The sequence below is a fragment of the Catellatospora sp. NPDC049133 genome, assembly GCF_040648455.1.
In the GTDB taxonomy this organism is placed as follows: Bacteria; Actinomycetota; Actinomycetes; order Mycobacteriales; family Micromonosporaceae; genus Catellatospora; species Catellatospora aurea.
Genome location: NZ_JBEZDT010000003.1, coordinates 56,116 through 171,458 on the forward strand (window position 1 = coordinate 56,116; position 115,343 = coordinate 171,458).

At 71.4% G+C, this 115,343-nt stretch carries 97 protein-coding genes and 2 tRNA genes (2 of these 99 only partly in view); 58 read left to right on the forward strand and 41 right to left on the reverse strand.

Features of this window, described 5'->3' with window-relative positions:
* From AB0B35_RS04025 to AB0B35_RS04040, 4 genes are all read left to right on the forward strand, one after another.
* Positions 1 to 118 carry the final stretch of an iron ABC transporter permease gene (locus AB0B35_RS04025; protein WP_361040395.1) on the forward strand. 884 nt of this gene lie to the left of the window's left edge, so 118 of the gene's 1,002 nt are visible here — the last part of the coding sequence; the start codon falls outside the window, past its left edge; the stop codon is at positions 116 to 118.
* A 58-nt stretch (positions 119 to 176) separates the two neighbouring features.
* The gene (locus AB0B35_RS04030; protein ID WP_361040398.1) at positions 177 to 1,181 is read left to right on the forward strand and encodes an iron ABC transporter permease; all 1,005 of its coding nucleotides are present in this window, start codon (positions 177 to 179) and stop codon (positions 1,179 to 1,181) included.
* The gene (locus tag AB0B35_RS04035; protein ID WP_361040401.1) at positions 1,178 to 1,948 is read left to right on the forward strand and encodes an ABC transporter ATP-binding protein; all 771 of its coding nucleotides are present in this window, start codon (positions 1,178 to 1,180) and stop codon (positions 1,946 to 1,948) included. Before AB0B35_RS04030 ends, AB0B35_RS04035 begins: the two co-directional genes overlap by 4 nt.
* 161 nt (positions 1,949 to 2,109) lie before the next feature.
* Positions 2,110 to 3,045 carry an iron-siderophore ABC transporter substrate-binding protein gene (locus AB0B35_RS04040; RefSeq protein WP_361040404.1) on the forward strand — a complete coding sequence of 312 codons (936 nt, stop codon included), beginning with the start codon at positions 2,110 to 2,112 and terminating at the stop codon, positions 3,043 to 3,045.
* Between the two features lie 68 nt (positions 3,046 to 3,113).
* Here the strand turns inward: AB0B35_RS04040 and AB0B35_RS04045 are convergent, their stop codons facing one another.
* The 5 genes from AB0B35_RS04045 to AB0B35_RS04065 all read right to left on the reverse strand — a co-directional run bounded on the left by AB0B35_RS04045 (position 3,114) and on the right by AB0B35_RS04065 (position 9,809).
* A complete protein-coding gene (locus AB0B35_RS04045) occupies positions 3,114 to 4,109 on the reverse strand; it encodes a succinate dehydrogenase/fumarate reductase iron-sulfur subunit (protein WP_360521535.1) in 996 nt (331 codons plus the stop codon).
* Positions 4,106 to 5,989 carry a fumarate reductase/succinate dehydrogenase flavoprotein subunit gene (locus AB0B35_RS04050; protein ID WP_361040407.1) on the reverse strand — a complete coding sequence of 628 codons (1,884 nt, stop codon included), beginning with the start codon at positions 5,987 to 5,989 and terminating at the stop codon, positions 4,106 to 4,108. The genes AB0B35_RS04045 and AB0B35_RS04050 overlap by 4 nt, the downstream gene beginning before the upstream one ends.
* 19 nt (positions 5,990 to 6,008) lie before the next feature.
* Positions 6,009 to 6,815, reverse strand: a complete 807-nt coding sequence (locus tag AB0B35_RS04055; protein WP_361040409.1) for a hypothetical protein — start codon at positions 6,813 to 6,815, stop codon at positions 6,009 to 6,011.
* A 247-nt stretch (positions 6,816 to 7,062) separates the two neighbouring features.
* Positions 7,063 to 8,376, reverse strand: coding sequence for a metallopeptidase TldD-related protein (locus AB0B35_RS04060; RefSeq protein ID WP_361040411.1), 1,314 nt, complete (start codon positions 8,374 to 8,376; stop codon positions 7,063 to 7,065).
* Positions 8,373 to 9,809 carry a TldD/PmbA family protein gene (locus AB0B35_RS04065; protein WP_361040413.1) on the reverse strand — a complete coding sequence of 479 codons (1,437 nt, stop codon included), beginning with the start codon at positions 9,807 to 9,809 and terminating at the stop codon, positions 8,373 to 8,375. The genes AB0B35_RS04060 and AB0B35_RS04065 overlap by 4 nt, the downstream gene beginning before the upstream one ends.
* A gap of 240 nt (positions 9,810 to 10,049) precedes the next feature.
* On the opposite strand from AB0B35_RS04065, the gene AB0B35_RS04070 reads away from it, so the two are divergent.
* From AB0B35_RS04070 to AB0B35_RS04095, 6 genes are all read left to right on the forward strand, one after another.
* Positions 10,050 to 11,099: an ABC transporter ATP-binding protein gene (locus AB0B35_RS04070; RefSeq protein ID WP_361040416.1), complete on the forward strand. Its 1,050-nt coding sequence runs from the start codon at positions 10,050 to 10,052 to the stop codon at positions 11,097 to 11,099.
* Between the two features lie 67 nt (positions 11,100 to 11,166).
* Positions 11,167 to 12,180 carry a dipeptide ABC transporter ATP-binding protein gene (locus AB0B35_RS04075; RefSeq protein WP_361040419.1) on the forward strand — a complete coding sequence of 338 codons (1,014 nt, stop codon included), beginning with the start codon at positions 11,167 to 11,169 and terminating at the stop codon, positions 12,178 to 12,180.
* A complete protein-coding gene (locus AB0B35_RS04080; RefSeq protein ID WP_361040421.1) occupies positions 12,177 to 13,178 on the forward strand; it encodes an ABC transporter permease in 1,002 nt (333 codons plus the stop codon). Before AB0B35_RS04075 ends, AB0B35_RS04080 begins: the two co-directional genes overlap by 4 nt.
* A gap of 10 nt (positions 13,179 to 13,188) precedes the next feature.
* Positions 13,189 to 14,175 carry an ABC transporter permease gene (locus AB0B35_RS04085; protein ID WP_360521510.1) on the forward strand — a complete coding sequence of 329 codons (987 nt, stop codon included), beginning with the start codon at positions 13,189 to 13,191 and terminating at the stop codon, positions 14,173 to 14,175.
* A gap of 96 nt (positions 14,176 to 14,271) precedes the next feature.
* Positions 14,272 to 16,002: an ABC transporter substrate-binding protein gene (locus AB0B35_RS04090; protein WP_361040424.1), complete on the forward strand. Its 1,731-nt coding sequence runs from the start codon at positions 14,272 to 14,274 to the stop codon at positions 16,000 to 16,002.
* Between the two features lie 340 nt (positions 16,003 to 16,342).
* On the forward strand, positions 16,343 to 16,852 hold the full coding sequence (locus AB0B35_RS04095) for a hypothetical protein (protein WP_361040427.1): 510 nt from the start codon (positions 16,343 to 16,345) through the stop codon (positions 16,850 to 16,852).
* Between the two features lie 112 nt (positions 16,853 to 16,964).
* Here the strand turns inward: AB0B35_RS04095 and AB0B35_RS04100 are convergent, their stop codons facing one another.
* The gene (locus tag AB0B35_RS04100; RefSeq protein WP_361040429.1) at positions 16,965 to 18,548 is read right to left on the reverse strand and encodes a prolyl oligopeptidase family serine peptidase; all 1,584 of its coding nucleotides are present in this window, start codon (positions 18,546 to 18,548) and stop codon (positions 16,965 to 16,967) included.
* 266 nt (positions 18,549 to 18,814) lie between these two features.
* Here AB0B35_RS04100 and mshB point away from each other — a divergent pair, with 266 nt between their 5' ends.
* The gene (gene mshB / locus AB0B35_RS04105) at positions 18,815 to 19,693 is read left to right on the forward strand and encodes an N-acetyl-1-D-myo-inositol-2-amino-2-deoxy-alpha-D-glucopyranoside deacetylase (protein WP_361040431.1); all 879 of its coding nucleotides are present in this window, start codon (positions 18,815 to 18,817) and stop codon (positions 19,691 to 19,693) included.
* Entirely contained in the window at positions 19,690 to 20,124 is a 435-nt protein-coding gene (locus AB0B35_RS04110) for a hypothetical protein (protein WP_361040433.1), read from the forward strand. Before mshB ends, AB0B35_RS04110 begins: the two co-directional genes overlap by 4 nt.
* 91 nt (positions 20,125 to 20,215) lie before the next feature.
* Here the strand turns inward: AB0B35_RS04110 and AB0B35_RS04115 are convergent, their stop codons facing one another.
* From AB0B35_RS04115 to AB0B35_RS04125, 3 genes are all read right to left on the reverse strand, one after another.
* Entirely contained in the window at positions 20,216 to 20,971 is a 756-nt protein-coding gene (locus AB0B35_RS04115) for a hypothetical protein (RefSeq protein WP_361040436.1), read from the reverse strand.
* Between the two features lie 128 nt (positions 20,972 to 21,099).
* Positions 21,100 to 21,405: a hypothetical protein gene (locus tag AB0B35_RS04120; protein WP_361040438.1), complete on the reverse strand. Its 306-nt coding sequence runs from the start codon at positions 21,403 to 21,405 to the stop codon at positions 21,100 to 21,102.
* A 296-nt stretch (positions 21,406 to 21,701) separates the two neighbouring features.
* Positions 21,702 to 22,124 (reverse strand): hypothetical protein, encoded by a 423-nt coding sequence (locus tag AB0B35_RS04125; protein ID WP_361040440.1) that lies wholly within the window; start codon positions 22,122 to 22,124, stop codon positions 21,702 to 21,704.
* Between the two features lie 232 nt (positions 22,125 to 22,356).
* Between AB0B35_RS04125 and AB0B35_RS04130 the strand changes: the two genes are divergently transcribed.
* Entirely contained in the window at positions 22,357 to 22,500 is a 144-nt protein-coding gene (locus tag AB0B35_RS04130) for a hypothetical protein (RefSeq protein ID WP_361040442.1), read from the forward strand.
* A gap of 104 nt (positions 22,501 to 22,604) precedes the next feature.
* On the opposite strand, the gene AB0B35_RS04135 is transcribed toward AB0B35_RS04130, so the two are convergent.
* Entirely contained in the window at positions 22,605 to 23,957 is a 1,353-nt protein-coding gene (locus tag AB0B35_RS04135) for a DUF2254 domain-containing protein (RefSeq protein WP_361040443.1), read from the reverse strand.
* Between the two features lie 148 nt (positions 23,958 to 24,105).
* On the opposite strand from AB0B35_RS04135, the gene AB0B35_RS04140 reads away from it, so the two are divergent.
* Both AB0B35_RS04140 and AB0B35_RS04145 read left to right on the forward strand, forming a co-directional pair.
* A complete protein-coding gene (locus AB0B35_RS04140; protein ID WP_361040446.1) occupies positions 24,106 to 25,818 on the forward strand; it encodes a VanW family protein in 1,713 nt (570 codons plus the stop codon).
* A 10-nt stretch (positions 25,819 to 25,828) separates the two neighbouring features.
* On the forward strand, positions 25,829 to 26,278 hold the full coding sequence (locus AB0B35_RS04145; protein ID WP_360521477.1) for a hypothetical protein: 450 nt from the start codon (positions 25,829 to 25,831) through the stop codon (positions 26,276 to 26,278).
* Between the two features lie 185 nt (positions 26,279 to 26,463).
* Here the strand turns inward: AB0B35_RS04145 and AB0B35_RS04150 are convergent, their stop codons facing one another.
* Positions 26,464 to 27,414, reverse strand: coding sequence for a GNAT family N-acetyltransferase (locus AB0B35_RS04150; protein ID WP_361040448.1), 951 nt, complete (start codon positions 27,412 to 27,414; stop codon positions 26,464 to 26,466).
* 106 nt (positions 27,415 to 27,520) lie between these two features.
* Between AB0B35_RS04150 and fdxA the strand changes: the two genes are divergently transcribed.
* Together fdxA and dapC are read left to right on the forward strand one after the other, a co-directional pair.
* Complete coding sequence (gene fdxA / locus AB0B35_RS04155) at positions 27,521 to 27,847, forward strand: ferredoxin (RefSeq protein WP_120318129.1); 327 nt, start codon at positions 27,521 to 27,523, stop codon at positions 27,845 to 27,847.
* Entirely contained in the window at positions 27,844 to 28,947 is a 1,104-nt protein-coding gene (gene dapC, locus AB0B35_RS04160) for a succinyldiaminopimelate transaminase (protein WP_361040839.1), read from the forward strand. Before fdxA ends, dapC begins: the two co-directional genes overlap by 4 nt.
* 4 nt (positions 28,948 to 28,951) lie before the next feature.
* Here the strand turns inward: dapC and AB0B35_RS04165 are convergent, their stop codons facing one another.
* From AB0B35_RS04165 to AB0B35_RS04185, 5 genes are all read right to left on the reverse strand, one after another.
* Positions 28,952 to 30,502 (reverse strand): hypothetical protein, encoded by a 1,551-nt coding sequence (locus tag AB0B35_RS04165; protein WP_361040451.1) that lies wholly within the window; start codon positions 30,500 to 30,502, stop codon positions 28,952 to 28,954.
* A 148-nt stretch (positions 30,503 to 30,650) separates the two neighbouring features.
* Positions 30,651 to 31,937 (reverse strand): AAA family ATPase, encoded by a 1,287-nt coding sequence (locus tag AB0B35_RS04170; protein WP_360521466.1) that lies wholly within the window; start codon positions 31,935 to 31,937, stop codon positions 30,651 to 30,653.
* Positions 31,934 to 33,490 carry a hypothetical protein gene (locus AB0B35_RS04175; protein ID WP_361040454.1) on the reverse strand — a complete coding sequence of 519 codons (1,557 nt, stop codon included), beginning with the start codon at positions 33,488 to 33,490 and terminating at the stop codon, positions 31,934 to 31,936. The genes AB0B35_RS04170 and AB0B35_RS04175 overlap by 4 nt, the downstream gene beginning before the upstream one ends.
* Positions 33,487 to 34,443: a hypothetical protein gene (locus AB0B35_RS04180; RefSeq protein WP_361040456.1), complete on the reverse strand. Its 957-nt coding sequence runs from the start codon at positions 34,441 to 34,443 to the stop codon at positions 33,487 to 33,489. Before AB0B35_RS04180 ends, AB0B35_RS04175 begins: the two co-directional genes overlap by 4 nt.
* Positions 34,444 to 34,463: 20 nt before the next feature.
* Positions 34,464 to 35,402 (reverse strand): DapH/DapD/GlmU-related protein, encoded by a 939-nt coding sequence (locus AB0B35_RS04185; protein ID WP_361040458.1) that lies wholly within the window; start codon positions 35,400 to 35,402, stop codon positions 34,464 to 34,466.
* 18 nt (positions 35,403 to 35,420) lie between these two features.
* Between AB0B35_RS04185 and dapE the strand changes: the two genes are divergently transcribed.
* A complete protein-coding gene (gene dapE, locus AB0B35_RS04190; protein WP_361040460.1) occupies positions 35,421 to 36,515 on the forward strand; it encodes a succinyl-diaminopimelate desuccinylase in 1,095 nt (364 codons plus the stop codon).
* Positions 36,516 to 36,609: 94 nt separating this feature from the next.
* Here dapE and AB0B35_RS04195 read toward each other — a convergent pair whose 3' ends face one another.
* The gene (locus tag AB0B35_RS04195; protein ID WP_361040463.1) at positions 36,610 to 36,756 is read right to left on the reverse strand and encodes a hypothetical protein; all 147 of its coding nucleotides are present in this window, start codon (positions 36,754 to 36,756) and stop codon (positions 36,610 to 36,612) included.
* A 152-nt stretch (positions 36,757 to 36,908) separates the two neighbouring features.
* On the opposite strand from AB0B35_RS04195, the gene AB0B35_RS04200 reads away from it, so the two are divergent.
* Complete coding sequence (locus tag AB0B35_RS04200) at positions 36,909 to 37,697, forward strand: TIGR00730 family Rossman fold protein (RefSeq protein ID WP_361040465.1); 789 nt, start codon at positions 36,909 to 36,911, stop codon at positions 37,695 to 37,697.
* A gap of 25 nt (positions 37,698 to 37,722) precedes the next feature.
* Here the strand turns inward: AB0B35_RS04200 and AB0B35_RS04205 are convergent, their stop codons facing one another.
* Complete coding sequence (locus tag AB0B35_RS04205; RefSeq protein WP_361040468.1) at positions 37,723 to 39,210, reverse strand: DUF4407 domain-containing protein; 1,488 nt, start codon at positions 39,208 to 39,210, stop codon at positions 37,723 to 37,725.
* 409 nt (positions 39,211 to 39,619) lie between these two features.
* Between AB0B35_RS04205 and AB0B35_RS04210 the strand changes: the two genes are divergently transcribed.
* The 12 genes from AB0B35_RS04210 to AB0B35_RS04265 all read left to right on the forward strand — a co-directional run bounded on the left by AB0B35_RS04210 (position 39,620) and on the right by AB0B35_RS04265 (position 58,980).
* Positions 39,620 to 41,620 carry a glycosyl hydrolase family 28-related protein gene (locus AB0B35_RS04210; RefSeq protein ID WP_361040471.1) on the forward strand — a complete coding sequence of 667 codons (2,001 nt, stop codon included), beginning with the start codon at positions 39,620 to 39,622 and terminating at the stop codon, positions 41,618 to 41,620.
* Between the two features lie 342 nt (positions 41,621 to 41,962).
* Positions 41,963 to 43,606, forward strand: a complete 1,644-nt coding sequence (locus AB0B35_RS04215; protein WP_361040473.1) for a PKD domain-containing protein — start codon at positions 41,963 to 41,965, stop codon at positions 43,604 to 43,606.
* 230 nt (positions 43,607 to 43,836) lie between these two features.
* On the forward strand, positions 43,837 to 47,106 hold the full coding sequence (locus tag AB0B35_RS04220) for an ATP-dependent DNA helicase (RefSeq protein ID WP_361040841.1): 3,270 nt from the start codon (positions 43,837 to 43,839) through the stop codon (positions 47,104 to 47,106).
* A gap of 46 nt (positions 47,107 to 47,152) precedes the next feature.
* Complete coding sequence (locus AB0B35_RS04225; RefSeq protein ID WP_361040475.1) at positions 47,153 to 50,434, forward strand: UvrD-helicase domain-containing protein; 3,282 nt, start codon at positions 47,153 to 47,155, stop codon at positions 50,432 to 50,434.
* Between the two features lie 148 nt (positions 50,435 to 50,582).
* Positions 50,583 to 50,735 carry a hypothetical protein gene (locus AB0B35_RS04230; protein ID WP_361040478.1) on the forward strand — a complete coding sequence of 51 codons (153 nt, stop codon included), beginning with the start codon at positions 50,583 to 50,585 and terminating at the stop codon, positions 50,733 to 50,735.
* 44 nt (positions 50,736 to 50,779) lie between these two features.
* Positions 50,780 to 51,988 (forward strand): S8 family serine peptidase, encoded by a 1,209-nt coding sequence (locus tag AB0B35_RS04235; protein ID WP_361040480.1) that lies wholly within the window; start codon positions 50,780 to 50,782, stop codon positions 51,986 to 51,988.
* Between the two features lie 218 nt (positions 51,989 to 52,206).
* A complete protein-coding gene (locus AB0B35_RS04240; protein ID WP_361040483.1) occupies positions 52,207 to 53,655 on the forward strand; it encodes an FAD/NAD(P)-binding protein in 1,449 nt (482 codons plus the stop codon).
* 81 nt (positions 53,656 to 53,736) lie between these two features.
* Positions 53,737 to 55,050: a pitrilysin family protein gene (locus tag AB0B35_RS04245; RefSeq protein WP_361040486.1), complete on the forward strand. Its 1,314-nt coding sequence runs from the start codon at positions 53,737 to 53,739 to the stop codon at positions 55,048 to 55,050.
* A 64-nt stretch (positions 55,051 to 55,114) separates the two neighbouring features.
* Positions 55,115 to 56,443 carry a pitrilysin family protein gene (locus AB0B35_RS04250; protein ID WP_361040489.1) on the forward strand — a complete coding sequence of 443 codons (1,329 nt, stop codon included), beginning with the start codon at positions 55,115 to 55,117 and terminating at the stop codon, positions 56,441 to 56,443.
* Positions 56,444 to 56,468: 25 nt separating this feature from the next.
* Positions 56,469 to 57,374: an NAD(+) diphosphatase gene (gene nudC, locus AB0B35_RS04255; RefSeq protein ID WP_361040491.1), complete on the forward strand. Its 906-nt coding sequence runs from the start codon at positions 56,469 to 56,471 to the stop codon at positions 57,372 to 57,374.
* A gap of 244 nt (positions 57,375 to 57,618) precedes the next feature.
* Complete coding sequence (locus AB0B35_RS04260; RefSeq protein WP_361040494.1) at positions 57,619 to 58,554, forward strand: helix-turn-helix transcriptional regulator; 936 nt, start codon at positions 57,619 to 57,621, stop codon at positions 58,552 to 58,554.
* A gap of 177 nt (positions 58,555 to 58,731) precedes the next feature.
* The gene (locus AB0B35_RS04265; protein WP_203693850.1) at positions 58,732 to 58,980 is read left to right on the forward strand and encodes a hypothetical protein; all 249 of its coding nucleotides are present in this window, start codon (positions 58,732 to 58,734) and stop codon (positions 58,978 to 58,980) included.
* Positions 58,981 to 59,114: 134 nt separating this feature from the next.
* On the opposite strand, the gene AB0B35_RS04270 is transcribed toward AB0B35_RS04265, so the two are convergent.
* A complete protein-coding gene (locus tag AB0B35_RS04270; protein WP_360521411.1) occupies positions 59,115 to 59,375 on the reverse strand; it encodes a mycoredoxin in 261 nt (86 codons plus the stop codon).
* A gap of 83 nt (positions 59,376 to 59,458) precedes the next feature.
* On the opposite strand from AB0B35_RS04270, the gene AB0B35_RS04275 reads away from it, so the two are divergent.
* From AB0B35_RS04275 to AB0B35_RS04285, 3 genes are all read left to right on the forward strand, one after another.
* Positions 59,459 to 61,636, forward strand: coding sequence for an ATP-dependent DNA helicase UvrD2 (locus AB0B35_RS04275; RefSeq protein ID WP_361040497.1), 2,178 nt, complete (start codon positions 59,459 to 59,461; stop codon positions 61,634 to 61,636).
* Between the two features lie 126 nt (positions 61,637 to 61,762).
* Positions 61,763 to 62,134, forward strand: a complete 372-nt coding sequence (locus AB0B35_RS04280; protein ID WP_361040500.1) for a hypothetical protein — start codon at positions 61,763 to 61,765, stop codon at positions 62,132 to 62,134.
* A 121-nt stretch (positions 62,135 to 62,255) separates the two neighbouring features.
* A complete protein-coding gene (locus AB0B35_RS04285; RefSeq protein ID WP_360521402.1) occupies positions 62,256 to 62,615 on the forward strand; it encodes a WhiB family transcriptional regulator in 360 nt (119 codons plus the stop codon).
* Positions 62,616 to 62,902: 287 nt separating this feature from the next.
* On the opposite strand, the gene AB0B35_RS04290 is transcribed toward AB0B35_RS04285, so the two are convergent.
* The 3 genes from AB0B35_RS04290 to AB0B35_RS04300 all read right to left on the reverse strand — a co-directional run bounded on the left by AB0B35_RS04290 (position 62,903) and on the right by AB0B35_RS04300 (position 65,731).
* Positions 62,903 to 64,237, reverse strand: a complete 1,335-nt coding sequence (locus AB0B35_RS04290) for an AarF/ABC1/UbiB kinase family protein (protein WP_361040502.1) — start codon at positions 64,235 to 64,237, stop codon at positions 62,903 to 62,905.
* A gap of 65 nt (positions 64,238 to 64,302) precedes the next feature.
* The gene (locus tag AB0B35_RS04295) at positions 64,303 to 65,400 is read right to left on the reverse strand and encodes a hypothetical protein (protein WP_361040504.1); all 1,098 of its coding nucleotides are present in this window, start codon (positions 65,398 to 65,400) and stop codon (positions 64,303 to 64,305) included.
* A gap of 175 nt (positions 65,401 to 65,575) precedes the next feature.
* Entirely contained in the window at positions 65,576 to 65,731 is a 156-nt protein-coding gene (locus AB0B35_RS04300; RefSeq protein WP_166381884.1) for a DUF5679 domain-containing protein, read from the reverse strand.
* 362 nt (positions 65,732 to 66,093) lie between these two features.
* On the opposite strand from AB0B35_RS04300, the gene AB0B35_RS04305 reads away from it, so the two are divergent.
* Positions 66,094 to 66,621 (forward strand): M48 family metallopeptidase, encoded by a 528-nt coding sequence (locus tag AB0B35_RS04305; RefSeq protein ID WP_360521393.1) that lies wholly within the window; start codon positions 66,094 to 66,096, stop codon positions 66,619 to 66,621.
* Between the two features lie 165 nt (positions 66,622 to 66,786).
* Here the strand turns inward: AB0B35_RS04305 and AB0B35_RS04310 are convergent, their stop codons facing one another.
* Positions 66,787 to 68,058, reverse strand: coding sequence for a zinc-dependent metalloprotease (locus AB0B35_RS04310; RefSeq protein WP_361040506.1), 1,272 nt, complete (start codon positions 68,056 to 68,058; stop codon positions 66,787 to 66,789).
* Between the two features lie 108 nt (positions 68,059 to 68,166).
* Between AB0B35_RS04310 and AB0B35_RS04315 the strand changes: the two genes are divergently transcribed.
* The 4 genes from AB0B35_RS04315 (at position 68,167) to AB0B35_RS04330 (ending at position 72,986) form a co-directional block, all read left to right on the forward strand.
* Positions 68,167 to 69,240 (forward strand): PDZ domain-containing protein, encoded by a 1,074-nt coding sequence (locus AB0B35_RS04315; protein WP_361040508.1) that lies wholly within the window; start codon positions 68,167 to 68,169, stop codon positions 69,238 to 69,240.
* A gap of 183 nt (positions 69,241 to 69,423) precedes the next feature.
* On the forward strand, positions 69,424 to 72,309 hold the full coding sequence (locus AB0B35_RS04320; protein ID WP_361040511.1) for a UPF0182 family protein: 2,886 nt from the start codon (positions 69,424 to 69,426) through the stop codon (positions 72,307 to 72,309).
* A gap of 101 nt (positions 72,310 to 72,410) precedes the next feature.
* A tRNA-Met gene (locus tag AB0B35_RS04325) sits at positions 72,411 to 72,484 on the forward strand.
* A gap of 106 nt (positions 72,485 to 72,590) precedes the next feature.
* Complete coding sequence (locus AB0B35_RS04330) at positions 72,591 to 72,986, forward strand: helix-turn-helix transcriptional regulator (RefSeq protein WP_361040844.1); 396 nt, start codon at positions 72,591 to 72,593, stop codon at positions 72,984 to 72,986.
* A gap of 9 nt (positions 72,987 to 72,995) precedes the next feature.
* Here AB0B35_RS04330 and AB0B35_RS04335 read toward each other — a convergent pair whose 3' ends face one another.
* Positions 72,996 to 74,486 (reverse strand): cellulose binding domain-containing protein, encoded by a 1,491-nt coding sequence (locus AB0B35_RS04335; RefSeq protein ID WP_361040513.1) that lies wholly within the window; start codon positions 74,484 to 74,486, stop codon positions 72,996 to 72,998.
* 141 nt (positions 74,487 to 74,627) lie between these two features.
* Between AB0B35_RS04335 and AB0B35_RS04340 the strand changes: the two genes are divergently transcribed.
* Positions 74,628 to 74,704: transfer RNA gene (locus AB0B35_RS04340), tRNA-Met, on the forward strand.
* A 61-nt stretch (positions 74,705 to 74,765) separates the two neighbouring features.
* On the opposite strand, the gene AB0B35_RS04345 is transcribed toward AB0B35_RS04340, so the two are convergent.
* From AB0B35_RS04345 to AB0B35_RS04365, 5 genes are all read right to left on the reverse strand, one after another.
* Positions 74,766 to 76,850 (reverse strand): acyltransferase family protein, encoded by a 2,085-nt coding sequence (locus AB0B35_RS04345; RefSeq protein ID WP_361040515.1) that lies wholly within the window; start codon positions 76,848 to 76,850, stop codon positions 74,766 to 74,768.
* A 165-nt stretch (positions 76,851 to 77,015) separates the two neighbouring features.
* Positions 77,016 to 78,503 (reverse strand): S1 family peptidase, encoded by a 1,488-nt coding sequence (locus AB0B35_RS04350; protein ID WP_361040518.1) that lies wholly within the window; start codon positions 78,501 to 78,503, stop codon positions 77,016 to 77,018.
* 52 nt (positions 78,504 to 78,555) lie between these two features.
* Positions 78,556 to 79,533 (reverse strand): LysR family transcriptional regulator, encoded by a 978-nt coding sequence (locus AB0B35_RS04355; RefSeq protein ID WP_361040520.1) that lies wholly within the window; start codon positions 79,531 to 79,533, stop codon positions 78,556 to 78,558.
* A gap of 163 nt (positions 79,534 to 79,696) precedes the next feature.
* The gene (locus tag AB0B35_RS04360) at positions 79,697 to 80,773 is read right to left on the reverse strand and encodes a hypothetical protein (protein ID WP_361040522.1); all 1,077 of its coding nucleotides are present in this window, start codon (positions 80,771 to 80,773) and stop codon (positions 79,697 to 79,699) included.
* The gene (locus tag AB0B35_RS04365) at positions 80,770 to 81,318 is read right to left on the reverse strand and encodes an RNA polymerase sigma factor (RefSeq protein ID WP_361040525.1); all 549 of its coding nucleotides are present in this window, start codon (positions 81,316 to 81,318) and stop codon (positions 80,770 to 80,772) included. Before AB0B35_RS04365 ends, AB0B35_RS04360 begins: the two co-directional genes overlap by 4 nt.
* A gap of 98 nt (positions 81,319 to 81,416) precedes the next feature.
* Between AB0B35_RS04365 and AB0B35_RS04370 the strand changes: the two genes are divergently transcribed.
* The 3 genes from AB0B35_RS04370 to AB0B35_RS04380 all read left to right on the forward strand — a co-directional run bounded on the left by AB0B35_RS04370 (position 81,417) and on the right by AB0B35_RS04380 (position 85,218).
* A complete protein-coding gene (locus AB0B35_RS04370; protein ID WP_361040527.1) occupies positions 81,417 to 81,785 on the forward strand; it encodes a DUF1801 domain-containing protein in 369 nt (122 codons plus the stop codon).
* A gap of 71 nt (positions 81,786 to 81,856) precedes the next feature.
* Positions 81,857 to 83,674: a DNA helicase RecQ gene (recQ, locus tag AB0B35_RS04375; protein ID WP_361040530.1), complete on the forward strand. Its 1,818-nt coding sequence runs from the start codon at positions 81,857 to 81,859 to the stop codon at positions 83,672 to 83,674.
* A 110-nt stretch (positions 83,675 to 83,784) separates the two neighbouring features.
* The gene (locus tag AB0B35_RS04380; protein WP_361040532.1) at positions 83,785 to 85,218 is read left to right on the forward strand and encodes a glycoside hydrolase family 76 protein; all 1,434 of its coding nucleotides are present in this window, start codon (positions 83,785 to 83,787) and stop codon (positions 85,216 to 85,218) included.
* A gap of 189 nt (positions 85,219 to 85,407) precedes the next feature.
* On the opposite strand, the gene AB0B35_RS04385 is transcribed toward AB0B35_RS04380, so the two are convergent.
* The gene (locus AB0B35_RS04385) at positions 85,408 to 86,301 is read right to left on the reverse strand and encodes a siderophore-interacting protein (protein WP_361040535.1); all 894 of its coding nucleotides are present in this window, start codon (positions 86,299 to 86,301) and stop codon (positions 85,408 to 85,410) included.
* A 288-nt stretch (positions 86,302 to 86,589) separates the two neighbouring features.
* Between AB0B35_RS04385 and AB0B35_RS04390 the strand changes: the two genes are divergently transcribed.
* On the forward strand, positions 86,590 to 86,769 hold the full coding sequence (locus AB0B35_RS04390; protein WP_361040537.1) for a hypothetical protein: 180 nt from the start codon (positions 86,590 to 86,592) through the stop codon (positions 86,767 to 86,769).
* A 29-nt stretch (positions 86,770 to 86,798) separates the two neighbouring features.
* Entirely contained in the window at positions 86,799 to 88,199 is a 1,401-nt protein-coding gene (locus tag AB0B35_RS04395) for a hypothetical protein (RefSeq protein ID WP_361040539.1), read from the forward strand.
* On the opposite strand, the gene AB0B35_RS04400 is transcribed toward AB0B35_RS04395, so the two are convergent.
* The 4 genes from AB0B35_RS04400 to AB0B35_RS04415 form a co-directional block, all read right to left on the reverse strand.
* The gene (locus AB0B35_RS04400; RefSeq protein WP_361040541.1) at positions 88,083 to 88,652 is read right to left on the reverse strand and encodes a hypothetical protein; all 570 of its coding nucleotides are present in this window, start codon (positions 88,650 to 88,652) and stop codon (positions 88,083 to 88,085) included. The genes AB0B35_RS04395 and AB0B35_RS04400 overlap by 117 nt on opposite strands.
* On the reverse strand, positions 88,649 to 89,218 hold the full coding sequence (locus AB0B35_RS04405; protein WP_361040543.1) for a hypothetical protein: 570 nt from the start codon (positions 89,216 to 89,218) through the stop codon (positions 88,649 to 88,651). The genes AB0B35_RS04400 and AB0B35_RS04405 overlap by 4 nt, the downstream gene beginning before the upstream one ends.
* Before the next feature lie 16 nt (positions 89,219 to 89,234).
* Positions 89,235 to 89,975, reverse strand: a complete 741-nt coding sequence (locus AB0B35_RS04410) for a hypothetical protein (protein ID WP_361040546.1) — start codon at positions 89,973 to 89,975, stop codon at positions 89,235 to 89,237.
* Between the two features lie 75 nt (positions 89,976 to 90,050).
* A complete protein-coding gene (locus tag AB0B35_RS04415; protein WP_361040550.1) occupies positions 90,051 to 90,884 on the reverse strand; it encodes an aldo/keto reductase in 834 nt (277 codons plus the stop codon).
* Positions 90,885 to 91,208: 324 nt separating this feature from the next.
* Between AB0B35_RS04415 and AB0B35_RS04420 the strand changes: the two genes are divergently transcribed.
* The 3 genes from AB0B35_RS04420 (at position 91,209) to AB0B35_RS04430 (ending at position 95,016) form a co-directional block, all read left to right on the forward strand.
* Positions 91,209 to 94,157 carry a glycoside hydrolase family 48 protein gene (locus AB0B35_RS04420; RefSeq protein ID WP_361040846.1) on the forward strand — a complete coding sequence of 983 codons (2,949 nt, stop codon included), beginning with the start codon at positions 91,209 to 91,211 and terminating at the stop codon, positions 94,155 to 94,157.
* A gap of 284 nt (positions 94,158 to 94,441) precedes the next feature.
* Complete coding sequence (locus AB0B35_RS04425; protein ID WP_360521337.1) at positions 94,442 to 94,666, forward strand: hypothetical protein; 225 nt, start codon at positions 94,442 to 94,444, stop codon at positions 94,664 to 94,666.
* A 38-nt stretch (positions 94,667 to 94,704) separates the two neighbouring features.
* Positions 94,705 to 95,016, forward strand: a complete 312-nt coding sequence (locus tag AB0B35_RS04430; protein WP_361040552.1) for a type II toxin-antitoxin system PemK/MazF family toxin — start codon at positions 94,705 to 94,707, stop codon at positions 95,014 to 95,016.
* Positions 95,017 to 95,127: 111 nt separating this feature from the next.
* Here AB0B35_RS04430 and AB0B35_RS04435 read toward each other — a convergent pair whose 3' ends face one another.
* From AB0B35_RS04435 to AB0B35_RS04455, 5 genes are all read right to left on the reverse strand, one after another.
* Complete coding sequence (locus tag AB0B35_RS04435) at positions 95,128 to 95,691, reverse strand: hypothetical protein (RefSeq protein WP_360521331.1); 564 nt, start codon at positions 95,689 to 95,691, stop codon at positions 95,128 to 95,130.
* A gap of 3 nt (positions 95,692 to 95,694) precedes the next feature.
* Positions 95,695 to 96,528 (reverse strand): carbohydrate ABC transporter permease, encoded by an 834-nt coding sequence (locus tag AB0B35_RS04440; protein WP_360521328.1) that lies wholly within the window; start codon positions 96,526 to 96,528, stop codon positions 95,695 to 95,697.
* Entirely contained in the window at positions 96,528 to 97,406 is an 879-nt protein-coding gene (locus AB0B35_RS04445; RefSeq protein ID WP_361040849.1) for a sugar ABC transporter permease, read from the reverse strand. Before AB0B35_RS04445 ends, AB0B35_RS04440 begins: the two co-directional genes overlap by 1 nt.
* 264 nt (positions 97,407 to 97,670) lie before the next feature.
* Entirely contained in the window at positions 97,671 to 99,038 is a 1,368-nt protein-coding gene (locus AB0B35_RS04450) for an ABC transporter substrate-binding protein (protein WP_361040555.1), read from the reverse strand.
* Between the two features lie 5 nt (positions 99,039 to 99,043).
* On the reverse strand, positions 99,044 to 100,090 hold the full coding sequence (locus AB0B35_RS04455; RefSeq protein WP_203697444.1) for a LacI family DNA-binding transcriptional regulator: 1,047 nt from the start codon (positions 100,088 to 100,090) through the stop codon (positions 99,044 to 99,046).
* A gap of 247 nt (positions 100,091 to 100,337) precedes the next feature.
* Between AB0B35_RS04455 and AB0B35_RS04460 the strand changes: the two genes are divergently transcribed.
* From AB0B35_RS04460 to AB0B35_RS04505, 10 genes are all read left to right on the forward strand, one after another.
* Positions 100,338 to 101,651 (forward strand): Gfo/Idh/MocA family oxidoreductase, encoded by a 1,314-nt coding sequence (locus tag AB0B35_RS04460; RefSeq protein ID WP_361040558.1) that lies wholly within the window; start codon positions 100,338 to 100,340, stop codon positions 101,649 to 101,651.
* A 4-nt stretch (positions 101,652 to 101,655) separates the two neighbouring features.
* Positions 101,656 to 103,113, forward strand: coding sequence for a glucuronate isomerase (gene uxaC, locus AB0B35_RS04465; protein ID WP_361040560.1), 1,458 nt, complete (start codon positions 101,656 to 101,658; stop codon positions 103,111 to 103,113).
* Complete coding sequence (locus AB0B35_RS04470; RefSeq protein ID WP_361040562.1) at positions 103,110 to 104,390, forward strand: enolase C-terminal domain-like protein; 1,281 nt, start codon at positions 103,110 to 103,112, stop codon at positions 104,388 to 104,390. The genes uxaC and AB0B35_RS04470 overlap by 4 nt, the downstream gene beginning before the upstream one ends.
* The gene (locus tag AB0B35_RS04475; RefSeq protein ID WP_361040565.1) at positions 104,387 to 105,745 is read left to right on the forward strand and encodes a mannitol dehydrogenase family protein; all 1,359 of its coding nucleotides are present in this window, start codon (positions 104,387 to 104,389) and stop codon (positions 105,743 to 105,745) included. Before AB0B35_RS04470 ends, AB0B35_RS04475 begins: the two co-directional genes overlap by 4 nt.
* Before the next feature lie 148 nt (positions 105,746 to 105,893).
* Complete coding sequence (locus AB0B35_RS04480; protein WP_361040567.1) at positions 105,894 to 107,009, forward strand: Gfo/Idh/MocA family oxidoreductase; 1,116 nt, start codon at positions 105,894 to 105,896, stop codon at positions 107,007 to 107,009.
* A 178-nt stretch (positions 107,010 to 107,187) separates the two neighbouring features.
* Positions 107,188 to 108,543 (forward strand): pectate lyase, encoded by a 1,356-nt coding sequence (locus tag AB0B35_RS04485; protein ID WP_361040570.1) that lies wholly within the window; start codon positions 107,188 to 107,190, stop codon positions 108,541 to 108,543.
* Between the two features lie 196 nt (positions 108,544 to 108,739).
* Positions 108,740 to 110,347: a family 16 glycoside hydrolase gene (locus AB0B35_RS04490; RefSeq protein ID WP_361040572.1), complete on the forward strand. Its 1,608-nt coding sequence runs from the start codon at positions 108,740 to 108,742 to the stop codon at positions 110,345 to 110,347.
* 12 nt (positions 110,348 to 110,359) lie between these two features.
* Complete coding sequence (locus AB0B35_RS04495; RefSeq protein ID WP_361040575.1) at positions 110,360 to 111,958, forward strand: family 16 glycoside hydrolase; 1,599 nt, start codon at positions 110,360 to 110,362, stop codon at positions 111,956 to 111,958.
* Positions 111,959 to 112,130: 172 nt separating this feature from the next.
* Positions 112,131 to 113,717 carry a family 16 glycoside hydrolase gene (locus AB0B35_RS04500; protein ID WP_361040577.1) on the forward strand — a complete coding sequence of 529 codons (1,587 nt, stop codon included), beginning with the start codon at positions 112,131 to 112,133 and terminating at the stop codon, positions 113,715 to 113,717.
* Between the two features lie 166 nt (positions 113,718 to 113,883).
* Positions 113,884 to 114,603 (forward strand): DUF2625 family protein, encoded by a 720-nt coding sequence (locus AB0B35_RS04505; protein ID WP_361040579.1) that lies wholly within the window; start codon positions 113,884 to 113,886, stop codon positions 114,601 to 114,603.
* A gap of 15 nt (positions 114,604 to 114,618) precedes the next feature.
* On the opposite strand, the gene AB0B35_RS04510 is transcribed toward AB0B35_RS04505, so the two are convergent.
* Positions 114,619 to 115,095 (reverse strand): hypothetical protein, encoded by a 477-nt coding sequence (locus tag AB0B35_RS04510; protein WP_361040581.1) that lies wholly within the window; start codon positions 115,093 to 115,095, stop codon positions 114,619 to 114,621.
* A 19-nt stretch (positions 115,096 to 115,114) separates the two neighbouring features.
* On the reverse strand, positions 115,115 to 115,343 hold the 3' portion of the coding sequence (locus AB0B35_RS04515) for a hypothetical protein (protein ID WP_361040584.1). 902 nt of this gene lie beyond the right edge of the window; the window shows 229 of its 1,131 coding nt (coding positions 903–1,131); its start codon lies beyond the right edge, outside the window; its stop codon occupies positions 115,115 to 115,117.

The window sequence follows — 115,343 nt, forward strand, 5'->3', positions numbered from 1 at the left end:
CGTGCTGGGCCGGATCATCACGCCGCCCGGCGAGGTCCCCGCCGGCGTGGTCACCGCGCTGGTCGGCGCGCCAGTGCTGCTCTGGCTGGTTCGCCGGGCTCGGGTGGTGACCGCGTGATCGCCTCGGTCGGTGCCGTGAGCTTCGTGTCGTCGCGTCGGACCCGGGTGGTGGCCCCGTGATCGTCTCCGTCGGGCCGGCGAGCTTCGTGCTGCCGCGCCGCACCCTGCTGGTCACGCTGGGGCTCGGCGTGGCGCTGGTGGCCGCGATGATCGCCGCGGTCAGCCTCGGCACGATGACCGTGCCACCGGCGGACGTGGTGCGCTCCCTGTTGACCGGCGGCACCGACTACGACCTCGTCGTACGCGAGCTGCGCTGGCCGCGCGTGGTGCTCGGGGCGGCCTGCGGGGCCGCGTTCGGGCTGGGCGGCGCGTTGATCCAGTCCGTGGCGCGCAACCCCCTGTCCAGCCCGGACGTCATCGGCGTGACCCAGGGCGCAGGGCTCGCGGCGACCATCGCGCTGACCTCCGGCATGGCGTACGAGCTGATCGCCCCCAGCGCCATGGCGGGCGGCCTGCTCGCGGCGGTCGTGGTGTTCGCCTTCGGCGCGCGCACCGGGTTCGCGGCCAACCGGTTCGTGCTGGCCGGGGTCGCGGTCGCGTTCGCGCTGCGGGCCGGCATCGAGGTGGTGATGTCGTCGGCGGAGACCATCGACGCGCTGCGCGCCCAGATCTGGCTCATCGGCTCGCTCAACGGCCGCGGCTACGAGGAGGCCGGCGCGATCGGCCTGGTGCTGCTGCTCGCCCTGCCGCTGCTGCTGTGGGCCACCAGGGCACTGCGGACCAGCGCCCTGGACGACGACACCGCCCGCGCCCTCGGGACTCGTCCGGCCGCCCGCCGGGTCGCGGTCGGGGCGCTGGGCGTGGTGCTCGCCGCGGCGGCGACCGCGCAGGTCGGCGCGGTGGACTTCGTCGCGCTGGTCGCGCCGCAGGTCGCCCGGCGGCTGTCCCGGGCCGAACGCCCGCCGCTGGCCGCGTCCGCGCTGGCCGGTGCGGCGCTGGTGGTCGCGGCCGACCTCGCCGCCCGGATGCTGCTCGCCCCGACCCAGCTGCCCGTCGGCGTGCTCACCGCCGGCATCGGCGGCCCCTACCTGGTCTACCTGCTCATCAGGAGGCGCCGATGAGGCTCGCCGGACAGGATCTCGTCGTCGGCTACGACGACCGGACCGTGCTCGACGGGTTGTCCGTCGACATCCCCAGTGGTCAGCTCACCGTCATCATCGGGCCGAACGCGTGCGGCAAGTCGACGCTGCTGCGTACCCTCGGCCGCCTGCTCAAGCCGCGCGGCGGCAGTGTGCTGCTCGACGGCGAAATGCTGCACGAACTCCCGCCGCGCCGGGTCGCGCAGCGCCTCGGCGTGCTGCCGCAGTCGCCGCTGGTGCCCGAGGGCGTCACCGTCGCCGACCTGGTCGCCCGCGGCCGCCAGCCGCATCAGCGCTGGTGGCAGCAGTGGTCCCCGGCCGACCAGGAGGCCGTCGCGGCGGCCCTGGCCGACGCGGACATCACCGAACTCGCCGACCGCCCCGTCGAGGCGCTGTCGGGCGGCCAGCGCCAGCGCGTCTGGATCGCCATGGCATTGGCCCAGCAGACCGAGGCGCTGCTGCTCGACGAGCCGACCACCTTCCTCGACGTCGCCCACCAGGTCGAGGTGCTCCGCCTGATGCGCCGCCTCCAGCAGGGCGGCCGCACCGTCGTAGCGGTCCTCCACGAGCTGAACCAGGCCGCCCGCTACGCCGACCACGTGATCGCCATGAAGTCCGGCCGCATCGTCGCTTCCGGCCCGCCCGCCGAAGTCATCACGACTGCCCTGATCACCGACGTCTTCTCCCTCGACTGCACCGTCGTCCCCTGCCCGGTCACCGCCACCCCACTGGTGATCCCCAACCCCTGACCCACCCCGACGATCTTGCGTGGACCGCGGGTACGACACGCGCCAAGCGGACATCTCGCCAACAGTCCGCGCAAGATCGTCGGGATCTCGGCGTGAGCCGGGAGGACTTCGCCGTGGAACGAGCGGCGGAGAGCACAGAGATCCAGGAAGGAAGTGGCGCTGTGAAGAGGCGTCTTGTTCTCGTGGCGGCGGTTGCTGCCGGGCTCGCGCTGGCGGGCTGCGGCACGGCGAAGGAGGACGCCGGCGACGGCGCGGCCACCGTCGAGGTCACCCACGCGATGGGCACCACGAAGGTCCCGGCCGCGCCCAAGCGCGTCGTGGTACTCGACACCGACAAGGTCGACACCGCGCTCACGCTGGGCGTCAAGCCCGTCGGCGCGGCCCGCGCCGGCGAGCTCACCGGCTGGCCGACGTACTTCGGCCCTGGCGCGACCGACGGCATCACCGAGGTCGGCGTGCTCGACGAGCCCGACCTCGAAGGCATCGCCGCGCTCAAGCCCGACCTGATCCTCGGCTCCAAGTTCCGCCAGGAGAAGTTCTACGCCGAACTCTCGAAGATCGCCCCTACGGTCTTCACCGAGAACGTCGGCAAGACCTGGAAGGCCAACTTCCTGCTCGACGGCAAGGCCCTCGGCAAGGAGCAGCAGGCCAAGGACCTGCTGGCGGCGTACGAGAAGCGCGCCAAGGAGGTCGGCGCAGCCATCCCCAACGCCGCCACCCTGAAGATCTCCCTGGTCCGCTTCATGCCCGACCACATCCGCATCTACGGCCCCGAATCATTCTCCGGCATCGTCCTCGGCGACACCGGCCTCGGCCGCCCCGACCGCCAGCTCCTGTCCGCCAAGGACGACAAGCGCTTCGACAAGGTCAGCGCCGAGCGCCTCACCGAAGTCGACGGCGACTTCATCTTCATCGCCGCCTACGGCGAAAAGTCCGCCACCGAGCAGGCCAAAATCACCGCCGGCCCCCTCTGGGCGACCCTCGGCGCGGTGAAGGCCGGCAAGACCCAGATCGTCGCCGACGAGACCTGGATGACCGGCATCGGCGTCACCGCCGCCAACAAAATCCTCGACGACCTCACGAGCCACCTGAAGTAGCCCCGGGAACGACGATCGCGGCGATCACCGTGGCCCGTGGGCCACAGGTGATCGCCGCGATCGTGTCTTCAGCGCTCGGGGTGGTAGTAGTTCAGCGTGGCCGGGTTGATGGGGAACGTGATGTCGTCGCCGAAGGGGGAGGCGGCAGCCGCCCGGTCGGAGAGCATTTCGTTCAGGTTCACGTGGCCGGAGGGGTTGACCTCTGACGGCTGGGGCGGCGTTAGTTCGCGGCCGAAGTCGACCGGGGCCTGGCCGTCGGTGACCGTCACGGGGCCGGCGTGCACGGTGGGGCCGGCGGGCACGGTGGCGGCCAGCTGGTCACGGCGGAGAATTTTGCGTCCGAATACCACCAGCGGATCATAGCGGCGATCCACGACCCGTTCCTTCATGGGGATGATGGCGTTGTCGGTGATCTTGATGTGTTCGGGGCAGACCTCGGTGCAGCACTTGGTGATGTTGCAGTAGCCCAGGCCCTGGGACTGCTGCGCGATCTCCTTGCGGTCGTGGCGGGCGTCGAGGGGATGCATGTCCAGCTCGGCGGCGCGGATGAACAGCCGCGGTCCGGAGAAGGCCGGCTTGTTCTCGTCGTGGTCGCGTACGACGTGGCAGGTGTTCTGGCACAGGAAGCACTCGATGCACTTGCGGAACTCCTGCGAGCGCTCCACGTCGATCTGCTGCATCCGGTACTCGCCGGGGGCCACGTCGGCGGGCGGCGCGAACGCGGGCATCTCCTGTGCCTTCTGGTAGTTGAAGGACACGTCGGTGACCAGGTCGCGGATGACCGGGAAGGTCCGCAGCGGGGTGACCGTGATGGTCTCGTCCTCCTCGAAGGTGGACATCCGGGTCATGCAACCGAGGCGGGGCATGCCGTTGATCTCCATCGAGCAGGAGCCGCACTTGCCGGCCTTGCAGTTCCAGCGGCAGGCCAGGTCGGGTTCCTGGGTGGCCTGCAGCCGGTGGATGACGTCGAGCACGACCTCACCCTCGTTGACCTCGACCTTGTAGTCGTTGAGCTGGCCGCCGGCCGCGTCCCCGCGCCACACCTTGAATTGCCGCACGGTCATGACAGCTCCTTGTCGGTCATGTACTTGGCCAGCTCGGACTTGTCGAACAGGGCGAGCAGGTCGGGGGTCATCGTGGGGATCGGCTGGTGGGTGAGGTCCACGTCGCCGGTGGGGGTGAGCGCGCAGACCAGGTTGACCTGCCGCCACTTCGAGTCCATCTTCGGGAAGTCCTCGCGGGTGTGGCCGCCGCGCGACTCCTCGCGCTCCAGCGCGGCCTTCGCGGTGCACTCCGACACGACCAGCATGTTGCGCAGGTCGAGGGCGAGGTGCCAGCCCGGGTTGTACCGGCGGCCGCCGGTCGCGCCGACCTTGCGGATGCGCTCCTTCAGCTCCGACAGGCGGGTCAGCGACTCCTGCAGCTCGCCCTTGCGGCGGATGATGCCGACCAGGTCGCCCATCACGTCCTGAAGGTCACTCTGCAGGGTGTACGGGTTCTCGCCGCCGTCGCGGGCCAGCGGGGTGAGCGCCTCCTCGACCGCCGCGGCGACCTGCTTGTCGTTCACCTTGGGCCGCTTGGCCAGGGTGTCGGTGTAGCTCGCCGCGTACTCGCCCGCGCGCTTGCCGAAGACCAGCAGGTCGGACAGGGAGTTGCCGCCGAGGCGGTTGGAGCCGTGCATGCCGCCGGACACCTCGCCGGCCGCGTAGAGGCCCAGCACGCCCGCGGACGCGGTGTCCGGGTCGACCTCGACGCCGCCCATCACGTAGTGGCAGGTCGGGCCGACCTCCATCGGCTGCGAGGTGATGTCGACGTCGGCCAGTTCCTTGAACTGGTGGTACATCGACGGCAGCTTCTTGAGGATCTCCGCGGCCGGGCGGCGCGAGGCGATGTCGAGGTAGACGCCGCCCGCCTTGGTGCCGCGACCGGCCTTGACCTCGGAGTTGATGGCACGGGCCACCTCGTCGCGAGGCAGCAGCTCGGGGGGACGCCGGTTGTTGTCCGGGTCGGTGTACCAGCGGTCGGCCTCCTCGGGCGTCTCCGCGTACTGCTTGCGGAACACGTCCGGGACGTACTCGAACATGAAGCGCTTGCCGTCGGAGTTCTTGAGGATGCCGCCGTCGCCGCGGACCGACTCGGTGACCAGGATGCCCCGCACCGATGGCGGCCACACCATGCCGGTCGGGTGGAACTGCAGGAACTCCATGTTGATCAGCTTCGCCCCGGCGCGCAGCGCCAGCGCGTGGCCGTCACCGGTGTACTCCCAGGAGTTCGAGGTGACCTTGTAGGAGCGGCCGACGCCGCCGGTGGCCAGCACCACGGCGGGGGCCTCGAACAGCACGAACTCGCCGGACTCGCGGTGGTAGCCGAACGCGCCCGCGATCCGCTTCTGACCGCCGGTCTCGTCGAGCAGCAGCTCGGTGATGGTGCACTCGGCGAACACGCGCAGCCGGGCGTCGTACGCGCCGTGCTGGGCCTTGTCCTCCTGCTGCAGCGAGACGATCTTCTGCTGCAGGGTGCGGATCAGTTCCAGGCCGGTGCGGTCGCCGACGTGGGCCAGGCGCGGGTACTCGTGGCCGCCGAAGTTGCGCTGCGAGATCTTGCCGTCCTTGGTCCGGTCGAAGAGCGCGCCGTACGTCTCCAGCTCCCAGATCCGCTCCGGCGCCTCCTTGGCGTGCAGCTCGGCCATCCGGTAGTTGTTCAGGAACTTGCCGCCGCGCATGGTGTCGCGGAAGTGGACCATCCAGTTGTCGTTCGGGTTGACGTTGCCCATCGCGGCGGCCGCGCCACCCTCGGCCATGACCGTGTGGGCCTTGCCGAACAGCGACTTCGAGATGATGGCGACCTTCTTGCCGGCCAGCCGGGCCTCGATCGCGGCGCGCAGACCCGCGCCGCCGGCGCCGATCACGACGACGTCGTACCAGTGCTTCTCAATGTTGATCATTTGTGCCACCTATCCCGGCTCAGCCGATGAACCGCAGGTCGTTCCACCAGCCGGCGGCGAGACCCATGATGTAGAAGTCGGTGAGGGCCAGCGTCGCCAGCGTGATCCAGGCCAGCCCCATGTGCCGGGCGTTCAGCTTGGACACCCAACCCCAGAGCGCATAGCGCACCGGGTGCTTGGAGAAGTGCTTGAGGCGGCCGCCGATGATGTGCCGGCAGGAGTGGCAGGAGGCGGTGTACGCCCACAGCATGATCACGTTGATCCACAGGATCACGTTGCCCAGGCCGAACCCGAAGCCGGTCGGAGAGTGCATGGCCAGGACGGCATCCCAGGTGTTGATGAGCGAGATCAGCACGGCGGCGTAGAAGGCGTACCGGTGCGCGTTCTGGAAGATGAGCGGGAACCGGGTCTCGCCGGAGTACTTCGTGTGCCCGTCGGGCACCGCGCAGGCCGGCGGCGACAGCCAGAACGATCGGTAGTACGCCTTGCGGTAGTAGTAGCAGGTCAGCCGGAAGAGCAGCAGGAACGGCAGGGACAGCGCCGCGAACGGGATCAGCGGGCTGTCCGGGATGAACCGTCCGAACTCGGCGGCGGCCGGGTCGCAGCCCAGCGAGACGCAGGGGGAGTAGAACGGGGTCAGGTAGTGGTACGCGTCGACCCAGTACAGCTTCTGCATGAACACCCGGAAGGTCGCGTACGCGACCCAGGCGGTGAGGCCAATGACCGTCAGCACCGGTGCGAGCCACCAGCGGTCGGTGCGCAACGTCTTGGCCTCGATCGCGGCGCGCGGTTTCGCGCCGGCCGGCCTCGTTGCCGTCGTCGTCATCTTCGTCGCTCCCTGAGATACGCAGTCGTGGGAACACGTGCGTGGATCAATCACGGACACGTTACGCCGAAAGATGTCGATCATGTGACTCGGGACACTGTGATGTGTCGCATCGCAGCCTTGTCGACTGCTGCCACCAGCGGTAATGCGGCCAAGATCGCTCGACTTGCCAGGCAGGTGTGCGAATGCGAGCGCAAGATACGCACAGGTGCCGGGCAAGTCGAGCGATCAAGGGGCGGGCGGGACGTCAGCCGCTGGCGTTGCCGGTGATGTTCCAGGAGGCCAGGTGCAGGGCCGGGGAGGTCCATGCGCCGAGGAAGACGCGCGACGGCTGGGGCACCGCCTCCGCGCCGACGCCGAGCACCGCGCCCGGCCCGAGGGCCTGGGGGTAGAGCTGGGTGAAGCGCATGTTGCGCACCGGGCGGGTCACCTCGCCGCCCTCGATCAGCCAGACGCCGTTGCGGGTCAGACCGGTGAGCGCCAGGGTGCGCGGGTCGAGGACCCGGGTGTACCAGAGATCGGTGATCAGCAGGCCGCGCCGCACCCGCGAGATCATCTCCTCGACGCCGCTACTGCCCGGGGCGAAGCCGAGGTTGTTCGGCATCGGACCCCAGGCCGGGCTGCCCCCGTGGCCGGTCGACGCGGTCCCGGCCGCCGCGGCGGTGCGCCGGTCGTGCGCCAGCGCCGTCGTGACGCCCTTCTCCACCAGGGCGAGCCGGGTGCGCGGGGTGCCCTCACCGTCGAACGGCTCGCGCGGGTCGTCGTACAGGCTGATCGCCTCGTCGAACTGTGCCGCGCCCAGCTCGGCGAACGAGCGCCGCTCCTGGACCGCCTTGGCGTTGAAGCCGAACAGCGAGAAGTTGGTGAGCAGGTCGGCCACGGCCTCCGGTTCGAGGACCACTTCGTAGTGGCCGGGCGGCAGTTCGACCGGGTCCGCCTGGGAGCGGGCCTTGGCCGCGGCGCGAGCGCCCTGAGCCGCCCCGTCGAGGTCGGACAGCCGCACGCTGGAGCGGCGGGCCACCCCGTCCGCGCCGTTCTCCCGCGCGATGCCGTCCAGCTCCGCGGTCGTGGCCTGTGCGGACAGCGCCTGACCCGCGGAGTTGCGGTAGACGCCGGACCAGTGGCCGGTCTGGCAGTAGCCGGCCGTCTCCAGGCCGCCCGCCGCGTCGACGAAGGCCCGCACCCTGGCCGCCCGGTCGTCGGGGGAGGCGTCGCGGGTCGCCTCGTCCACCGTGCCGGGCAGCACGAGCGGGGCCGGGGCGGCCAGGCCGGGCCAGCCGGGGTCGCGGGGAGCCGAGCGCACCGCGGCGGCCGTGCGCGCGACCAGCGAGGTCAGCCCTTCGGGGCCGGTCAGCGTGGTGGTCGTGCTGACGGTACGGCCGTCGAGGTGGGCGCGCAGCCGCACGGCGACGGTGTCCTCGGCGACGTTCTGGTGGATGCGCGAGTTGGCGAACCGGGTCAGCGCCCGGTGCACCGCGTCGGCGGTCACGTCGATCTCGGCCCCGGGCAGCGCCCGCTGGGCCAGCTCCAGCACCTGCTCGGCAGCGTTGGAAACGTTCACGCCCGCACCCCCACGCGCACGTTCTGGAAGCGGGCCGGCGCGGACGGGTGGCCGGTGTGGCCGACCTGGGTCGGCTGGCCCTTGCCGCAGTTCGGCGTGCCCCAGTACTCGATCTCGCTGGACAGCATGTCCATGGACTGCCAGAACTTCGGCCCGATCCCGGTGTACGTGGGATTGCGCAGCATCCGGCCCTTCTTCCCGTTCTTCACCTCGTACGCGATCTCGCAGCCGAACTGGAAGTTGAGCCGCTTGTCGTCGATGGACCAGGAGCGGTTGTTCTCCATGAACACCCCGTCGTCGGTCTCGGCGATGATCTGCTCCAGGGTGTGCGGGCCGGGTTCGAGGCCGACGTTGGTCATCCGCACCATGGGCAGCCGGGCCCAGCCGTCGGCCCGCACGCTGCCGCCGTAGTCGAGTCCGGCCAGTGCCGCCGAGTCCCGCCCGGCCAGCACGCCGACCCAGATCCCGTCCTTGACGGCGTACCGCTTGGCCGCCGGGGTGCCCTCGTCGTCGAAGCCGAAGCTGCCCAGCGCGCCGGGCAGGGTCGGGTCGATGGTGATGTTCATCAGCTCCGAGCCGTAGCGCAGCGAGCCGAGCTGGGCCAGGTCCAGCCAGGACGTGCCGGCGAAGGCGGCCTCCCAGCCGAGGATGCGGTCCAGCTCGATGGCGTGCCCGACGGACTCGTGGATCTGCAGGAACAGCTGCTCGCCGCCGAGGATCAGCGCGGTCTCGCCGCTCGGGCACAGCGGCGCGGTCAGCAGCGCGCGCGACTCGTCGGCCAGGCGCGGCGCGTGGGCGAGCAGGTCCAGGCCCTGGACGAGCTCCCAGCCGCGGGTGCCGTACTGGCCGCGGGCGGCCGGGTAGGAGCGCACCTGGGTCTCGCCCTCGCCGATCGCGGTGGCCTGGATGCCCGCGCCGCACTCGCGTACGTGCTGGTCGATGCGGTGGCCTTCGCTGGAGACGAACCACTTGCGGGTGTCCCAGATCTGGTAGACCCCGGTGGCCTGGTCCGCGCCGTGCTCGACCATCGTCTTGGTGGCGTGGGTGAGCAGGTCGCCCTTGTCGGACAGCGGCACGGCGAGCGGGTCGATCAGGCACTCGCTGGCCCAGGTCGCGCTGCCGACGGTGGTCGGCACCAGGTCCACGCCCGGCCCGGCGACGCGGGCGCTGGCCTTGGCGATGGCCGTGGCACGGGCGCCGGCGAGCCGGGCCGCGCTGTCGGACAGGTCCGGTACGGCGTAGAAGCCCCAGCTGGAGCCGACGAGCGCGCGTACGCCGAGGCCGGCGGACTCGTCCGAGTTCAGTTCCTCGACCTCGCCGTTGCGGGCCTCCATGGACTCGTAGCGCTTGTGCATCACCCGCGCGTCGGCGTAGCGCGCACCCGCGTCCAGCGCCGCCGCCACCGCCGCCTCCGCGACGTCGAAAAAGCTCATGATCGCCACCCTAGTCCGCGACTGACCGATCCGACGCCCCTGCGCCGTGATCGTCGGACTTGCCTGGCAATCGGGGGAATCATGGGCGCTCTTTCGCCCGTTTGCCAGGCAATTCGAGCGATCAATCCGATGGCGTTAGCCACTTGTTACTTAGCGCGTCTGGTGACGACACGCCGGGGTCCGTTACCTTTTGGCGCACGAGTATGAAAGTTTTCTTCATCGGCAGGGACGGGAGCGGCAATGACGCACGACGCTGCAAGCCCCCCGTATCTGCAGGTCGACGACCTGCGGGTGCGCTTCAACACCGCGGACGGCGAGGTCCGTGCGGTGGACGGGGTGAGCTTCGGCCTCCACAGAGGGCGAACGCTCGGCATCGTCGGCGAGTCCGGCTCGGGCAAGAGCGTCACGAGTCTAGCGGTGATGGGCCTGCACGATCCGGCCCGCACCCGGATCACCGGCGGCATCACGCTGGGCGGGCGGCAGCTCGTCGGGCTGTCCGACGGCGACATGCGCAAGCTGCGCGGCCGTGACGTCGCCATGATCTTCCAGGACCCGCTGTCGGCGCTGCACCCGTTCTACACGGTCGGCCGGCAGTTGGTGGAGGCCTACCGCACGCACCATCCGGACGCGTCGAAGGCGCAGGCCAGGCAGCGTGCGCTGGACATGCTCGACCGGGTGGGCATCCCGCAGCCGGACCGGCGCTTCAGTCAGTACCCGCATGAGTTCTCCGGCGGCATGCGCCAGCGCGTCATGATCGCGATGTCGCTCATGAACGATCCGGCGCTGCTCATCGCCGACGAGCCGACCACCGCGCTCGACGTGACCGTGCAGGCGCAGATCCTCGACCTGCTCGCCGACCTGCAGCGCGAGTTCCACAGCGCGATCATCCTGATCACCCACGACCTGGGCGTGGTGAGCCAGGTCGCCGACGAGGTGCTGGTCATGTACGGCGGCCGGGCCGTCGAGCACGGCACCGTCGCGCAGGTGATGCGCGGGCCGCAGCACCCGTACACGTGGGGCTTGCTGGCCAGCATCCCGAGCCTGCACGGCGACCCCGAGGTCGAGCTCAAGCCGATCAAGGGCAACCCGCCGAGCCTCATCAACGTGCCGGCCGGCTGCGCGTTCCACCCGCGGTGCGCGTACGCGATGAAGCCAGAGCCGTGCGCCGCGCAGGTGCCGCAGCTGCTCGCCGTGCAGGCCGACGGGCACCGCGTGGCCTGCCACCTGCCTGAGCCGCAGCGCATCAGCACCTATACCGACGAGATCGCGCACGTGGGGGTGGCCCAGTGAGCGAACGCAGTGAGCGAACCGAGGGCGTCGTCTGTCACGACGGAGCCGAGCGTAGTGAGGTGACGGCGTGAGTGAGGCCTTGCTGAGAGTGCGGGGGCTGACCAAGCACTTCGCCGTGCGCCAGGGGGCGACCGGGGCGAAGGCGGCGGTGCGCGCGGTCGACGGGCTCGACTTCGACGTGCACGCGGGCGAGACGCTCGGGCTGGTCGGGGAGTCGGGCTGCGGCAAGACCACCACCGGCCGGATGCTGGTGCGCCTGCTGGAGCCGACTGCGGGCAGCATCGAGTTCGAGGGTCGCGACATCACCAAGCTGGGCCGCCGCGCGATGCGCCCGCTGCGGCAGGACCTGCAGATCATCTTCCAGGATCCGTACTCGTCGCTGAACCCCCGGCACACCGTCGGCAAGATCGTGGCGATGCCGCTGGAGGTCAACGGCGTCAACCCGCCCGGCGGGGTCAAGGCCCGCGTGCAGGAGCTGTTGGAGCTGGTCGGGCTCAACCCGGAGCACTACAACCGCTTCCCGCACGAGTTCTCCGGCGGCCAGCGCCAGCGCATCGGCATCGCGCGGGCGCTCGCGCTGCGCCCGAAGCTGATCGTCGCCGACGAGCCGGTGTCGGCCCTGGACGTGTCGATCCAGGCCCAGGTGGTGAACCTGCTGCGCGAGCTGCAGCGGGAACTCGACCTGGCCTTCGTCTTCATCGCGCACGACCTGGCCATCGTGCGCCACTTCAGCCGCCGGGTCGCCGTGATGTACCTGGGCAAGGTCGTCGAGATCGGCGACCGGGGCGACATCTACGAGCGGCCGCGGCACCCGTACACCAAGGCGTTGCTGTCGGCGGTGCCGGACGTGGCCGCGTTCGGCGAGCCCCGGCAGCGCATCCGCCTGACGGGCGACGTGCCGACCCCGCTGAACCCGCCGTCCGGCTGCCGCTTCCGCACCCGCTGCTGGAAGGCGCAGGACGTGTGCGCCACCGAGGAACCACCGCTGCTGGTACGCGAGGGCAGTGGGCAGGAAGTGGCGTGCCATTTCCCCGAGCCGGTCGGCGTCGGGGTCGAGCACGTGAGCGAGGTGGCGGCATGAGCCTGTCGCAGATCGAGACGGAGGCCGCGGGCGTGGACGCCGCCGCGGCTCCGGTCGCGCCCCAGCCCGGCATGGTGGGCCGGTCTCCCGGCCGGCTGGCCTGGGCCCGGCTGCGGGCCAACCGCACCGCGATGGTCAGCGGCTGGATCATGGTGTTCTTCGTCGTGCTCGGACTGGCCGCACCGCTGGTCGAGCTGGTCTACGGGATCAGCCCGTTCGAGCAGTTCCAGGACAAGATCGCCAACAACAGCCTGCCGCTGGGCTACTTCGGCGGCGTCTCCGGCGAGCACTGGTTCGGCCTGGAGCCGCAGCTGGGCCGTGACATCTTCATCCGGCTCGTGTACGGCCTGCGCACGTCGCTGTTCATCGCGGTCTCGGCGGCGCTGCTGACCACCGGGCTGGGCATCGTGCTGGGCATCATCTCGGGTTACCTGGGCGGCTGGATCGACGCGGTGATCAGCTGGGTCATCGACTTCGCGCTGGCGCTGCCGTTCCTCATCTTCGCGCTGGCCATCATGCCGACGGTGACCGCGCGCTTCTACGGGCCTCGCGACGAGATCCCGGTGCCGTTCCGGATCGGCGTCATGATCTTCCTGTTCGCGCTGTTCGGCTGGACCGGCACGGCGCGCCTGGTACGCGGGCAGGTGATCTCGCTGCGCGAGCGGGAGTTCGTCGAGGCGGCGCGGGCCAGCGGCGCGGGACTGTTCCACATCCTGTTCCGGCAGCTGCTGCCGAACCTGTGGGCGCCGATCCTGGTGTCGTTCTCGCTGGCGGTGCCGGGCTACATCACGGGTGAGGCGGCGCTGTCCTTCCTGGGCATCGGCGTGGTCGACCCGACCCCGGACTTCGGCGTGATGATCAACAAGAGCCTGAGCTACGCGCAGACCGATCCGGCGTACCTCATCTTCCCGGGCGTGGTGATCTTCCTGCTGGTGCTGGCGTTCAACCTGTTCGGCGACGGCCTGCGCGACGCGCTCGACCCCAAGTCGTCCCGGTAGGAGGCACGAGATGCTGCGATTCCTGATCAAGCGCCTGCTGCTCGGTGCGCTGACGATGTTCGCTGTCAGCCTGGTCGCCTTCGGCATGTTCTTCATGCTGCCGCGCGACGCGGTGGCCACCATGTGCGTGAAGAACTGCAACCCCGAGCGGCTGGAGCGGGTGCGCGTCGAGCTGGGCCTGAAGGACCCGCTGATCGACCAGTACACCGGCTACATGAAGGGCATCTTCGTGGGCCGGGACCTGGGCAGCGCGCAGGGCGGCTACTGCGACGCGCCGTGCCTGGGCTACTCGTACACCAGCAGCGAAGAGGTGTCAGACATCTTCGCCCGGGTGCTGCCGGTGACGCTGAGCATCGTGCTCCCGGCGGCCGTGCTGTGGCTGGGGCTGGGCATCGGCCTGGGCATGCTGTCGGCGCTCAAGCGCGGCACCGTCTTCGACCGGCTCGCCATCGGCTTCTCGCTGACCGGCGCGTCCATGCAGCTCTACTTCGTGGGCGGCATGCTGATGATCATCTTCGTGTACACCCTGAAGATCCTGCCGGTGCCGCACTACACCTCGCTGTGGGAGGACCCGCTGGACTGGGCGGGCGGGCTGGTGCTCGCCTGGGTGGCGCTGGCCTTCCTGTTCTCCGCGGTATACGCGCGGCTGTCGCGGGCGCAGATGCTGGAGACCCTGGCCGAAGACTTCGTGCGCACCGCGCGGGCCAAGGGCCTGAGCAAATCGCGGGCGTACGGCCGGCACGCGCTGCGCGCCGCGATCACCCCGATCGTGACCATCGCCGGGCTGGACATCGGCGGCGCGCTCGGCGGCACCGTGATCACCGAGACCACCTTCGGCATCCAGGGCCTGGGCCGCACCGCCGTCGAGGCCGTCCGTCTCGGCGACCTTCCGACGATCATGGCGACCGTGCTCATCTCGGCGGTCTTCATCGTCGTCGCCAACATCGTGGTCGACCTGCTCTACGCGGTCATCGACCCGCGGGTGCGGCTCGGCTAGCGCACCCGCCCGCCGTACGAAGAGGTATGGCGAAATTCGTCAATCACTGCTACACAGTTCGTAAGTTTCCTTCACACCACCGGCACGGGAGTGAATATGAGATCGAGAGCGGTATTGGCCCTGGGCAGCGTGCTCGCGCTGTCCGTGGCCCTGGGCGCATGCAGCGAGAACACGAACACCGAGAACGGCGTCGACACCGACCGCCAGTCCAGCGGCGTGATCGCGACGGACCCGAAGGACTCGATGGGCCCGGCGGCCGCCGTCTCGGGCGCCAGCAAGGGCGGCACGTTCACCGTCATCCGGCAGACCAAGATCTCGCACATGGACCCGCAGCGGGTCTACTCGTTCGTGGGCCTGAACACCGCCCCGCTCTACGCCCGCTTCCTCACCACCTGGAAGGACGACGGCAAGGGCCACGTCGTGCTGGTCGGCGACCTCGCGGAGACCCCCGGCGTCAACGTCAACAAGGACTGCAAGGTCTGGGAATTCAAGATCAAAGACGGGGTGAAGTTCGAGGACGGCAGCGCGATCACCTCCAAGGAGGTCGCGTACGGCATCGCCCGCTCGTTCGACCCGGACCTGGCCGGCGGCCCGACCTACATCCAGGAGTGGCTGGCCGACGACGCCGCCTTCGACAAGAAGTGGGACTTCAAGGCCAACAAGTCTTCGCTGCCCCCGGGCCTGACCACCCCTGACGCCAAGACGCTGCGCTTCGAGTTCGCCAAACCGCACTGCGACCTGCCCTTCGCCGCCTCGCTGCCGGCCACCGCGCCGCTGCCGCCGGCCAAGGACCTCGGCGTCGACCTGGACAACAAGCCGTTCTCGTCCGGCCCGTACAAGCTGGTCAAGAACACGGTCGGCGTGGAGATGGTGTTCGAGCGCAACGAGCACTGGGACGCCAACACCGACCCGGTGCGCAACGCGTACCCGGACAAGTTCGTCTACCAGTTCGGCCCGAACGCCGAGGCGCAGACGAACCGCCTCATCGCCGACGGTGACGCGGACAAGGCCACCCTCGGCTGGAACGGCGTGGACTCCTCGCTGGTGGCCAAGGTCGCCGGTGACTCCGCGCTGATGGGTCGCACCCTGCGCGAGCCCACCCCGAGCGCGTGGCGTCTGTCCATCAACACCCAGCGGGTGCCGGACCTGTCGGTCCGCCAGGCGCTCAACTACGCCATCGACCGGCCCGGCATGGTCAAGGCCGCCGGCGGCGACCTGAAGGTGGCCCCGCTGACCACCCTGATGCCGCCGTCGACGCTCGGCTTCAAGAAGTACGACGCCTACCCGGCCGACATCGAGAAGGCGAAGTCCACGCTGGCCGGCAAGACCCCCGAGCTGGTGCTGGTCATCGGCGACGACTCGGGCGCGCAGGAGCTCGGCACCCAGGTGAAGAACAACCTGGAGAAGGCCGGTTTCAAGATCACGATCAAGGTCATCCCGGCGGACAGCAAGCTGGACGAGACCAAGAAGAAGAGCAACCCCTGGGACCTGTACCTCGACTCCTGGGCGGCGGACTGGCCGAGCGGCGCAGCGCTGCTGCCGGTGCTCTTCGACGGCCGCACCATCAAGGACGAGGGCAACAGCAACACGTCCTACGTCAACAACGACGCGATCAACGCGGAGTTCGACCGCGTCCTGGCTCTCGACCCGGCCGCCCAGGCGCCCGAGTGGGCCAAGCTGGACGAGCGGATCATGAAGGAGCTGGCCCCGGCCGTCCCGCTGTACGCGGACGTCATGTTCGTGATGCACGGCTCGAAGGTCGGCGGCGTCTACATCGACAGCATCTTCGGCTACCCCGCCTTCACCCGCGCCTTCGTCAAGCAGTAACCCCTGCCTGACCCCCATCGGGGCGGCACCCCTGCCAGGGTGCCGCCCTTTTCCTGTCTGGCGTTCCGTTCGGCCTTGCCGGGCAAGATCGCCGTTTTTTGGTCAAGATCTGCGGTGAAACCGCGCGATCTGACCGGAAACGGCGATCTCTGCCGGGGCCTGTGGCACGGCGTCTCCATGGGAGGCGGGGTCGGGTGGCGTCGAAGATGCTTACCTTCGGGGGGTGCGGGAGCTGGCTTTCGGGGGGTGTGTGGCGCTTTGAACTGCGGGATCGTAGGAGGTGCCCGGAGCGACGACGAGGTGGCCGGGCACGTAATCCAGCTCACACGGGGGTCAGGTCATGGCACTGCGCACGCGTCGATTCGCCGTACTCGCCACGCTCGCCGCCGCGCTCGGCGGGCCCGCGATCATTCACGCCACTCCGGCGCTCGCGGCCCCGCCGCCGCGTCTGATCGTCGAATCGCGCGACGCCGAGGCCGCCGAGCGGGCGGCGCAGCAGGCAGCCGCCGCCCAGGGCGTCGCCGACGAGACCGCGATCCAGGCGAGACTGTCGGCCCGATCGGCCGCCAAGGCGAAGCAGCGCGCCGCCGACGCCAAGCTTGCTGCCAAGGCCGCCGCCGACCAGGTGCGCGCCGACGTGAAGGCTGGGCTCGACGGGGCTCGTGTGGAGCAGGACGCGTGGCTGGCCAACCGAGCCAAGCGCAAGGCCGCGAACGCGGCCAGGCTGGCCGAGCAGACGGCCGTGCGGGCCCGCCTCGACGCCACGGCCGCCGAGAAGGCGCGCGAGAAAGCCGCCACCGCCGAGGAGATCGCCGAGCAGGCTGCCGTGAAGGCGCAGCTGGGCAGCTGACTGCCCCACAGCCCTCCGCCCACGCATCTGGCTGCGTGGGCGGAGCTGTCTCGCCCGGCGCGGTGCGCGTGCATGCGACGGGCATCGGTCGGTGAAGGGGAGGGTCGGCGGGTCAGGTGCGGATCTCGGCGGGCTCGGTCTCCTGGATGATCACTGTGGGTGGCAGGTCGTCGAGGGCGTGCCGGGCGTAGATCTCGCTGTCCAGCTCCTGTGGGCCGAGGTAGCGCTCGGCGAGCGGGATGGGCAGCAGCGCCCAGTCCCACGGCTCGACCGCCACCGCCGCCCGGACCGTCTCCGGCCGCCGGGCCGCCAGCAGTGCCGCCAGCCACCCGCCGAAGCCGCGCCCGTACGCGGTGACCCGGGTCAGATCCAGGTCGGAGTGTTTGTCGGCGATGATGCGCAGCGCTTCGGCGTGATCGGCGACGGCCAGGTCGGCCACCCGCCGATGGGTCACCTTCTCGAAGCTCGGCGACACCCCGACGGTGCCCCGGCCGTCGACCATGACCACGGCGAACCCGGCCTCGGCCCAGTGCCGGGCGGCGGTGAACGCGTCGTGGTCGTTGCGTACCTGCTGCTGGGTCGGGGTGTCCGGCAGGCACAGCAGCACCGGCAGGCGGCGGCCGAAGACGTGGCCCGGCGGGTACAGCACGGCGGTGGGCAGCCGCCGGTCGGTGACCCGGTCCAGCGCGGGCCGGTTCGTGGTCGCGGGCACCGGGCGGCGCGGGGTCAGCTCGGCCACCTGGTTGCCGCCGAACCATACGGTGAGCTGCACGTCCTCGTCGTCGAGGCTGCGCAGGCCGGTCACCACGGTGTCCCCGCCGCAGGCGGCGCTGTGCCAGCCGGGCTGGCTCGTCAGCCGGTGCACCACCATGCCGCCGCTGGTGCTGCTGCGCACCCGGAACAGGTGCTGCTCGGCGGGTTCGCCCTCGCTGGCCTCGATGAGCAGGTCGCCCAGCTCGCCGCCGGCCGAGCCGGGGCCGAGCCGTCCGACGACGCGCCTGACGTACAGGTTCGGCGGGGTGAGCAGGGTGCCGTCGGCGAACAGGCAGCGCGCGTCGTACCCGTCATGGGAGATCTCACCGCCGACCAGCACGCGCCCGTCGGCGAGGTGGCGCGGCGTGCCGGCGATGGGGTTGACCCAGCGCGGGTCGGCCAGCTCGGCGTGCACCTGGGTCTCCCCGGTGCGGCGGTCCACCGCCAGCACGAGGCCGTGCCCCTGCGACCGGCGCAGCGCCGTGATCAGCGGACCGCCGTCGGCCCAGCGCACCATGCCCAGGTACGGGTAGATCTCGCGGTCCCAGTGCACGTCGACCCAGCCGCCGTCGAGGTCCAGCAGGTGCAGCGAGACCTGGTCGCCGCTGCGGCGGGTGGCCAGGATGCTCTCCCCGTCAGGCGACCACCACCAGCCGGTATGCCGGCCGAACCAGCTCGCGTGCGGATCGGCCTCGCCCCAGCGGACCCCGTCCGGCTCGCCGGCCAGCAGCTCGTCCTCGCCGCCGGTGGCCACCCGCAGCGCGCCGTCGTGCAGGTACGCGATGCGGCGGCCGGTCGGGTCGGGCCGGGCCGCGAGCACCGGACCCGGGGTCGGCAGGACGGCCGTGCCGTCGGCGTCGCGGCGATGGAGCCGGCCGCCCGAGGTCCAGACGAGCACGGCCCCGGTGCGGTCGAACGCGAAGTCGTCCACCGCGTCGGCCACGGTATGGCTCCGGCCCGAAGCCGGTTCGCACACGTCCAGTACGTGATCATGCAGGTGGCCCACCCGAAGGCCGTCAGCACTGACGGCTATGCGGTGGCCAGGACCTGGACCGTCAGGCTGCTGCGCCTCCATGGCCGCGATGCTATCGACGCGGGAGGCAGCCGCGTGGCGGTTTGCCGCGGAACGCGGCTCGTCCCGGCACGCCGCCGCTGTCGCGGCCTGCCAGGCGACTCTCCGCATTCCGTGATGCGGGCTAGAGTGGCCGGGTGGCTCGCAGCATCCTCTTCGTGCACGCGCATCCCGACGACGAGTCGATCGGCACCGGCGCGACCATGGCTCACTACGCGGCGCAGGGCGCACACGTCACCCTGGTGACCTGCACGCTCGGCGAGGAGGGCGAGATCCACGTGCCCGAGCTCGCGCAGTTGGAGGCCGCGCAGGGCGACCAGCTCGGCGGATACCGGCTGTCCGAGTTGAGGACGGCACTGGGCGCGCTGGGCGAGATCGACCACCGCATGCTCGGCGGGGCGGGGCGCTACCGTGACTCCGGCATGATGGGCACGCCCGCCAACGAGCACCCGCGCAGCTTCTGGGGCGCCGACCTCGAAGAGGCGTCCGCGCATCTGGTCGAGATCATGGACGAGGTCCGGCCCCAGGTCGTCGTCACGTACGACGCGAACGGCTTCTACGGCCACCCCGACCACATCCAGGCCCACCGGGTCGCCATGCGCGCCTCCGAGATCGCCGCCGAGCGCGGCTTCGGCCCGTCCAAGATCTACTGGACGGCGATGCCGCTGAGCGTGCTGAAGGCCGGGGTCGAGGCGCTGGCCGACTCGACGGACAACCCGTTCGCGGGGATCACCGACGTGGCCGACTTCCCGTTCGGCACGCCCGACGAGGAGGTCGCGGCCTGCATCGACGGCTCCGATCACCACGACGCCAAGGTCGCCGCGCTGAAGGCGCACGCCACCCAGATCCCGGATACGTCCTGGCTCTACTCCATCGCCGGCAACTTCGGCCAGGAGTTCATGGGCGTCGAGCACTACACGCTGGCGCACGGGGAGCGTGGGCGTGGTGATGGGCCGTACGGGTGGGAGACCGACCTGTTCAGCGGCCTGCCCGACGGCTCGCCGCTCGCGCGGTGAGGCTGCTGCTCGACTACGCGCTGCGCGCGGTCGGGGCGCTGCTCGCGCTCGTCCTGGGCGCCGCGTCGGCGGTGCTGGAGGCGGTCTTCACGCCGTACCGCATCGCCGGGTGGCCGGCGGTGTGGCTGGTGCCGACGGCGCTGCTGGTCAGCCTGTTCCTGAGCTGGTTCGCCCGCGCGGCGACGGGGCTGGCCTGGGGCTGGTGGCTCGCCGCGGTGCCATGGTTCCTCGTCATGATCTTCGCGGTGGGCGGCACCCAGGAGGGCGACCAGATCGCCTCCAGTTGGCTCGGGCTGCTGGTGCTCGCCACGGGTGGCATCGGCTTCGTCGGCCCCGCGGCCTACCGCGCCGGCAAGCGCACCACCGCGCCACCCCCGCGAACCACCGCGCGGCAACTCGCGGCTCCACAGCCGGGACCGTCCGCACCCTGACCGCTTCCACCCCAGCTCAGCACCACCGGCTGGTGAGGAAGGGCACCTTGCGCACCACATGCGTTAACAAGGTGCCCTTCCTTCGGATTGTTCAGGTGGCGAGGCTGTCGAGGCGGGCCACGACGTTCTGGTAGGCCGTCGACGGGACACGTTCGGTGCTGGTGAACGGGCGCTCGATCTGGTGGATCGTGAACAGCAGCAACGTGATCATGCCGACCACGGCGGTGGTCATCGCGAGCTGCGTGCCGATGTGGTCGAACCGGAAGAACAGGATCGGCATCCCGGCCAGCAGCGCACCGAACAGCAGCGCGAACCACGTCACGTCGCCGATCCGTTTGTCCGCCAGAGCGAGCCGGTCCTCGCGGGCCTGCATCACCGCGTGCACCGTGGTCTCCGGCGACTCGCTCTCCGGCGGGACCGGCACCCGGGCCGTCGCCTCCCGCAGGTCGTTGAGCAGCGCCCAGCCCTGCTCGCCGACCGGTTTTCCGGCCCGCAGCCGGGGCAGTTCCTGGTCGACGATCTCGCGCAGGTAGGCGCGCGACAGCAGCCGGATCGACGCGCGCACCTCCGGTGGCCCGGTCTCGGCGGCCCACGCCACTGACTGCACGGCCTGCGCCTCGCGGTACGTCGCGTCGCGGGCGTCGTTGCCGATCTGCCACACGTCGATGAACACGAACGCGGCGACCACGGCGTACAGCGTGCCGGTCATCGAGAAAACCACGCTGAGCACGTCGTGGGTGTCGGCGCGGCGGTCCGGTGGCCACGAGCGGCGGATGAACACCACGGCGAGCGCCGCGATGCCGCAGATGCCGAGGAACCACAGGAGACCGCTCGCGTATGCCCGCATGAGTTTCCTCCAAAAACACTATTCGCCCAAACAGGGCGTTTAGGGCTATACAAGATGCTATGCGTGCGACGTCCAGATTTCGACCCCTCGTCGTGGGGCTGTTCCTGGCCACGGCGATCGGCCTCCCGTCAGCCGTCGCGCTGCTGGCTCCGCGCGCCGCGCTGGGACACGCCGCCGCACCGCCGGGTGAGCTGCTGCAGGTGCGTTCCGCGGTGCCCAACGCACCGTCCGAGCTGGTCAGTCTGAATCCCGACACCGGTGCGGTGATACACCGGAGGTGGCTGCAGCACACGGTCAATGCCATCGGGTACGACCCGGCGCAAGAGCTTCTCTACGGCATCGCGGCGCGGTTTCGACTGGTGCCGCTCGGTGGTGGCGGCCATCTCGTCGCAATCCGTCCGGATGGGACGGTCGTCGATCACGGTCCGGTCCATGGCTCCCTGAGCAGCGCGAATGCGGGGGCCGTCGTCGACGGGGAGTTGCTGCTTCCGGTCGGCGGGCGGTTGAAAGGCGTCGACGTGCGAGCCGGTTCGGCGACGTTCGGGCAGGTCACGAGGAATGTGGCACTGTCCGGCCCGGTGCGCGTGGATGACTGGGACTACGACCCGAACCGGCAGGCCCTGGTGGGAGTTGACGGGTCGGGGCCGTCACCTCGGCTGGTCGCGGTGGATCCGGTCAGCGGGCAGGTCAGCCGCGGCGATCTCACCGGTGACCTGCGGCCGGGCGGGTCTTACGGTTCCGTGGCGCTGATCGGCGACACGCTGCACGTCACCGCCAACGGGCTTGGCCGGCCGCTGCGGCAGTACCGCATCGCGCTGTCCACCGGGGTCGCGACGCTGCTGTCCGGCTCGCAGCCGGTGTACCTCACGGACGCGGCCTGGCTACCCGCCATCCCGAGCCCACCATCCCCGAGCCCGTCGCCGTCACCGAGCCCGAGCCCGTCGCCACCAAGTCCGAGCCCGTCATCAAGCCCGAGCCCGTCTCCGAGCCCGAGCCCGTCTCCGAGCCCGAGCCCGTCTCCGAGCCCGAGCCCGTCTCCGAGCCCGAGCCCGTCTCCGAGCCCGAGCCTGCCTCCGTCACCGAGTCCGTCGCCGTCGCTTAGTCCGAGTCCGAGCCCGTCACCGTCGCCCAGCCCGAGCGCTGCGCCGTCCACGACCCCATCGCCCAGTCCGAGCCCATCGCCCAGTCCGAGCCCATCACTCAGTCCGAGCCCGTCACCGTCCCCATCTCCATCCCCGAGTCCGTCAGCGTCGCCGAGTCCGTCGCCCAGCGCCGCGCCGCCGCCCGTGGGGCTGGCTCCGGTAGTGCCGCTGCCTGAGCCGCCGGCGCCGTCTCCGGAGCCCAGTCCGTCTCCGGAGCCGTCGCCGCCTCCGCCGCCGAGCCCGGTGCGACGACCCGTCGTGATGGTGCAGGAGCAGGTGCGTCACGTCCGGGACGTCGCCGAGACAGGCCGGAACACGGTCGTGATCTTCATCCTCGGCCTGTCGGGCAGCCGCCTGCTGCTCGCCGCGCGGCGGCGACGCCGCTGACCTGCGGCCGCGTACGCGAAGATCATCGGTCTTGCCTGGCATCTGTGCGTATCTTGACTGCGCTTTCGCCCGGTTGCCTGGCAAGTCGAGTGATCAAGGTCAGGTCAGGGCGGTGGAGGGCCGGGCGGGGTGTCGGTCGCGCGGGTGGCGGCGGCTTCCACGACGGCGAGGTCGGCGGGCAGCATGTCGGTGGCGCGAGCGCCCTGCAGGGTCAGCTCGACCTGGCGGTCCAGCGCGGCGATGGTGCGTACCCGATCGGGGGTCATCTCGCCGCGGTAGCCGGACAGGCAGCAGTCGCGCAGCATGCCCATGGTCCGCAGCAGCGGCACGACGACGCTGGGATGGGGCGCGGCGTAGCGCCGCAGCTGGTTGAACGCGTGCTCGACGAACTCGGTGTGGTCCAGGTCGCACGGGGTGAGCAGGATGCGGCCCTCGGCGTCGCGTACCGCCTGGGTCGGGCAGTCGGCGAGCAGCAGCGGCCGCATGACCGAGCCGACGCGCAGGACGACCTCGACCGCGGTGGTCGGATCGTTGACCGCTGGGGACAGGGCGCGCAGGGCCACGTCGGACAACTGGCGCAGGCCGAAGTCGATGTCCTGCTGCATGGTGCGGGCGGGGCCGACGATGACGGCCTCGGCGATGAGGCGCGCCGCGGTGGCGGTGTCGGCCGGCGGCGGCCATACGGTGGCGAGCGGGGTGCCCGCGGTGAGGAACGCGCCGACCCTGGTCTCCAGGCGCAGTACCGTGCCGGCCGGTACGGCGGCGACGACGGCGCGTCGGCTGAGCTGCTGCACCCAGCCGTCGGCGGCCGCGGTGACGACCATCGGTCGGCCGAGCGTGCCCACGTCGGGCGGGTCGACGGGCTCGCCGACCTTGGCCCCGATGTGGGCCCCGTACGGCAGCTCGCTGATCAGGCCCTGGGTCTCCCGGGCGACGCGCTGCACGATCCGGCCGACGTACTGGTTTCGGCTGATCCGGTCCAGGTAGACGACGATCGCGATGACCGAGAGCAGGGTGAGCAGCAGGGCGAAGCCCACGGTGAGCGGGGGAGCGTGCACGGCGGCGGTGTCGATGCGCGCGAGTGCCAGCACGCAGAACGCGAACGTGCTGAGCAGCAGGCCGACGAGTACCTGGCCGTGGCGGTCGCGCCAGAAGCCGCGCAGCACCCGCGGCGAGAACTGCCCGCTGGCCAACTGCAACGAGACCACCAGCAGCGAGAAGACGACACCGGCGGTGGTGATCGTGGCGCCGGCGATGATGCCGAGCAGGGTGACGGCGACGTCCGGGGTGAACGTGATCACCTCGTTGGGGTTGATCATGTAGCGCTCGTCGATCTCGGCGAGGATCCCGCCGAGGAGGACGGCCCCGGCCAGCATCATGATCGGCAGGAACAGCAGGCTTTCCGCCAGGCGGTCCCGCAGCGCCCGGGAGCGCAGCCGGCGTACGTGCGGGGCCACCTCGTGCTCGTAGTATGCGGCCGTCCCGCTGTCACCATGTCGGACAAAATCGGCCATTAGCCACCATTTTCTCGAATGTGGGCGACTTTCGTGTAATGCGCTAGCCTTGCCGGTCAACGTCTCCCACCAATGATGATGAGGTGCCGTCTTGTCCGTCGCCCCCGTTCCTCACCGACGCTGGCTGATCGCAGGGCTGGCCTCCGTGCTCGCGCTCACCGTGTCCGGCGCGTTCGCCGGCCACGCCTTCAGCGCCGACGTGCCCCGCGGCGCGAAGGTGCTCGGCATCGACATCGGCGGGACCACGGCCGAGGCGGCCGACGCGCTGCGCACCGGGCTCGCGGGCAAGGCCGACCGGCTCGCCGCGCCGCTGACCGTACGCGTCGGGGAGCAGACCGCGACCGTGCAGCCGCAGGACGTCGGCCTCGCGGTCGACGTGGACGCGACCGTCGCGGCGGCCGTGAAGCGGGGGCACAACCCGTTCGCCACGTTGTTCGGCGGCGACGAGGTGGCCCCCGTGGTCACCGTCGACGAGGCGCGGCTGGCGACGGCGCTGGCCCCTGCGGCGCAGAAGTCCGGCACCGCGATGACCCTGCCGGGGGTGAGCTTCGACGGCACCACGCCGAAACCGGTGTACCCGAAGGCGGGTCGCGGCCTCGACTCCGCCGACGCGGCGGACGCGGTCCGCGACGGCTGGCTGCGGCACGCCGAGGTCGAGGTGCCCCTGGGCGACCGGGACCCGGCCAGCTCGAACGCCGACGTCGACAAGATGATCGCCGAGGTGGCCCAGCCGGCGGTGTCCGCGCCGGTCGCGGTCACCACGAGCAAAGGCACGGTCACCATGTCGCCGAAGGCGATCGCGGCGAGCCTCGTGATCGGCGCGGACGCCGACGGCAAGCTCTACAGCCGGGTCGACGAGAAGCGGCTGCGCAAGGCGCTGGGCAAGGACCTGGCCAAGGTCGAAGTGCAGCCCAAGAACGCGACCATCGACGGTTCCGGCGGCGTGCCGCAGGTCGTGGCGGCCAGCGGCGGCACGCTGGTCGACACCGCGAAGCTCGCCACCGACCTGATGCCCGTGCTGAAGCGCACCACGGACCGCACCGTGCCGGCGGGTTTCAAGGAGGTCAAGCCCGCCACGACCACCGGCGACCTCGCCCAGCTGGGCATCAAGGAGCAGGTCTCCAGCTTCACGACGTACTTCACCGGCGGCCTGTCCAGCCCGCGCAGCAAGAACATCGTGCAGATCGCGAAGGAGGTCGACGGCGCGATCGTGCGGCCGGGCGAGACCTTCTCGCTGAACGGGCACACCGGTCCGCGCGGCTACGCCGAGGGCTACCACGACGCGCCCGTGATCATGGACGGCAAGCTGGTCCCCGGCGTCGGCGGCGGCGCGTCGCAGTTCACCACGACGATCTTCAACGCCTCCTACTACGCGGGCATGAAGGACGTCGAGCACAAGCCGCACTCGTACTACTTCACCCGGTACCCGGCGGTCATCGAGTCGACCATCATGTACCCGACGCTGGACCTCAGGTTCACCAACACCACGCCGTACGGCGTGCTGATCGACACCTCGCACACCGAGGACTCGGTGACGGTCAGCATGTGGTCCACCAAGGTCTACGACAGCATCACCACGCAGTACGACCCGAAGCGCGACATCGCGCAGCCGGAAAAGGTGGTGCTGGAGGACGGCCCGACCTGCATCGCTACAGCGGGTAGCGAAGGTTTTACTCAGGATGCCTGGCGTATCTTCCGCAAGGACGGTAAAGAGATCAAGCGGGAGAAGTTCACCTGGCGGTATGACGCTGAGCCACAGTTCGTGTGCGAGGCGAAGAAGCCGCCACTGACTGCCAAGCCCTGAGGAGGCTTCGATGAAGGAGCGGTGGCTGCCGGTAGGCGTGATCGCCGGCGTGCTGTTCGTGATCAATGTGATCGCCCGCTGGGTGGCCAAGGGCATCGATGATCCGGACACCGAGGCCACGGCGGGGTTCATCGCACTGGGTGTGGTCGGGCTCGTGTTCTTCGCGATGGCGCTGTACTGGGGCCGCACCCGGCCGTGGTCGCGGGTGGCCGCCGACCTCGGCTTCGCGGCCCTGGCCGGCTGCCTGCTGAGCATCTTCCTCGGCCCCCTGGCCGCCGGTGAGAACCCCTTCGTGCACGGCGCGGGCGCGTTCTTCCAGCAGGTCTGGTTCTACGGCGCGGTCTTCGCCGTCGGCACCGGCCTGGGCATGGCGGCCCTGATGGCGTTCGCCGCCGACTACCGGGCCAAGCAGCTCAAGGCCTACTCCGACCGCGCCAAGGCCCACCCCCGCCGCGTCTAGCCCAAAGGAAGGGCACCTTCTTAACGCTCCGCGTTATAGAAGGTGCCCTTCTTAACGTCTCAGTGCGGTTGAGCTGCGGGTTCAGGGGGCCGCAGGCTCAGGAACCCAAACCCCCAGGTCGCGCCGGGGTCGCGTTAACAAGGGCACCTTCCTCTACGCATGGCGATGGGAAGGTGCCCTTCCTTTCAGCGGAGTTGGTAGCGGGTGTAGTGGTGGTGGCGGGTGAAGCCGAGCTTGGCGTACACGGCCAGGGCGGGGGTGTTGCGGGATTCGACCTGGAGGAAGGCGTCGGTGGCCCCACGCTGGGCGGCCCAGCGGGCCAGTGCGCCCATGGACTGCCGTGCCAGGCCGCGGCGGCGGGCGGCGGGGGCCGTTTCGACGCCGAAGACGCCCAGCCAGCGGCCCTCGCCGGTGATGGTGCCGCGGGCGCGGGCCAGCAGGGTGCCGTCGTCGTCGTACCGCTGGGCGAACACCAGCTCGGGCACCGCGGTCAGCACGTGCAGCGCGGCGTCGGGCAGCGGACCCCGGTCGTCGGTCACCATCGCCAGGTAGCCGGGCGACATGGTCCGGGTCAGCTCGAACCCGTCGCCGGGCGGGGTCACCGCGATCAGCTCGTCGATCGGGCAGACCTGCACCTCGACCGTGCACTCGGGGTGCCAGCCGGCCTTGAGCAGTTCCCGCTCGACGCTCGCGGCCAGCGGGAGCGGCACGTCGACCTGCGGGGGAAGGCCCTGGCGGCGGTAGAAGGCGACGACGGCGTCCAGCGCCTCGGGCAGCGGCAGGCCGGGGTCGCCGACGGGCAGCGCGGAGTTGGCCCGGCCGGTGTAGCCGCCGGCCGCCCGCAGCCGCCAGGCGCCCAGCTCCTCGACCACCGGCGGCGGCCAGGCCTCGGTGGCGGCCAGTTCCAGGGCCGCGATCTCGCGGGCGGTCGGGCCGCGCCGGGCCGGCACGACCTTCGCCCGGTGCACCTCGGCCAGTGGTACGACGACCACTCCGTGGGACGTCGCGACGGTCAGGGACGCGTCGCCGATCTCGGTGAGATCGCCCAGCACATCGGTGAACTGCGGGCGATCCTCCCGGATTCCGACGAATCTGCGTACCACCACGCGGGACCCGAGATCATGCTTAGCCAACACTGACTACCTACCTCCCTCACCCGGATACTAGGCTTTGACTTGGCCGCGTGGAGCGGCGGAACGTGCACTGTCATGTTCCGTATGAGAGTGCGTGGAGGGACGACCCGTGACCTACATCATCGCCGAGCCGTGCGTCGATGTGCTCGACAAGGCCTGCATCGAGGAGTGCCCTGTCGACTGCATCTACGAGGGCAACCGCATGCTCTACATCCACCCGGACGAGTGCGTCGACTGCGGTGCGTGTGAGCCGGTCTGCCCGGTGGAGGCGATCTTCTACGAGGACGACGTGCCGGAGCAGTGGCGCGACTACACCACCGCGAACTACGAGTTCTTCAACGAGCTCGGCTCGCCCGGCGGCGCCTCGAAGATCGGAAAGATCAGCGCGGACGCGCCGTTCGTCGCGGCCCAGCCCGCCAAGGAAGGCGACCACTGAGCACGCCGGTTTCCGGTCCAGGCCGGCGGAGAGTCTCCGCCGGCCTGCCGGACTTTCCCTGGGACCTGCTGGAGCCGTCGAAGCGCCGCGCCGCGGCGCACCCTGACGGCATCGTGGACCTGTCCATCGGCACGCCGGTCGACCCGGTGCCCGCGGTCGTGCGCAAGGCGCTGGCCGAGGCGTCGGACGCGCCCGGCTACCCGCTGACCGCCGGGACCGTCGAGCTCCGGCAGGAGATCACCGCCTGGACCGCCCGGTCCTGCCGGGCCGCTCCCGGGTTCGGCGTGCTGCCCACCATCGGCTCCAAGGAGCTGGTGGCCTGGCTGCCCACGCTGCTGGGCGTCGGCGCCGGTGACACCGTCGTCATCCCCGAGGTGTGCTACCCGACGTACGAGGTCGGCGTGCAGCTGGCCGGGGCGCGGGTGCTGCGGGCCGATGTGCCGCCCGAGGGCGAGCGGCCCGCCCTGATCTGGATCAACTCGCCCGGCAACCCGCACGGACGGGTGGCGTCCGAGGCGGAGCTGCGCGCCTGGATCGCGTACGCCCGCTCGACCGGTGCGGTGCTGGTGAGCGATGAGTGCTATCTCACTCTGCCGTGGACGGCGCAGCCGGTCTCGGTGCTGTCGCTGTGCGACGGGGACTACACCGGCGTGCTGGCGGTGCACTCGCTGTCCAAGCGGTCCAACCTGGCCGGATACCGTGCCGGGTTCGTCGCCGGGGACGCGGAGCTGGTGGGGGAGCTGCTGGCGGTGCGCAAGCACGCGGGCATGATCATGCCCGCGCCGGTGCAGGCCGCGATGATCGCGGCGCTGGCCGACGAGTCCCACGTGGACGAGCAGCGGGCCCGCTATGCCGCCCGCCGCGAGCTGCTTCGGGACGCCCTGCTCGGCGCGGGGTTCGCCATCGAGCACTCCGAGGCCGGGCTATACCTGTGGGCGACCCGCGGCGAGGACTGCTGGACGACGGTGGACGCGCTGGCCGAGCTGGGTGTGCTGGTCGCTCCCGGGGCGATCTACGGACCCGGCGGCGCGAAGCACGTCCGGGTGGCGCTGACCGCCACCGACGAGCGCGTCCGGGCCGCGGTCCAGCGGCTGTCCTGAGCGGTCAGACCACCGTCACCGGCACCTGCACCGCCCAGTAGATCTGCTCCTGGGGGCCGTGGAAGATCAGCGCGACCAGCAGATCGTCCGGTGTCATGGCGGCCGCGTCGGGGAAGTAGCCGAAGAAGCTCGTGGACCGATCTGCCGGGTCGGGGTAGACCGTCACCGCGTCCGGATCAAGCATCTTGTCGCCCTGCTGGATCGGGGTCAGCGCGGACAGCCACGGATAGCGCAGCCAGGCGTCGGGGAGGTTGACCGCTTCGCTGCCCCACGCGGCGCCCGGGTGCCGGGTGCTGATCACCGGCGCGATGCGGTTGGTCCGTCTGTCGATCACGATCAGGGCGTATCGGCCGGTGGTCGTTCCGTCGGCGGGCACGGACACGTCCAGCCGGCCGAGGAAGATCCGGGAGTCCTTGCCGCCGAACACGCCGTCGGGAACGTACAACCCGACGATCCCCGCGTCGGCTTCGAGGTGCTCCGGGTCGCTCAGCCGGAGCCTGACGACGGGACGAACCTGCTCCGGACCGTACGGCGGCCGGTCACACCACACGCCGACGCCGATCGCCGACACGGTGGCCACGACCAGGACGACGGCGATGGCGGGCGTCCACCGCGGCCGCCCTGCGGGCTCCGACTCCCGCCACAGGGCGACCGCCAGGAACAGCACACCGAGGGTGCAGGCGGTGCCGACGTGGCTCACCCACACCAGGGTCTGCCCGGCCAGGCCCTCGGCGACAACGCCGAGCTGCTTGAGCAGGCAGAGCCCGCCGAGCAGTACGCCGATCGAGCTCAGCGCGGCGATCGAGTGGACGCGTACCGCCCGGTCGATGCTCGTCGCGTCGCCCGCCCGCGCCCGGCGGCGGGCGATCTGCCGGTTGGCCAGCGCGACCACCAGCCCGACCGCGACCGCGGCGACACCCCACCAGACGGCCCGACCGAGGCCCTCGCCGAAGCGGGTCGTGATGCCCGCATGCGGCACGGCGTCACCGTCGGCCGCCAGGACATTCGACAGCGTGACCGCCGTGGCCGTGGTCAGCACGGCGAGCCCGGCCAGGACGAGCGGCACTCGCGCGAACCAGCGTGGGACGAGCTCGGCCACGGCGTGCTGATCGAACACGGTGAACGGGATTCGCCGGGTGGTCACATCCAGGTCGAGCTCGGGCCCCGCGGCCGGGACCTTCGCCGCCGTGGCGGGCTGGGCGTGCGCCGGGTCGTCAGCGGGCAGCGGGCCCGCCGAGCGGTGGATTCGCAGCTCGGCCAGCAGCGCTCCGGCCAGCCAGCCGGCCAGCAGCGGTAGGGCTTCCAACGACGCCCGCTGCTCGGGCAGGCCCGCCAGCAGCACGACCACGGCGGCGACGAGTGTGCCGAGGGTGCACCAGTGCCGGGTGTGGGTGAGGTAGGCGACGGCAGAGGCGGCGCGGTGCGGCGTCAGGTCGAGGCCGTGCCGCAGGGCGAACCGCGTGATGCGGGTCGGGGTGACGGGCCGGAACGCGGCCAGCATGCACACCAGGCACACGCCCATGATCACGAATACCGAGATGACCGGCAACGACACCGTTCCACCTTCCGTCTCCCCGAGGGCCGCAATGTAGCGGCCCGCCGCCAGCGCCGCCGCCCGCCGGTCGGTTGCGGCGTGGGTTCTGTTCCCCCACCCCGTCAGGTACGCAGGACTCCAGCGGTCGGCAGCCACCAGGGCGGCCCGGTCAGTGGGCGGTGATGCGGTGCGGGTTCAGCCGTTCCAGGAAAGCCCGGTTGGCCTCCCACCCGTCGACCTGCGGCGGGTCCGTGCCGAGCCAGACCGGCTCCGCTGCCGGGTACGCGTGCAGCTGCTCCTCGACGCCCGCCCGGCTGACCACGACACACGCCTGCCGGTGCCGGGACGCGAGCACGCACAGCCGTCCCGCCTCCAGGTGGAACGCGCTGGCGTCGCGCCGCCCGCTGAGCGGGTGCCAGGCCAGCACCACCTCGTACTGCCTGCCCTGCAGCCGGTTGGCGGTGTCGACGGTGACCCCGGTGACGCCCCGGCGCTGCAGCGCGGCTTCGACATGCGCCTTCTGGTCCCGGTGCACCACGCCGACGGCGACGTCGGCCCGGCTCAACGGACGGGGCCCCGACGGGTCCACGGTGGACACCTCGGCGGTGACGAGCTGGTGCACCAGGTCGGCCAGCGTCGCGACCAGGGCCGGGTCGGTCCGCGGCACGTGCGCGGCGGGCAGTTCCAGCAGCGCCCAGCCGTGCTCGGCGGCGTGCGCCAGTGCCGGGTGGGCCAGGCTGGCCAGTTCCAGCCGCCGGTCGGTCGGCGCGGCTCCGGCGGTGAACGCGCGGGTGTAGAACGCGTCGGAGATGACCGGTGCGGTGTGCGGGGCGAGCCGCCAGCTCACCGGCAGTGGGATGACGGGCGTGTCCGGGTGGTGGCGCAGCAGCGTGCCGGCCGCGGTGTCCAGCGGCCAGGTCGCCAGGGAGCGCACCGAGTGCTCGTCGGCGACCGTGAACGGGGCGAGCTGTCCCGGGTCGCCGACCAGCAGCAGCCGGTCGAACAGGTGCCCGACCCGGACCAGCGCCGCCGCCGACATCTGGTACGCCTCGTCGATGACGCCCAGCGGCCAGGTGCGCTCGTCGGCCTTGACGAACGCCCACTTCGCGGCCGTGCCGACGATGACGTCGCAGCCGCCGAGTTCGCCGAGCTTGGTGCCGGTGCGCACCCGCTGCCGGGGCCAGCCCGCGGGCGGCGTCCAGTCCTGGCCGTGCAGGCGGCCGGTGGACAGCCCGGCCCCGGCCAGCGCGATCACCAGGTCGTCGGCCTGGTCGTTGGTCTGCACCACGATGGGCACGTGCTCGCCCACCGCCACCAGGCGTTTCGCCAGCTCCCGGACCAGCGTGGACTTGCCCGCGCCGGGCGGGGAGTCGACGACGACGGCCCGGTCGGTGCCGCGTACCCGATCCCAGACCTCCTCGATCGCGGCCTCGTGCCGCGCTCCGGCGCTGCTCACCGGGCACCTCGCGGCTCGGTGGGGGCGACCGCGCCGTCCGGCGCGGCGCGGTGCCCCGGGACACGACCGGCTCCCGCGGTGTCGCCGGGGTCGGGCGACGACGCCACGGTCTGCGGGGCGAGGGCGGCCAGGTCGGTATCCAGGTCGTCGTCCTGCTCCGGCTCGGGCGCGGCCTGCGGGCGCGACGACCGGGTCGGCCAGGGCAGTTCGTCGGGCAGGTTGTCGGGGAAGTACTGCAACGGCCCGAACGGGGCGAGCACCACCTCGGCATCGGCGTCGGGCAGCAGGCCCAGCTTGGGCCGGGTCACCGCGCCGCTGGTCACCATCAGTTCGACGGTGTCGTCGGTGGAACCGCGCACCACCATGCCGACCTTGCCCCACCACAGCTCGGTGCCCGCGGGCCGGTCGAACGCGGCCGGGGTGCGCACCCACAGCAGCGGCCGCAGCACCGACCGGCCGCCGGAGTTGACGACCGTGTGCTCGGGGTCGCGTTTGATGACGACCCCGGCGACGGCCTCGCCGGTGGCCAGGTAACGGGCCATCACCAGCGGATCGTCCAGCGCCATCTGCCGTTCCAGGGCCGCCGTGCGGGTCTCCAGCTCGTGCAGGAAGCGGTACGCCGGCACGTCGGACAGCCGCGCGCTGAACGACACCGTGCCCGCGAGCACCCGCTCCCGGTGCCGGGTCCACGACCAGCGGTCCGACTCCCAGCGCTTGGCGACGTGCTCGCCCGGCGGCAGCATCCGCACCAGGTCGATCGCCGCCCAGGTGTCCCGCCATGCCCCGTCGAGCACCTCGGCGGCGGCGAGCTTGAGCCGGCGCACGTCGCCCTGCTCCTTGGCCCGCTCCAGGGCGGGGCGCAGCACGACCTGGTCCCAGGACGGGTCGCTGGCGGGCCCGGCCGGCGGCATCGCCTCGGCGTCGCGGGCGGCCTGCCAGGCGTCGGACCCGGCGGGTGGCTCGATCCAGGCCAGCAGGCGGCCCAGGTGGCCGTCCTCGGTGGGCAGCTGGCCGGTGCGCCAGTGCGTGGTGAGCAGGTCGGTCGCGGTCAGCAGCACGCTCGACCCGGGCAGGTGGCGGCGCGAGGCGATCCAGCCCAGGTGCGCCCCGGCCGCGGCGAGCACCGGGTCGTCGAGGGTGCGCAGGTACTGCCCGAGCAGGCCGACCCAGTGGGCGGTGGCCTCGTTGGGCACCACCAGCTGCGGGGCGTCCACGCAGCACTGGTCCACGTCCAGCTCGCGGCCGTTGCCGGTGGCCCGCACGACGGGTTCGGTGACGGTGTAGCGGCTCAGGTAGGTGGCCAGGTCGCGGGCGAGCCCGCCGAGCGCGGCGAAGCGCAGCGCGCGGTCGCGGGGCTCGGCGACGGTGAGCAGTTTGGGGGAGTCGCGGAAGGAGCCGTAGCGGATGGCGACCGGGGCGGACGGCTCACCGGCCAGGTGGTATCCGGTCAGCAGCCAGGGCCGCGGCGACAGGTGCCGGTGCGCGCGGGACGCCGCGGGCACCGCACGGCCCTGCGACAGCGCCAGCAGCCGCTGGTACACGTCGAGGCTCACCGAGCACCCCGCTTCCCGTCCACGGCGAAGCCGGATCCGCCGACCGCCCAGCCGTACGCGGCGGCGGCGCGGGCCAGCTCGTCCGAGATCGCCTGCTCCGCCTCGCCGGAGGGGGTCCGCTCGCCGTGGGCCAGGGCCAGCGCGTGCACGGCCGTTCCGACGGGCCCGCACAGGTTCGCCGCCGCACCGCCCGCACGGGCCACCGTGCCGGAGCGTTCCGCGTCCTGGCGGCAGTGGGTGTACATCGGACAGCTCGGGCAGCCGTCGCCGAACCGTGCCTCGACCTCGGTCAGCGCGCTGACCAGGGTGTCTCCGGCGAGCTGGGGCAGCCGCAGGGCGGACGGCAGGTCGACGGCGTCGAGCTGGGCCAGCGACCAGCTCAGCCGCCGCACCTGCGGGGCGACGTCGAGCAGGGTGCCGACCGGGGCGAGGCCGAAGTTGCGCGGCAGGACCAGCAGGCAGCGGCCGCTGACGCGCTCCGGCACGGGCGCGGCCTGCCGGAGCGCCGCCACGACGACAGCCAGCTCACGGGCAGTGCCGGCGACCTTGGTCGGGTCGGCGTGACCGTCCAGGCAGGCGTACGACCTGATCTCCACGGGGTGCAGCAGCTTGCCGTCACCGGCCAGCACGATCTGCTCCGGGGTGACCGGCAGCCCGCCGAGCCGCAGCTTCGGCGAGCGCCACACCCACAGGCCCGCACCGACCGGCAGCTCCGACGTCTCGACGGCACCGTCGCAGTCGATGCCGAGGTGCCGTCCGACCAGCTCCGGCAGCCGGGCCGTGGCCAGGTGCGTGAACGTCCCGTCCCGCTCCCGGGCGTACGGGCTCTGCCCGCCCGGGGGCGCGCCGATGGCCTCGGCCAGCAGCCCGAGGTCCACCTGCGCGGCGTCCAGCACCTGCCGGCGACGGCAGCCGGGCGCGTCGAGCAGCCCGGCTATCCGTCGCGGGTCCAAGAGGCGCCTCCGTGGTGAGGTCAGTCGTTGGCGTGCAGTGCGGCGTTGAGCACGATGCCGGTGCCGGTGCGCGGCCGGGCCTCGACCGCGCCGGTCACCGAGTTGCGCAGGAACAGCACGTTGGACGCGCCGGACAGGGTAGCCGCCTTGACGACCTCGCCGGTGGCGGTCAGCGTGACCTTGGTGCCCGCGGTGACGTAGCAGCCGGCCTCGACCACGCAGTCGTCGCCGAGCGAGATGCCGATGCCGGCGTTCGCGCCGACGAGGCTGCGCTGCCCGACGCTGATGGTCTCCTTGCCGCCGCCGGACAGGGTGCCCATGATGGACGCGCCCGCGCCGATGTCGGAGCCCTCGCCGACGACGACACCGGCGGAGATGCTGCCCTCGACCATGGAGGTGCCCAGCGTGCCGGCGTTGAAGTTGACGAAGCCCTTCTGCATGACCGTGGTGCCGGAGGCCAGGTGCGCGCCCAGCCGCACCCGGTCGGCGTCGGCGATGCGCACACCCGCCGGCACGACGTAGTCGGTCATCCGCGGGAACTTGTCCACGCCGTACACGGCGAGGTGGCGGCCGGCGGCGCGCTCGATCAGGCGCAGCTCGTCGACCCGGTCCGGCGGGCACACGCCGGCCGAGGTCCAGGCGTTGTTCGGCAGCAGCCCGAAGATGCCGTCGAGGTTGGCCTGGTGCGGCTGGATGAGCCGGTTGGAGAGCAGGTGCAGCCGCAGGTACGCGTCGGCGGTGTCGCGCGGCGGCTCGGCCAGCGTGGGGATGACCGTGTGCACCCGGGCGATCCGCAGGCCGGGCAGGACGGGCTCGGCGCCCTTGAGGTCGAGCGCGGAGACACCGCAGATGTCGAGGCCGAGCTGGCCGACGGGGTACCACACTTCGAGGGTCTGGTCGCCGCTGACGGTGGCGAGACCGAAGCCCCAGGCGGGCCGGTCGGAACGTGTGCTGCTCACGGTGTCTACGCTACCGGTATGCCCAACCCGCTGACGCCGCAGGTGCTCGCTCCTGAAACCCTGAACGACGCAGTCGCGTTGACCCGTGCGCTGGTCGACATCGAATCTGTCTCGGGCAACGAGAAGGAGATCGCCGACGCGGTGCAGGAGGCCCTCGAAACCTGCGCCCACCTGCGGGTCGAACGGATCGGGCACACCGTGATCGCGCGCACCGAGCTGGGCCGCGAGCAGCGGGTGGTCCTGGCCGGACACCTGGACACGGTGCCGATCGCGGACAACTTCCCGTCCACCGTGGACGGCAAGATCATGTGGGGCTGCGGCGCCTCGGACATGAAAAGCGGCACCGCCATCGCGCTGCACCTGGCGGTGACCTGCCCGGATCCGCGCTATGACGTCACGTACTTCTTCTACGAGTGCGAGGAGGTCGAGGCGGTCCGCAACGGCCTGAAGATCGTCGCCGACCGGCGGCCAGAGCTGCTGGAGGCCGACTTCGCGGTGCTGCTGGAGCCGACGTACGGCATCGTCGAGGCGGGCTGCCAGGGCACCATGCGGGCGCGGGTGCGCACGAGTGGCGTACGGGCGCACGCGGCCCGCTCGTGGCTGGGCGAGAACGCGATCCACAAGGCGGGCGAGGTGCTCCGGCGGCTGTCGGACTACCGGGCCCGGGAGGTCGAGATCGACGGCTGTCGGTACCGGGAAGGGCTGAACGCCGTGTCGATCAGGGGCGGGGTGGCCGGCAACGTGATCCCCGACGCGTGCGAGATCGAGGTGAACTTCCGCTTCGCCCCGGACCGCTCGGAGGAGCAGGCCGAGGCGCACCTGCGCGAGGTGTTCGGCGGATACGAGATCGAGATCACGGACTCGGCGCCGGGCGCGCTGCCCGGCCTGTCGGCACCGCCCGCGGCGGAGTTCCTGGCGCTGACCGGGGCGACGCCCGCGGCGAAGCTGGGCTGGACGGACGTGGCACGGTTCGCGGCGCTGGGCATCCCGGCGCTCAACTTCGGGCCGGGCGATCCCAACCTGGCGCACAAACCCGACGAGCACGTGGAGATCGACAAGATCGAGGCCGGCACGGACCTGCTCCGCCGCTGGCTGAGCAGGAGCCCGTCGTAGCGGCCGCTCGGTGTACATCCGGAGCGAAGCGCAGGATGTGCGGCCGATCAAGGCCGCGGAGCGGCTCCGCATGATTCTGGCAGGCTAAGCCTGATCAGCGGGCGGCGGCGGGCTCGTCGGCCGGCTCGAACTCCTTGGCGTCGACCACCATGGCGATGCGGCGGGCGTGCACGGTGGCGCGGATGCGCTGGCGCATGGCCTGCTTCTGGCGAAGCACCTCGCTGCGGGTCATCACATTCATCGCCTCCCTCGTCGTCGGCCTTATTCAAGCAACGCTGTATGACATCCTTGACGCCACAGCATGGCGAAAAGTTGCGTAATCCGCTGGGAATTTGCTGGGGATGTGCGTGCCGCGTCGTCACGTAAACGAGCGAGCCGGACTACGGTGATGGCATGACGCAAAGCAACCATCGACACGAGCGGCACCGCGGCCGGGTGACCCTGCGCCGCGACGCGGTGTCCTCGGGTACCGCGGACCAGGCCCTGCTGGACTCGGCGGGGCGTCCGGATTGGAAGGTCCGCGACTCCTGGCGGACGCTGCGCATCCTGAGCGAATTCGTCGAGGGCTTCGACACGCTCAGTGACCTCCCCCCTGCGGTGAGCGTGTTCGGCAGCGCCCGCAGCGCGGCCGACTCGCCGGAGTGCGAGATGGCGCAGCGGCTGGGCGCGGCGCTGGCCCGCGCGGGATACGCGGTGATCACCGGTGGCGGGCCGGGGGTGATGGAGGCGGCCAACCGCGGGTGCACCGAGGCCGGCGGGCTCTCCATCGGGCTGGGCATCGAGCTGCCGTTCGAGCAGGGCATGAACGAGTGGGTCGACGTCGGCATCGACTTCCGCTACTTCTTCGTCCGCAAGACCATGTTCGTGAAGTACGCCCAGGCCTTCGTGGTGCTGCCCGGCGGCATGGGCACCATGGACGAGCTGTTCGAGGCGCTCACCCTGGTGCAGACGGAGAAGGTCACCCGGTTCCCGGTGGTGATGATGGGCACGGCCTACTGGAGCGGCCTGCTGTCCTGGATGCGCGACACCATGCTGGCCGATGGCAAGATCAACGCGGTGGACCTGGACCTCATCGTGTGCACCGACGACGTCGACGAGGCCGTCGAGCACATCGCGCACGCCGACAAGACCCTCGCCGCCGAGCAGCAGGCCATCCGCTCCTCCGGCGGCATCGCCGACTGACCCGAGGAAGGTGCCCTTCCTTGGGTTAGACGCGTTCGCTGAGGCGGTCGGCGGCGCGGTGCAGGCGCGAGTTGAGTTCGGCTTTGTGTTCCAGGATTTCGAGGTCGATCTCGGCGCGGCGTTTGCGGAGCACGGCCTCGCGTTCGGCGTACTCGGCCTCGATGTCGTGGTTGAGGTCGCGCTCGGCGACCGCCAGCTGGGCGCTGACCAACTTGTCGTACGTCGTGGAGCCGCCGACGAACTTGACCAGGATCGGCATGCAGTCGACCAGGATGAAGAAGATGCGCACCGCCCAGATGCCGACGGCCAGCACGCCGCTGGAGTCGGCCAGGTCGTGCAGCGCGCCCAGGCGTTCCAGGAGGCCGATCCGGCCCTGGTGGCTGCGCTCCTCGGCGACCCGCTCCTTGATCTTCGTCTCGCGCTCGGCCTCGAACGCGGCGTGCGAGGTGCGGGCCGCCGACTCCAGTTCCGAGATCTGGGTACGCAGGTTGACCAGCTTCACGCCGTTGGCGTCGATCTGCCGGGTGCGTTTGAACGCGTCGGCCTCGGCGCGCAGCCGGCGGCAGTTGGGGCCGACGCCGCGCTGACCCGTCAGGCCCGCGCCGGAGTCGCCGACGCACTCCCGCCGGGCCATGTCGTTGATGGCCCGCAGCTGGACCGAGTCCGCGTCGACGGTCTTGGCCAGCGCGTCCGCGTCGGCGCGGCGAGTGGCCAGCTCGCGCAGCGTCGCCACCGGGGACTGGTCGAAGTTGAAGGTCTCGGTGGCCTTGCAGTCGGCGGGCGCGGCCGGCTCGGTGGAACCGGGCACCGGGTTGCAGGTCTTGAGCCGCCCGGCGAGCTGTGCGAGCGCCTCGGTGCGCTGGTCGGCGACGTGCTGGATGACGGCGGTCTCGAAGATGCGCAGCACCAGCGGCTCGGCGATGATCACTCCGAAGAAGAACGCCATCAGCACTCGCATCGCCAGCACGGGGACCCGGCGGAACCAGCCCTCGCCGAGCCGGCTGGAGACCAGCCAGCGGTCCACGTTCAGGATGAACAGGAACCAGACCAGCACCGGGAACACGGCCAGCCAGCTCGACGCGCCCATCGCCTGGGTGATCGCGAAGTACATGGAGATGGCGGCGATGGTCGCGGTGCCCAGCACCACGCCGCCGAGCGAGGTGTACCAGGCGCGTTCCTGCGGCACCCGGTCGAGCAGCCGCTCGTCGACGCCGGCCAGCACGCGCAGCCGCCGCCCGAGCTGCGGCCGGGGCAGCCGCCGCCGCGGCGCGCCCTCCGCCGCGCGCCCGGCGGCGATGTCACCGGTGGGCTCGGTCGCGGGTGCGGGCGGGGTCGCCGAGCCGGATTCGGGGGTACGCCCCGGCGGGGTCGCCGGATCCGGCTCGGGGACGTGCCGCAGGGGCACCGTCGCATCCGGGTCGGGCTCGCGACGCCACGGCACCGTCGGTTCCGGATCGGATGCGGCCGCGTGCCGTCCGTGCGGGTGGGGATCCGGCCGGGGGTTGTCGTCCATGGGGTGCACTCCGAGCTCCCTGCGCTGAGGTGGTCTGCCGTCGGTGATGCCGGGTCCATCGTCCGGTGAACACACGCCCGGTGTCTGTCCGGTGGTTGTCGGGGTTGGCCCCTACGTGCGCGGTCGCCGCTCGGGCATCGACTGTGGTCTTCGCAAGGAATTGCGTTAGGAGCGCAACAACCTAATGGGTACTTGTATTTGCCGTGCCAGCGTTACGAAAAGATTACGCAGAACCTTGTGGTGGGCGACACAGGGAATCTAAAGTCACCTACACCTCCTGGCGTCCGCTCCGCCTCGAGCGTCTCAGGCGTTCCATCGTTCCTCCGTTCCCTCCAGAAACGAGTCTTCGATGTCACGGAGCATCACAGGAGCTGCGGCGGGGTCCCGCCGGCCCCGGCGGTGGGCCCCGATGGCGGTCGCCTCCGCCACCGTCGCCGCCGTCGGTCTCAGCCTCGTCGGCAGCGCCGGCACGGCCAATGCCGCCACCACCGGCGCCGCGCCCGTGGTCACGCGCGCCGCGCTCGACCCGGCCCTCGTCGCGGGCCGCGGCGCCAGCGTCAACTTCCTCGAGCAGGAAGCCGAGAACGCGGCGACCAACGGCACCGTCATCGGGCCCGACCGCGCGGCGTACACGCTGCCCGCGGAGGCCTCGGGCCGCAAGGCGGTCAAGCTGACCCCCGGCCAGCACGTCGAGTTCACGCTGCCGGCCGCCGCGAACGCGATCACCGTTCGCTACAGCATCCCGGACGCGCCGAACGGCGGCGGCATCACCGCGCCGCTGAACGTCACCGTCAACAGCAAGAACAAGCAGGTCATGACGCTGACCTCCGAGTTCGCCTGGCTGTACAACCAGTACCCGTTCAGCAACGACCCCAACGCGGGCCTGCTGCACGAGGACTGGTGGATCACCGAGTGCGCGTGCGTGCCGGCGTTCACCGACCCGAAGCCGGTCATCAGCACGCCGTTCCGTCCCATGCACTTCTACGACGAGCAGCGCCTGCTGCTCGGCAAGACGTACAAGGCCGGCGACAAGGTGCGCCTGACCGTGCCGGCCGGCAGCAACGCCGCCTGGACCGTCATCGACCTGCTCGACTCCGAGCTGGTCGGCAAGCCGCACGTGCGCCTGGTGGCGTCCAACGTGCTGGCGTTCGGCGCGGACCCGACCGGCCGCCGCGAGTCGGCCGACGCGTTCGACCGGGCCATCGCGTTCGCCAAGAAGTGGAACCTGAAGGTGTACGTGCCCCCGGGCGTGTATCAAGTCAACCGGCACATCATCGTCGACGACGTGACGATCGAGGGCGCGGGCAGCTGGTACACGATCATCAAGGGCAAGGAGGTCGCGCTCAGCGAGCCGGCCGAGGACGGCTCGGTGCACACCGGCGTCGGCTTCTACGGCAGGTACGCCGAGGACGGCGGCAGCAGCAACGTGCACCTGTCCGGCTTCACCATCCAGGGTGACGTGCGCGAGCGCATCGACACCGACCAGGTCAACGGCATCGGCGGCGCGCTGAGCGACTCGACGATCGAGGGCCTGTACATCCGGCACACCAAGGTCGGCATGTGGTTCGACGGTCCGATGGACAACATCAAGATCAAGAACAACATCATCGTGGACCAGATCGCCGACGCGCTGAACTTCCGCAAGGGCGTCACGAACTCGCTGGTGCAGAACAACTTCGTGCGCAACACCGGTGACGACGGCCTGGCCATGTGGTCCGACGGCGTCGCCGACGCGAACAACGTGTACGACCACAACACCGTGCAGACCCCGACGCTGGCCAACGGCATCGCGATCTACGGCGGCACGAACAACACCGTCTCGAACAACCTGGTCGCCGACCCGATTCGCGAAGGCTCCGGCCTGCACGCCGGTTCCCGCTTCGGGGCGACCGCCTTCGACGGCTACCTGAAGTTCACGAACAACAGCGTGGTCCGGGCCGGCACGTACGAGCTGAACTGGAACATCGGCCTCGGCGCGATCTGGATCTACGCGCTGGACAAGACCATCGACGCGGACATCCAGGTGACCGGGGACCACTACCTCGACAGCACCTACAACGCGATCATGATGGTCAGCGAGTGGTCGGTGAAGGACCTGTACCAGATCCGCGGCGTCAAGTTCAAGGACCTGCGGATCGACGGCACCGGCACCTCCGTGGTCAGCGGCCGGGTCGAGGGCGGCGCGTCGTTCGAGAACGTGGACGCCCGCAACGTCGGCGCGGTCGGCATCAACAACTGCGGCTCGTTCCACTTCACCCCGGCCGGTTCCGAGTTCGTGGTGACCGACCTGGGCGGCAACGACGGCGGCGGCACCACCGGCCCCTGGATGGCCTCCTGGGAACTGCCGAACACCATCACCTGCGACGACCGCCCGCCGGTCGTCGTGCCCCCGGCGCCGTCCCCCTGGTGACGACGCGCAACTGCCAGACCGGATGAGGCACGGGCGGGCGTTCGAGTGCATGGACACCGGGCGCCCGACCGGAAATCCGGTACCCGCCCCGGGCGGGATCCGAGCGGAAGCCGCGCTCGGATCCCGCCCGGGGCCTATTCGCGGGCATGCCGTGACGGCCTTCCGACGCTCATTCAGGGACCGTCGGCCGTCCAGCCCGGATCGTGCGTTCAGCGAGGTCGCACCTTTCCGAGTGGATAGGGATGCGTCCGGATGACCCCGCTTATCGGCTCATTGGGTTATGGAGCGGTTCCGGGCCTGCGTGCGAGGGTGTAACCCGGCCACGATGAGGGGGATCATCCTATGCAGATCAGCAAGACGCGGTTGCTCCGCTCAGTCGGCAGACTGGGCGTGGCCGCCGCGCTGGTGGCCGCCGGTGTCGCCACAGGTGCCACACCGGCACACGCGGTCGCCACCAATACGGTGGCCTTCTGGAGCATGGACGAGCCGAACGGCTCGACCGTGCTCGTCGACAGCAGCGGCAACGGGCGCAACGGCACCATCGGGTCTGACCTGACCACGGGTGTCGTCTACGCCGGTGCGACCGGTCACCGCTTCCCGGTGGTGCTTCCGGGCGAGATGGCATACAAGCCGGGTCACATCAACCGGGTTCCGGCGCACAGCGACCTGAACCCCGACTCCGGCGACTTCTCGCTCACCATCCGCTACCGCAGCACATACTCCTTCGGCAACATCATGCAGAAGGGCCAGGGCGCGACGGCCGGCGGTTACTGGAAGTTCGAAGCGCCGGGCGGTATCCCGCGCTGCCTGTTCCGGGGCGGCAACGGCGCCTCGCGGACCGGCTACGCCACCGAGTCGATCTCGGACGGCCAGTGGCACACCGTCACCTGCAACCGCACCTCCGCCTACGTCGAGATGTACGTCGACGGGGTGCGCACCAGCCGGGCCAACGGCCCGACCGGCAACGTCGCCAACACGTGGCAGCTGTCGATCGGCGGCAAGGGCACGTGCGACGGCGTCGAGGTCACCTGCGACTACTTCATCGGTGACATCGACTACATCAAGATTCTGAAGGGGTCCGGCGGAACCGGCAACACGCCGCCCACGGCCGACCTGGAGCCGTCCTGCACGGGCCTGGTCTGCTCGTTCGACGGCACGGGCTCCACCGACAGCGGCGGCGCGATCCAGAACTACGCCTGGAACTTCGGTGACGGCACCTCCACCGACACCGACAGCATCGGCACCGCGTCGCACACGTACGCGGCGGCGGGCACCTACAACGTCACGCTGACCGTCACCGACGACTCGGGCAGCACCGACACGGAGACGCGGCAGGTCACCGTCGCGCCCGTCGCGGAGCTGATCTCGTTCGTCGGGCAGGCCACCTCGAACGTCAACGCCCTCACCCACACGGTGACGGTGCCGTCGGGCGTCCAGGCGGGCGACCAGCTGCTGCTGTTCCTGAGCCAGAACACGCACGGCACCACCGGCACGCCGACCGGCGGCGGGTGGACCCAGCTCGACCGTCTCGACGGCGGCTACGCCACCACCACGGTGTGGCGCAAGACGGCCACCGCAGGCATGGCGGGCACCACCGTGCAGGTGACGCTGGGACAGCAGTCGAAGGGCAACTTCGTGCTCGCCGCCTACCGCGGCGTCGACACCGTGTCGCCCCTCGTCTTCGCCAACGGCACCGAGACGACCAGCTCGGCGGCGCGCGTCACGCCCTTCGCGACCGTGACGGCCGCGCAGAGCTGGGGCGTGTCGTACTGGGTGCACGGCGACGCCGCGTCCACCTCGCTCACGGCCCCGGCCGGTGTGGAGGTGCGCAGCAACTCGTCGCAGACGGGCGGCGGCCGGGTCACCGGTCTGCTCGCCGACACCGGCGCCTCGCTGCCGGCCGGCTCCTACGGCGGCCTGACCGCCACCGGCGCCGCGGCCAGCACCACGACCACCACGTGGACGCTGATCCTGCAGCCGGCCTGACCCGCTACACCCTGATCACGGCTGAGCCGGCCACCCCCGCACCGGGGTGGCCGGCTCAGCCGTTTCAGGGCTTTCGTGACATCTGTTCCCGGCGTCGGGATGCAGGCGGCGCCACAACCGGCTCGGCTGCTGCCGCGGTGTCGCCCGCTCGTGCTGGAATGTTCGGCGTGAGCAGCGGCGTTCAGCGGGACTGGCGGCTGGTCCGGGGCAGCGGTCCCGACCGGCCGTCGTTGCGTGCCGACGCCGCTCAGCAGCGGGTGATCGAGCACGGGTCGGGCCCGCTGCTGGCGCGTGGCGGACCGGGCACCGGCAAGACGACGACCCTGGTCGAGGCGGTCGCCCGCCGCGTCGCCGAGGGCGTGGACCCGCAGCGCATCCTGGTGCTGACGTTCGGCCGGCGCGGATCGCAGTCGCTGCGGCGGCGCATCGAGGCGCGCATCGCCCGGGGCGTCGGGCATGAGCCGCTGGTCAGAACCTTTCCGGCGTACGCCTTCGGCCTCCTGCGCCGCTCGGCGGCGCTGCAGGGCGACCCGTCCCCGCGCCTGCTCTCCGGCCCCGAGCAGGACCTCGTCATCCGGGAGCTGCTGCCCGGCGAGGACGCGTCCTGGCCGGACCGGCTGCTCCCCGCGCTGGGCACCCGCGCGTTCGCCGAGCAGTTGCGTGACCTGCTACTGCGGGCCGCCGAGCGCGGCATCGGCCCGGAGGACCCGCTCTGGCAGCGGCGCGACGACTGGCAGGCCGCCGCCCGTTTCCTGCACGAGTACGAGCAGACCATGGCGCTGCGCGACGCCTCCACCCGCGGCTCGGCCGGCTACGACCACGCCGAGTTGGTCCGCGCCGCCACCGCCATGCTGCGCCGCGACCCCGAGCTGCTGGCCGCCGAACGCTCCCGGCTGTCCGCCATCTACGTCGACGAACTCGCCGACACCGACCCGGCGCAGGTCGAGCTGCTCCAGCTGATCGGGACGGGACTGCCGCTGACCGCGTTCGCCGACCCCGACTCCTCCACCTACGCCTTCCGTGGCGCCGACCCTCAGATCGTGCGCACCTTCGGCGAGCTGTTCCCGGGCACGGAGCAGGTGGTGCTGGCGACCACGCACCGGGCCGCTCCTGCGGTCCGCAATGCGACGGCCCGCATCGCGCGCCGCCTGCCGGGTCATCTGCCAGTGGTGCCCGCGCCGCGCCAGGAGCAGGCCGGGCTGCTCGCCGACGGACCCGCACGGGCAGCGGGAGGTCCGGGTGTTCGGCCACCGGCGGTAGCCACCGGCGCGGGCGGCTCCGGGCAGCAGGCGGCGGCCACGGGCGGTGCCGAGCCGGCCGTCCGGGGCGAGTCTGCCGACGACCCTGACGTCGGGGTCGAGGTGGTGGCCTTGCGCAGCCGGGTCAGCGAAGCCGCGTTCGTGGCGCACCGGCTCCGGCGGGCGCACCTGGTTGACGGCGTGCCGTTCTCGCGCATGGCGGTCATCATGCGCTCTACGAACTCGCAGCTCCCGGCCTATGAACGGGCCCTGCGCCAGGCTGGCGTGCCGACCAAGGTGCTGGCCGAGGACCTGCCGCTGCACCAGCAGCCGGCCGTGAAACCGCTGCTCACGCTGCTGCGCTGCGCGCTGAAGCCGGAGTTGCTCACCGAGGAGGCGGCGGTCGCGCTGCTGCACTCGCCGCTGGGCGGGGCCGACCCGATGGCCGAGCGGCGGCTGCGCCAGGGCCTGCGGGCGCTCGCGATCGCGGGTGGCGACACACGGGGCTCGGGCGAGCTGCTGGTCGAGGCGCTGCGCGATCCGGCTGAGCTGGCGGCGCTGGACCGGCGCTGGGCCGCGCCCGCGACCCGGATCGCGATGCTGCTGGCCACGGCGCGGGAGACGGCGGGCCGGCCGAGGGCCACCGCCGAGGAGGTGCTCTGGTCGGTCTGGCGGGCCAGCGGTCTGGCCGAACGCTGGGCCGTCGTCGCCACCGCGCCCGCGATGGGACTGGACCAGCAGCGCCGCGCGGAGACCGCGGACCGGGACCTCGACGCGATCATGGTGCTGTTCGACGCCGCGGCGCGGTTCACCGACCGGTTGCCGGGCGCGCGTATCGACACGTTCCTGGAGCACGTCGCGGACCAGCAGCTGCCCGCCGACTCGCTGGCTGCCAGCGGCGACCGGGGTGAGGCGGTGCGCCTGCTCACCGCGCACGCGGCCAAGGGCCTGGAGTGGGACGTCGTGGTGGTGGCCGGGGTGCAGGAGGGCGTCTGGCCCGACCTGCGGCTGCGCGGCAGCCTGCTCGGCTCCGAGCAGCTCGTGGACGAGGTGGCGCAGCGCGCCCAGCCGGGGGAGAAGGCGCAGCGGGTCGCGCAGACCGCCGCCCTGCTCACCGAGGAGCGGCGGCTGTTCTACGTGGCGGCGACCCGGGCCCGGCGGCGGCTGGTGGTGACCGCGGTCGACTCCGGCGCGGTCGGCGGCGCGGACGGCGAGGACCGGCCCAGCCGCTTCCTGTTCGAGCTGGCCCCGCCGGTCAAGGTGGACGAGGACGAGGTGGCCGAGCTGGAGCTGGCCCGGCCGCCGCGCGCGCTGACGCTGTCCGCGCTCGTCGCGGAGCTGCGCTCCGCGGTCACCGGCCCCGATCCGGTCCGGCGGCATGCAGCCGCCCGCGAGCTGGCCCGGCTGGCCGCCGCCGGGGTGCCCGGCGCGCACCCGGACCATTGGTGGGGTCTGCCGGAGCTGTCCGACGACGGCCCGCTGCACGGCCCGGACGAGCCGGTGCGGGTCACCCCGTCCACCATGGAGAGCGCGCTGCGCTGCGGGCTGCGCTGGCTGCTGGAACGGCACGGCGGCGCGGCGGCCTCGACGGCCGCGCAGGGCGTCGGCAACCTGGTGCACGCGGCGGCGATGCTGGCCGACGAGGCGATGAGCGACCCTGCCGTGCTGGTGGACTACGTCGCGGCGCGTTTTGACGCGATCGAGCTGGCCGCGGCCTGGCTGGCCGGGCGGGAGCGGGACCGCTCGGCGGAGATGCTGGGCAAACTGACCCGCTGGCTGGCCGAGAACCCGCGGCGGCTGGTCGCGATCGAGCGCGAGTTCACCGTACGGCTGGACGCCGAGCCGCCGATCGACCTGGTCGGCCGGGTGGACCGGCTGGAGGTCGACGAGCAGGGCCGGCTCGTGGTGATCGACCTCAAGACCGGCAAGACCACCACGGCCACCCGCGAGGAGCTCCCGGAGCACCCGCAGCTGGGGGCGTACCAGGTGGCGGTCGAGGCGGGCGGCTTCCCCGAGGGCGACGAGTCGGGCGGGGCGGCGCTGGTGCAGCTCGGCACCGGTCACAAGGACGCCAAGGAGCAGGTGCAGGACGCGATCGGCGAGACCGCCGACCCGCAGTGGGCGCACGCCATGGTGCACCGCACCGCGGCCACCATGGCCGCCTCCACCTTCGTCGCGAAGGTCAACGACAAGTGCCGGGTCTGCCCGGTGAAGAGCAGCTGCCCGGTCTCCGGCAAGGGTCGCCAGGTGGTCGAGCCATGAACGCAGTGGCTGCTCACGGGAGTGCCGAGCGTAGCGAGGTGCGAGCATGAGCGAGCTGGTCAGGACGGTTGTCGAGGAGGGGCCGCGGTGGACGCCGGAGGAGCTGGCGGCGGCGCTGGGGCTCAAGCCGCCGACCGCCGAGCAGGCCGCGGTGATCAGCGCCCCGGTCGCGCCGCTGCTGGTCGTCGCGGGCGCGGGTTCGGGCAAGACGGAGACGATGGCGGCGCGGGTGCTGTGGCTGGTCGCGAACCAGCACGTACGCCCGGAGCACGTGCTGGGGCTGACCTTCACCCGCAAGGCGGCGGGTGAGCTGGCCCACCGGGTGCGGGTGCGCCTCGGCCAGTTGCGCCGCCACGTCGGCACCCGGTTCACCGAAGGGCTCGACGGCGAGCCGACGATCGCCACGTACCACTCGTTCGCGGCGCGCATCGTCACCGAGCACGGGCTGCGCGCCGGGTACGAGCCGAGCACCCGGCTGCTCACCGAGGCGTCCTGCTGGCAGCTCGCCGACGAGGTGGTGCGCTCGTACACCGGGGACATGTCGGCGGTGGAGGCCGCCCCGAGCACGGTGGTGTCGGCGGTGCTGGCGCTCGCCGGTGAACTGGCCGAGCACCTGGTCACCGCGGACAGCCTCGCCACCTGGACGGGTCGCTTCCACGCGAGCGTCGACGCGAAGCCGGGCCGGGTGATGGCCGACGTGCGCGACCTGCTGGCCCGCCAGCGTGCCCGGCTGCAACTGCTGCCGCTGGTGCGCAGGTACGCCCACCGCAAGCAGCTGCTGGAGGCGATGGACTTCGGCGACCAGATGTCGCGGGCGGCGCGGGTGGCCCGCGACCATCCCGAGGTCGGCGCGGCCGAACGCGACCGGTTCCGGGTGGTGCTGCTCGACGAGTACCAGGACACCAGCCATGCCCAGGTCACGTTGCTGCGGGCGTTGTTCGCCGGGGACGTGGCGGTGGTGGAAGGCGGGGTGTCCGGGCTGGGGCATCCGGTGACCGCGGTCGGCGACCCGTGCCAGTCCATCTACGGCTGGCGCGGGGCCAGCGCGGGCACCCTCGACCGCTTCCCGGGGGAGTTCCCCGACCGCGACGGCGAGCCGGCCGCGCAGGCGCAGCTCGGGCGCAGTTTCCGGAACCGGTCGGAGATCCTGTCGGTGGCCAACGCGATCTCCGCGCCGCTGCGCGACCGGGGCGCGCGGGTGGTCTCGCTGACCTCCGGCAGTCCCGAGCCGGGCATCGTGCAGTGCGCGCTGCTGGAGTCGCACCTGGACGAGGCGGAGTGGATCGCCGACCAGATCGTCACCGCGTGGCGCAGCGAGGCGGGCACGGCCGACGACCAGAACCCGGCGCACATCCCCGTGGACCGGCGGCCCACCTCGGCGGTGCTGGTGCGGGTGCGCTCGCAGATCGCACCGATCGAGGCGGCGCTGCGGGCCCGGGGCCTGCCGGTCGAGGTGGTCGGCCTGGGCGGCCTGCTGGACACGCCCGAGGTGCGCGACGTGGTGTGCACACTGCGGGTGCTCAACGACCCGACCGACGGGGCGAGCCTGCTGCGCCTGCTCACCGGGGCGCGCTGGCGGATCGGGCCGCGTGACCTGGTGGCGCTGCACCGGCGGTCCCGGGCGCTGGCGCACGAGCGCCGCCCGGCCGGCGACGACGCCGAGATCGTCACGGACCGGCTCGACGACGCGGCGCTGGCCGAGGCGCTGGAGGATCTCGGCGAGCCGGACCAGTACTCGCCCGCGGCGTACACCCGGCTGTCGGCGTACGCCAGGGAATTGGCGGCCTTGCGCTCCCGCCTGGACCAGCCGGTGGGCGACCTGATCGCGGACATCGAGCGCACCGCGGGCCTGGACGTGGAGGTCGCGGTGCGGGCCGGCGACGCCGGGCTGGCCCGCGCGCACCTGGACACGCTCGGCGAGGTCGCGGCCCGGTTCGCGGTGGAGACCGACGGCGCGCCGCTGGGCGCGTTCCTGTCCTACCTGTCGGCGGCCGAGGACGAGGAGCGCGGGCTGGCCCCGGGCGAGATCGACGTGGCCGAGGGCGCGGTGCAGATCCTCACCGCGCACGCGGCCAAGGGCCTGGAGTGGGACGTGGTCGCCGTGGCGGGGCTGACCAAGGACGTCTGGCCGGGCCCGAGCAAGGGCACCGACCACTTCCTCAAGGGCCTGGGCGTGCTGCCGTTCCCGCTGCGTGGCGACCGCGACGGACTGCCCGCGCTGGCCGTGAAGAGCGCCGCCGACCAGAAGGAGTTGGGCCGCGCCGTCGCCGACTTCGAGCAGCAGTGGAAGGAGCACGACGCCCGCGAGGAGCGCCGGTTGGCGTACGTGGCGGTCACCCGCCCGCGCACCTGGCTGTTCGCCTCCGGTTACTGGTGGGGTGACAAGGTGCGCAAGCCGCGCGGCCCGTCCGTGCTGCTGGAGGAGATCGTCGAGGTGTGCCGGTCCGGGGAGGGCCACGTCGACGTGTGGACGCCGGAGCCCGAGCCGGACGCCGTCAACCCGACCAGCGGCGAGGTCGCCACGACCTGGCCCAGCGATCCGCTGGGCGCGCGGCGGCCCACCGTCGAGGCGGCGGCCGACCTGGTCCGGGCCATGCTCGACGCGCCGGACGGCGGGTCGGCCGAGCACGACGAGGTGACCCGGCGCTGGCGGCAGGAGGCCGACCTGCTGCTGATCGAACGCGAGGAGCAGGCCCGCCGGGCGAACCGGGCCGACGTCGTGCTGCCCGCGCACCTGTCGGTGTCGCAACTGGTGGCGCTGCGCAAGGACCCGGCCGCGCTGGCCCGGCGGCTGCGCCGGCCGCTGCCGGCCGCCCCGGACCCGTACGCCCGCCGCGGCACGGCCTTCCACCACTGGCTGGAGCAGCGCTACGGCGCCGACCAGCTACTCGACCTCGACGACCTGCCCGGGGCGGCCGACGAGGACGCCGCGCCCGATGAGGCGCTGGGGGTGCTGAAGGAGCGCTTCGAGCAGAGCGTCTGGGCCGACCGGGTGCCGGTCGAGGTGGAGACGCCGTTCGTGGTGGAGCTGGGCGGCACCGTCGTGCGTGGACGGATGGACGCGGTCTTCCGCGACGCCGCGGGCGGTTACGAGGTGGTCGACTGGAAGACCGGCCGCGTGCCGACCGGCGCGACGGCGACCGCGGCCGCGGTGCAGCTGGCGGCCTACCGGCTGGCCTGGGCGGCGCTGGCGGGCGTGCCGGTGGCCAAGGTCAGCGCCGCTTTCCACTACGTACGCGACAACCTGACCGTGCGGCCCGCCGACCTGCTCGACGAGGCCGGGCTGACGGCGCTGCTGACGGCACTGCCCACGCAGGACGCCGACTAGTCGGATGTCCGACCCGGGGCGTGCCGTCATCCTTTTCGGTGGCATCTCAGCCGAACCGGCGGACAGACCGGTCCGGAAACCGACTGCGTGATGTCGCACGCAGCGGGCATTGTGTGAGCGGACACACGCATCCCGAGGGAGGCGCGCCGTGGAGTCATCGGTCCGGGAACTGCTCCTGGTGATGCTCCTTGCGCTGATCGGTGTCGGGGTGGCCGGTGCCGTGGTGCTCGCGCCGTGGCACGCGGCGCAGGCCGGTATCGTCGTGGAGGTGCATCCGCCGGCTCCGTCCATGGCTGGCTGACGATGACCGTGGTGACCGCCTCGATACCCGCCGGAGTACGTGCGATGTCTGGTCCGAAGTCCCTGATCACGGCTGCTGTCTCGGCTGCCGTGCTGCTGCTGGGCGCGCCGGTGCCCGCAGCCGCGGCCGAGCCGGACGTGGTGCGTGGCATGCAGTGGCAGCTCGCGAACCTCGACCTGCCCGCGGTGCATCAGCGTGCCACCGGTGCCGGAGTTCTGGTCGCTGTCCTGGACTCCGGTGTGGACAGGACACACCCCGACCTGAGTGGCCAGGTGCTCGGCGGCCCCGACCCGGTCTCGAACACCGATGTGGACGGTCGGGGCACCGGACTCGCCGGACTCATCGCAGGTCACGGCCATGTTCCCGGGGTAGCGGCGGGTGCGCCGCGGGCGACGCCGTCCGGCTCTCCGGTGCCGAGCCCGAGCGCGGCCCCAGCTGACCCGCGCACGGCGGGTGTGCTCGGGGTGGCCCCCGGCGCGCAGATCCTGCCGATCGCGTTCGCCCCCTCGCCCGGCGCGACCGGTGATCCGGACGCACTGGCCAGCGCGATCGACCGGGCCGTGTTCGGCGGCGCGAAGATCATCTGCATCGGGCGGGGCGTCGTGCCCGGCAGCAAGCTGCAGGCCTCGGTCGAGGCGGCCGTGGCACGGGGCGTGCTGATCGTCGCGGCCGACGCGGACCGGGCGGGCCGGCCGTTCACGCCGTGGCCGGCCTCGTATCCCGGGGTGCTCAACGCGATCCCGGCGGACCGTTCGGGCCAGGTGCCCGTCGCGCCGCTGAGCGGGCGCACCACCGGCATCACGGTGCCCGGCGTCGACCTGATCACGACAGGGGTGGGCGGCGGCTACCGGATGGACGGCGGATCGAGCGCGGCGGCGGTGCTGGCGGGCGCGGCGGCGGTGGTGTGGTCGGCGTACCCGCAGGCCACCGTCGCGCAGGTGCTGCAGCGGCTGCGTACGACCGCGACCGACGCCGGCGCTCCCGGCGCGGACAGCCGGTTCGGGGCGGGCATGCTCAACCTGAGCGCGGCGCTGGCGGCGAACGTGCCGCAGGAGGCCGCGCCGAGCGTGCGGCCCAGCCCGGTGCCGTCGAGCCAGGCCGCCTCGCCCAGCCCTTCGCCGGTGCCGGTGGCTCTCGCCGACAGCCGGGACTGGCGGCGCTGGCTGGTGGCCCTGCCGCTGCTGGTCTTCCTGGCCGGCCTCACCGTGTGGGCGGTCCGCTCGGCCCGGGTGCGGCAGCAGCCGGCCGCCTGATCCGTCCAGGGTTCGGGACCGCGACCGGAGCGGGCGCGGGACGGGTTAACAGATCATTGCCGAAGACGGCTGCTCGCGCCCCGCGGTCGGCCGCCACTGGCGCGTGTAGGCTCTATATCCTATCGTGCCGGTAGGTTATATGGGCTTTGTGATGGCCGCCGCGCGTGCTGCGGGCGGTTCGGCGCTAACTTGATCAGCGACACGGAGGAGGTAGGGCCATGGGCATCGCGGTGGTGGTCGGCGGCGGTTGCAGTGGTGTGCTCGCCACCCGTGAGCTGTTGCGAGCCGGCTGGCACGTGGTGCTGGTCGACCCCGGCGCACGGCCCGGCCGGGGGCTGGCCTACAGCACCGCCGCACCGTGGCACCTGCTGAACTCGCCCGCCGCCGCGATGAGCGCCGATCCCGACCGGCCCGACGACTTCCTGCGGTGGTGCCGCCGCCGCGACCCGCGCACCGGCCCCGCCGATTTCGTGCCCCGCAGCTGGTACGGCGACTACCTGACCGAGGTGCTGCGGACCGCCGACGAGACGGCGCAGGGCAGGCTCACCGTGCAGCGCGGCCGGGTGGCCCGCATCTTCGAGCCGTCCGGCAGCGGGGGCCCGCTCACCGTGCTGCTCAGCGACGACGTGGTGATCCCGGCCGACCGCGTGGTGCTGGCGCTGGGCCACCCCGCCCCGTCCGTCCCGGCCCGGCTCGACGCCGCCGCAGCGCGCTCGGGGGCGTACGTGGCCGACCCGTGGCGGCCGGGCGCGCTGGACGCGCTGCCCGAGGGCCCGATCCTGCTGATCGGCACCGGCCTGACCGCCGTCGACGTGGCACTGAGCCTCTCGAACGCGGGCCGCCAGGACCTCACCGCCGTGTCCCGGCACGGGCTGCTGCCGCAGCCGCACCGCCGGCCCGCGGCTGCGACCGGGGAGCCGGTTGCCGTCGGGTTGGCGGCGTCCGCGCAGGTCGCCGCCGGGCAGGCGACGGCGTCGGCACAGGCCGCGACGGTGGCGGAGCTGCCGGAACTGCTGGCCGCCGGCTCGGTGGCCGGGCTGCTGCGCTCGCTGCGGCGGCTCGCCGCGGACACCGGGGACTGGCGGGCGGTTCTCGACGCGCTGCGCCCACACTGGGACGCGCTGTGGCAGAGCCTGCCCGAGCCCGGCCAGCACCGCTTCCTGCGGCACCTGGCGCGCTACTGGGAGGTGCACCGGCACCGGATGGCGCCCGACGTCGCGGACGCCATCGGGGAACTGCGTGACAGCGGATCGCTGCGCATCCGCGCCGCCGAGCTGTGCGGCATCGAGGCCGCCGACCAGGGGGTACGCGTCGCGCTGCGCGAGCGCCACGGCGGCGCGATCACCGCTCCGACGTTCGCCGCCGTGGTCAACTGCACCGGTCCCGGCCGCATCGTCGAGTCCGACCCGCTGGTCCGCGCGCTGGTCGCCGAGGGCATGGCCCGGCCGGGCCCGTACCGGCTGGGGCTGGACACCGACCCGCACGGGGCGCTGCTGCGCCGGGACGGGTCGGCGCACCCGGCCCTGTGGACGCTCGGCCCGACCCGCCGCGGCGTGCTCTGGGAGACCACGGCCGCGCCGGAGATCCGCGCGCAGGCGCGGGCGCTCGCCGTCGCGCTGGGTGATGCGGGGGACCGCTCACCGGTCGCCGAGTGCGTGGAGTCCTGACCCGTCCGAAGCGGCGGCGGTCGTACATTTCACCGCCGCTGCTGCGGACGCCTCCTCCGCCAGCTTGCTAGGGTCGGCTTTGTGTCCACCGAGACCAGCATCCAGATCCCGCGCACGGCGTACGAGGTCGAGCGGTTCACGCTCCCCAACGGTTTGCGCGTCGTGCTCAGCCCGGACCGCAGCGCACCGGTGATCGGTGTCGCGGTCGTCTACGACGTGGGAATCCGGTCCGAGCCGCAGGGCCGCACCGGCTTCGCCCACCTCTTCGAACACCTGATGTTCCAAGGCTCGGCCAACCTGGAGAAGCTGGCCCACTTCCGGCACGTGCAGGGGGCGGGCGGCACCTTCAACGGCTCCACCCACCTGGACTACACCGATTACTTCGAGACCGTGCCGAGCAACGCGCTGGAGCGCATGCTCTTCCTGGAGGCCGACCGCATGCGCGGGCCCCGGCTCACCGAGGAGAACCTCAAGAACCAGATCGACGTGGTCAAGGAGGAGATCCGGGTCAACGTGCTGAACCGCCCGTACGGCGGCTTCCCGTGGCTCAAGCTCCCGCCGGTCATGTTCGACACGTTCCCCAACGCGCACGACGGCTACGGCTCCTTCAGCGATCTGGAGGCGGCCACCGTTCCGGACGCCGCGGAGTTCTTCGACAAGTACTACGCCTGCGGCAACGCGACGCTCAGCGTCTCCGGCGACTTCGCGTCCGAGCACGCCCGGATGCTGATCGAGCGCCACTTCAGCGACGTGCCCGCCCGCCCGGCGCCGTCGCGGGCCGACTTCGCCGAGCCCGACCTGACCGCCGAGCGGCGCGAGTCGTACGTGGACAAGCTCGCCCCGCTGCCCGCGGTCGCCTCGGCGTGGCGCGTCCCGGACCCGATCACCGACTTCGCCGGCTACCTGCCGTACGTGGTGCTGGCCGAGGTGCTCACCGACGGCGACGCGTCCCGGCTGGTGGAGCGCCTGGTGCTGAAGGACCGCAGCGTCACCAGCGTCGGCGGCTACCTGGGCTTCATGGGCGAGCCGTTCGAGGTGCGCGACCCCACGGCGCTGCTGCTGCAGTCGCACCTGCCGCCCGGCGGCAGCGTGGACAAGGTGCTGGTCACCATCGACGAGGAACTGGACCGGCTGGCCACCGACGGGCTGACCCCGGGCGAGCTGGCCCGCACCCAGGCCCGGATGGCCACCCACCTGCTGCGCGAGACCGACGCGGTGCTCGGCCGCGCCCTGCGCATGGCCGTGCTGGAGCTGCAGCGGGGCAACCCGGGGCTGCTCAACGACCTGCCGCACCAGATCGCGGAGGTGACCGAGGAGCAGGTCCGGTCGGCCGCCGCCACCCTGCGCCCGCACCGCCGGGCTTCGATCGAGGTCGTGCCCGGAGGAAACCAGTGAGTGAGCGCAGCGAACGAACCAGTGGGCTCGGTGCAGCCGACGACGAGCGTAGCGAGGACTTGGCATGACGACGCTTGCCCTTCCCGAGCTGGACGAGAACCGGCCGCTGGCGCTGCCGCTGGAGGCGGAGCAGACGCTGCCCAACGGGCTGACCGTGCTGGCCATCCGCCGGCCGAGCGTGCCGCTGGCCGAGGTGCGGCTGCGCGTGCCGTTCGCCAAGGCCGAGCTGGCCGAGGCGGCGGTGCTGGCGCAGACGCTGTTCTCCGGCACCAGCACGCGCAGCACCGTCGAGATCGCCGCCGAGCTGCAGACCGTCGGTGGCGGCCTCGGCGCCGGGATCGACCCGGACCGCCTGCAGATCAGCGGCAACTCGCTGGTGTCCGGGCTGGACCGGCTGCTGGAACTGCTGGCCGAGGTGCTCGACGACGCCGCGTATCCGGAGGGCGAGGTCACCACCGAGGTGGAGCGGCTGGCCGACCGGATCCAGGTCGCCCAGAGCCAGCCCGCGCACCTGGCCCGCGTCGCGCTGCTCAAGCGCATCTACCCGGGGCACCCGTACGCGGTGCAGACGCCGTCGGTCGAACAGGTGCGCGCGGTCGGCCCGGAGGCGCTGCGCGCGCTGCACGCCCGGCGGCTGCACCCGGCCGGGGCGACGCTGGTCATCGTCGGCGACATCGACCCGGAGCAGGCGGTGCAGACCGCGGCCAAACGCCTCGGCGGCTGGAACGGTGGCGGCGAAACGGCCGACCTGCCGCCCATCCCGCTGCTGGTGCCGGGCCCGCTGCTGCTGGTGGACCGGCCCGGCGCGGTGCAGTCGTCGCTGCGCCTCGCGCTGCCGGCGGTGGGGCGCACCCACCCCGACCACGCCGCCCTCCAGCTCGCGAACATGGTCTTCGGCGGCTACTTCTCCTCCCGCTGGGTCGAGAACATCCGCGAGGACAAGGGCTACACGTACGGCCCGCACTCGGTGATCGAGCACTCGGTGGCCGGTTCCACGCTGACCGTCTCCGCCGAGGTGGCCACCGAGGTCACCGCCCCGGCCCTGGTCGAGACGCTGTACGAGCTGGGCCGCATCGCGGCGCTGCCGGTGCGCGAGGAGGAGCTGGAGCAGGCGCGGCAGTACGCGCTGGGCACGCTGCAGCTGGGCATGTCGACGCAGTCCGGCCTGGCCGGTCTCGCCAGCACGTACGCCGGTTTCGGGCTGCGGCTGAGCTTCCTGGCCGAGCACTCGGCGCGGCTGGCCGCGGCCACCCTGGAGGACGTGCACCGCGTCGCGGCTACGTACCTCGCGCCCGCCGTGGCGGCCCCGGTGATCCTCGGCGACGCCGAGAAGATCCAGGCCGCGGTGTCGGCGATCGTTCCGGTGACGGTCGAGTCGAGGCCCGCGGCGTGACGGTGAGCGGAGCGAGTTGCCGGTAATGAGCGAAACACCTTCCGCGGCCCGGTCGGATCTCGACCGGGCCGCGTTCCGGCGCGCCGACCCGCAGTGGCTGGCCGACGCGTGGGCCCGCGGCCAGGTGGTGGTGATCGGAGACGACGGCCGGGCACTGATCCGCGCCGACCGGCTGGTGCTGGTCGGGTCGGCGCAGGTCGGCACCGGCGGTCCGGCCGCCGAGCCGCTGTTCCTCGGCGTCGACGCGAGCGGCACGGCCTACTTCGCGGTGAACAGCGAGCTGCCCGAGGTGCCCGGCGCCGAGCCGAAGCACCTGTGGGAGGTCGGCGCGGACCTGCCGCCACGCGACACGGCGCTGCTGACCCAGGCGCTGGCGCTGGTGCGCTGGCACCGCGACCACCTGTACGCCCCGCGCAGCGGCAAGCCGACCACCGTGGAGCAGGGCGGCTGGGTGCGCCGGGACGCCGACGGCGACCTGCACTTCCCGCGTACCGACCCGGCTGTGATCATGGCGGTGCACGACGGGGTGGCCGGCCCGCAGGGACGCATCCTGCTCGGCGCGAACGTGGTGTGGGCCGGGGCGGCCAAGCGCCGCTACTCGGTGCTCGCCGGTTTCGTCGAGGCGGGGGAGACCGCCGAGGACGCGGTCGCCCGCGAGGTGTACGAGGAGGCGGGGGTGCGGGTCTCCGGCATCCGCTACCACGGCAGCCAGGCGTTCCCGTACCCCCGCTCGCTGATGCTGGGTTTCATCGCGGTCGCCGACCCGGCGGCCGCGCCGCTGCGCACCGACCCGGACGAGCTGATCGACGCGCAGTGGTTCACGCGCGAGCGGATCGCCCGGGTGCTGGACGGCTCGGACGACTCCTTCACCCTCCCGAACCGCTCCTCCATCGCCCACCAGCTCGTCCTCACCTGGCTGCGCGGCGGCTGACGGCGGGGTCAGCCCGCGCCCGGCCCACAGGTACAACGCGGACGGGTGAGGCCTCCCGCTGTCGGGCCGCCCAATTCTGCGTTGATCATGAACTTGTGGCAAGGTTCGGCGGCGCGTCGTGGCCACAAGTTCATGATCAGTACGTCGGCCGGTGGGTGATCCATCCAGGTAGGGGCGTGTCGGTGCGGGGGTGAGGACAGGCGGGCGGCTTAGCCTGAGGGCTGGTTCGCCGACGGAGGTCCCCTTGCCGCGAGGATCCAGCCCGATCGTCCGCCGCCAGCGCCTCGGCGTGGAGCTGCGCCGCCTGCGTGAGACCGCCGGTCTCACCGGTGAGCAGGTCGTCGACCAGGTGGGCTGGGCGGCCAAGTCGAAACTGTCGCGTTTGGAGAACGGGCGCAGCCGTCCGGATCTCGCCGATGTGCTGGACCTGCTCGACCTCTACGAGGTGCGCGGGCGAGACCGGGACCAGTTGGTGGCGATCGCACGCGACGCCGGCAACACGCGGGGCTGGCTGCGGGCGTACCCGGTGATGACCCAGCGGCAGCGCGGTTACGCCGAGCTGGAGGCGGGCAGCGCCCGCATCAGGGAGTACGGCCTGTCGATCGTCCCCGGTCTGCTGCAGACACCGGAGTACGCGCGGGCCCGCATCCTGTCCTCGCGGCCGCTGTCCGGGCAGGCGTCGCCCGCGGCAGGAGTGCCCGCGCAGCGCCCGAATCCGGTGGTGGGACCGGTGGCGGAGCTGCCCGCGCCGCAGGAGCCGGACACCGAGGTGGCGGCGCGGCTGGCCCGCCAGACGATCCTGACCAGGACCCCGGACGCGCCACGCTATGAGGCGATCCTGGACGAGCAGGCGCTGCTCGGGCGGGGTGCGCCGGACGAGGTGCGGGACGGCCAGCTGGCCCACCTGGCGAGCCTCGCACAGTTACCCAACGTGACGATCAGAGTACTGCCGTGTGCGGCCGTGATCGGCCAGCACTTCATACCATATACGGGGTTTTCAATCTATCACTTTCCCGACCCGGATGATCCGGAGACGGTGGCCGTCGAGACGCTCGCCCGTGAGCTGGTGCTCACCGACCGCAACAGCGTCGAGCGATATGCACGTGTCTTCGGCTGGCTCGGCGAAGCGGCGCTGGACCCGCCGCGATCGCGGGCGTGGATAAGCGCCCGGATCAGCTGATCTCCTCGGCGGAAAACTACGCTCCGTCACCCGTTCGGGCGGTGCTGCCCGACGATCGTCGCGTCTTGCTTGATTCCAGCTGGGGAAATGCACAAGCATGACATCAGCCGAATGTGGAAGTTCCACCCATGGACTCCACAGTCGACCTCCGCCCGGCAGGCAGTGACGGAGCAGTGCATGCGGTACCTGATCGTTCGCACCGAGGTACGACCCTTCGCGCCCGAGGACGTGAACGCGTCGTTCCTCGATGAGCAGCCGCTGCGCGACGAGACAGCCAGTCCTGAGCAGCGCCGACAGGTGGCGGAGGCGGACAGCCTCGACGCCGCGCTCCAGCTGGCCCGCGCCCTCGCCTCGGTCGGCGCCGTCCGATCCGGCCGCCAGCGCGTCAAGGTCGTCCGCCTCGACGCCCCCCGCTGGCCCAGCTGACCCTCCACCGCGCCTCAGCGGACCGGTACGCCGCGGCCGCGGCGCACGCGAAGATCGCCGCTTGAGGTCGGAAGGTGAGGTCTGGCCTCATCTCGTGTCCTGAAACGGCGATCTTGAACGGTCGTGCGGAAACCTCAGGCCGGGTCGGCGGCGGTTTCGGCGATCGCGGCCAGGTGGGCCTTGACCTGGATGACGCTGGGGTTGGTCAGGGCGCTGCCGTCGGCGAAGCGCAGGGTCGGCACGGTCTGGTTGCCGCCGTTCACGCTCATCACGAAGTCCGCCGCGTTCGGGTCCTGCTCGATGTCGATCACCGTGTAGGCGATGCCCTCACGGTCGAGCTGGCTGCGCAGCCGGTGGCAGTAACCACACCACGTGGTCGAGTACATGGTCAGCATGGCGATCCTCGGGTCGGGGGAGCGGGGGCTCCCGGGGACTCTAGCGGTGGCAACATCAACGACACCTGGGATGATTCCCTGTTGTGACCAGAGACGCTGCCCCCGACACGGCCCAGAAGGTACTCGCGGGGCTGGACGAGGAGCAGGCGGCCGCGGTCACGGCGCCACCCGGTCCGGTGTGCATCCTGGCCGGCGCCGGCACCGGCAAGACCCGGGCGATCACCCACCGGATCGCGCATCGCGTGATCACCGGGCAGGTGCAGCCGAAGCACGTGCTCGCCGTCACTTTCACCGCACGGGCCGCGGCGCAACTGCGCGAGCGGCTGGCCGGGCTCGACGCGCACGGCGTGCAGGCCCGTACGTTCCACGCCGCCGCCCTGCGCCAGCTGCGCTTCTTCGCGCCCCGGCTGCTGCGCGGCCGGGAGATGCCGGAGCTGGTCGAGAGCAAGGCGCGGCTGATCGTGCTCGCCGCGGCACGGGCCGGGGTGCGGGCCGACCGCACCGGCGCGCGTGACCTCGCGGCCGAGATCGAGTGGTCGAAGTCGTCGCTGGTGGAACCCGGCGAGTACGTGGTCGCCGCCGCCAAGGCCGGCCGGGAGACCCCGCTGGAAGCGGCCCAGGTGGCGTCCGTCTACACGGCGTACGAGCACGTCAAGCGCCAGCAGGGCGTGATCGATTTCGAGGACCTGCTGCGCGCCATGTGCTGGGGCATCGAGGAGCACTCCGACGTCGCCGAGCAGGTCCGCGCGCAGTACCGGCACTTCGTCGTCGACGAGTACCAGGACGTGAACCCGCTGCAGCAGCGGCTGCTGGAGGCATGGCTGGGGGGGCGCCGGGACCTGACCGTGGTCGGCGACGCGGCGCAGACCATCTACTCGTTCACCGGCGCGACCTCGTCGTACCTGGTGGACTTCGCCCGTACGCACCGCGACGCGACCGTGGTCCGGCTGGTCCGCGACTACCGATCGACCCCGCAGGTGGTGGGCCTGGCCAACGCCGTCATCCGGCAGGCCAGGGGCAGCGAGGCCCGGCTGCGGCTGGACCTGGTCGGCCAGCGCCCGGCCGGACCCGAACCGGACGCGAGGGTCTTCCCCGACGAGCACGCCGAGGCCGCCGCGGTGGCCCGCCGCTGCGCCGACCTGATCGCGGCGGGCACCCCCGCGTCGGAGATCGCGGTGCTGTTCCGCGCCAACGCCCAGTCGGAGACGTACGAGGAGGCGCTGGCCGACGCCGGGGTGCCGTACGTGCTGCGGGGCGGGGAGCGTTTCTTCGAGCGGGCCGAGATCCGCCAGGCGATGGTGGCGCTGCGCTCGGCCTCCCGCGCCGACGGCGGCGACGACCTGGTCGGCACGGTCGGCGCGGTGCTGGTCGGCCTCGGCTGGCAGCCCGAGCGGCCGCCGTCCGGCGGAGCCGCGCGGGAGCGCTGGGAGGCGCTGGCCGCGCTGGTCCGCCTGGCCGCCGAGTTCCGCCCCGCGCCGGGCGCCGACGAAGGACTCGCTGGGTTCACCGCCGAGCTGGGCCGGCGCGCCCAGGCGCAGCACGCCCCGACCGTCGCCGGGGTGACCCTGGCCAGCCTGCACTCCGCCAAGGGCCTGGAGTGGGACGCGGTGTTCCTGGTCGGGCTCGTCGAGGGCACCATGCCCACCGCGTACGCCCGCAGCGCCGAGGCGCTGGAGGAGGAGCGCCGGCTGCTGTACGTCGGCGTCACCCGAGCCCGGCGGTTGTTGTGGCTCAGCTACGGCGAGGCGCGCTCGTCCGGCGGCCGGGCCCGGCGTCCGTGCCGGTTCTTGCAGGGCGTGCCGGGACTTGCTCCGTTCGGTGGGCAGGCCGCCGCGCCGCGGGCCGAGCGGCCCGGGCCGGGTGCGCCCCGGGTGCCGCGCAAGACCGTCATCGTGAGCTGCCGGGTGTGCGGGGCGACGCTGCTCGCCGGGCCGGAGCGCAAGCTGGGCCGGTGTGCGGGCTGTCCCTCCTCGCTGGACGAGGAGCTGTTCGAGCGGCTGGGCGACTGGCGGGCCCGGGTCGCCGCCGCGGCGAAGATCCCGGCGTACGTCGTCTTCACCGACGCCACCCTGACCGCGCTGGCCGAGCGTCAGCCATCCGACAGAGCCGGCCTCGTGGAGATCGCCGGCATCGGCCCGCGCAAGTTGGAGCTCTACGGCGAGGCAGTTCTCGCGCTGTTGAAGGGCGCTTCGGTGGCGGATTTGCTGCCTGAACAACCGACTTCAGAAGATCTTCAAAAAGATTTGGCAACAGAGCCGTAAAACCGTTTGCGCCTTCCCGCCCGGGAGGCATAGCCTTCGGTCACACCTCCAAGAGCGCGCATCAGTGCTGCTCCTGGATGGTGGATCACGTTCTGTACCGACGAGGCAAGTAAGGAGGCGAGTCCCATGGAGATCACGTTCAAGACCACGAACGCGGCCGTTCCGGCGGCGCTCGCCGCCGCCTGTGCTCAGTCGGTCATGGTCGCGCCGTTCGCCCCGGAACTCGCACCCGCCGGCCACGCCACGCGTGGCGTCAAGGGCGCATTGGGCGCACTGGGCGGCTCGACCGCCACCGGTCTGCCGGTGGAGCAGCTGCCGGTCCTGCGACAGCTGGCCTGGAACCCGAACCCGATCAAGGTGGCCCCCGCGGGAGCCGCCAAGCCGAAGAGCATCACCAGCACCATCAGCACCACCCTGGCCTACCGGAACCAGGAGTCCTCGGGCATGAAGCTCGATGGATTCAGCGGGCTCCCACCTCGAGGTAAACCAAAGGTCTAAACCAGACCACCGGCTCACCTCGAGGCCGCGGAACCCGTACACCGGGATCCGCGGCCTTAGTTATTTCCACCCCCATGGAAAGCGATCCACGAGATCGAGATGAAAGGAAGGTGACCGGAAGATGAGTCTGGCGTTGGCCCCAGTACTCGACTTCAGCGTCGAGCTGGGTGCGGAGCTGCCCTGCCGGAAGTTCGACCCGGACCTCTGGTTCTCCGACGCTCCTGCGGAGCTTGAGCTGGCGAAGTCGCTTTGCGGCGAGTGCCCGCTCAAGGCCGAGTGCCTCTCCGGGGCGCTGGAGCGCGAGGAGCCCTGGGGCGTCTGGGGCGGCGAGATCTTCGAGCGTGGTGCGGTCGTGGCGCGCAAGCGTCCGCGTGGCCGTCCGCGTAAGGACGACCTCGCTCGCGAGGCGGCCCTGGTGGCCGAGACCGAGGCGCGTGTCGCCGCGGTCACCGCTCGCGAGTCCGTCCGTCTCGCAGCCTGAGCAACTCCGCAACACCCAATCCAGCCGCCTGCCGGCTAAGTCACTACCAGCGCAACGGAGAGAAGCAATGAGAAACGGAATCAGCGACATCTATATGATCCACGAAATCATGAGTCGGGCTCGAATGCTTGAGCCTCAGAACATCCCCTCTGAGGCTTCCCGTTCCGCCCGCCAGATCATGGTCGCCGCGCATCGGCGTGCACGTGAGCTGTCGCAGCGATAAGTGAATCAAGACGGATGCCCGCCGGCGAAGCCGGCGGGCATCCGTCTTTTGGAGTGTGAGCAGCTCAGTCGGTCGGTTCCGCGAAGCCGGGGAGCCAGCGCTCCAGGATGGCGCGGTACGGCGCCTTGGCCTCGAGCTGGCACAGCACGCCGATGGAGCCCAGCGTCACCCGGTGGATCATCAGGTACGACGGCGGCAGGTTCAGCTGCCGTCCCAGCGCGTACGCCGGGCTGCGCGGGCTGGCCAGCCGGGCCGCCTCCTCGCGCAGCCAGGCCCGGGTGAAGCGGAACTCCTCGGCGGCCAGCGGCTCCAGCATCGGCCGCACGTAGTCCAGCACCGCCTGCGCGTCGATGTCGGCGTTGGCGCGCACGAAACCCTCGCCCTGCAGCCCCCTGAGCACCTCGTCGGCGCGCCCGGCCAGGGCGAGCCGGGTGATCCGGCCCACCGGCTCGGGCAGGCCCTGGGGCAGGCGCGCGACCGCGCCGAAGTCGATGACGGCGAGCCGGTCGTCGGGCAGCAGCCGGTAGTTGCCCGGGTGCGGGTCGGCGTGCAGCAGCCCGGCCCGCTCGGGGGCGGAGAAGTGCAGCGTGGCCATGAGCGCCCCGGCCCGGTCGCGCTGGGCCACCGTGCCACTGCCGATGATCTTCGACAGCGGGATGCCCTCGACCCACTCGGTGACCAGCACCCGCGGCGCGGCGGCCAGCACCTGCGGCACCAGGATCTCCTCGTCCCCCGCGTACGCCGCCGCGAAGGCGCGCTGGCTGGCCGCCTCCAGCTCGTAGTCCAGCTCCTCGACCACCCGCGCGCGCAGCTCGGTGACCAGCGGCTTGACGTCCAGCCCGGGCTGGATCACCTTGAACAGCCCGGCCAGGCGGGAGAGCTGGGCCAGGTCCGCGATCAGCGCGTCGCCCGCGCCCGGATACTGGATCTTCACGGCGACCGGGACGCCGGTGCGCTTGCGCGGCACCTTCCACTCGGCCCGGTGCACCTGGCCGATGCTGGCCGCGGCGGCGGGCGTGTCGTCGAACTCCCGGAACAGCGTCCGCCAGTCGCTGCCCAGCTGCTCCGCCAGCACCTTGTGCACGGTGGCCGCGGGCAGCGGCGGGGCCGCCTCCTGGAGCTTGGTCAGCGCGTCCCGGTAGGGCTCCGCCAGGGCGTCGGGCAGCGCCGCCTCGAACACGCTCAGCGCCTGGCCGAGCTTCATCGCGCCGCCCTTGAGCTGACCCAGCACGCTGAACAGCTGCTCGGCCGTACGCTCCTGGATCTCCGCGGAGATCACGTCGGAGGCGAGGCCGGTCACCCGCTTGCCGAAGCCGAGCACGGTCCGCCCGGCGAAGCCCAGGGGAAGAGAAGCCAGCTTGGCGGTCCGGGAGACGGCACGGCGCGGGATGTCGGTCACCGTGCCATTGTTGCCGACCACGCGGATTTCGGCCTGTTCCGGCCGGTGAAGACCCTGTGGAGATGTCAGCCGCGCCGCCGCCGGGTGCAGTCGCAGGACGGGTGGGGCGACCAGGAGCGCCGACGCCAGGGCAGCACGCCGTTGATCTCCACCGTGCTGCCGATCGTGGTCGGCGCGGCCCCGTCGAGGTAGGCCAGCACCTCGGCGGCGGCGAAACCGGCGGCGGTGAGCCGGGTCGCCGCCGGGCACGGGTCGCCCCCGGCCGACGACTGGGCGAGCTGGGCCGCCAGCCGTGGCCAGGACGGGTCGCGGTCGGTGCGGTGCAGGTCGAGACAGCGCAGGCAGGGACCACCGGTGGCGGGCACGAGCGGCCCGACCACGGCCACTCCGTCGCGTACGGTCAGCGCCAGGTGCGGCACCCTCCGGCGGGTTCCGCGGGTGGAGACCGCGTGCCCGACCTGCACGCGGAACGTGGCGTCGGTGGCGCGCAGAGTGCCCGCCTGCGGTCTGCTCCCTCGCGCCAGGGGCAGGCTGTCCGCCGCGCCAGGCAGGTCGTCCGCAGCGGCCGTCACACCGCGCGAGCCGCCCGAAGCGTCCGCCGCGCCTCGGGAGCAGGCCACGGCGTCCACCGCGCCGCGTGGGCTGGTCACGGTGGCGGCCGCGCCGGGGGAGGCCACCGTGCCCACCTTGCCCACTCCGGCGTCCAGCAGGGCCGTGGCGACCAGGCGGGCGGTGGGGCCCGCTCCCGCGATGATCACGCGGGCCTGGCCCCGCCGCTGGAGCACACGGGCCGGGGTCCCGGCGGTCTCGGTCCGGCGCAGGGCGAGCGCGGCCGCCTCGTCGGCCAGCCGGGCCCGGTGGTCGGCGGGCAGAGCGGCCGGCATCAGCGCGTGCGCCGGCAGGACCAGCCCGTGTGCGGCCAGCGCGGCCAGCACCTCATGCACGTCCTCGGCCCGCATCCCCAACCGCGCCATTTCGGCCAGCACGGCCCGCTCGGTGCGGGAGCCGTCGAGCAGGTCGAGCAGCCGGGCCGCGGACCGGTGCGGCAGCTCCAGCACGACGGCGTGCTCTGGATCCGTGCCGAGCTGGACGGTGTGCCGGTCGCGCCACATCGGGCGCAGCCCCGGCAGCAGGGCGGGGCGGGACATCGGGGAGGGGCTCACAGCCGCCGAGGGTGCCAGCGCCTGACGGGTACGCCCGCGGTTATCCACAGCTCTTCCCCGCTGATCAAGAGGTTTTCCACAACACTGACCTGGGTTATCCACAGATCTTGGGGAGGAATGTCGGGAAAGCGACAGGAGCCCGCAGTGTCTGCGGGCTCCTGTCTCGCGTTGTCCCTCAGGCCTTGCCGAGAATGCGGTTCACGGTCGTCCCGCAGACGGGGCAGGGCCCCTTGGCCATCCGCATGCCAGTCTTGGAGATCTCCACCTTGCCGGTGAAATCACGCTTTTCCTTGCACTTCACGCAGTAGCCGTTGTACTTCTCTTCGGCCACGATTCCTCCTCATGATCCACGGTGACTCGTCCCGGCGGCTTGCGCTGTGACGGTGGAAGTCTGCCTGCCCGAATCGATCTGAGTAGTCAGGTTACGCGGGACACGCCGGAGTCATCACGCTTGTAGAAAATGAGGCATTTTCTTAAAGACGCCTGTGCATTGAGTAATGTCCCTTATGCGTACCAGTGGCGCGGGTCACGGCCGGAAGAATTTTCTTGGCGAAGGCCACCTATCCCGGCAAATCTGGCGATGATCACAAGATTGACTCTTGCGCCCCCCTGGCACCGGGCCGCTAGCGTCCCTTCCGTGAGTAACACCCCCCTGGTTACCCCCGGGTGCCCCCTGGTCTGCGCCGGTCGCTAATGGCCGCCGCACGCAAACCCGTGGTAGAGGTCCGGCGCAGTGAGCGCCGGCGGCGGACGGTGTCCGCCTACCGCGAGGGGGAGCGGGTCGTGGTGCTCATTCCCAGCCAGTTCTCCCGAGCAGAGGAGAGCGAGTGGGTGAGCAAGATGCTCGCCCGGCTCGCCGCGCGCGATCAGCGCAGCCAGCGCAGCGACGCCGATCTCGAAGTCCGCGCCCGCCAGCTCGCCTGCCGTTACCTGCCCGAGTTCGGGGCCGTCGCGGTGCCCGCGACCGTGCGCTGGGTCGGCAACCAGAACGGCCGCTGGGGCTCCTGCACCCCCGCCGACCGCACCATCCGGCTGTCCGAGCGGGTGCGCGAGATGCCGGGCTGGGTCGGTGACTACGTGCTGCTCCACGAGCTGGTGCACCTGATCGTGCCCAGCCACAACGCCCGGTTCTGGGCTTTGGTCGGCCGCTACCCGCGCACCGAGCGCGCCCGGGGCTACCTCGAAGGCATCGCCGCCGCCGAACACGCCCGCGCCGAATAACGCCTGCCCGCCCCGGCCGCCGTCCCGTCGACGCCGCTGCCGCCCCGTTGCCCGTCGACGCCGTCACGCGCCCTGCTGTCGACGTTGGCCTATCAGGTCGATTCCGGGGCGCGGATTTTCGATGTGATAGGCCAACGTCGGTAAAAGCGCGGGCGGCCGACGGGATCAGTCCTGCTTGGGGCCGCTCTCGGGGTTGCCCTCGTCGTGGCTGGGGAGGTCGTCGAGGCCGCTGAGGTCGAGGACCGTGGTGTCGGCGGCGGCCGCGTAGGCGGCCGGGTCGGCGAAGTCCTCGTCGTCGGGCAGCAGGTCGGGGTGCTCCCACAGGGCGTCGCGGCCGGACACGCCGCGGTGCTCGGTGAGCGCCGCCCACAGCGCCGCCGCCTCGCGCAGACGGCGGGGCCGCAGCTCCAGGCCGACGAGCGCGGCGAACGTCTGCTCCGCGGGTCCACCGGCCGCGCGGCGGCGGCGGAACGTCTCGGAGAGGCGTACGACGTTGGGCAGGCGGTTGCCCGCGGCCTGCTCGACCACGTGCGTCACCCAGCCTTCGACCAGGGCGAGCACGGTCTCCAGGCGGCGCAGGGCGGCCTGCTGCTGAGGGCTGTCGTCGGGGGTGAAGATGCCTTCGAGCTGCAACTCGGCCATCGACTCCGGGTCGGCGGGATTGACCCGGCCGAGCGCCTCCTCGATGGCCTCCCGGTCCACCCGGATGCCGTTGGCGTACGCCTCCACAGCGCTGAGCACGTGCCCGCGCAGCCACGGCACGTGGCCGAAGAGCCGCTGGTGGGCGGTCTCCCGCAGGGCCACGAACAGGCGCAGCTCGCCGGAGTCGATGTCGAGGCCGTCGCCGTACGCCCGGATGTTGGCCGGCACGAGGGCGGCGGTGCCGCTGGGGCCGAGCGGCAGGCCGATGTCACCGGCCGAGAGCACCTCGACGGCGAGCTTGGCCAGTGCGGTGCCGAACTGGCCGCCGAACAGCGCGCCACCCAGGCTGCTGATCATCGCGGCCATCGGGCCGAGCTGGGCGCGGGCCTCCGGCGGGACCAGGTCGCCCATGGCGTTGACCATGCGTTCGGCGACCGGGTCGGCCAGCTTGCGCCAGACGTCCAGCGTGTTGAAGATCCACTCATTGCGGTTCCACGCCGCGGTGGTGACCACGCCGCTGGGTAGCGCGGTGGCGGGGTCGAGCCACAGGTCGGCCAGGCGCAGCGCCTCGTCGACCGCGGCGCGGTCGGCGGCGGTCACGGCCGGGTCGCCCTCGCTGTTGAGCGAGGTGGTGGCGACCTGCCGGGCGAGGTCCCAGTTGACGGGGCCGCCGCCGCTGGAACTCATCGCCATCAGCTGCTGCAGCCCGGCGAGGAACTGCTGCATCTGCTGCGGGTCGTTGGGGTCTGGTGGTTGGCCGCCAGGAAGGGCGAACCCGAACGGGGTGTCAGGCACGCTCTCCACCGTACGCGAAGTTGAGCCGAAGTGACTCATACCCTCCCCGTGATCGGGGACAAGTCAGGGTCCGGCGCGCACGAGGGACGCTTGGATAGGCTGGCCGCCATGAGACGTCGCGGGTTGACTGTGGTGCTGGGCGCGGTCCTGGCCGTGCTGCTGCTGTTCGCCATCGGGCAGGTACGGGTGCCGTACGTGGTGGAGAGCGCCGGCCCGACCGTGGACACGCTGACCGCCGTCGACGACAAGGGCGAGCTGTGCACACCGGGCGCGGCCGGCGCCGGGGAAGGCTGCCACGAGGTCATCTCGATCACCGGCGGTCCCGCGGTCTCGAAGTCCGACGGGCAGCTGCGGCTGGTCACCGTCAACGTGCAGTCGTCGACCGACCTGGTCTCGGTGATCCGCGGCTGGTGGTCCGACGAGGAGGCGGTCGTGCCGTACGAGCTGCTCTACCCGCCGGAGGCGACCCGCGAGGAGATCGACCAGCAGGGCCAGGAGGACTTCAAGAACTCGCAGTCCAGCGCGGAGACCGCGGCGCTGCGCGAGCTCGGCTACCCGGTGCGCATCTCCGTGGAGAAGGTCGTCGCGGGCGGCGCGTCGGACGGCAAGCTGAAGCCGGGCGACGTGATCGACACCGTCGACGGCACCGCGGTCACCTCCAACGGCAAGCTGCTGGAGCTGATCCAGGCCAAGCCCGCGGGCTCCACCCTCAAGCTCGGCGTCACCCGCGACAAGGCCCCGGCCACGGTCGAGGTGACCACCAAGCCCGCCTCGGCCGAGGACAACACGCCGCGGGTCGGCATCGAGGTCAAGACCGACCAGCCGCACCCGTTCACGTTGAACATCAAGCTCGACGACATCGCCGGCCCGAGCGCCGGGCTGATGTTCGCGCTCGGCATCATCGACAAGCTCACGCCCGAGGACCTCACCGGCGGCAAGGTCATCGCGGGCACCGGCACCATCGACGACGAGGGCAACGTCGGGCCGATCGGCGGCATCCCGCAGAAGCTGTACGGGGCGAAGGCGGCCGGCGCCAAGATCTTCCTGACCCCCGCCGCGAACTGCGAGGAGGCCAAGGCGAACGCGCTGCCCGGCCTGCCGCTGGCCAAGGTGGCCACCCTGGACGACGCGCTGGCCGCCCTGGCGACGGTGCGCTCGGGCGGCACGCCGCCCACCTGCTGATCGGCCGAGGTGCGCTTTCCTGTCAATAAGCTGAGAAACGCGGGCTCCGCTCCGGCGCGGGCCCGCGTGAAACAGCACGTCAGACGACTCACCACGGTTCCGTAAGGCCTGCCATCAGTGCCGCGCTCTTGCACGGCAACGTAGGCTTCCACCGTGGTGACCCGATCAAGTCAACTGCCGCACATGAGCCGTCGCGGACGAGCCTGGCTCATCGTGCTGACCGGCCTTCTTGTCTTCTTCGCCGTCCTGGGCTGGGTGGTCGAGGCCTGGACCGAATGGCTCTGGTTCGACGAACTGGGCGCGACCCAGGTCTTCACCGGCCAGCTCGGCACGCGGATAGGCCTGTTCGCGGTGTTCGGCCTGATCATCTGGGCCTTCCTCTTCGGCAACCTGTACCTGGCGTACAAGCTGCGCCCGTTCCTGCCGCCGACCGGGGTCGAGCAGCAGGCGCTGGAGCGCTACCGGTATCTGCTCGGCCCGCACCTGATGCGCTGGTTCGCGCTGGCGGCAGGCGCTGTCGCGTTCTTCGCCGGGCTGGCCGCGCAGGGGCACTGGCAGCAGTGGCTGCTGTTCGAGAACGCCCAGCCGTTCCACCAGACGGACCCGCAGTTCAACATCGACATCGGGTTCTACGTGTTCAAGCTGCCGTTCTGGCAGTACCTGCTGAACACCGGCTTCACCGTGACCGTGCTGGCGCTGATCGGCGCGCTCGGCGTGCACTACCTCTACGGCGGGGTGCGGCTGTCCGGCGCGGGCGACCGGATGACCACCGGCGCGCGGGCCCACCTGACCGGCCTGGTCGCGCTGTTCGTCAGCCTCAAGGCGATCGCGTACGTGCTGGACCGCCGGGCGCTGCTGCTGGACACCATCTCCGGCACGGACCTGACCGGCGCGGGTTACACCGACATCCAGGCGCTGCTGCCGGCGAAGGAGATGCTCACCTACATCTCGGTGATCGTCGTCATCGCCATCCTGATCTTCTCGAACGCGGTCATGCGCAACCTGGTGTGGCCGGGCGTCGCGCTGGGCCTGCTGGCCATCTCGGCGGTCGCCATCGGCGGCATCTACCCGTGGGGCGTGCAGACGTTCCAGGTGGACCCGAGCCGCAACGTCAAGGAAGCGCCGTACATCGACCGGACGATCCAGGCCACGCGCGCCGCGTACGGCCTGGACACCGCGACGACCACGCCGTACGCGTCGGACACGGTGGAGCCGCCCGCGTCGCTGGCGCAGGACAAGACGATCGTGCCGAACATCCGCCTGCTCGACCCGGCCGTGGTCGCCGAGACCTACACGCAGCTGTCGCAGGTGCGCAGCTTCTACCAGTTCGGCGACAAGCTCGACATCGACCGCTACACCATCGACGGCAAGACCGCCGACTACGTGGTGGGCCTGCGGGAGATCGAGTACAGCAAGCTGACCACCGCGCAGAGCAACTGGATCAACAAGCACACGGTCTACACCCACGGCTACGGCCTGGTGGCGGCACCCGCCAACACCACGGTCTGCGCCGGCCAGCCGTACTTCGTCTCCGGCTTCTTCACCGGCCAGGCGCAGGGCGCGGACCAGGGCTGCTCGTCGTCCACCGACAAGCTGCCGGTCGACCAGCCGCGCATCTACTACGGCGAGCGCATGGGCGAGTACGCGATCGTCGGCAAGCCCGACGGCGGCACCAGCGCCGAGTACGACCGGCCCACCGGCGACGCCACCGACGCCCGCTACACCTACACCGGCCAGGGCGGCGTCGACCTCGGCTCGACCTGGCGGCGGCTGCTCTACTCGATCAAGTACGCCGAGTCGAACTTCCTGCTGGCCGACGCGGTCAACGACAACTCGAAGATCCTCTACGAGCGCGACCCGCGCACCCGGGTGCAGAAGGTCGCCCCGTTCCTGACGCTGGACGGCGACCCGTACCCGGCCGCGGTCGGCGGTCGCATCGTGTGGATCATCGACGGCTACACGACCAGCGCGAACTACCCGTACGCGCAGCGCATCGACCTGCAGGACGCGACCAGTGACTCGCTGACCGGCGACGGCACGTTCCGGCTCGCCCGGCAGGACATCAACTACATCCGCAACTCGGTGAAGGCCACCGTCGACGCCTACGACGGCACCGTCACGCTGTACGAGTTCGACGACAAGGACCCGATCCTCAAGGCGTGGAACAGCGCGTTCGGCGGCAAGCTGATCACGGAGAAGGCGAAGATCCCGGCTGAGCTGGCGCAGCACTTCCGCTACCCGGCGGACATGTTCAAGGTGCAGCGCGACCTGCTCACCCGGTTCCACGTCAACAACGCCAACGACTTCTTCAACGCGCCCGACTTCTGGGCCGTGCCGAACGACCCGGCCAACGCGGGCTCGGCCAAGCAGCCGCCGTACTACCTGCTGACCCAGCTGCCGGGGCAGACCGAGCCGCGCTTCCAGCTCACCGCCGCGGTGACCCCGCGGGAGCGGCAGAACCTGGCCGCGCTGATCTCCGGGTCGTACGTCGACGGCAAACCGACACTGCAGGTGCTGGAGCTGAGCAAGGACGGCCGCATTCCCGGACCGGGCCAGGCGCAGCAGCTGATGGAGAACTTCGAGACGGCGCGAAGTCAGCTCAACATCTGGAGCACCAACGTCGTCAAGGGCAACCTGCTGTCCCTGCCGTACGGCGGCGGCATGCTCTACGTCGAGCCGATCTACCTGCGCTCCAGCGGGGAGAAGGCGTACCCGCTGATGAAGAAGGTGCTGGTCAGCTACGGCGACAAGGTGGCCTTCGCGGACACCCTCACCGACGGCATCAAACAGCTGGTCGGCACGGGCACACCACCGGTGACCACGCCCGGCAACCAGCCACCGCCGACGACGGGTTCGCCGACGCTGGCCGCCGCCGCCGAGAAGGTCAACAAGGCCATCGACGACGTGCGGGCCGCCCAGCAGTCCGGCAACTTCGAGGCGTACGGCAAGGCGCTGGCCGCGCTGGAGGCGGCGATGAAGGAGTTCGAGCAGGCGAGCGGCACGACGCCGCCCCCGGCTGCCTCGCCCTCCGCACCCGCGCCCTCCCCGTCGCCGGCCACCACCGGCTGACGGCGGCAGGCCGAGACGACACGGGGTGAGACGCTGAGACGGCGCTCACCCCGTGTCGATTTGCGGGCGATGCGATCAACCGGCTATGGTTTAGAGACCGCCGCGGGGTGGAGCAGCTCGGTAGCTCGCTGGGCTCATAACCCAGAGGTCGCAGGTTCAAATCCTGTCCCCGCTACGAACGAAGGACCCGGTTCCGATGGAGCCGGGTCCTTCTGCATGTGGGTAAGGTGACCAGAGTGACGAGGGAAGACCTGGTCCGGCTGCGGCAGGCCCGTGACCGGATGGACCGCGAATACGCGCAGCCGCTGGACGTGGCCGCGCTGGCGCGCACTGCGCTGATGTCGCAGGGGCACTTCTCGCGAAGCTTCCGGGCCGCCTTCGGTGAGACGCCCTACAGCTACCTGATGAGCCGCCGGATCGAGCGCGCCCAGGCCCTGCTGCGGCGGGGCGACCTGAGCGTCACCGAGGTCTGCCTGGCCGTCGGGTTCACCTCGCTGGGCTCGTTCAGCAGCCGGTTCACCGAGGTCGTCGGCGAGAGCCCGAGCGCCTACCGGGCCCGTGACCACTCCTGGAGCGCGGCCCTGCCGGGGTGCGTGGCCAAGATGTTCCTACGGCAGGTCAGGAACGGCGAGTCCGCTCGGCCGACCCGGGCCCCGGCGCGACCGGCCGGGGCCTGAGCCCGCCTTTCAGGGTGTGACCGCGATGTTGGTCAGGCCGGCGGTGGCGTTGGCGACCGTGTTGGAGGCGTACACCACGTTGAGGTTGCCGGCGCACTTCGAGGTCGAGGTGATCCGGATCGCGTACTGGCCGATGCCGCCCAGGTTCGAGCTGTTGCCGCGCCACACGTTGCCGCAGCCGTTCGGGAAGGACGGGGTGGTCACCGGGTTGTGCGTCTCGTAGCCGTTGACGAACACGCCCGGCGCGGCGAACGTGCCGGTGTTGTTCTCGATGACGTAGCCGATGCCCTTGGCGTCGATCCACGAGTCTGCCGAGTTCTGCCCGGAGATGCCGCGCCCGTCGAATGTGTTGCCGCGGATCACCCCGTCGAACGTGCCCTCCTTGATGTCGATGTGCTCCGCGGCGACGTACGGGCCGATGCGGTTGTTCAGCACCTGGACCCGGTCGGAGCGGTCGACGCCGCCGGAGTTGCCGTGGCAGGCCCAGTTGGACCCGGCCGAGCCGAGGTAGACGCCCTCGCCGTAGCCGGGCTGGACCAGGCCGGTGTACTCGATGACCGAGTCGCGGATGATGCCGTCGGCCGACGAGCGGCGGAAGTGCACCCCCTCGTCCTCGGTGTGGTGCACGTGCACGCCGCTGATCGTCACGTGGTGGGAGTCGTCCAGCACGATGCCCTTCTTCGACTCGGCCACGGTGAACCCGGTGAGGTTCCAGTACGGTGCGCCGAACAGCCACAGGCCGTACCCGGAGTCCCAGCCGGCGGTGGGCGCGGGGCAGGACGGCGCGGTGCCGCTCGGCCCGTCGTTGATCAGCACCGCGGTGCGCGGCCCGGTCAGCGTGATCCGCGCGTTGGCGGTGCCCGGCCGGGTGGTGGCGAACGCCCCGCGGTAGGTGCCCGCCGCGAGCCGGATGGTGGTGCCCGGGATCGCGCTGTTCAGGGCACTGCTCAGTTGCGCGGCGGTGGCGACGTCGACGACCGGGCCGCCGGGCGGGGGCGGGGACGACGGCGGCGGGCCGGACGGTGCGGCGGACGGGGACGGCGACGCGCTGGGGGAGGCGCTGGGCGACGCCGGGGCGGACGGCGACGGGCCGGGGCCGCCGGTGCAGGACGCGCCGTTCACGGTGCAGTCGGCCGGGGTGCCGATCCCGGCGGCGTTGAAGCCGAAGGTCTGCGAGGCGCCCGGGCTGACGGTGCCGTTCCAGCCCACGTTGGTGAAGGTGTATCGCTGCCCGCTCTGGGTGCGGACGGAGCTCCAGGACGAGCTGACCGTGGTGCCCGTCGGCAGGTCGAACGCGACGGCCCAGCCGGTGGCGGGGGCGTCGCCGGTGTTGGTGATCGTCACGTCGGCGCCGTACCCGGTGGCCCACACACTGACCTGGGTGACCGTCACGCGCAGCATCGGTCCGGCGGCATGTGCCGCGGTGCTGGTCAGGTAGGGGACCGCCGCACCCAGCAGGGCGACGGCTGCCGTGACCGCGACCGCGCGGAGGGTTCGCATCGACCGGCTCCTTTCTGGAAGGTTTGTTGCCAGTCATCGAACACGGTGGAGGCCGTCCTGCCAAGGGGATGGCGTCCGTGAATGTGGGCGGATAATCGATTAGACACGGTCGACAACGGTGACATAGTCTGTAACAGCCGACGCGGGGTGGAGCAGCTCGGTAGCTCGCTGGGCTCATAACCCAGAGGTCGCAGGTTCAAATCCTGTCCCCGCTACCAACAGCACGAAGACCGAGGGCCCTCATCCGGGAACGGACGAGGGCCCTCGGTCTTGTGGTCCCTAGGTGAGCGGGCCTGCGGCCTTCACGAAGGCCTGCCAGAACGCCGGAGCCAGCGTCTGCGCGTACTGCCAGGTCAGGTGGTTGCTGTCGCGGTAGACGACCACATCGCCCGCGAGGCCGTAGCACCATTGCGCATCGCACAGCCCGTCACTGAGATCCATGACGGTGACCCGGGGGTCGCCGAGGGCCGCCGCCGCGGCCGAGATCAGGTCAGGCTTCAGCGCCTTGTCCCGGGCCACCGCGCAGCGGCGCAGGTTGGCCTGCTCCTTCTCGACGCAGGACGGAATGGACTTGCCGAGCATGCTCGGGGTGTCGCGCAGCACGACGACGCGCTTGCCAGCCGCCAGCAGCCGCTGCCACTTGCCGATGAACGCCTCGTTCTGATCGGCGAGCGCCGGCCGACCCGGCAGCGCCTCGAACCGATAGGCCGCAGAGTATGCGGTGACCAGCACGTAGTCGATCTCCGGATCGTCGACGATGCGGCTGGTGACGTCCTCCTGCCACGCCGTGCAGTTGTCCTGCCGCTCCTTCGCCTCGCGCGGCAGCACCCGGATCGCCTCGGCGAACGGGCACGACATCTTGAAGTAGGTCTTCACCCGCAGCCGGTTCTCGTCGGCCAGCCGGCGCAGCGTGCCCAGCCACTGGGTGGCGTGCGAGTCGCCGACCATGGCCACCCGGTAGGCCGCGTCCTTCGGGCCGAAGGAGCACTCCAGGACGTGGCGGGTGTCGAGCGTCGGGTCGCAGGCGGTGTACTCCGGATTGGACTGGTCTTTGACTGCCAGCGTCGCCGACATCCGCGGACCCGAACCGAAGGGCGGCGCGCAGTCGGTCCCGGTGAACACGGCCGCGCCGATGCACCCGCCCCCCGCTTCGTCGAGCCGGCTGGTGTAGCTGGCGGCGGCTTCGGCGGCGCGGTCGTCGAGCTCCGCGTTCGCCTGGACGGAAGCGGCGAACATGGCGGCGACCAGGGACACGGCGATCGCGAGCGAGGGCCAGCGGCGCACCTTGAGCGCCCGGTTCGTGCGCAGCGGGGTCTCGAAGAAGTGGGTGCTGAGCCAGGCCAGGAGCAGGGTGGACGCCAGCACCGCGACCTTTGCGGGCAGCGCGAGGGGCACGTCCAGCGCGAGCGGCAGCAGCAGGAGCAGCGGCCAGTGCCACAGGTAGACGGCGTACGAGATGTCGCCGATCGCGGTGGCCGGCCGCAGCGACAGCCACCGGCCCACCGAACCCCGGCCGTCGGGGCGAGCCAGGATGAGCGCGGCGGTGCCGAGCACCGGTAGCAGCGCGGCGTAGCCGGGGAACGCCGTGGCCTTGGTGTAGAGCACCGCCGAGGCGAGCACTGCGGCGAGGCCCAGCCAACCCCAGACGGCCCGGGCCTTGACGGTCACCAGGGCGCACAGGGCGCCCGCGGCGAACTCCCACACCCGAGTCGGCGTGATGAAGTAGGCCTGTTTCGGGTCGGCGCCGGTCTGGTAGACCGAATAGGCGAGCGAGACGAGCAGCAGCGCCGAGAGCACCACGACGACGGCCCGCTTCCGGCTGACCAGCCGCATGGTGACGAGGATGAGCAGCGGCCAGAACGCGTAGAACTGCTCCTCCACGGACAGCGACCAGAAGTGCTGCACCGGACTGTCCGGTGCGTTCTGCAGCAGGTAGTCGACGGAGTTGCCGGCGAGCACCCAGTTCTGGACATATGCCGCACTGGCCAGCAGTTGCTTGAACGTGTCGGCCCAGCGGTCGTCGGGCAGCAGCAGGTAACTCGCCACCGCCGTGGCCACCAGCACCAGCCCCGCCGCGGGCAGCAGCCGCAGCGCGCGCCGGGCGTAGAAGGAACCCAGCCGGATGGTGCCGCGCGTCTCGATCTCGCGCCACAGATGTCCGGTGATGAGGAAGCCGGAGATCACGAAGAACACGTCGACGCCCACGTAACCGCCGGTCAGGTGCGTCGGCCAGAGGTGGTAGAGCACCACCACCATGACCGCTATCGCCCGGAGGCCCTGAATGTCGGGCCGGAACCCTCGGTCGGTCGGCGTCGGCTGCACCGTCGTCGGGGCAGCCGGCGTCGGGTGCGCCATGAGTTGCATGCGGTCGTCCATCCCCAAGATGAGGAATGCACGCTAACACAATCGGGTCCTTCGGAATCCGCCGTGAGCTGGGCGGCAGCCTCGCCCCAGGGCCCTGCCACGACAGACCGGAGCCCGGTTCCTGGCCAGGAACCGGGCTCCGGCGATTCTGGGATCAGCAGGCCGTCACGGGTTGGTGAAACCCATGGCGTACGAGCCCGAGCCGCTGTACGCGTACACCCGGTACCGGTAGTAGCCGGCCGTGCCGGAGTAGGTCAGCGTCTCCGCGTTCGACGGGGTCGTGCCGGAGGCCACGTTCGCCCACGCCGACCCGTTCCACTTCTGCAGATAGAGGTCGAAGTCCGTGCCCGACGGGCCCGCCACGCAGCCGCGGTGGGTGCCGGAGCTGGTGGACTGGTAGTAGCTGTTGTCCGGCTGGTAGGCGCTGCCGCCGCTGGACAGCGAGCCGCTGCGGCTGAACTCGTAGCCGGTGCAGCCACTGCCGCCGGGCGGCGGCGACGACGGCGGCGGGCCGCTGCCGGTCACCAGGGTCAGGCTGTACGCCGACAGGATCTCGTTGACCGGCTGGAAGTAGGTCGTGCCGCCCGACGAGCAGTTGCCGGAGCCGCCGGAGGTGACACCCTGGGCCTGGCTGCCCGCGATGAGCGAGCCGCCGGAGTCGCCCGGCTCGGCGCAGACGTTGGTGCGGATCAGGCCGTTGACGGTGCCCTGCGGGTAGGTGACCGAGGAGTTGCGGGCCTGGATGGTGCCGCAGTGCCAGCCGGTGGTGGAGCCGGACCGGCAGACCGACGCGCCGACGGCGGCCTCGGTCGAGCCGGACACCGTCACGGTGCCGCCCGCGTAGTTGTTGACCAGCCCGCGCGGGGTGTTGCCGGAGTTGACCCGCACCCAGGCGTAGTCGTTGCCGGGGAAGCTGGACCCGGCGAAGGTGCCGCTCGGCTGCGTCGTGGTCGCCCCGGTGCTGCCGCAGTGGCCGGCGGTGATGAAGCCGCCGTTGACCGAGAAGCCGACCGAGCAGCGGCTGCCGCTGCCGATGTAGTACGCGTTGCCGCCGATGACGTCGATGTAGGGCACCGGGGTCTCGGCGCTCGCCTCGACCCGCACCGCGGCGGCGTCGACTCCGCTCTGCCTGACGAAGGCCGCCGCGTCGGCGCCCGACTTGGCGAGCACCACGACCTGGTTGGTGGTCACGTCGACGTACCAGCCGGGGACCGTCTGGGGGGCCTTGGTCGCGACGGCGTCGAGCTGGGCCTTGACCGCGTCGAGCTGGGTGAGGCTGCGGGCGACCAGCCGCGGGGTCGCCCCGGCGGCGCGTACCTTCGCGGCCTGGGACTCGCTGGTCACGCCGACGGTGAACGTCTTCGCGTCGGCCGACAGCCAGCCGCCGGCGTAGGCCCCGCCGAGCGACTTGCGCAGCGACAGGTCGGCCTTGCCGGCCTTGGTCTCGTTGGCGAGCCGGGCCTGCACGCCGGCCGGGTCGAGCTTGAGGTCACGGGCGAGGGCCTGGAAGACCTGGGGCGAGATGCCCGCCGCGGTGGCGGCGTCGGTCGCGGCGTCGGGGCTTTGTCCCGCCGCGGCCGGATACGTCAGTGCGACGGTGATGCCCAGGGTGAGGGTCGCCGCCGCCGAAGCGAAGAGGAGTCTGCGGTTCATGCAGCGAAAACTAGACGCACATATATAGGTGATGGTAGATATCGCTTACGTCCTACCGCGATGCGATGGAAACCCGCGGGCCGAACTGCGGGTTGGCCTTGCCCCATTCCAGGTAGTGCGGGTTGCGGGCGGCCGACTCCGCGTACGCCGCCGCGGCGTGGGCGAGCATGACGTCGGCGTAACCCGCGGCCTCGCTGCGCGGGTGCCAGCCCAGCAGGTGCCGCCACCGCAGCGGCCCGCCCGCGATGGGCACCGTGGCGATGCCGTCCACCCGGCGGAAGGTCGCCTTGCACAGCCCGACCGCGTGCCCCGACAGCACCGCGTCGACGGCGTTGCCGATGTCCATCTCGTACATGGTGCGCGGGGTGAACCCGGCCCGCGCGCACGCGGCGGCGAAGCAGTCGCCGAAGCAGCCGTCGCCCGGCATGCTGGCCCACTGCGCGTCGGCCAGCTCGGCCAGGTCGATCTCCCATCGGTGGGCCAGCGCGTGGTTCTCCGGCAGCATCACGAAGACGGCGTCGATCGCGATCTCCCGCCAGGTCAGCCCGTCGTCCGGGCTGCCCGGCACGGTGTCGCCGCAGACGCCGACGATGCAGAAGTCGAGCTTGCCGGCGACGGCCAGCTCGCAGAGCTGATCGGCCCAGTGCGACGGATGGGTGAGCACCTCCACGCCGTCCTTCTCGGCGGCCAGCCGGGACATCAGGCCGCCGAGGATCGGGCCGTTGACCGCGCCGATGCGCCACTGGTTCGGCCGGGTCCGGACGCCGGTGAGCTGCGCCGCGTCGTCCTGCAGTCCCTTCATCGCGGGCAGCACCACCCGGGCCCGGGCCAGCACCAGCTCGCCCAGTGCGGTGGGCGTGGCTCCGTGGCGGCCGCGCTCGAACAGCGGGCCGCCCAGGGAACGCTCGATGCGCTGCAACTGTGCGGTGACCGCGGGCTGGGCGAGCCCGAGCAGCGAGGCCGCTTTGGTCACGCTGCCGGTGTCCGCGATCGCGCAGACCACGCGGAGGTGGCGGATCTCCAGATTCATGGCCGCTCCAGTGTGGAAGGTGCAACCGGCGAGAGATCCACGCAGTGTAGACAGGCTATAGATGACTGTCACTTGCCAGGCAAGCGGTTGTCCCTTTCGTTACCGGGCGGAACCGCGCGTGTCGGTGCCCTCGCGGCGCGTCGCCAGACCAGGCGGCATCTCGTTACCGCCGTGCGGTTGCGGACGGGCTGGCCCAGCTCGACGCAGGCTGGAACGCGTATCCCAACAGCTCCTGCCGGACCGGCACCGGCTCGCCGCCCGGTGACGATCCCGGACCGCCGCTCGCGGCCGGGTCGGCCGGCCCGGCCAGTTCGACGTGTCCGGCCAGGCGGCCGGTGCCCGGATTGAACAGCAGCTCGTCGCTGACCGTTCCGCTGGTCAGGCGTACCGCCAGGAGGCGCTTGCCCGAGTCGGTGAAGGCTTCGACGGCGGTGAGGCCGTCGAGCCCGCTCAGCAGCCGGTGGAAGGCGGCGCGCTGGGCGGCCGGAAGCAGCGGATCGACCCGGGTCAGGAACCGCCCGTACTGCTGCCACCGGGTGAAGTCGTCGACCTCGGCCGGGCCACGCGAGCCCGCCCGGAAGCCGGCGAGCAGCAGCTCCGGATCGGTGGGCAGCGTGGCCAGCCAGGCCGCGGTCGGATACCCCCAGCCGGGTCCGGCGGCGGCGAAACCGTCCCGCGCGGCGGCGAGCTGCTCCTCGGGGGACTGCCCCTTGACCTCGCCGAGAACCGGTGCGGGTATCTCGATCAGCCCTTCGGGCTCGAAACAGCGCGCCAGCACCCCGGACCACGCCGGGTCGCTGCCCGGCACGGGTGACGGGCCGGGGCGGGTGAGCACGGCGGTGTACGAGCACAGCAGTTGGCCGGCCCGCGGCACGGCTGGGGCGGCGCCGGCCGCAACCTGGTCCAGCTCGGCGAAGACCGCGGCGACCGGCACCCGCGCGCCGTACTTCAGCCACAGCTCCGAGGTGTCCTCCGTCGCGGTGGGCGCGGAACTCGCGGGGTCACTCGGCTGCGAGGTGCCGCCGCCTGCCGTGCCCAGCAGCGTCACGCCGACGACCACGGCGGCGACCACCGCCGCGGTTGCGGCAGGAGCGGCCCAGCGGGGGAGGAGGCGCCGGGGCGCGTTCGGCGCGGTCGCGGTCTGGACGCGCCGCCGCACCCGGTCGAGCGAGGCGGGGGCGGGCCCGGGGCGGTCCTGGTGGAATTCGCGCACGGTGCGCAGGTCGGCGTCGTCGGTCATCGGGAGCCTCCGGGAGCGTTTCGGTCTGCGTCGGGTTCGGTGGCGAGGGCGGCGCGGAGCTTGACCCGCGCGCGGTGCAGCGCCGACTGCACCGAGCCCAGCGGTATGCCGAGCGTGGTGGCGATCTCCTCGTAGCCGAGCTCGGCCACGGCGTGCAGCAGCAGCACGTCGCGCTGGCGGGCGGGCAGCGCGGCCAGCACCGCGGCCAGCCGCCGGTTCTGCGCCGACGCGTCGGCTCGTGCGGCGGCCCGCTCGGCGATGTCGGACACGTCCGGTTCGCGGCCGGTCCGGGCCAGCGCGCGCAGTCCCCGGGTCTCGCTGCGCCGGTGCCGCCGCAGCAGGTTGGTGGCGATGCCGTAGAGCCAGGCTCGGGCCGGCCCGTCGCCGAGCCGGTGCCGGCGCTGGTGCGCGATGAGGAAGGTGTCGGCCACGACGTCCTCGGCGACGGTCGGACCGACCCGGCCCGCGCAGTAGCGCAGCAGCTCAGCCCCGTGCTCGTCGAAGAGGCCCGCCACGTCGGAGCGGCTCGCGCGCGGCTCGGCCATGGTGTGCAACATACTCATGACTGCCCGCAGGCCGCTGTTCTGTTCCCCGTCGCTCGCGCCGGGCTGCCGGGGTGGCCCGGAGGCGGGATGATGAATGAATGGCGGCCCGGTTCACCACGATCGACGAATACATCGACTCGTTCCCCGAGGAGGTGCAGGACGTGCTGCGGCAGGTCCGGCAGACGATCCTGGCCGCCGCGCCGGCGCAGGCGGGGCAGAACATCAGCTACGGGATCCCCACCATCACCCTGGACGGGCGGTATCTCGTGTACTTCGCCGGCTGGAAGCACCACGTCTCGGTGTACCCCGTGCCGGACGGGGACGCGTCGTTCGAGGAGGTCGTCGCGCCGTACCGGGCGGCCAAGGGCACCCTGCGCTTCCCGCTGCGCGAGCCGATCCCGTACGACGTGATCACCCGCGTGACGAGCGCGCTGGTGGAGCGGCGGGCGCGTCCGGCGGGTGAGTGACGCGCCCCTGGTCGTGTTGCCGTCGTCGCACCGGCATGCGTGTCGTCGGGGCCGGTCCATAGGATCGACGGGTGCAGGATGCTTCGCAGGTGTTGAGCAGGATCTTCGGCTACGACTCGTTCCGCGGCGAGCAGCAGGAGATCATCGAGCATGTGATCGGCGGCGGCGACGCCCTGGTGCTCATGCCGACCGGTGGTGGCAAGTCGCTGTGCTACCAGATCCCGGCTCTGGTCCGGCCCGGCGTCGGCGTGGTGGTCTCGCCGCTGATCGCGCTCATGCAGGACCAGGTCGACGCGCTCACCGCGCTGGGCGTGAAGGCGGGCTTCCTCAACTCGACCCTCGACCTCGACGAGCGGCGCGTGGTCGAGGCGCAGTTCGTCGCGGGTGAGCTGGACCTGCTCTACCTCGCGCCCGAAGGGCTGAGCTCGGGCTCGGCGCTGCGCCTGCTGGAGCGCGGCAAGATCTCGCTGTTCGCGATCGACGAGGCGCACTGCGTGTCGCAGTGGGGCCACGACTTCCGGCCCGACTACCTGGCCCTGTCCGTGCTGCACGAGCGCTGGCCGGACGTGCCGCGCATCGCGCTGACCGCGACCGCGACCACCGCCACCCGCACCGAGATCGCGCAGCGCCTGCAGTTGACGCAGGCGCGCCTGTTCGTCTCCAGCTTCGACCGGCCCAACATCCAGTACCGCATCGTGCCGAAGAACGACCCGAAGAAGCAGTTGCTGGAGCTGCTGCGCACCGAGCATGCCGGGGACGCGGGCATCGTCTACTGCCTGTCCCGGGCGTCGGTGGAGAAGACCGCGGAGTTCCTGGTGCAGCAGGGCATCGACGCGCTGCCCTACCACGCGGGACTCGACGCGGCCACGCGCGCGGCCAACCAGTCCCGCTTCCTGCGCGAGGACGGGCTGGTCATGGTGGCCACCATCGCGTTCGGCATGGGCATCGACAAGCCGGACGTGCGCTTCGTCGCCCACCTCGACCTGCCGAAGTCGGTCGAGGGCTACTACCAGGAGACCGGCCGGGCCGGGCGCGACGGGCTGCCGTCGACGGCCTGGCTGGCCTACGGCCTGCAGGACGTGGTGCAGCAGCGCAAGATGATCGACAGCTCGGCCGGGGACGCCGCCTACCGGCGCGGGCTGGCCGCGCACCTGGACGCGATGCTGGCACTGTGCGAGACAGTGCAGTGCCGCCGCACGCAGCTGCTGGCCTACTTCGGCCAGCAGGGCGAGCCGTGCGGCAACTGCGACACGTGCCTGGTCCCGCCGGAGTCCTGGGACGGCACGGTGCCCGCGCAGAAGCTGCTGTCGACCGTGCTGCGGCTGCAGCGCGAGCGCAACCAGCGCTTCGGCGCGGGGCAGTCGATCGACATCCTGCTCGGCCGCAAGACCGACAAGGTGGCGCAGCATCGCCACGACGAGCTGACCGTGTTCGGCATCGGCACCGAACTGCAGGAGTCCGAGTGGCGCGGCGTGGTGCGCCAACTGCTGGCCCAGGGGCTGCTGGCGGTGCAGGGCGAGCACGGCACCCTGGCGCTGACCGACGCCAGCGCCGACGTGCTGGGCCGCCGCCGTGAGGTGATGATGCGCCGCGAGCCGGAGCGCGCCGCCCGCTCGTCGGGTTCGTCGCGCAAGTCCGCGGCCGCGGCGGCCGTGACGGAGCTGCCCGCCGACGCGGTGCCCCGGTTCGAGGCGCTGCGGGCCTGGCGTGCCGCGACCGCCAAGGAGCAGGGCGTCCCGGCATACGTCATCTTCCACGACGCGACCCTGCGCGAGATCGCCGCGTCGGCCCCGGACTCACTCGGCAAGCTGCGCGGGATCAGCGGGGTCGGCGAGAACAAGCTGGCCAAGTACGGCGACGGGGTGCTGGAGACGCTGGCCGCGGCCTGACCGAGGTTGGCATTCCATCGACGTTGACGAAAATGTAAACCTCCTGTTACATGAGTGCTCAGTGAGAGCGCTCTCCTGCATCCCGGTTCATCCCTGAGCAGGAGGTTCACATGCGACTGCCGGTACGTCTCCTGGCCGCCGGGCTCGCCGTCGCGGGCCTGATCGCCGGGCCGATGGCGAGCGCCGCCGCGGCGGCCCCGATCTGCAACCGCTACTGCGACGGGCGCGACCCGGCCCTGTCCCCGGGCGACCGGGCACCGGTCAGTGCCGGGGTCTGGGGGCGGCAGATCGTGCTGCACTTCGACGACGCCGACGCCATGGGCTGGGCGAGCATCGCCAACGGCAATGCGGGCGACCGGGTCTGGCTCGACCGCTCCTTCAACGGCGGCCGCACCTGGACGGGCCTGCTCGGCGACGTGGCCGTGCCGGCGGGACAGCGCGGCTGGCGCACCGCGATGTTCAACGTCGACGATTGGGCCGGGCTCGGCGTCGGCGCGCTGCGCGCCTGCGGCAAGGCCGGCGACCGCCCCGAGATCGCGTGCACCACCTGGGCGCGCACCACCTGGAACGCGGGCAACCGGCGCACCGCCGCCGCCACCGGGCTGATGACCTCCTACAACCTGGCCACCGGGCGGTTCGACACCACCGGCTGGTGGAACACGGCCAACGCGCTGACCGCGCTCATCGACAACGTCCGGGTCACCGGCATGGGCAGCTACCGGTACGCGATCGGGCGCACCTACGACCTCAACCTGAGCGCGTACCAGGGGAGTTTCCGCAACGAGTACATCGACGACACCGGCTGGTGGGCGCTGGCCTGGATCGCCGCGTACGACCTCACCGGCGAGGCCCGCTACCTGAGCACGGCCCGGGTGGCCGCCGACCACATGGCGGCGTACTGGGACGGGGTCTGCGGCGGCGGGGTCTGGTGGAGCACCGCGCGGACCGCGAAGAACGCCATCGCGAACGGCCTCTACCTGCACGTCAACGCGGCCCTGCACAACCGGATCGCGGGCGACGCGGTGTACCTGAACCGGGCGCGGGCGACGTGGACCTGGTTCCAGGGCACCGGGATGATCAACGCGTCTTCGCTGATCAACGACGGGGTCAACCTGTCGACCTGCCGGAACAACGGCCAGCCGGTGTGGTCGTACAACCAGGGCGTGCCCCTGGGCGGGCTGGTGGAACTGCACCGAGCCACCGGGGACGCGAGCCTGCTCACCACCGCGCGGCGGCTCGCCGACGCGTCCACCACGACCGGGCTGCTGCACGTCAACGGCATCCTGCGCGACCCGTGCGAGGGTGGGGACTGCGGCGCGGACGGGCCCTCGTTCAAGGGGGCGTACGTGCGTGGCCTCGCCGCCCTGAACAACGCGCTGCCCGACCGCCCCTACACGGCCTACCTGCGCCGCCAGGCCGACGCCGCGTACGCCGCCGACCGCACCCCGCTCGACCTGTACGGCCTGCGCTGGGCCGGGCCCGTCGACAAACTCGACGCCGCCCGTCAACAGAGCGCCCTGGACCTGATGAACGCCGCCCCGTAACTCGGCCTGCCCCGGCCGGCCGTTCCCGGGCCGCGTCGGAAGGAAGATCGCTGTATGCGGTCAGAACCTGCGGCCAGACCGCAGCTTCTGACCACAAACGGCGATCTCGACCGCGAACCGCGAACCGCGAACCGCGAACCGCGAACCGCGAACTGCGGACCGCGGACCGCGGACCGCGAGTCGGGCGGGTCAGCCCTCCTCGGTGCGGCCCTGGCGCCAGTAGCCCATGAACGCGACCGACTTGCGGTCCAGGCCGCGTTCGCTGACCAGGTGGCGGCGCAGGGTGCGGATCACCGCGGCCTCACCGGCGAGCCAGGCGTACAGCCGCCCACTGGCCGTGGTTTCGGGGACCTCCCACAGGATGTCGTGGTCCACGTCGACGTCCTCGACGGCCTCGGCCGCGCCGGGCACCGGCACCAGGCGCGCCGCGGCCTCCTGCACCGCGGGCACGAGCAGGCTGCCGTGGGCGGCCCCGTCGCGGGCCAGCCAGCGCACGGAGACCCCGGCGGGGGCGGTCAGCGCCAGCACGTCGGCGGCGTACGGCACCTCCAGCAGCGCCGCGCCGAACGTGTCCGCGGGCAGCCGCTCCAGGATCGCCGCGATGGCGGGGACCGCGGTCTCGTCCCCGGCCAGCAGGACCGGCACGCCGGGCGCGGGCGGCACGAACTCGACACCGCCGTGCGGGCCGGGGTGCACGGCGTTGGGTCCCATCAGGACGATCTTGTCGCCAGGCCGGGCGGTGCGGGCCCAGCGCGACGCGGGTCCGGCATCGCCGTGCAAGGCCACGTCCACGTCGACCTCGCACCGCTCCGGGCGCACGTACCGGGCCGTGTAGGTGCGCAGCGGGTTGCGCCGCTCGTCGGGGGTGGCGCGCCAGGTGGCGTACCAGTCCGGGCCGTGGTCCAGGTCGGCGAACCCGCCCGTCGGCGCGGGCAGCACCAGCTTGAGGCGCAGGTCGTACCCGCAGTCGGCGAAGTCGGCGAGGTCCGGCCCCGCGAAGGTGAACCGCTTGAAGGTGGGGCTGAGTTCGGCGACGGACTGCACCTGCACGGTGAACAGCCGCCAGACCATCGGTTCGGTCATGCGCGGGAGCTCCAGAGGGCCGGAGGACGGAGGGGACGCCAGGCGCGGCCACCGGCCCGTGGCATCCCACAGGAGGCCGACGGCCGACGTGCACGATCCTAGGTTAGGTTAGCCTTCCCTCTGATTGTCAAATGGTGACCGTCCGGTCCTGTGCTGTCTGCTCCGCGGCCGGCTCCGGCACACGTGCGGCCCGGGCCGCGGATGCCGCCGATCGAGCACCGGTGCCGGCCTCGGCGGAGTCCGGCGAGCGCGGAGACCGCCAACCGGCCGGAGGCGCTGCCGCGCAGCGTGCGCAAGGCGAAGCTGCTGAAACTGCTCGTCGACCCGGCGCGCTTCCCGGCGTTGGGCCGGGTCATCGCGGCCGGCGTGTTCGACCAGGCCGACGAGCCGTACGACGAGTTCGTGTTCGGACTCGACCGCATCCTCGACGGGGTCGGTCTGCTCATCGCGCAGCGGGCGGACGGCTGACCATCCGCCGTGGACGGTACCGTGCTCCCGTGACGGTCACCCCCTCTCCGCTCGCGCCGGTTTCGCCCGTGGTCGCGACACCCGCACCCCGCCACGGCATCGTCTGGTCGCTGCGCCACCTCGCGGCGGTGCTCGGCACCGTCGGGGTGCTGCTGCGGCGGCACTGGCCGGTGCTGTTCGCGCTGGTGTTCGCCGGGTTCGCGGCCCGGCGCGGGGTGACCCTGGTGGCCGTGCAGGCCAGCAAGCTCGACGGCGTCTTCGGCTTCCTGGTCTTCGCCCTGGTCCCGGTCGCGGTGATGACCGCGCTGGTGCTGATGCTGCGGGTGCTGTCACGCTCGCTGCCGGTCGCGACACCCGAGGGCGAGCCGGGGCAGCGCTTCCGCGCCCTGGCGCACGTGGCCAGCGTGCTGCTGCCGTTCATCGTCGTGTACGCCTCCTACGACTACTTCGCCGAGGACCGCAGCACCTACATCCTGGAGGTGTTCCAGGACGAGCACAGCAGGGCCGAGGCGATCACCGACCCGTCCGCGCTGACGCTCGCCGACCGCCTGCCGTTCACGCTGAACACGACGCTGATCGTGGTGTCGGTCGTCGCGCTGGTGCTGCGTTTCCTGCTCGGCCTGCGCGCCGACCGGATGTGGAGCTGGATCGGCTTCGTGCGGGCCTACCTGGAGGTGCTGTCGCTGACCCTGGTCGCGGTGTTCGTGTCGGGCGTCAGCGACAAGGTGCTGCCCTACGTCGAGCACCGGCGGGCCTACCGGGCGGCGCTGAACGGCTGGCATCAGGCCGTCGCGCAGCTCGGCCCGCTGGAGGAGCCGGTGCGCGCGGTCGGGACGTGGTTCTCGGCACTGTTCCTGTCCCTCGACGTCGTGCTCGTCGTGCCGCTGGCCTGGCTCATCGTCGGCGCGGTGGTGTACGGGCAGAGCCTGGGCACGCCGCCGCTGAACCGGAAGGCCGCCGCGCGGGCGGTGCGGGCGGCCCGCCGGTGGGCGAAGCTGCCCGCGCCGATCCGCAAGCTCAGCGCCGCGAGCACCGCCAACGTGCGCGAGACCATCGCGCCGCTGGCGCAGAGCTTCCGGCTGCTCGCGCACGCGGGCAAGGTGCCGATGCTGATGTTCTGCGTGCTGTTCGTCGCCGTGCAGACGCTGCCGACCTGGCTGTGGGAGCTGGAGCGGGCCCTGATCGGCGCACAGGACGTCAACGAGGTGTGGCGGCCGCTGTCCGGCCCGCTCAGCGTGCTGAACGACGCGGTCAGCATGGTGCTGCTGCTGTGCCTGGTCGCCGCTACCGTCGACCGTGTGCTGCGGGTGCAGTCAGCGGTCGAACCGCACGTACCGGGTCTGGTCGACGCCGCCGAAGAAGACCCGCACCGCGGCGATCTCCACCCCGCGCGGCGTGACGAAATGGGCGACGGTCTGGTATCGGCCTGACCCGGCGGGCACAGGGCTGTTCTCCGGGTTGCAGTTGCCCAGCGGCGTACGCGCCGAGGACAGCTCCCGTGGCTGGTCGCCGTAGCGGTTGCCGGCGGTGTCCTCGATGCTGATGTCGCAGTAGACGACCTCGTCCGGCCCGAGGTCGGTGGGGCCCTCGACGTCGAGCACCACCCGCCAAGCCGTCATGTTGTCCGGCACGACGAAGGGGCGGTCGCCGCCGCGCTTCAAGTCCGTGGCCGGGGCCAGTTCGGCCACCCGCATCCGCAGCCCCGCGAACTCGGCGACGCCGTCCGCGGCGGGCCGCACCACCTGCGGCTTGCCGCGCTGCCAGAACTCCAGATCGGAGTAGCCCGCCGCGGCGAGCATCAGCGCCAGCGTCGGCACCACGGCGACCAGGCCCCAGACGTTGCGCCGCCACCAGCCGCGGCCCAGCGAGTCCGGGCCCCTCACGACACGGCCCGCGCGGCGAGCAGGGTGGTGGGCTCCGGCGAGCACGCCGACCCGTCGGAGATCGGCAGCGGGATCTCGGTCATGGAGTCCAGCCGCTGGTCGATGCTGTTGTCGGCGAGCAGCAGGATGAGGCCCCCCGCCGCAGCGGTGGGGACCTCGATGGCGATCTCTCCCTCGTACGGCAGCCCCGGCTGCATGGTGAGCCCGCCCGTGACCAGGTCCAGCGAAACGCGGTCAGTGGTCTGGAAGACCCGGTCGGCGGCGTCACGCGCCGCGGCGTACGCGATGCTGGTCGGCTCGGACCGGGCGCCCACTCGTAGCTTGGCGACGATCCAGACGCCCTGGGTGTCCAGCACGTGCTCGCCGATCTTCAAGGCGGCCGCGCAGCGCACCTGCTGCACCCGCGCGGTGAAGGTGCGGGCGTGCACGTCCTCGCCGACCTGTCCGACCACCGGGAAGGGCCGCCGGGCGTCGTTGAGGGTGGGTTCGGCGGTCTGCACGGCCTGCGCCGCGGCGAGCGCGGCCAGCACGAACACGGCGGACCCCAACCAGCGCAGCAGTTTCACGCGTCGTCTCCTCGGCTCACGGCGTCGGCCTGGCGCTCGGAGAGCGGCTGGTGGACGGCTTGGGACTCGCCGACGGCCGGGGCCGGGTGGACGCCGAAGGCTCGGCGCTGGGCGACGGACTGGCCGACGGAGGCGTCGTATCAGCCTTGACGGGCACGGTGACGCGGCCGGCCGGATTGTCGTCGCCCTTGGCGTCCGCGTCCATCCAGTGCCACTCGCCGCCGAGGGAGTCCTCGCGCCAGGTGCGCTGCTCCACCGAGATGGTCAGCGACGTGGGCACGGGCGCGCCGCCCGACTGCTCCCAGACGAACCAGATCCGCTCGGGCATGTCCGGCTGCAGCAGGCGCAGGCGGCTGCCGTCACGTTCCAACGCGGACTCCTCCGGGGTCGGCGCGACAAGCCCGGTCACGCCCTCCAGCACCAGCAGGTCGGAGGGCAGCATCGTGCTCTCCTCGGCGGTGATCCGGACCGTGGCGATCACGTACAGCCAACGGTCGCCCTCGTTCTTCAGCCGCAGCTTGCCCAGCTCCCGGCGGATGCCCGCCTCGTGGATGGTGACCTCCCACGGCCCGCCCGGCACGAGCGTGCCCGCCGCGACGGTTTCCGCCTGCGGATCGGCCACCGTGTCGAGGCCGCCGAACAGCCCGGACACGCCCAGCAGCACCACCGCCACGGCCCAGCGCAGCCCGGGTGTCGCCTGGTCCACCAGCCCTCTGGCCAACCTGCGGCTCAGGCCGCCCCGCCCCGTGACAGACACGTCGGCGAGCATAACGAGACGGACGCCTTGCGGCATAACCGAGCCGCCAGGCGTCCGTCCGCTGTGGACTCCTGGTCAGCCCATCCAGGCGAAGACGGCCGGGTCGGGGCCGATGCGGCCGCCGTTGTCCAGGCCGGCGATCGCCGCCATGTCCTCGTCGTCGAGGGCGAAGTCGAACACGGCGATGTTCTCGACGATGCGCGACGGGGTCACCGACTTCGGGATGACCACGTTGCCCAGCTGCAGGTGCCAGCGCAGCACCACCTGCGCCGGGGTCCGGCCGTGCTTGGCCGCGATCCGTCCCAGCACCGGGTCGTCGAGCAGGCCCTTGCCCTGGCCCAGCGGGCTCCACGCCTCGGTCGCGATGTCGTGCACCGCGTGCAGCTTGCGCAGCTCCTCCTGCGGGAAGCGCGGGTGCAGCTCGATCTGGTTGACGGCGGGCACCACGTCGAACTCGTCGAGCAGGCGGCTCATCGTCTGCACGGTGAAGTTGGACACGCCGATGGCGCGCACCCGCTTGTCGGCGTACAGCTTCTCCATCGCGCGCCAGGCCTCGGTGTAGCGGTCCTGCGACGGCACCGGCCAGTGCATCAGGTACAGGTCGAGGTAGTCGAGGCCGAGCCGGTCCAGGCTCTCGTCGAAGGCGCGCAGGGCCTTGTCGTACTCGTGGTCGGTGTTCCACAGCTTCGTGGTGACGAACAGCTGCTCGCGGGGCACCCCGGCGGCGCTCAGCGCACGGCCGACGCCCTGCTCGTTGCCGTAGATCATGGCGGTGTCGATGCTCCGGTAGCCCGCCCGCAGCGCCGTGGTCACGGCGTGTTCCGCCGCGTCGTCATCGACCTGCCACACGCCGAAGCCGAGCTGGGGCATCAGGACGCCGTTGTTGAGGGTCACGTCAGGAACGGTCATACCGATCATTCTTCCAGTGCGGCGGCCCGCGTTCGGCGCGGTCCGCCTTGTTCCGCCGACTTGCCGGGCAAACGTGCGTATCTTGAGCCCGCTTTCGCCCGGTTGCCCGGCAAGTCGGACGATCTTGGTGAGGCGGGCAGTGACCCCTTGCGATGGAAGCGCTCCCATGCAAGACTGATCGGAATTCGCGACCGGGAGCCACGTTCGCGCGACACGGCACGTCAGGGCATGGACGCGCCGTTGCGGCACCGCCGTCATCGCCGACGGCTCGAACGGTTTCCCGCCGGGACCTGGTCCCGGCGTCTTCGCGAGGAGCTCATCTTGTTGCACACACTGCGGCGTTCCCGCCACAGAATCCTGCGGCGCTCAGGCGCCGTCGCCACGGCGGCGGTCGTCGCCCTCGGCGGTCTGGTGGTGGCGGCGAGCCCGGCCCAGGCCGCAGTCGCCTGCGAGGTCGTCTACACCGCCAACCCGTGGACCGAAGCCCCCGGCTCCGGCGGCTTCACCGCCAACCTGACTCTGAAGAACCTCGGTGACCCGTGGACGAGCTGGACGCTCGGCTTCACGCTGCCCTCCGGGCAGACCGTCACCCTGCCCGGCTGGTCGGCGAACTATGCCGTGTCCGGCCAGAACGTCACCGCGACCAACCTGAACTACAACGGCAACGTGCCGACGAACGGGTCCACCGGCATCGGCTTCAACGGCCGCTGGAGCGGCACGTACTCGTCGCCGACGTCGTTCACCATCAACGGCACGGCGTGCACCGGGGCCAACCCGGCGCCGACGGTGAGCATCACCGCGCCGGCCAACAACACCCACTACACCGCCCCCGCGGCGTTCACCATCGCGGCGACCGCGGCGGACACCTCGCCCGGCACCGTGTCGAAGGTGGAGTTCTACCGCGACGGGCTGCTGCTCGGCTCGGACACCGCGTCGCCGTACACCTGGGACGTCTCGGCGCTGCCGGTCGGCACCTACGTGTTCCAGGCCAAGGCGACCGACAGCGGCGGCGCGACCGCCACGGCCAACACCACCGTCGTGGTCGACGCCTCCGTTGCACCGAAGGTGCTGGTCAACGCGGCGAGCACGGCCGCGGTGAGCGTGCCCGAGGGCGCCACGAACACGTTCAAGGTGAAGCTGTCGGCCGCGCCGTCGGCGAACCTGACCGTGGCCGTCGCCCGCACCGCCGGTGACACCGACGTCTCGGTCTCCACCGGCGCGACGCTGACGTTCAGCACCAGCAACTGGGGCACCGAGCAGACGGTCACCCTGGCGGCGGCGCAGGACGCGGACAACGCCTCCGGCTCGGCGACCATCACCGCCAGCGCCACCGGGTACGACCCCGGCGTGGTCACCGCGACCGAGGCCGACGACGAGGTCAACGTCTACACGCAGCGCTTCATCGAGCAGTACAACAAGATCAAGAACACGGCCAACGGATACTTCTCGCCCGAGGGCGTGCCGTACCACTCGATCGAGACGCTGATCGTCGAGGCGCCCGACTACGGCCACGAGACCACCAGCGAGGCGTTCTCCTACTGGTTGTGGCTGGAGGCCTACTACGGCCGGTTCACCCAGGACTGGACCAAGTTCAACCAGGCCTGGACGGTGATGGAGCAGTACATCATCCCGTCGGCGACCGACCAGCCCAACGCGGGCGTGGCCGGCACCCCGCAGTACGCGGCCGAGCACCTCACCCCGGCCAACTACCCGTCGCAGCTGCAGCCCAGCGTGCCCGTCGGAGTCGACCCGCTACGCAGCGAGCTGACCAGCACCTACGGCAACGGCAGCATCTACGGCATGCACTGGCTGCTCGACGTCGACAACAAGTACGGCTTCGGCCGCTGCGGCAACGGCACCACGCGCCCGGCGTACATCAACACCTTCCAGCGGGGCCCGCAGGAGTCGGTCTGGGAGACCATCCCGCAGCCGAGCTGCGACAACCTCAACCACGGCGGCCCCAACGGCTACCTGGACCTGTTCGTCAAGGAGTCCAGCGCGCCCGCGGCGCAGTGGAAGTACACCAACGCCCCCGACGCCGACGCCCGTGCCATCGAGGCCGCCTACTGGGCGCTGACCTGGGCCACCGAGCAGGGCAAGCAGTCGCAGATCGCGTCGACGCTCACCAAGGCGGCGAAGATGGGCGACTACCTGCGCTACGCCATGTTCGACAAGTACTTCAAGAAGATCGGCAACTGCGTCGGCGCGACCACCTGCGCCGCCGGCACCGGCCGTGACTCGATGCACTACCTGATGTCCTGGTACTACGCCTGGGGCGGCGGTCTCACGTCGGCCTGGTCGTGGCGCATCGGCTCCAGCTTCAACCACTTCGGCTACCAGAACCCGATGGCGGCGTACGCGCTCGCCAACGTCAACGAGCTGAAGCCGCAGTCGCCGACCGCGAACGCGGACTGGACCAACAGCTTCAACCGCCAGCTGGAGTTCTACCAGTGGCTGCAGTCCTCCGAGGGCGGCATCGCCGGCGGCGCGACCAACAGCTGGGCCGGCTCGTACGCCACGCCGCCCGCGAACACGCCCACCTTCTACGGCATGTTCTACGACGAGAAGCCGGTCTACCACGACCCGCCGTCGAACCAGTGGTTCGGCATGCAGGTCTGGTCGATGGGCCGCATCGCCGAGCTGTACTACGCCACCGGCAACACCAAGGCCAAGGCGCTGCTCGACAAGTGGGTGCCGTGGGCCGTCGCCAACACCACGGTCAGCGGCACGAATTTCGCCGTCCCGTCCGAGCTCGGCTGGTCCGGCGCGCCGACGACCTGGAACCCGTCCAGCCCGGCCGCCAACACCAACCTGCACGTCACGGTGACCAGCACCGGCCAGGACGTCGGCGTCGCCGCGTCGCTGGCCCGCGCGCTGCTGTTCTACGCCGCCAAGTCCGGCAACGCCGCGGCGAAGACCACCGGCAAGGGCCTCATCGACGCGCTGTACGCCAAGGCCGAGAGCAAGGGCGTCTCGACGACCGAGACCCGCGGCGACTACTCGCGGTTCGACGACGTCTACAACGCCACCACCGGCCAGGGCATCTACGTCCCGTCCGGTTGGACCGGCGACATGCCCAACGGCGACATCATCACGGCCGGCAAGTCGTTCATCGACATCCGGTCCTGGTACAAGCAGGACCCGGACTGGGCCAAGGTCCAGGCGCACCTGGACGGCGGACCCGCGCCGAGCTTCAACTACCACCGGTTCTGGGCGCAGAGCGACGTCGCGATGGCCTTCGCCGACTTCGCCATGCTCTTCCCGAACGGCTGACCCGGTCAGGCCGATAGGCGGGGTGCCTGCGCATGGTGCCCCGCCTATCGGCGGTCGTGTGGCTGCAGGGTCACTCGTCGTGGCCCAGGATCTTAAGTGCGCCTATCATTCGGGGCCGTTACGGATTGGTTGTCCGACGGTGATCGCACATATGACTGATCGACTCTGCAGACTATCTTGACTAAGTAGCCGCACCGGCGATTGGCGGAGTGGGATGAGGATTTCGTGGCGCGGTGCTGCTCGCGTAACTATCGCGCTTATGCGCCACGGCGTATACTCAATGTATGCAGACAAGTATGCGTGTGTCGACAGAGAATCGTGATGCGCTGGCGCGTATCGCCGCCGAGGAGTTCAACGGGGCGAGCCTCGACGAGACGCTTCGGGTGTTGATCTGGCAGCATCGGGCGGCCCAGGACGCGGCACGGCTGGAGGCGGACCCTGAGGCACTGGCTGGCTATCGCAGCGAGGCACGTGAGTGGGCGGAACTGGATGTGGCGGTCGCTGAGTGACTCCTCCCCAGCGTCGCCTCAAGGTTGCTCCATGGCAGGTGTGGTGGGTGCAGTTCAACCCGCAGGTGGGGCATGAGCAGGCGGGGGAGAGACCTGCCGTCGTCGTCGGCTCGACATTGGCGTGCTCGCTGCCCAACGGTCTGGCACTCATGGTTCCCTGTACGACCACTGACCGCCAGCTCGTTTGGCAGCCCGAGATCAATCTCGCGGGCCGGCGGGGATTCGCTATGTGTGATCAAGTCAAGGCGTTGTCCACTGACCGGCTTGTGCGTCGGCATCAGGCCACACTCACCAAGCCTGAATGCGAAGCCATCGCGTTCGCACTGGCACAGCTCATCGCCACAGCCTGACCGACCTCGCGTACCTCTTTGTGTTGCCGCTGCAGTTTCGGGGAAACTGCAGTTTCGCCAGTCGAGATTCGTGCAGTTTCCCGAAACTGCAGAGCCCAGATCAGGCGTGGATCACGGGACGCGGCGGGCGATGGTGTGCAGGGCCAGGAGGAGGTAGCCCACCAGGAGGGGGGCGGTGATCGGGAGGATGGAGCCGATCAGGAAGGCGATGCCGATGACGCCCGCGCAGGTCACGATCAGGGCCGGGCGGGAGAGCGCGGTACGCAGAGCGCGGCGGTAGGTGTAGCCGCGGCCGAGGAAGGGGATCGCGAGCGCGGCCAGGCCGAGGACCGCCACCGCCGCGACGGCCGTGACCCCCAGCAGCACCCCGCCGCCGGGGACCAGGCCCTGGTTCAGCCAGAAGATGTTGAGGGTGAGCAGCAGCAGCGCGGCCAGCAGGACGATCGTGGCCAGCGCGCCTGGCAGCAGCCGCCGGCCGAAGGAGCGGAGCAGGTCGCGCGGGCCGGGCCAGTGGCCGTCGGTGAAGCGCTGGTGCACGGCTTGCGCGCCGACGGCGGCGGCGGCGCCGGTCGTCACGACCGGCACCGCCGCGACGGTCACCACGATGCCGACCAGGGCGAGGTCGGCCGCGTCACGCAGGGTGTCGCGCCAGTCCGTGGTGGTCGTCGCCGTCATGTCTCAGCCCTTCAGTCCGCTGGTGTTGATGCCCTGGACCAGGAAGCGCTGGAAGCCCAGGAAGAACAGGAACACCGGAAGCAGGGAGAGTACCGACATGGCCAGCATCGGGCCGATGGAGGTCTGGCCACTGGAGTCGATGAACAGCCGCAGCGCCACCGGCACGGTGTAGCTGGGCACGCTGGGCAGGTAGACCAGCTGGGTGAAGAAGTCGTTCCAGGTCCAGATGAAGGAGAAGATCGCCGTCGTGATCAGGGCCGGTCGCGACAGCGGGAGGATGACGTGCCAGAACGTGCGGTACGGGTCGCAACCGTCGATCTTGGCGGCGTCGTCGAGTTCGCGGGGGATGCCCCGCATGAACTGGACCATGAGGAAGATGAAGAACGCCTCGGTGGCCAGCAGCTTCGGCAGGATCAGCGGCAGCGGGGTGTCGATCCAGCCGAACTCGCTGAACAGCACGTACTGCGGCACGATCAGGACGTGGCCGGGCAGCAGCAGCGTCGCGATCATGAGCGCGAAGTAGCCTTTGCGGCCCCAGAACCGCAGCCGCGCGAACGCGTACGCGGTGACCAGGCAGGAGGCCGCGTTCGCGACCACCGTGGCCAGCGAGATCACCAGGCTGTTGCCGAAGAAGCGGGCGAAGCTGACGCCGGGGATGTAGCTCCAGCCGTCGGAGTAGTTCGACCAGGTCAGTTCCTCGGGCCAGACGGAGAGGTTGCTGGTCACCTCGGTGGGCGACTTCAGCGACGAGCCCAGCACCCAGATCAGCGGGTAGAGCACGATCGCCAGCACGCCGAGCAGGGCCAGCACCCGCACCCAGCCACGTACGCGGGCCATCAGTTCTCTCCGTCCGAGTAGTGCACCCAGAACTTGCCGGTGCTGAAGAAGACGATCGTGATGAGGCCGATCGCCGCCAGGAAGATCCAGGCCAGCGCGGAGGCGTAACCCATCTCGAAGTCGGTGAAGGCCTTGTCGTAGATGTGCAGGGTGTAGAGCTTGGTCGCGCCCAGCGGGCCGCCGGTGCCGTTGCTGATGACGAAGGCCGAGGTGAAGCCCTGGAAGCCGTTGATCGTCTCCAGCAGCAGGTTGAAGAAGATGACCGGGGACAGCATCGGCAGCGTGATGTGGAAGAACTGCTTGTACTTGCTGGCCCCGTCGACCTGTGCGGCCTCGTAGAGCTCTGTCGGGACCTGCTTGAGCCCGGCCAGGAAGATGACCATCGGTGCGCCGAACTGCCAGATGGTGAGCACCATCAGGGTGGCCAGTGCCCAGTCCGGGTCGTTGATCCAGTTGTTGCCCTCGATGCCGAACAGGCTCAGGCCGGCGTTGAACGCGCCTTCGCCGTTGAACATGGCGACCCAGACCAGGGCCAGCGCGACCGAGCCGCCGAGCAGCGACGGCAGGTAGAACATGCTGCGGAACAGGCCCACGCCGCGGCGTTCCCGGTTGAGCAGCAGGGCCACGCCCAGCGATGCGACCAGCTTCAGCGGGATCGCGATCAGGCCGAACGTGAGGGTGACCCGCACCGACTGCCAGAACGTCGGGTCGAGGGTGAAGATCTTCTTGTAGTTGTCGAAGCCGACCCACTCCACGAACTCCCAGCTCGACAGCACGTCGTAGTTGGTGAAGCTCAGGTAGAGCGAGAGCAGCATCGGGAACGCGGTGATCGCCATCAGGCCGATCAGCCACGGGGACAGGAAGACGTAGCCCGCCAGGCCCTCGGCGCGGCGGGAGGCGTAGTTCTTCTTACGCCGGCCGCGCGCCGGCGGCGGCGTTGCCGCCGGGACCGGGAGGGCCGGTCGGGAGGCCGTGGTGAGTGCCACGCGCGGTCCCCTTCCAGGAACGAGAACGAAAACGGCGGAGATGGAACGGGCCCGGCCCCGGGCCGCCGATCGGCCGGGCCGGGCCCGTGTCCGCTGGTGGTGGTCCGGCGGCCCGCCTGTACCGCGGGCCGCCGGGGGAGTCCCACCAGCGTCAGGTCACGCCAGAGCGGCGGCTGCCTCGGTGAAGAACTGCTTGGCCGCGGCCTCGGGCGTGGCCTTGCCGTACGACACCGTCTCGGCGATGTCGCGCAGCGTGTTGCGCAGGCCGCTGTGGCCCTTCGGCGGCGGCGCGGGGGCCGGGCCGAACTTCGGCGTGATCTCGTTCTCGAAGGAGACCGTGTCCTTCATCTTCTGGTCGGTCAGCGCGTCGGAGACGGCCTTGCGCACGTCGAGGTTGTTCGGCAGACCCCGGTCCACGCCCAGGATCTTGCCGGCCTCCACGTCGTTGACCAGGAAGTTGATGATGTCCGCCACCACGTCGGGCGCCTTGGTGGTGCGCGAGGCCGCCCAGTACGTCGACGCGCGCGCCCACTGGCCCTTCGGGTCGCCCGGGTATGCCGTCATGGCCAGGTCGTTCTTCGTGGCCTTCTGCATCTCGGAGAGCTGGTTGGACCACATGAAGGACACGGCGGCCTTCTTGGTGACCACGAGCTGCGTCGCGACGCTGCCGGTGACGGCCTCGTGGCAGATGTCGGCGGGCGGGGTCGCGCCCTTGGTCCGGGCGTCCACCCACAGCTGGAACCACGCGACCAGGTCCGCCTCACTGAAGGCGATCTTGGGGCCGTCGTAGAACTCCTTGCCCTGGGCGCGCAGCCACAGCCACAGCGCCTTGTAGTCCGAGCTCGGGTCCATCAGGCCCCAGTACTTGCCGCCCGCCTTGGTGGTGACGCCGGCGCCCCAGGTGATGATCTGGTCGTACGTCCAGCCGATCTGCGGCACCTCGATGCCCAGCTCGGTCAGCTTCGTCTTGTCGTAGATGATCGCCGGGGTGTTCTCGCCGGTGGCGATGGCCACCTGCTTGCCGCCGAGCTGCCCGTACTTGGTGAGGCTCTCGGGGTGCTTGGAGACGTCGATCTTCTTGCTCGCCGTGTACTTGGACAGGTCCAGGGTGACGTTGCGGCCGGCGTACTCGGCCAGGCCGTTGTCGTCGATCTGGAAGATGTCGGGCGCGTTGCCGCCGGCGGAGATGGTGGCCAGCTTGTCGTAGTAGCCGGTGAACGCCTGCCAGGTGGGCGTGATCGTGACGTTGGGGTGCTTGCTCGTGTAGAGCTTCAGCGCCTCCTCGGTCAGCTTGGCGCGGGCCTCGCCGCCCCACCAGAAGAAGGAGACGGTGTACTTGGCGTTCGGGTCGAGCGCCGCCGGCTCCTCCTCGCCGCCGCAGGCGGCCAGCAGGCCGCCGACGGGAACGGCGATGGCCGTTCCGGCGAGCATGCGCAGCAGATGGCGGCGATTCCAACCGCCCGCCGGCAGGCTACCGTTGTGCTGCGTCGGCTCGTCGGCCGGCGCAGGTGTCGCTGGGTGCATAGCTTTCACTCCCTGCTCTCGGAAGCGACACCGTCAACGGGCGGTTGCTGCCGCCTGCCCGGGCCCGCAGTGCGATGCGGGCCCGGGCCTGACGAGTCGCGGATGACCAACTCGGTCTGGAGCGTTACCAGTGCGGTGGTGCGGCGGTCGTCGCCATGCTGGAGCAGCATGTCGACGGCTGCCCGTCCGGCGGCCGCCGTGGGGGTGGCCACCGTCGTCAACATGGGGCGGGTGCGGCGGCTCAGCGCGGTGTCGTCTATCCCGACGACGCTGATCTGATCCGGCACCTTGACCCCGCGGTGGTCGAGTGCGTCGATCAGGCCGACGGCCATGAGGTCGTTGTAGGCGAGCACGGCGCTGACGCCGGCCCGCAGCACGGCCTCGGCCTGGGCCGACCCGCTCTCCTCGGTGGGCGCGTTGGGTCCGAGGACCACCAGCTCGGCTCCCGCGGTGCGGGCGGCGAGGGTGGCCGCGCGGCGGATCTCGCGGTTGGTCCAGGACCCGCGCGGGCCGCCCAGCAGGGCGATCTCGCGGTGGCCGAGGCTGACCAGGTGCTCGACCGCGAGCCGGGCGCCCTGCGCGACGTCCATCACGACCGCGGGCAGGCCGGGGACCGGCCTGTTGACCACGACCAGCGGGACCTCGCGGGACAGCTGCTCGATCTGTGTGTTGCTCATGCGGGGGCTGCACAGCAGCACCCCGTCCACCTGCTTGGCCAGGGCGAGCACCAGCTCCTCCTCGACACCGGCGTCCTCATTGGTGTCAGCGACGAAGACGTGGTAGTCGCGGCCGCGGGCATGGCTCTCCGCTGCCTTGATCAGCGGCGGGAAGAACGGGTTGGCGATGTCCGCCACGATCAGCCCGATGTTGTGCGTGCGTCCGGTGATCAGCGCACGGGCGGCGCGGTTGGGCCGGTAGCCCAGCTCTTCCGCCGCGGCGAGCACGTGCGCCCGGGTCTCGGCGTTCACCAACTGCGGTGCGCTGAACGCGCGGGACACGGTGGAGACGTGCACGCCACTGGCCTTGGCGACATCGCGGATAGTGGCCGGCACCTGCACTCCTTTGTGTACACGCGATCCTGTGTTGGCTATCACGGTGGTGACCCATTAATGCAAACGGTTGCGACCGTGTCAACGGTCGAAGATGTCGATCTGGTTTCGACAGTGGACCTTGGTGGTGTCATCAGCCGGAAAATTCGGGACAATCGAGGCAGATTCTGGGCCAGCCATTGACGCGATAGGACCGCGATGGTTAGTTCTGCTGCAAACGTTTGTAGTCGCATGAGGCCCAGGAGGCCGGATGACCACGCGGTACGCGATCGTGGGGACCGGGGCTCGAGCGCAGATGTTCGCCCAGGCCCTCACCAGCCATGGCGAACTCGTCGCACTCGCCGACGTCAACCCCGCCCGGATCGCCGCCCAGCAGCGCCGCCTGCAGGCGGCAGGCGCCCCGCCCGCCGTGGCCTACGACGCCGGCGACGTGCCGGCGATGCTGGCCAAGGAGCGCGTCGACACCCTCGTGGTGTGCAGCGTCGACGCCACGCACGACGAGTACATCGTCGCGGCGCTCGACGCCGGGTGCGCGGTGGTGACCGAGAAGCCGATGACCGTGGACGTGCCGAAGTGCCGGCGCATCCTGGAGGCGGTGCGGCGCAACGACGGCAAGGTCGGGGTCGCCTTCAACTACCGCTTCCACCCGGTGCACGAGCAGGTCAAGACGCTGCTGGCCGAGGGCGCGATCGGCGAGATCGGCTCGGTGCACTTCGAGTGGCTGCTCGACGTGCGCCACGGCGCGGACTACTTCCGCCGCTGGCACCGCGACCGGGCCAACTCCGGCGGCCTGCTGGTGCACAAGGCCACCCACCACTTCGACCTGGTCAACTGGTGGCTGAACAGCACCCCGGTGCGGGTCACCGCAGAGGGCCGGCTGTTCCTGTACGGCGAGAACGGCGCCCGCCACGGCTACGCCCGCGACTACAACCGCGCCCACGGCGCCCCGGCGGCCCAGGGCGACCCGTTCGCGCTGCACCTGGCCGACAACCCGAACCTGGCCGAGCTCTACCTCGATGCCGAGTCCCACGACGGGTATCACCGCGACGTGAACGTGTTCGCCCCCGGCACCGACATCGAGGACGACATGGCGGTCCTGGTCCGCTACGCGAGCGGCGCGACCATGTCGTACCACCTCACCGCGTACTCGCCCTGGGAGGGTTACCGGATCGCCTTCAACGGCAGCCGGGGCCGCCTGGAGCTGGACATCGTCGAGTCCGACCACGTCGCACCCGGGGTGGCCGGCGCGGTCAAGGGCCACTCGGCCGCGCTGCACGGCGTCGAGGCCGCCGCCGAGTCCGGCAGCGTCTCGCTGCGGCTGCGCCGCTACTGGGAGCCGCCGGTCGAGGTGCCGGTGGCGGCGTACGACCGGCAGGGCCACGGCGGCGCGGACGTGCGCATGACCGGGGTGCTCTTCGGCGGCGACGCCGACCCGCTGCACCGGTCGGCGACGGCGCTCGACGGCGCGCGCTCGCTGCTGACCGGCCTGGCCGCGAACGCGTCGATCGCCTCCGGGCGTTGCGTGGACGTGGCGGAACTGCTCGACATCTCGGAATGGGAGTGACCACGTGGACGACCTGCTGTTCCCGGCGGAGGCGCGCACCCGGGCGATCGCCCGGGAGCTCTACACGCATGCGCGGAACCTGCCGCTGATCAGCCCGCACGGCCACGTCGACCCCGGCATCCTGGCCGAGGACGCGCCGTTCCCGGACCCGGCCCGCCTCATCATCGTGCCCGACCACTACGTGACGCGCATGCTGCTCAGCCAGGGGGTGACACCCGACCGGCTGGGCGTGCCGCGCGTCGACGGCGGCCCGGTGGAGACCGACCCGCGGGTCATCTGGCGCACCTTCGCCCAGCACTGGCACCTGTTCCGGGGCACGCCGTCGCGGCTGTGGCTGGAGCAGACGTTCAAGACGGTGTTCGACATCGAGACCCCGTTCGGGCCGCAGACCGCCGACCGGGTGTACGACGAGCTGGCCGCGCGCCTGGAGCAGCCGGAATACCGGCCCCGGGCGCTGTTCGGCAAGTTCAACCTGGAGGTGCTGGCCACCACCGAGTCGCCGCTGGACGACCTGTCCCGCCACGCCAAGCTGGCCGCGGACGGCTGGGGCGGCCCCGGCGGGCGGGTGATCACCACGTACCGCCCGGACGACCTGGTGGACATGGACTGGCCCGGCTGGGCCGCGCGGGTGGCCAAACTCGGCGAGATAACCGGTCTGGACACCACGACCTACGAGGGTTTCCTGGCCGCGCTGGCGCAGCGGCGGCTGGACTTCATCGCCGCGGGCGCGACCTGCTCCGACCACGGGCACCCGACGGCGGCCACCGGCGGCCTGACCGCCGACGAGGCCAAGCTGCTGTTCGAGCGAGCCCTGCACGACGGCCTGGCGCAGACGCCGGACGGCACACCCGTGATCCCCGGCCCGCCGGCCACGGCCGCCGAGGCGGAGGCGTTCCGGGCGCACATGCTGATCGAGTTCGCCCGGATGTCGGTGGACGACGGGCTGGTCATGCAGCTGCACCCGGGTTCGTCGCGCAACCACAACGCGGCGCTGTTCCGCACGCACGGGCGCGACGTCGGCGGAGACATCCCGGTGGCGACCGAGTACACCAGCGCGCTGCGGCCACTGCTCGACGAGTTCGGGCACGACCCGCGGTTCCGGGTCGTCGTCTACACCCTGGACGAGTACACGTTCACTCGCGAGCTGGCCCCGCTGGCCGGCGGCTACCCGGCGATGTTCGTCGGCGCGCCGTGGTGGTTCCTCGACGCGCCCGAGGCGCTGCGCCGCTGGCGGGAGGCGGTCACCGAGACCGCGGGCTTCTACAACACGGCCGGGTTCGTCGACGACACCCGCGCGTACTGCTCCATCCCGGTGCGCCACGACGTGGCCCGGCGCGTGGACGCGGGCTGGCTCGCGCGCCTGGTCGCCGAGCACCGCCTGGGCCTCGACGAGGCCGCCGAGACCATCGCCGACCTGGCATACCACCTGCCCAAGAAGATCTTCCGAGTAGGACAGTCATGAAAATCATCGACGCCAAGGTGCACGACGTACGCTTCCCGACCGCCGCGAAGGGCGACGGCTCGGACGCGATCAACCGCGGGGACTACAGCGCCGCGTACGTCGAGCTGCACACCGAGTCCGGCGTGTTCGGCGCGGGCTTCACCTTCACCAACGGGCGCGGCAACGAGATCGCCTGCGCGGCGATCGAGGCCCTGTCCCACCACGTCGTCGGGCGCACCCTGGAGGAGATCCTCGCCGACCCGGTGACGTTCTGGCGCTCGTTGAGCGCCGACGTGCAGCTGCGCTGGCTGGGCCCGGAGAAGGGCGTCATCCACATGGCGACCGGCGCGCTGGTCAACGCGGTGTGGGACCTGCGGGCCAAGGCCGAGGGCAAGCCGATGTGGCGGCTGCTGGCCGAGATGCCGGCCGAGGAGCTGGTGAACAGCGTCGACTTCCACCACATCACCGACGCGATCACCCGCGAGGAGGCGCTGGCGCTGCTGGCCGACGACGGCGGCTACGCCGAGCGGCTGGCGGTGCTGGAGCGCGACGGCTTCCCGTCGTACACGACGTCGGTGGGCTGGCTGGGTTACCCGGACGAGCAGGTGCGCGAGCTGACCCGGGCCGCGTACGCCCAGGGGTGGCGGGCGATGAAGATGAAGGTCGGCGGGCCGATCGAGGACGACCTCCGCCGCGCCCGGCTCATCCGCGAGGAGATCGGCCCCGACGCGCTGCTGATGATGGACGCGAACCAGGTCTGGGACGTGGATGAGGCGATCGCCAACATGGCGGTGCTGGCCGAGGTGAACCCGTACTGGATCGAGGAGCCCACGCACGCCGACGACGTGCTCGGCCACGCGGCCGTGGCCCGCTCGGTGCGGCCCATCCGGGTCGCGACCGGCGAGGTCGCCGCGAACCGGGTCATCTTCAAGCAGCTCATGCAGGCCGAGGCGATCCAGGTGTGCCAGATCGACGCGTGCCGGGTCGGCGGCGTCAACGAGGTGCTGTCGATCCTGCTCATGGCCGCGAAGTTCGGCGTGCCGGTGTGCCCGCACGCGGGCGGCGTCGGGCTCTGCGAGTACGTCCAGCACCTGTCGATCTTCGACTACCTGCGGCTGGGCCGCTCCCTCGACGGCCGCATGGTGGAGTACGTCGCGCACCTGCACGAGCACTTCGAGGACCCGATCACCGTGGTCGACGGCCGCTACCGGCTGCCGAGCAAGCCGGGCTACTCGGTCACCTTCAAGCCGGAGTCGATCGCGGAGTTCTCGTTCCCGGACGGTCCGGTATGGCGATGACGGTCCCCGCGACCCGGCTCGGCCGGGCGACGCTGTCGCGGCTGCCCGTGGAGAGCCGCCCGGCCGTGCGGCCCGGCGAGGCGAAGGCCGGCGTGCTGCACCTGGGCCTGGGCGCGTTCTTCCGGGCCCACCAGGCCGTCTACATCGAGGCGGCGATGGCCGCGCGCGGCGGCGACTGGGGCATCGTCGCGGTCGCGCCGCGCTCCCGGGACGTGCTGGAGGCGTTGCGGGCGCAGGACCACCTCTACAGCGTGGTGACGCTCGACGCGTCGGCCGAGCGCACCCGGGTGCTGGGCGCGCTCAACGACACGGTGCACGCCGCGAGCGATCCGGAAGCCGTCGTGGGGCTGCTGGCCGACCCGGCGATCCGGGTGGTGACGCTGACCGTGACCGAGAAGGCGTACGCCCCCGACGCGGCGGTGCCGCGCCTGCTGATCGACGGACTGGTCGCCCGCGCCCGCGCGGACAGCGGCCCGATCACCGTGCTCAGCTGCGACAACCTGCCGTCCAACGGCGTCGTGCTGGGCAAGCTGCTGGCGGGGATGATCCCCGACGCGCAGCGCGAGTGGTTCGAGAGCTCGGTGCGCTGCCCGTCGAGCATGGTGGACCGGATCGTGCCCGCCACCACCGCCGCCACCCTGGCCGCGGCGGAACGCTGCCTCGGGGCCCGCGACCTGGCCGCGGTCGCCGGGGAGCCGTTCCGCCAGTGGGTCATCGAGGACTCCTTCGCCGGGGCGCACCCCGACTGGGCCGCGGGGGGCGCGGTGCTCACCGGCGACGTCACCCCGTGGGAGCACCTCAAACTGCGCGCCCTCAACGGCGTGCACAGCGCGCTGGCCTACCTGGGCGCGCTGGCGGGCTGCGAGAGCATCGCCGACGCCGTCGCCCTGCCCGGCATGACCGACCTGCTGCGCCGCTACATCGCCACCGAGGTCGCGGCGTCGATGACGCCGCCGGACGGGGTCACCGTCGCGGGGTACGGCGACGCGGCGCTGGAACGGTTCGCCAACGCCCGGCTCGGCCACCGCTGCCTGCAGGTGGCCATGGACGGCACGCAGAAGCTGCCGCAGCGGGCGCTGTCGGTGCTGAACACGGTCGCCGAGCCGACCCTGGCCACGCTGATCCTGGCGGCCTGGGCCCGCTTCGCCGAGGGTGCCGACGACGCGGGCCGGGCGCTGCCGCTGGACGACCCGCGAGCGGCCGACGTCCGCGCGGACACCAGCACCGAGGCCCTGTTCGGCCCCGGCGGCGTGCTCGAAGTGCCGGACCCGGCCCGACGCCGGATGATCGCGGCATGGCGCACCGCCCTCGCCACGCACGGCGCGGCGGACCTGGTCCGGACGGCGGTGAAGTGATGGCATGCCCGGTGTTCGGGGTGGCCCGCCGAGTCCGGCGGTCACCCGGTCGACCGGTTCGGCCCTCGGGCCGCCCGCACCACGTGAAGGTCGACCCGCGACGGCCCGGGAACCGGGCCACCCGCACGACCGGTCGAGGGAGGGCGGCATGACGGCCACATCGGTCGCGCTGATCGGCGCGAACGGACACGGGCTGCACCACCGGGAGCAGTTGGCCGAGCACGAGCGGCGAGGGCTGGTGCGGTTGGTGGCGCTGGCTGACACGCAGCCGGTGGTGGACCCGCCCGATGGCGTGCCGGTCTACACCGACCACGTGGCGCTGCTCGCCGAGGCCAAACCAGAGGTGGTCATCGTGTGCACGCCGCCGCACACGCACCTGGCGCTGACCCGCGACGCGCTGCGCGCGGGCGCGGACGTGCTGCTGGAGAAGCCGCCCGTGCTCGACAGGGCTGAGCACGACGCGCTGCTCGCCGAGCAGGACGCGACCGGCCGGGTGGTCCAGGTCGGCTTCCAGTCGCTGGCCTCGCCGGCGCTGGTCCGGCTGCGGGAGGCGGTCGCGGCGGGCGAGCTGGGCACGGTACGGCAGATCTCGGTGCTCGGCTGCTGGCGGCGCGCCGACGCGTACTGGACCCGTTCGCCCTGGTCCGGGCGGCGCACCGTGAACGGCCGGCCGTCGCTGGACGGCGCGCTGGCCAACCCGTTCGCGCACGCCGTCATGCAGGCGCTGGCGGTGCTGGACCTGCCGGTGATCCGGGTCGAGGTGGACTGGCTCAGGGTCCGCCCGATCGAGGTCGAGGACACCGCGACGCTGCGCGTCACGCTGGCGGGCGGGGTGCGGGTGCTGGTCGCGGTGACGCTGGCGGGGGAGGACTTCGTGGACGGTGCGCTCACCGTGTACGGCGACCGCGGCACCGCCGAGCTGACCTTCCGCGAGGACCGGCTGCGCCTGCCCGGCGAATCCGTGGCGGAGCTGGTGGAAGGCCGGTCGACGCTGCTGGAGAACCTGCTGGCGTTCCGCGCGTCGGGCACACCGCTGCTGTCCGGGCTGGCCCGGACCGCCTCGTTCACCACGGTCATCGAGCAACTGCGCGCGGCGGAACCGCCCTACCAGGTCGCGCCGGAGGCGCTGGCCGTCGAGGACGGGCACCGCACGCTGGTCGGGGTGAACGACGTGCTGCGCCGCTGCGCGGCCGAAGGGGCCCTGATGAACGAACTTTCCGCGCCGTGGCATGCAACTGTTCCGGGCGGGACTGCAAACGATTGAAAAGACGTGGCAAGGTCGATCTGAATAGTCGCTGCATCCAGCTATTCCGGTAGCTGGAACAGGGAAAACTGTGCTTTAAAGGCTGCAACAAAGCTGCATTCACCATCCATTGACTTCACTGTCGTCTCTTCTTATGTTGCCTGATAAGTAACACGTCGGACACATAATGGAGAGCGCGATGCGAAGGCAAGACAATGTGGTCGGTCGCCGGGTCCGGCGGGCCGTCGCCGGATCCGCCCTCGGCGTCCTGTTGCTGCTGACGGGCGCGTCGCCCGCGGCGGCGACCGGTGACCCCAGCGGCCCCGGCTGGTGGGCGCAGCAGCTCGCCCGCCAGCCGCTCGTGGCCAACGACGGCTGGGCCGCCTCCGGCGCCGGCACCACGGGCGGCTCGGCCGCCGACGACGCGCACGTGTTCACGGTGCGCAACCGCGACGAGCTGGCCGCGGCGCTGACCGGCGCGGACCCGAAGATCGTCTTCGTGGAGGGCGTCATCGACGGCCTCAAGACCGCCGACGGCGCCACGCTGACCTGTGCGGACCTCGCCGACCCGGGCTACACGCTGGAGAGCTACCTCGCCGCGTACGACCCGGCGGTCTGGGGCCGCGCCACCGACCCGAGCGGGCCGATCGAGCAGGCCCGGGTGCGCTCGGTGGCCAACCAGCGAGCCCGCACCGAGCTGCGGGTCGGCCCGAACACCACGATCCTCGGTCTCGGGCACGCCACCCTGCGCCACCTCACCCTGATGATCGACGGCGGCAACAACGTGATCGTCCGCAACCTGAACTTCGAGGACGCGGCCGACTGCTTCCCGCGCTGGCGGCCCACCGACGGCGCCGAGGGCAACTGGAACTCCGAGTACGACCTGGTCTCGGTGCGCCGCTCGACGAACGTGTGGATCGACCACAACACCTTCAGCGACGGAGACAACCCGGACTCGAATCAGCCGGTGTACTTCGGCCGGCCGTGGCAGGTGCACGACGGCGCGTGCGACATCACGCACACCTCCGACCTGGTCACCGTGTCGGCGAACGTGTTCACCGACCACGACAAGACGATGCTCATCGGCTCCTCGGACACCGTCGGCCCCGATGTCGGCAAGCTGCGGGTCACCCTGCGGCACAACGTGTTCGACGGGGTCGGCCAGCGCGCGCCGCGCGTCCGGTTCGGGCAGGTCGACGTGTACAACAACACGTTCCGCATCGCGGAGTTCTACGACTACAGCGTCGGCCTGGGCATCCAGTCCGCGGTGTACCTGGAGAACAACCACTTCACGCTGACCGACGGCATCACAGCCGACCGGGTGCTGAAGGACTGGAAGGGCACCGTCGTCACCGAGCGCGGCAGCTTCGGCCGGGTCGGCAGCGGCCGCCCGGGGCCGCTGAACCTGCTCACGGCGTACAACGCGGTCAACGACCCGGACTTCGGACCCGACGCCGGCTGGACGCCGACGCTGCGCGCGTACCAGCCGCTGCCCGGCTGGGCGGTGCCGCTGGCCACGCTGCTCTCCGGCGCCGGAAAGCTCGGCGCCCGCTGACCCGGCGCCCGGCGGCCGGACCCTGCCCGGCCGCCGGGCCCCGTTAGCCGGCGGTCCCGCTCAACCGACGGCGCACAGAGCTCCCGCACCCTGGTGGCGCCCTCCGGCACACCCGTGCCGGACCACCGGGTGCGGTTCCTCCAAGGAGGTACCGCTCATGTCCTTGCTCACACGCGCGGCTCCACGGCGTCGCGGAATGGCCGCGGCACTTGGCGCGGGGCTGACCGCCCTCGTCCTGGCCCTGGGGACGACCTGGTTCGGCGGCACCGCGTACGCGGCCACGCTGTTCTCGGACGACTTCGAGGACGGCAACTCCACCGGCTGGTCGAAGTCCGGCGGCAGCTGGTCGGTGGTTGCCGACGGCAGCCAGGCGTACCGCCAGACCAGCACCGGTGCCGACGCCAAGGCGCAGGCCGGCTCGACCTGGACCGCCCAGTCGGTCTCGGCCCGGGTCAAGCCGATCGCCTTCGGCAACAGCACCCGCTCGGTCGGCGTGGCCGCCCGCCTGCAGAGCCTGTCCAACTACTACTCGCTGGTGCTGACCGGCTCCGGCACGGCGCAGCTGCGCCGCGTCTCCGGCGGCGGGATCACCACGCTGGCCACCGCGACCGTCGCGGTGTCGCCGGGCACCTGGTACACGCTGCGGCTGGACGCGTTCGGCTCGTCGCTGACCGCGTTCGTCAACGGCACGCAGGTGGCCACGGCCACCGACAGCACGTTCACCTCCGGCAAGATCGGCCTGATGGCGTCGTACGCCGGCGCCTCGTTCGACGACGTGACCGTCACCGACACGGCCGGGCCGAGCAACCCCAGCCCATCCGGTACGGGGCAGCCGCCGTCGCCCTCGCCGAGCAGCTCCCCGCCGCCGCCCGGCACCTGCAACACCGGCGGCAGCCCGGTCGGCTTCGCGGCCGTGAACGCCTGGGGCCGCAACGGCACCACCGGCGGCGCGGGCGGCGCGACGATCGAGGTCGACACGGCCGCCGAGCTGATCACGGCGATCGCGCAGACCGGCCCGCTCAACATCTGCGTCAAGGGGCTGATCACGGTCCCGGCGGGCATGTACAACGTCACCTCGCACAAGTCGATCATCGGCGTCGGGTCGAACTCCGGGATCTCCGGCGGCGGCTTCAACATCGGGCTGCCGATCGACGACGCGATCACGTCGCCGCCCGCGAACGCGGTGCAGAACGTGATCATCCGCAACATGGTGTTCCGCAACGCCAGTGACGACTCGATCAACGTCCAGATGTTCTCGCACCACATCTGGCTCGACCACAACGACCTCGCCCAGGGTTACGACGGTCTGATCGACGTCAAGCGCGGCTCGTCGTACGTGACCATCTCGTGGAACCACACCCACGACCACAGCAAGAACATGCTGCTGGGCCGCGACGACGCCGACGACCTGCAGGACACCGGCCGGCTGAAGGTCAGCTACCACCACAACTGGTTCGACGAGACCCCGCAGCGCAACCCACGGGTGCGCTACGGCGAGCCGGTGCACATCTACAACAACTACTACTTCCACAACACCGACGTCGGCGTGGCCTGCCAGACCGACGCGGGCTGCGTGGTCGAGGGCAACTACTTCGAGAGCGTCGAGGAGCCCGTCACGAACAGCTACGCAGGTCCGGGCGGTCGCTGCGTGGCTCGCAACAACGTCTACACCGGCAACGAGCCCGGCGCCCCCGACTGCTCCGGCACCGTCGAGGAGCCCAGCGCCTACTACGGCTACGTGCTGGACAACCCCGCCGACGTCAAGGCCCTCGTGATGGCCGGCGCCGGCGTCGGAAAGATCTGAGGAGGATCTTCCATGCGACACGCGCACAGCCCGGGCGCGCACCGCGCCAGGCGAGCCGGTCTGGTGACCGCCGCCGCCACCATCGCACTGGCCGTCGTGATGACGGCGCTACTCAACCTGACCGGCGGCGTCGCCATGGCAGCCACGCTGTTCTCCGACAACTTCAACAGCGGATCGGCCACCGGCTGGTCCAAGTCCGGCGGCGACTGGTCCGTGGTCACCGACGGCACCGGCACGTTCCAGCAGGCCAAGGTGGACAGCGAGCTGGCCCGCCAGTTCGCGGGCAGCACTTCGTGGACCAACTACACGGTCACCGCCCGGGTGAAGCCGACCGGCTTCTCCGGCTCCGGCCGCTACGCGGCGCTCGGCGCGCGCTCCACCGGCTCGTCGACCCGCTACCAGCTGGCCCTGCTCAACTCCGGGCGGGCCGAGCTGCAGGCGGTCAACGGCAGCAGCGTCACCGTCATCGGCGGCGTGAACCTGACCGTGAGCACCGGCACCTGGTACACCCTGCAGCTCACGGCCAGCGGGTCCACGCTGACCGGCTGGGTCAACGGCACGCAGGTCGCCTCGGGCGGCAACAGCCAGTTCGGCGCGGGGCGGATCGTGCTGGTGACGTCGTACGCCACGGCCCGCTTCGACGACGTCGTGGTCAGCGACTCCGCCGGTCCGGCCCCGACCACCGGCGGCCCGCAGCCGTCGGCGTCCCCGCCCGGCTCGCCGTCCCCGCAGCCGTCGAGCAGCCCGCAGCCGCCGGCCGGCGGCCTGGTCGGCTGGGCGACGGTGAACGGCTCCACCAGCGGTGGATCGGGCGGCAGCACGGTCAACGTGACCAGCGCGTCCCAGTTCCTCAGCGAGATCAACTCGTCCGGGACGAAGACCATCACGTTCTCCGGCACGTTCAACATCAGCGGCATGAACAAGGTCGCCTCGAACAAGACGATCCTGGGTGTCGGCTCCAGTGCGACCCTGGTCGGCGGCGGCCTGACGCTGAGCAACGTCTCCAACGTCATCATCCGGAACATCAACTTCCGGGACTGGGACGACGACGCGATCAACGTGGAGACCAGCTCGCACCACGTGTGGATCGACCACAACAGCCTGAGCAACGGCTACGACGGCGCGATCGACATCAAGCGCGGCTCCGACTACATCACGGTGTCCTGGAACCGCATCTTCAACCACGACAAGAGCATGCTGCTCGGCCACAGTGACGACAACGGCAGCCAGGACATCGGCCACCTGCGCGTCACGTACCACCACAACTGGTTCGACGGCTCCGGCACCCGCCACCCGCGCGTGCGCTTCGGCAACCCGGTGCACGTCTACAACAACTACTACAACGGCAACGAGTACGGCGTCGCCTCCACCTGCGGTGCCGGTGTGCTCGTCGAGGGCAACTACTTCGAGAACGTCGACGAGCCGACCGCCGTCGGTTACGCCGACTCTCCCGTGGGCGCGATCGTCCAGCGCAACAACTACTTCGTCGGCTCCGGCAGCCCCGCCAGCGGCGGCGGCTCCGTCAACAGCATCCCCTACTCGTACACCCTCCAAACGGCGTCCTCGATCAAGTCCATCGTGACCGCCTCGGCCGGCACCGGCCGCATCTGATGAAAGGAAGGGCACCTTCACAACGCTCCGCGTTGTAGAAGGTGCCCTTCCCATCTCCGCACCGCCCTTGACGTGCTCCGCCGCGGACACGGTGCGCGCACGGGCCGGTCGCCCCGGCGACCGCGTTCCGGCTCGCGTTCCGCCCGCATCCGCACCCGATCCGGAGGAGAAGATGACGATCCCGCACCGCCGGCGCACCGCGCTCCTCGCCGGCACCATCGCCGCCGCCCTCGCCCTGGCGGTCGGCCTCACCACCGCCGCGTCCGCGGCCACGCTGTTCGGCGACGACTTCGAGGACGGCAACTCGTCCGGCTGGAGCAGCTCGGGCGGCAGCTGGTCGGTGGTCACCGACGGCTCGCGCGCCTACCGCCAGAGCAGCACCAGCGCCGACGCGAAGTCCCTGTCCGGCACCGCGACCTGGACCGACTACACGGTCTCGGCCCGGGTCAAGCCGATCGCCTTCGGCAACAGCACCCGCGCGGCGGGCGTCGCCGCCCGCGCGTCGAGCACCTCCAGCTTCTACTCGCTCGTGCTCGTCGGCGCGGGCCGGGCCGAGTTGCGCCGCACCAGCGGCGGCGGCGTGACGGTGCTCGCTCAGGCGGCCGCCACGGTCACCCCAGGCGCGTGGCACACCCTCGCGCTGCAGGTCACCGGGAGCACGCTGCGCGGCTCCGTCAACGGCAGCCAGCTGGTGACCGCCACCGACGGCACGTTCGCCACCGGGCGGATCGGGCTGCTCGGCTCGTATGCCAGCGCCGCCTTCGACGACGTCCAGGTCGTCACGGGCAGCGGCCCCGACCCGTCGCCCTCGGCCCCCGCGTCACCGTCGGCCCCGGCCTCGCCGTCGCCGAGCCCGCTGCCACCGACCCCGCCCGGCCAGGCCGACGGCTACGCGTCCGTGAACTCCCTCGGGCAGAACGGCACGTACGGCGGCGCGGGCGGGCAGACCGTCACCGTCACGAGCGCGGCGCAACTGGCCGACTACGCGGGACGGGCGGAGCCGTACATCATCATGGTCTCCGGCCGGATCACGGTCAGCGGCATGATCACCGTGGTCGCGAACAAGAGCATCATCGGCGTCGGCTCGACTGCGGAGATCACCGGCGGCGGGCTGCAGATGGGCTCGACCACCCGGCCCGGCAACAACGTCATCATCCGCAACATCACCTTCCGCGACGCGTCCGACGACTCGGTCAGCGTGCACAACGCCTCGCACCACGTGTGGATCGACCACAACGAGTTCTGGCCGGGCTTCGACGGCTCGGTGGACGTGAAGCGGCAGTCGAACTTCGTCACCGTGTCCTGGAACGTCTTCCACGGCACCGACAAGTCCATGCTGCTCGGGCACTCCGACACGTTCCCGGACGACATCGGGCACCTGAAGGTGACCTACCACCACAACCTGTTCGACGGGTCGAACCAGCGGCACCCGCGGGTCCGCTTCGGCGAGCCGGTGCACGTGTACAACAACCACTACCGCAACGTCGGCCTGTACGGCATCGCGTCCACGGAGAACGCGGGTGTGGTGGTGGAGGGCAACTACTTCGAGAACACGGCATTCCCGTGCTACTCGACGAACGGCTACGCCGACAGCGCCCCGGGCCGCCTGGTCCAGCGCGCCAACGCGTACGCCAACTCGGGCGTCTGCGAAGCCAACGGCACCGTCACCGAGCCGGGAACCTTCTACGGCTACACCCTCGACCCCGCCACCACCGTCCCCGCCAAGGTCGCCGCCAACGCCGGCGTCGGCCACCCGTAAAGGCAAGGAAGGGCACCTTCTTAACGCTCCGCGTTGTAGAAGGTGCCCTTCTTAACGCCGTCCGTGCCTTGACCTGGTGTGCGATCGGGCGGCGGTGGATGTGCGCGGTGCCGGGCCGGGGCTGCCGGCGGGATGCGGCGGCGGCAGGCATGGCACCATGCCACCCGTGCGACCTGTCGACGAGCTGATCAACACCGCCGAGGACGCCTGGCCGGAACTGCTCGCGGAGCTGACGGCGGGCGCTGTCGACGTGCGTGTCCTGCCCACGGAGCACGGCCGGGAGACCCTGGGCCTGATGCAGGTGACCACCCGCTCCCGCCTCGGCGCGATGGCACTGCACGCCGGTGGGGTGGTGCTCGACCACGGCTGGCTGCGGCTGTACGGCGGCGGCGACCCGGCCGAGGGCCTGCCGAGCCTGGCCGAGGCCAACGGGTTCGACGGCGGGCCCCGTGACGCTCCGGCTTCCTTCGCCGTCGGGCATGACGTGCTCGGCGGCTGCTACGAGGTCAACGGCCCGGTGCCGCCCGAGGACCGGCCCGGGGAGCCCGGCGAGGTGTGCTACTTCGCGCCGGAGTCGCTGGAGTGGCAGCCGCTCGGCATGCCGTACGGCACGTGGCTGTCCTGGCTGGCGTCCGGGCGACTCGACGGCTTCTACGCCGACGTACGCTGGCCCGGCTGGCAGGCGGAGGCTCGTGCGCTACGGCTGGACCAGGGTCTGAGCGTGTACCCGTTCCTGTTCACGGCCGAGGCCCGGCAGGACCTGGCGGCCACCAGCCGTCGGCCGATCTCGATCAGCGAGCTGATGTCCGTGCACGGGTCGATGGCACGGAGCATCGCGGACATGCCCAACGGCTCACGGTTCGTGATGCGGGTGCACCAGACGTGAGCACGCCCGTCGTGCTCAGTGCTCCCAGGGCAGGCGGCGCGGGCGGCGGGACCAACGCGGGCTGAGCTGTTCGGACTCGAAACGGGTGGTCCACCGTCGCCGCTCCGCGCCGTCGTCGAAGACTGTCGCCGCCTCGAACCTGCGGTCGAGCGCGGCCAGCAGCGAACCCGGCTCGGCCGCCGCCAGCTCCGGATGCGCATCCAGAACCGATCCGAGCGTGTCGCGGCTGGTCAGGTCGTTGAAGTAGAGGTCGATCAGATAGCTCTCGTCGAGGCTGTCCTGTTCCAGCCGGCGGATAAGGTGCTCCCAGAGCCGGAACCGGTTGCGGACCGAGTACTTCGGCTCCGTCAGGGCATCGGCGAACCGGGGTGCCATGGCGGCGCGTTCGCGCTCCAGGCGCTCGGCGTCCACCTGCTCGATCGACGCATGATCCGCGGGGGTCAGCCGCGTCCAGGCGGCTTCCGTCGCCGGGGCGTCTTCGGTCCAGTTCACTGCCATATGCCGGGCCCGTTCACTCGTTGAGCTGCTGCAGGTAGTAGGCGTAACCGTTGTCGGGCTGCATGAACGTGCCCCGGTCGCCCTCTCTGATGATGATCGTGCCGGTGTCGGCGTCCCACCAGACGAAGCGGGGGACGCGGTTCGGCGTGTCCCGCACCCGGTGGCCCGGGTTCGCCCGCATGACGTCCTCCAGGTGTCCGGCCAGGTCTTCGTCCGCGACGCCCGGGATGCTGCGTTGCCCG

Excerpts from the sequence above, each read along its gene's own strand:
- AB0B35_RS04035 (WP_361040401.1), top strand. The coding sequence starts at position 1,178 with ATGAGGCTCGCCGGACAGGATCTCGTCGTCGGCTACGACGACCGGACC.
- AB0B35_RS04045 (WP_360521535.1), bottom strand. The coding sequence starts at position 4,109 with ATGACCGTGCGGCAATTCAAGGTGTGGCGCGGGGACGCGGCCGGCGGC.
- AB0B35_RS04050 (WP_361040407.1), bottom strand. The coding sequence starts at position 5,989 with ATGATCAACATTGAGAAGCACTGGTACGACGTCGTCGTGATCGGCGCC.
- AB0B35_RS04055 (WP_361040409.1), bottom strand. The coding sequence starts at position 6,815 with ATGACGACGACGGCAACGAGGCCGGCCGGCGCGAAACCGCGCGCCGCG.
- AB0B35_RS04065 (WP_361040413.1), bottom strand. The coding sequence starts at position 9,809 with ATGAGCTTTTTCGACGTCGCGGAGGCGGCGGTGGCGGCGGCGCTGGAC.
- AB0B35_RS04070 (WP_361040416.1), top strand. The coding sequence starts at position 10,050 with ATGACGCACGACGCTGCAAGCCCCCCGTATCTGCAGGTCGACGACCTG.
- AB0B35_RS04080 (WP_361040421.1), top strand. The coding sequence starts at position 12,177 with ATGAGCCTGTCGCAGATCGAGACGGAGGCCGCGGGCGTGGACGCCGCC.
- AB0B35_RS04085 (WP_360521510.1), top strand. The coding sequence starts at position 13,189 with ATGCTGCGATTCCTGATCAAGCGCCTGCTGCTCGGTGCGCTGACGATG.
- AB0B35_RS04090 (WP_361040424.1), top strand. The coding sequence starts at position 14,272 with ATGAGATCGAGAGCGGTATTGGCCCTGGGCAGCGTGCTCGCGCTGTCC.
- AB0B35_RS04095 (WP_361040427.1), top strand. The coding sequence starts at position 16,343 with ATGGCACTGCGCACGCGTCGATTCGCCGTACTCGCCACGCTCGCCGCC.
- AB0B35_RS04115 (WP_361040436.1), bottom strand. The coding sequence starts at position 20,971 with ATGCGGGCATACGCGAGCGGTCTCCTGTGGTTCCTCGGCATCTGCGGC.
- AB0B35_RS04120 (WP_361040438.1), bottom strand. The coding sequence starts at position 21,405 with ATGGACCGGACCGTGATCGACGACCGTCCCATCCGGACGGATTGCGAC.
- AB0B35_RS04145 (WP_360521477.1), top strand. The coding sequence starts at position 25,829 with ATGAAGGAGCGGTGGCTGCCGGTAGGCGTGATCGCCGGCGTGCTGTTC.
- dapE (WP_361040460.1), top strand. The coding sequence starts at position 35,421 with ATGCCCAACCCGCTGACGCCGCAGGTGCTCGCTCCTGAAACCCTGAAC.
- AB0B35_RS04195 (WP_361040463.1), bottom strand. The coding sequence starts at position 36,756 with ATGAATGTGATGACCCGCAGCGAGGTGCTTCGCCAGAAGCAGGCCATG.
- AB0B35_RS04200 (WP_361040465.1), top strand. The coding sequence starts at position 36,909 with ATGACGCAAAGCAACCATCGACACGAGCGGCACCGCGGCCGGGTGACC.
- AB0B35_RS04205 (WP_361040468.1), bottom strand. The coding sequence starts at position 39,210 with ATGGACGACAACCCCCGGCCGGATCCCCACCCGCACGGACGGCACGCG.
- AB0B35_RS04210 (WP_361040471.1), top strand. The coding sequence starts at position 39,620 with ATGGCGGTCGCCTCCGCCACCGTCGCCGCCGTCGGTCTCAGCCTCGTC.
- AB0B35_RS04215 (WP_361040473.1), top strand. The coding sequence starts at position 41,963 with ATGCAGATCAGCAAGACGCGGTTGCTCCGCTCAGTCGGCAGACTGGGC.
- AB0B35_RS04225 (WP_361040475.1), top strand. The coding sequence starts at position 47,153 with ATGAGCGAGCTGGTCAGGACGGTTGTCGAGGAGGGGCCGCGGTGGACG.
- AB0B35_RS04235 (WP_361040480.1), top strand. The coding sequence starts at position 50,780 with ATGTCTGGTCCGAAGTCCCTGATCACGGCTGCTGTCTCGGCTGCCGTG.
- AB0B35_RS04240 (WP_361040483.1), top strand. The coding sequence starts at position 52,207 with ATGGGCATCGCGGTGGTGGTCGGCGGCGGTTGCAGTGGTGTGCTCGCC.
- AB0B35_RS04250 (WP_361040489.1), top strand. The coding sequence starts at position 55,115 with ATGACGACGCTTGCCCTTCCCGAGCTGGACGAGAACCGGCCGCTGGCG.
- nudC (WP_361040491.1), top strand. The coding sequence starts at position 56,469 with ATGAGCGAAACACCTTCCGCGGCCCGGTCGGATCTCGACCGGGCCGCG.
- AB0B35_RS04265 (WP_203693850.1), top strand. The coding sequence starts at position 58,732 with ATGCGGTACCTGATCGTTCGCACCGAGGTACGACCCTTCGCGCCCGAG.
- AB0B35_RS04270 (WP_360521411.1), bottom strand. The coding sequence starts at position 59,375 with ATGCTGACCATGTACTCGACCACGTGGTGTGGTTACTGCCACCGGCTG.
- AB0B35_RS04280 (WP_361040500.1), top strand. The coding sequence starts at position 61,763 with ATGGAGATCACGTTCAAGACCACGAACGCGGCCGTTCCGGCGGCGCTC.
- AB0B35_RS04285 (WP_360521402.1), top strand. The coding sequence starts at position 62,256 with ATGAGTCTGGCGTTGGCCCCAGTACTCGACTTCAGCGTCGAGCTGGGT.
- AB0B35_RS04305 (WP_360521393.1), top strand. The coding sequence starts at position 66,094 with ATGGCCGCCGCACGCAAACCCGTGGTAGAGGTCCGGCGCAGTGAGCGC.
- AB0B35_RS04315 (WP_361040508.1), top strand. The coding sequence starts at position 68,167 with ATGAGACGTCGCGGGTTGACTGTGGTGCTGGGCGCGGTCCTGGCCGTG.
- AB0B35_RS04320 (WP_361040511.1), top strand. The coding sequence starts at position 69,424 with ATGAGCCGTCGCGGACGAGCCTGGCTCATCGTGCTGACCGGCCTTCTT.
- AB0B35_RS04330 (WP_361040844.1), top strand. The coding sequence starts at position 72,591 with ATGGACCGCGAATACGCGCAGCCGCTGGACGTGGCCGCGCTGGCGCGC.
- AB0B35_RS04335 (WP_361040513.1), bottom strand. The coding sequence starts at position 74,486 with ATGCGAACCCTCCGCGCGGTCGCGGTCACGGCAGCCGTCGCCCTGCTG.
- AB0B35_RS04345 (WP_361040515.1), bottom strand. The coding sequence starts at position 76,850 with ATGCAACTCATGGCGCACCCGACGCCGGCTGCCCCGACGACGGTGCAG.
- AB0B35_RS04350 (WP_361040518.1), bottom strand. The coding sequence starts at position 78,503 with ATGAACCGCAGACTCCTCTTCGCTTCGGCGGCGGCGACCCTCACCCTG.
- AB0B35_RS04355 (WP_361040520.1), bottom strand. The coding sequence starts at position 79,533 with ATGAATCTGGAGATCCGCCACCTCCGCGTGGTCTGCGCGATCGCGGAC.
- AB0B35_RS04360 (WP_361040522.1), bottom strand. The coding sequence starts at position 80,773 with ATGACCGACGACGCCGACCTGCGCACCGTGCGCGAATTCCACCAGGAC.
- AB0B35_RS04365 (WP_361040525.1), bottom strand. The coding sequence starts at position 81,318 with ATGGCCGAGCCGCGCGCGAGCCGCTCCGACGTGGCGGGCCTCTTCGAC.
- AB0B35_RS04370 (WP_361040527.1), top strand. The coding sequence starts at position 81,417 with ATGGCGGCCCGGTTCACCACGATCGACGAATACATCGACTCGTTCCCC.
- AB0B35_RS04380 (WP_361040532.1), top strand. The coding sequence starts at position 83,785 with ATGCGACTGCCGGTACGTCTCCTGGCCGCCGGGCTCGCCGTCGCGGGC.
- AB0B35_RS04385 (WP_361040535.1), bottom strand. The coding sequence starts at position 86,301 with ATGACCGAACCGATGGTCTGGCGGCTGTTCACCGTGCAGGTGCAGTCC.
- AB0B35_RS04415 (WP_361040550.1), bottom strand. The coding sequence starts at position 90,884 with ATGACCGTTCCTGACGTGACCCTCAACAACGGCGTCCTGATGCCCCAG.
- AB0B35_RS04425 (WP_360521337.1), top strand. The coding sequence starts at position 94,442 with ATGCAGACAAGTATGCGTGTGTCGACAGAGAATCGTGATGCGCTGGCG.
- AB0B35_RS04435 (WP_360521331.1), bottom strand. The coding sequence starts at position 95,691 with ATGACGGCGACGACCACCACGGACTGGCGCGACACCCTGCGTGACGCG.
- AB0B35_RS04440 (WP_360521328.1), bottom strand. The coding sequence starts at position 96,528 with ATGGCCCGCGTACGTGGCTGGGTGCGGGTGCTGGCCCTGCTCGGCGTG.
- AB0B35_RS04450 (WP_361040555.1), bottom strand. The coding sequence starts at position 99,038 with ATGCACCCAGCGACACCTGCGCCGGCCGACGAGCCGACGCAGCACAAC.
- AB0B35_RS04460 (WP_361040558.1), top strand. The coding sequence starts at position 100,338 with ATGACCACGCGGTACGCGATCGTGGGGACCGGGGCTCGAGCGCAGATG.
- AB0B35_RS04470 (WP_361040562.1), top strand. The coding sequence starts at position 103,110 with ATGAAAATCATCGACGCCAAGGTGCACGACGTACGCTTCCCGACCGCC.
- AB0B35_RS04475 (WP_361040565.1), top strand. The coding sequence starts at position 104,387 with ATGACGGTCCCCGCGACCCGGCTCGGCCGGGCGACGCTGTCGCGGCTG.
- AB0B35_RS04480 (WP_361040567.1), top strand. The coding sequence starts at position 105,894 with ATGACGGCCACATCGGTCGCGCTGATCGGCGCGAACGGACACGGGCTG.
- AB0B35_RS04485 (WP_361040570.1), top strand. The coding sequence starts at position 107,188 with ATGCGAAGGCAAGACAATGTGGTCGGTCGCCGGGTCCGGCGGGCCGTC.
- AB0B35_RS04490 (WP_361040572.1), top strand. The coding sequence starts at position 108,740 with ATGGCCGCGGCACTTGGCGCGGGGCTGACCGCCCTCGTCCTGGCCCTG.
- AB0B35_RS04495 (WP_361040575.1), top strand. The coding sequence starts at position 110,360 with ATGCGACACGCGCACAGCCCGGGCGCGCACCGCGCCAGGCGAGCCGGT.
- AB0B35_RS04500 (WP_361040577.1), top strand. The coding sequence starts at position 112,131 with ATGACGATCCCGCACCGCCGGCGCACCGCGCTCCTCGCCGGCACCATC.